Genomic DNA, 113,295 nt, shown 5'->3' on the forward strand with positions numbered 1-113,295 from the left:
CGCTTGCGCCATCACGCGCAGGCTGCCTAACCTCTCACCCCAGATGGACCAGAGCCTCCGCTCCTGAACACCGCTGAATGTCCCAAATCATCTGACGACGGACAGTATGCGTAGCGCTCCATCACCAGCGCCAACGCCCCGCTGACGTGCGGCGCCGACATCGAGGTGCCGCTCTTGGAGCCATATCCGGCCGCGCCGGTGGTGAGGTTGACCACCGTCGAGGCGATGCTGCGGCCAGGCGCGGCGATGCACCAGTACTTGGCCACGCCGCAGCGATTGAATTGCGTCTGATCGGCGCTGTTGAGACCCGAGGCCGCGATCCAGTCCTTCTCCAAGTCGGGCTGGAAGTAGGGGAGGGCCGCACGGATCGTCGGATTGTTGACCCCGGCATTGCCGGCGGCGACGACCTGGATCACCCCCGCGCGGCCGGCCTCGGCGATGGCATCGAGCCAGCTGAGCTGGCGGGTGAACGGCGCGTAGGCCGCGGTGAGCCCCGCCAGCGTGTTGTAGTTGTCGCGCGGGGGCGGGCTGCCCCAGGAGCTGTTGATCAGCCGCGCCCCCTGCGCCACGAGGTTGCCATAGGCACCTTTGAAGTAGCTGTAGTCTGCGTTCGGTCCGTAGATCGAGGAGTCGGTCCCGTTCGTGTTGGTGGCGATCAGCTGCGCTCCGAAGGCGACGCCGTGCGTGCCGATGCCGTTGCGGTTGGCCACGATGGTGCCGTCGACATGGGTGCCATGGTCGTCGTTGATGCCCTGCACCCAGGTGCCGGGCACGGAATAGGGCTGGCCCGCGGTGAAGAAGTCCGAGCGCGTCGTGCCGCTGTCATAGCGGAAGCTGCTGGACGAATAGCTGCCCGTGTTGGTGATGGCAGTCGCACGACCGGCGAATTCCGGATGCGTCCCGAGAAAGCCCGAGTCGACGGACCCCACCAGGATGCCCTTGCCCGTGATGCCGCGGGCATAGGCCTGATCGGCGTTCATCGACGCCTTGCCGTAATCGGCGAGGTACTCGGGCGTACGCCAGCTCGCGGCATCTCCGATCCGGCCGGGATCCTGATAGCCGGCAGTCTGGCCCAGGGCCGCATGGGACACCCCCGCACACAACAGGAAGCTCAGTCCGGCAGCACGCAAGGGCTGCAGACGCGAGGGGTCCGACATGAAGATCTCCAAATCGCCTAGAGGCTTGCTGATCCCGGCCGCCGGAAGCTATAGATCACGCCTCATGGCTCAAAAAAGAAGCAAAAACTGCTTCAAATTGAGTCTGACGCTGTATCCGGACCGCCTTCACGCAGATTTGTAGCGTCGCGATTTCTTGGCGTTCAAGCGGCTAATCCAAAAGGCGACTTGATAGAAACCTTGTGTTGCCTGGCCGCAACATTTCGATGGTGTCCTCGATCAGGATGACCGGCGCCATGAGGCGTCCGGTCGACCGGAACCCGGCCCGAACCCGTTGCCTTCGCCCTGCGACCCCGCGCGGGGAAGTTCATCCGATCGACACCCGGTCCGCTACGATGTCGTCCCCGGCACACGGGTGGAGCGCGAGTTCAGCCGGCCGAGGCTGGCGCCAAGAGCCGTCGTCGCGTCGGAGACGGCAGCCGAGATCGCGCTGAAACCCCTCTCGTACAAAGCCTCGGCGAGATCGGCGAGCGCCTCTTCCAGCTGACGCGTCAGGACGTGCTCGCCAAGGCTCGACAAGGCGCGATGGGCGACATCCGCGAGCCGTTCGGCGGTCGGCTGGCTGACATGGCGCAGAAGGATCGCGATCGTCATGACCGCTTCGGCCAGGGTCTGAGGCTGAATCGACTCGGACGCGACCACGATGACGGCCTCAAGGGCGTCGGTCGCGACCGTCGGAGCAGCGTCCCGGTAGACGACACAGGACGTCGCATCCTCGCGGGCCTCGGTCTCGCCAGGGCTCCATTGCGCGATGATGTCACGCAGGGCCTGGATCACCGAGAGACCGGGGCTCGGGTTTGATTTCGACGTCGAGACCGAGGTCCAGGCGATGGTCGCAAGTTGGTGCAGGCCGTACGCCGCGTCGTGCGTCAGGTCACGTCCCTCATCGAAATCGAGCGCGGCCAGGGTCGTGTCGACGATCAGGGCCCGAGCGTCCGCATCGAGCGTGACACCGGGCCGGCATCGGACCCGGAAGAGAGGATCCTGCACGGCGCGGTACGCACCGACCGCGACGTCGAACTCGATCTCGACCGCCCCCTTCGCCTGCCGCGCCACGGCCTTCGTGATGCGGGACAGGTCGATGCCGACGACGTATCCGCTTTCCGGGGCGCGCATCGCGGCCACGACGGGCCAGCCGGGCCGGGCCGTCCTGCGCGTCGCGTCGAGCAAGCGGAGGTCCCGCGCGCGGGCTTCGAGCACCCGGCCGTGGATGAACTGGATGATCTGTGCTGGCCGCATCTGATCGATGGTGTTGTAGATCATCACGATGATGAGGCAGAGGGCCGAGGTGGTCAGCAGCAACGCCAGGGTCGTGCCGAACACCGGGCGGTGAAAGCTCGTGTTGGTGACGAGGGTCATCAGCACAAAGACCGACAGACCCACGAAATAACCGAAGTAAAACTGGTTCGTACGTCGGGCCATGAACTGATCGGTGACCTGCGCTGTCAAGGCAGCGGCACCCTGCTGCACGGCGATGAGCAGCAGAGAGAACGTGATCGAGGTGACCGTGATGATGCTGGATGCCACCGTGGTCAGGAGACTGCCAAGCGCGGCGCTGTCGCCCAGAAGGTTGCCGAGCCATCGGAAGCCGGTCGGTGCCTGGCCTCCGGACCAGGATCGGTCCGCCAGATAGACCAGGGCATTCAGCCCGACGAAGCAGAGTACGGTGGCCAGCGGAAGGGCGAGGAACTGACGAAACGATCGTCTGACGGCGTTGAAAAAGCGCCGCGGGACTGTCTTGAGGCGTTGCATGTCCGGATGTCACCGAAGCCAGGAGATCGTTCCCCCCAACGCATGACATCGATCGCAGGGCTATCGGCGTTCCCTCCTGCCTCGGCCGGTGAGTCACGGCTCGTCCGTGGCGAACGTTCCGGCCACGGCAGGACGGTCTGCCGGGGGAGGGAAAGGCCGCGCCTGCTGCGGCGACACGGCCAAGGGCTCCCCGAGGCGGTGATGCGGCGTTGCGTCGTGGCCGCTCGCCAATCGATCTCCTCTGCGCGTGGCCTGCCCCCCGCCCATGGCCCCGGTTCGCAGTTCGGGCATCGTCGGCCGCGCGACGATGGCGGGGCGGACGAGCGGCGTTGCGCTGCCAGGTTGGCCAGGGGACGACCTCCGGCGCAGGGGGGATTGGTCGCCGGGCGAGGCGGGCGGGCGGATGCGGGCGTCGGGCCTTCGCCCTGGCTCGATGACGACCCTGGCCGCCTCGCGGCTGTCGAACACCTCGCCGTTGCGACGCGCGTCGGGCGTGCCTCCCGTTCCATCGGGAAGAGGTCCGTCAATCCGGACGCCGGAACCGACGCGCCGCCGCTTGGCAACGTCGCGGGCGGCTCCGCGCACGAAAAACCCGCCGCGGCTGGGCCGGGCGGGGGAAGGTGTTCCTCGGTGTTCCTGGGTGGAACGCCGTATCCTCTCACCGGGCCTTCCCGCGGCAAAGGCGCGGGGGCCGGTGGCGGTGACGAGAGGCCGGGATTGAAACGATAAACCCCGCCCGGACCCGGCGGCGGCGCGTCACCGCCGGGTCCGGGGCTCGCTCGGGCGGATCGGCCCGGCTTCAGGACGCCAGGCGGGAGAGGCGGTCGAGGAGGGCGCGGTCGTGCAGGAGGGCCATGCGCTCCTTCGGCGTCAGCCAGGCCTGGGCCTCGGCGATGCCCTCCGCCTCCACCACCTTGGCCTGGGCCAGTGCCCGGTCGGGGTCGATGACCCCGCGCGGGCGCGGCGCGGTCTCCGGCAGCATCGCCGCGTGGGCCGCGGCGAGGTCCGCATCGGCGTGGAGCGCGGCGAGCGCATCCGCGTCGTCGAGGCCGGCCTCGGCGTTGCGCCGGCTCAGGATGCCGGCCTGGGTGGCGATGGACGGGGGCGTGCGCTCCTCCGGGGTCATCAGCAGGCCGAGCCGCCGCAGGGCCAGCCCGAGGCCGAGCTGGCCGCTCGCCCAGGAGATCGGGATCGCCAGGACGAGGCCCAGGATGGTGGGCGACATCCAGAGGAACAGCGAGGTGGCGATGGCGAAGGCCGCCACCCCGGTGACCAGCCCGAGGGCCATGTGCCAGCGGTGGCGGCGCACGATGTCGGACCAGGGGATCGAGCCGTCGTCGCGTCGCTGCGGGTTCCAGCCGGTGTCGCGCCCGAGCAGGATCTGGAACACCGAGCCCGACTGGATGAGCATCGCGATGGGGGCGATGAGCGCCGAGAGCAGGACCTCGATCAGGCTCGACAGGACGAGGCGGATCGCGCCGCCGCAGGCCCGGCGCACCGGCCCGTCGATCAGCGCGAGAATGAGGCCCAGGCCCTTCGGGGCCAGCAGGATGCCCATGGTCAGGCCGAAGAGCTGGAGCGCGCGCACCGGATCGAAGCGCGGCCAGACCGGGTAGAGCCCGAACTCGGAGGTGAAGTATTCCGGCCGCACGTAGGCGGTCTGGAGCACCAGGGCGATACCGACCACGAGCTGGGCCAGCCACAGGGGCGAGGCGACGTAGCCGGCGATGCCGGTGGCGAAGTGCTGGCGGGAGGCGAGGGCCAGGCCCGCCGTGCCGATGATGCGGCTGTGCTGGAGGTTGCCCTGCGCCCAGCGCCGGTCGCGCACGGCGACGTCGATGAGCGAGGGCGGGCTCTCCTCGTAGGAGCCGGGCAGCGCCGGCAGCATGGTCACGCTCCAGCCGGCCCGCCGGATCAGGGCCGCCTCCACGAAGTCGTGGCTGAGCACGTGGCCGCCGAAGGGCGGCTTGCCCTTCAGGTCGGGCAGGCCGCAGGCGGCCGCGAAGGCGCGGGTGCGGATGATGGCGTTGTGGCCCCAGTAATTGCCGTCGCGGCCCGACCAGACGGAGAGGCCCGTGGCGATCACCGGCCCGTAGATCCGCGCGGCGAATTGCTGGACCCGGGCGAACAGGGTGTTGCGGTTGATGATGAGCGGCAGCGACTGGATGATGCCGGCATCCGGGTCCGCCTCCATGGCGGCGGCCAGGTGCACCACGCAGGGGCCGGTCATCAGGCTGTCGGCGTCGAGCACCAGCATGTGGTCGTAGGCCGCGCCCCAGCGGGAGACGAAGTCGCCGATATTGCCGGCCTTGCGGTGATGGTTCTTCGGCCGGTGCCGGTAGTAGAGCCGGGGCTCCGCCCCCCAGCGGTCGCGCAGGGCCAGGAAGGCGCGCTCCTCGGCGATCCAGGCATCCCCTTGCGTCGAATCCGACAGGACGAAGTAGTCGAAGGCCGCGCCGTAGCCGGTGGCGTCGATCTCGGCCCGCATCGCCTCGACGCCCGCGAAGGTGCGGGCGGTGGCCTCGTTGTAGACCGGCATCACCACCGCGGTGCGGGTGGTCAGGCGCTCGGGCAGGGCGGGGGTCTTCAGCCCGCGCAGGAGCACGAGGAAGCCCAGGATCGCCCCCGTGAAGGCCAGCGCGATCCAGGAGAAGTTCAGGGTGAAGAGGGCGAGCAGCACGTATTGCAGCGCCGTGGTGCCGCCCGAGACCGCCACCACCTCGTACATCTGCAGGGCGCCGTAGGCGGTGAGCAGCGCCGCCCCGCCGAAGACGAAGGCGCGGGCGAGCCAGGGCTTGGCTCGGGAGGGCTTGGCTCGGGACGGTTTGGACGGCTCGGCTTGGGGCGATGCCGGGCGGTGGCCGGTGGCCGGATCCCAGCGCTCCAGGTCCTGTACGGGCATCGGCAGCGGCGCCTCGGGGGGCATCGCGGCGGCGAAGGGCCGGGGGGCCGGGCGGGCCGGGGCGGCCGGATCCACGGGACGGGCCGGGGCGGCCTGGGCCGCCGCGTCGGGGGGGAGGGTGGATGCGGTCACGGGGTCCAACGGTAGAGCCAGGTTTCGGTGAGCGGCGCGCCGTCGCGCTGCAGGTTGAGCCGCAATTCGCAGGACTTCTCGCCCTTCGGATCGAGCTCGAAGGCCACCCGCAGGGTGTCGCGCTCGGGGTAGCGGTAGAGGATGCTCGACGGGATCGCCCCGGAGGCCGCGCTGAGCTGGTTCTGGAGGTCGCCGGGGGCGGCGATCCCGCCTCCGGTGAAGTCCACCAGGAACAGGCGGCGGTTGTCGGCGCCGCGCCCGCTGCGGGTGCCCGAGACCAGGGCGACGCGCGGCGGCTCGGGCGGCTGCCAGCACCAGTGCTGGCGGTAGCTGAAGGGCATCTCGGCCCCCGCCGCCAGGGTCGCCTTGGGCCGCCAATAGGCCAGGACGTTCTCGTTGAACTCGGAATCGCTCGGGATCTCCAGGAGCGTCACCGCCCCCGGCCCCCAGGCCCCCAGCGGCTCGAGCCAGAGGGACGGGCGCCATTCCCAGTGCTGCACGTCGTCCTGGAAGGCGGCGTAGTCCCGCGCCCGCTGCATCAGGCCGAAGCCCTTCGGGTTCTCGTCGAGGAAGGAGGAGATCTGCAGGGTCTGGGGGTTGCGCACCGGGCGCCAGATCGCCTCGCCGGCGCCCGTGCGGATCTGCAGGCCGCCGCTGGAGGAGGCGCCCGCGCGGGCGTCGTCCGCCCCGCGCCGGTCGTGGGGGCCGAACAGGTAGCTCGTGGTCATGCCGCCCAGACCCAGATGGTCGATGGCCGCGCGGGCGAAGACCGTGCCCTCGACGTCGCAGAGGGAGGCGTCGCCGGGGCGCAGGCTCATGCGCAGGGCCGCCGCGGCGGAGGGCGAATCCACCAGGGCGTGCAGCACGAGGGGACCGCCGGGGCCGGGCCGCTCGATCCAGATCGCGCGAAATTCGGGGAATTCCTCGCCCTTCGCGTCGGCCGGGCGCAGGGTCAGGGCCCGGGCCGTGACGCCGAAGCCCTGGCCGGCGGCCAGGAGTCGGAAGAACGACGCCCCCTGGAACATCGCGAAGTCGCTGAGCTCCCCGCCGCGGAAGCGGGCGCGGAGGCGGAAGCCCGAATAGCCGGGGTCGTCCTTGAAGGCCGGGAGGGCGACGCCCTCCGTCTCGAACCGGGCGGGATCGTAGGGCAGGGCGCGCACGACGCCGTCCTCCACCAGGGCCAGCGCCACGCGGGAGCGGAAGACCGAGCCGCGATGCAGGGGCTCCAGGGTGAAGCCGAGGCCGGCCTCGGCCCAGACCGCGCTGCCGGGCCGGGTCCGGATCGCGGCGTATTGCTCGCGGTTGAGGCCGGTCAGGGCGTCCGGCAGGTCGTCGATGCGGGGGGCCGCGTAGGGGCGCTTGGCCAGGGCCCGGGCGAGATCGGTGACGAGGCCGGGCTGGAACGGCGTGCCGTCGGCGGGCAGGGCCGGGGCCTCGTCGGCGGCGGCAGCCCGGCCCGACAGGGCGGCGAACCCGCCGGTCAAGGCCGCGAGGCCGGTCGGCCTCAGGAGGACGGCGAGGCCGGCCTGCCGCAGCACGCTGCGGCGGCAAGGTCCGGCGGCGGTCGGGCCGTCGGCGGTCGGGTCGGCGGGAAAATCCGGGTTCGGCGGCGTCATCGGGTCCGTCGGGTCGGCGCGGGGCGCGCGCGGAGTTGAGGCGAGGGGCTACGGGCGGTTTACCATGCGGAGCCCTGAACCGGTGGTTAAGCCGTCCCGAACCGCGGCGGTCAACGCCGAAGGGCTCCGGACCGTTCGTTCGGACGTCGTCGAAGCGTGCGCGACCCCGTCCGGCGCAGGGTCCGGACTTGAAACGGCCCCGTCCGGGCTTTAGCCCCGCCGCAAGAGCAATCGCTCGAGCAAGGGCTCGACCAGCGCAAGTGCTCGGCCAGCGGCGGAACGCGCGATGACGGACCAGACGATCAGGAAGACGGGGCGCAGCCTCACCGCCATCGTGCTCGCCGCCGGCAAGGGCACGCGAATGCGCTCGGACCTGCCGAAGGTGCTGCACCGGGTCGCCGGCCGGACCATGCTGGGGCACGTGCTCGCCGCGGCGCAGGGGGCCGGGGCCGGCCGCATCGCCGTGGTGGTGGAGCCGGGCCAGGACGCGGTCGCCCGCGAGATCGCCGCCCTGGTGCCCGGCGCGTCGGTCTACCCCCAGGCCGAGCGCCTCGGCACCGCGCACGCGGTGCTGGCCGCCCGCGCCGCCCTGGAGGCGGGGGACGACGACGTGGTGATCGCCTTCGGTGACACGCCCCTCATCACCGCCGCCACCCTGGCGCGCCTGCGGGCTCCCCTGGCGGAGGGGGCGGCCGTTGCGGTGCTCGCCTTCACGACGCCGAACCCGGCGGGCTACGGCCGGGTGCTGACCGAGGGCGACCGCGTGCTGGCGATCCGCGAGGAGAAGGATGCGACGGCCGCGGAACGCACCGTCACCCTGTGCAATGCCGGGCTGATGGCCCTCTCGGGCGACCGCGCCCTCGCCCTCCTCGACCGCATCGGCAACGCCAACGCGGCGGGCGAGTACTACCTGCCCGACGCCGTCGCCCTGGCGGTGGCGGACGGCCTGCCCGTGACGGTGGTGCCGGTGTCGGAGGCCGAGGCGCAGGGGGTCAACGACCGGATCCAGCTCTCCGTGGCCGAGGCCGAGATCCAGGGACGGCTGCGCCGGGCGGCCCAGGCGGCGGGCGCGACCCTGATCGCGCCTGAAACGGTTTTCTTCAGCATCGACACGGTGTTGGGACGGGACGTTCTCGTGGAACCTCACGTGGTGTTCGGGCCCGGCGTCACGGTGGGCGAGGGCTGCGTGGTGCACAGCTTCTCGCACCTGGAGGGCGCCACCCTGGCGGCCGGCGTCCAGATCGGCCCCTATGCCCGCCTGCGCCCCGGCGCAGTGCTGGAGACGGGGGCGCGCATCGGCAACTTCGTCGAGGTGAAGAACGCCCGGATGGGGGCAGGCGCCAAGGCCAACCACCTGACCTACGTGGGCGACGCCGAGGTCGGGGCGGGGGCCAATCTCGGGGCCGGCACCATCACCTGCAACTACGACGGGGTGAACAAGCACCGGACCCGGATCGGGGCGGGCGCCTTCATCGGCTCCAACACCGCCCTGGTGGCGCCCGTCCGCGTGGGCGCGGGCGCCATCGTGGGCGCCGGGTCGGTGATCGCCGGCGACGTGCCGGACGACGCCCTGGCGGTGTCGCGGGGCCGCCAGCGCATCGTGGCCGGCTGGGCGCCGGGCAAGCGCGCGGCCCTGCAGGCGGAGAAGGCGGCGCGGGCCAAGAAGCCGTAGGACGCGCCCGCGGCGCGTCTCATGGGCCCGCGGCGCGTCTCATGGGCCCGCGGCGCGTCTCATGGGCTCGCGGCGCGTCTCATGGGCTCGCGGCGCGTCTCATGGGCCCGCGGCGCGTCTCATGGGCTCGCGGCGCGTCTCATGGGCTCGCGGCGCGTCTCATGGGCTCGCGGCGCGTCTCAGGGGCTCGCGGCGCGTCCGGCAAGCCCGCGTTCAGGATTGCCGGGCCAGACTTGTGCATCCGGGCCGGACCGACCCCGGCGGCCGGGTGGCTGGCGTGCGCCCGTCCCGATCCGATACAAGCCTGGGATGACGCGGCCCGCTCGTGCCGCGAACCGGACTCTTGAAAGACACGAAAACCCATGTGCGGAATCGTTGGCATCGTCGGACGGGACGCCGTGGCCGGGCAGCTGGTGGAAGCCCTGCGCCGGCTCGAATATCGCGGCTACGACTCGGCCGGCATCGCCACCCTGACGGAGGGGCACCTGGAGCGCCGGCGGGCCGAGGGCAAGCTCGCCAACCTCGAGATGCGCCTGCGCGACGCGCCCCTGGCCGGCAGCCTCGGCATCGGCCACACCCGCTGGGCGACCCATGGGCGGCCCAACGAGACCAACGCCCATCCCCACGCCACCGCCCGGCTGGCGGTGGTCCATAACGGCATCATCGAGAACTTCCGCGAATTGAAGGCCGAGCTCCAGGCGCAGGGCGTGCGCTTCGAGAGCGAGACCGACACCGAGGTGGTGGCCCAGCTCGTCAGCCACGCAATGGACGGGGGCCTCGGCCCCGTCGAGGCGGTGGCCGCCTGCCTGCCGCGCCTGCACGGGGCGTTCGCGCTGGGCTTCGTCTTCGCCGGGCACGACGACCTCCTGATCGGCGCCCGCCACGGCGCGCCCCTGGCCATCGGCTACGGGGAGGGCGAGACCTATCTCGGCTCGGACGCCCTGGCGCTGGCCCCCTTCACCCAGGAGATCACCTATCTCGACGAGGGCGACTGGGCGATCCTGTCGCGCGCGGGCGCCGAGATCCGCGACCAGGCCGGCCAGCCCGTCACCCGCGAGCGCCAGCGCATCGTCGCCCAGGCCTTCCGGGTGGAGAAGGGCAACCACCGCCACTTCATGGCCAAGGAGATCCACGAGCAGCCCGAGGTGGTCGGCCGGACCCTCGCCCACTACGTCGACCTCGCGAACGGCCGCGTCGCCCTGCCCGAGGCCCTGCCCTTCGACTTCGCCAAGCTCACGCGCCTCTCGATCACCGCCTGCGGCACGGCCTACTATGCCGGCCTCGTGGCCAAGTACTGGTTCGAGAGCCTGGCGCGCCTTCCCGTGGAGATCGACGTCGCCTCGGAGGCACGCTACCGCGAGCCGCCCCTGGAGCGGGACGGGCTCACCCTCGTCATCTCGCAATCGGGCGAGACCGCCGACACCCTGGCCTCCCTGCGCTACGCCAAGGCGCAGGGCCAGCACACCCTGGCGGTGGTCAACGTGCCGACCTCCACCATCGCCCGGGAGGCCTCCGCCACGGTGCCGACCCTGGCCGGACCCGAGATCGGCGTCGCCTCCACCAAGGCGTTCTCGTGCCAGCTCACCGTGCTGCTGTGCCTGGCCATCGCGGCGGGCCGGGCGCGCGGCACCCTCGGCGCCGAGGCGGAGCGCCGCCTCGTCGACGCGCTGATCACCGTGCCGGGCCTGATGGCCGACGCGACCAAGCTCGAAGGGTCGATCGAGATCCTGGCGCGCGAGGTCGCCAAGGCCCGGGACGTGCTCTACCTGGGACGCGGCACCAGCTACCCGATGGCGCTGGAAGGCGCCCTGAAGCTGAAGGAAATCAGCTACATCCACGCGGAAGGTTATGCGGCGGGTGAACTCAAGCACGGCCCCATCGCCCTCATCGACGAGAGCGTGCCGGTGATCGTGATCGCGCCCCACGACGCCATCTTCGAGAAGACGGTCTCGAACATGCAGGAGGTGGCCGCCCGGGGCGGCCGCATCATCCTGATCGGCGACGCCAAGGGCGCGGCGGCGGCCGGCCTCGACACCATGGCCACGGTGACGATGCCCGACCTCGACCCGGTGGTGGCGCCCATCGTCTACGCGGTGCCGATCCAGCTGATCGCCTACCACACCGCCGTCTTCATGGGCAAAGACGTCGACCAGCCGCGCAACCTCGCCAAGTCGGTCACGGTGGAATAGGGCGCTCGCCCGGTCCGGGACGCGACAAGGAAGGGGGCGCCGACCGGCCGGTCGGCGCCCCCTTCCTTGTCGTTCGAGAGGACCGGGCGCGGCGGCCCGGTCCGTGTCGCCTCACGCGGCCGGCTGCAGCGCCGGGAGCTCCGAGTCGAGGGGCATCGGGTTGCCGCCCATGGCGGCGGCGAGCTTGACGTCGTCCACCTCGCCCTCCCAGCGGGCGACCACGATGCAGGCCACCGCGTTGCCGATGAAGTTGGTGAGCGCGCGGCACTCGGACATGAAGCGGTCGACGCCGAGGATCAGCGCCATGCCGACGACCGGCACCGAGGGCACCACCGCCAGGGTCGCCGCCAGGGTGATGAAGCCCGAGCCGGTGACGCCGGCCGCGCCCTTGGAGGACAGCATCGCCACGAGGAGCAGCAGGCCCTGCTCGCCGTAGGTGAGGGGCGTGTCCGTCGCCTGGGCGATGAAGAGCGCCGCCATCGTCATGTAGATGTTGGTGCCGTCGAGGTTGAACGAGTAGCCGGTGGGGACCACGAGGCCGACCACGGGCTTCGAGCAGCCGGCGCGCTCCATCTTCTCGAGGAGCGAGGGCAGGGCGGACTCGGAGGACGAGGTGCCGAGCACCAGCATCAGCTCTTCCTTGATGTAGCGGATGAGCTTGATGATCGAGAAGCCGTTGTAGCGGGCGACGAGGCCGAGGACGCCGAGGACGAAGATCGCCGAGGTCAGGTAGAAGGCGCCGACCAGGTAGGCGAGGTTGGCCAGGGAGGCGATGCCGTACTTGCCGATGGTGAAGGCCATGGCCCCGAAGGCGCCGATGGGGGCGACCTTCATGATGATGTTGACCACGCCGAAGATGGCCTCCGACAGCACCTTGATGATGTCGAGGACCGGCTTGCCGCGGTCGCCCAGGAAGGCGAGCCCGAAGCCGAACAGCACCGAGAAGAACAGGACCTGCAGGATCTCGCCGCCCGAGAACGCCCCCACCGCGGTGGTCGGGATGATGTTCATGAGGAAGTCGGTGATCGTCTGCGTCTTGGCCTTGTCGGCGTACATCGCGATCGACTTCGGATCGAGCGACTTCGGATCGATGTGCATGCCCGCGCCCGGCTGGACGAGGTTCGCCACGATCAGGCCGACGATCAGCGCCAGGGTCGAGAAGGTGATGAAGTAGATCAGCGCCTTGCCGCCGACGCGGCCGACCTTCTCGAGGTTGGTCATGCCGGCGATGCCGGAGACCACGGTGAGGAAGATCACCGGCGCGATGATCATCTTGACGAGCTTGATGAAGGCGTCGCCGAGCGGCTTCATGTCCGCGCCCACCTGCGGGTAGAAGTGACCCAGGGCGATGCCGATCGCCACGGCGACCAGCACCTGGAAGTACAGGGTCCGGTAGATCGGCTTGGGCTTGGGCGGCGCGTGGGGCGCGGTGAGGGGCGATGGTACAGCGGCCATGATGGCGTTCTCCCGATGGGTCTCTCGAACGAGGGCGGCGCGGCTCGGGGACGAGGTCCCGCGTCCGCGCTCTCTTGGTCTTGCGCCGGCGGATCCGGCCTCCCCCGGCCGCGCTCCGGAGGGGGGCGGTGGCGGGGGCGTCGGCCCTGAGGCGGACAGCCCTGCGGTCGACGCAGGGCTGCATTACCCATCCGGAATGGCAACCGGCATGCCAGGGTGGGTGCCGGCGAAACTTTTCGTTAAGCCTCTGAAAGTGGGATCGTTTTCGCGATGAGTCGGCGGCGCGCGCAGGATCGCTTTGCGAAAACCCGGACGGGGCGGCGAAATCCTTTCCGGGAAATCGCAGGGGTCCGGCCGGCATGAGGCCGCGAGCCCAGTCGGACGAAGAGTCCAATCTGCACCGGGGGGCCACGTCGCACGTGCCGAGCCACCGCAGCCTCGTCCTGCTGGCCAGCCTCGCCGCGATCCTGCTCGCGGCCTGGCTCGCCGGGGGCATCGCCGAGCGCTGGGCCCTGGCCGACCTGCGCCGCACGGCCGAGGCGACGCTGGGGCTGCAGGTCGGCGTCCTGGCGGCCGAGATGCAGAAGCAGACCTCCCTGCCCCTGGCCCTGGCGGCGGATCCGGAGATCGCCGCCGCCGCGGAGGCGGCGCCCCCGGCGGACCTGATCGGCCGCGTGAACCGGCGCCTCGCCCAGGTCGCCGAGGCGACGGATTCGGCGGTGATCTACGTCATCCGGCCGGACGGCATCACGGCCGCGGCCAGCAATGCGGGGAGCCCGGGCAGCTTCCTCGGCCGGGACTACGCCTTCCGGCCCTATTTCCGGCAGGCGATGCAGGAGGGGGCCGGATCGCAGTTCGCCCTCGGCACCGTGAGCGGCCGCGCCGGCCTCTACCTGTCCCGGCGGATCGGCAGCGCCGGCGGCGTCGTGGTGGTCAAGATCGAGTTCAACGGCGTCGAGGCGGCCTGGCGCGCCTCGGGGGACGGGGTGTTCGTCGCGGATGCGCGCGGCATCGTCCTCGTGGCGAGCGAGCCGGCCTGGCGCTTCACCACCCTGCGCCGGATCGACGGGGACGAGCGGCGGCGCATCCGCGACGCCCTGGAATTCGGCGACGCGCCCCTCGACGCTATGCCCCTCTACGCCATGCCCCTCTATCCCGTCGCCGGCCCGGAGGATCTCGTGCGCGTCGGCCAGGGCGCGCGGCCGGCCTGGGCCGCCCTGCGCCTCGCGGCGCCGATCCCCGGCACCGCCTGGCGGCTCACCACCCTGACGCCGCTGGGCCGCACGGTGGAGCGCGAGCGGGTCCAGGCCTGGATCATCGCCGCCCTGGTCACGGGCCTCGCCTGCCTCGGCCTCACCGCCCTCGCGGGCCGGGGCCGGCGCAACCGCGCGCGCCTCGCCCGCGCCTCGGCCCAGCGGGACGCCCTCGAGGCCCGCGTCCGGGAGCGGACCCTGGAGCTCACCGACGCCAACCGGATGCTGCGCCTCGAGATCGCGGAGCGCCGGCGGGCGGAGGCCGAGCGCGAGCGCCTGGGGCGCGAGCTCGCCCAGGCGGGGCGCCTGGCCACCCTCGGGCAGTTCGCCGCCAGCATGGCCCACGAGATCAACCAGCCGCTCGCCGCCATCCGCTCCTACGCCGACAACGCCGCCATCTTGGTCCGGCGCGGCCGGGCGGAGGAGGCGGCCGAGAACGCCGTCGCCATCGGGCGCCTCACCGACCGCATCGGCGGCCTCACGCGCCAGCTCAAGGGCTTCGCCCGGCGCTCCTCCGCCAAGCGGGAGCCCGTCGCCCTGTCGGAGATCCTGCACAACGGCCTGGAGCTGGTCGAGGCCCGGGCCTCGGCCGCCCGCATCCCCCTGGTGGTGGAGGGGGCACGCCCCGGCCTGCGGGTGCTCGGCGACGGGCCGCGCCTCGAACAGGTCGTGGTGAACCTGCTCCAGAACGCCCTCGATGCCGTCCAGGGCCGGACCGACCCGCGCGTCGGCGTGCAGGTCGTCGAGGAGGCGCCGGACCGCGTCGTGGTCGCGGTCCGCGACAGCGGACCCGGCATCCCCGAGGCGGTGCGGGCGCAGGTCTTCGACGCCTTCTTCACCACCAAGTCGGACGGGCTCGGCCTCGGGCTCGCCATCGCCCGCGGAATCGTCGAGGATTGCGGCGGCAGCCTCACCGTCCAGGACGATCCGGCGGGCGGCACCGTCTTCCGCATGGCGCTGGCGAAGGCCGCGGGATTGGGGGAGACCTCGGGATTGGGGGAGACCGGGGTGGCCGGACCGGCGGAGGCGACGACGTGAGCGAGACCAGGGAGGGGGCGGCCTCGGCGGAGCGGGTCGTCTTCATCGACGACGAGGCGGAGGTCTGCCGGGCCAACCGCCAGAGCCTGGAGCTCGACGGCTTCACGGTGGAGACCTTCGGGGCCGCCGGGCCGGCCCTGACCGCGATCCTGGCCGATCCCCCGGGCCTCGTCATCACCGACGTGCGCCTGCCCGACCTCGACGGGGTCGCGCTGTTCGCCCGCCTGCGCGCCATCGACCCGGAGCTGCCCGTCATCCTGATCACCGGCCACGGCGACATCCGCATGGCGGTGGGGGCGATCCGCGACGGCGCCTACGACTTCCTGGCCAAGCCCTACCCGGCCGAGGCGCTGCTGGCCTCGGCCCGGCGCGCCCTGGAGCGCCGGCGCCTCGTGCTCGAGAACCGCCAGCTGCGGACGCGCCTCGACGCCGCCCTGGAGGAGGATCCGGCCTTCCTCGGCGTGTCGCCCGGCATCGTGCGCCTGCGCCAGCTCGTGCGCGAGGTGGCCCAGGCCGACGTCGACGTGCTCGTGTTCGGCGAGACCGGCGTCGGCAAGGAGGTGGTGGCGAGCGCGCTGCACCGCTGGAGCCGGCGGGCCAAGCGCAACTTCGTGGCGATGAATTGCGGGGCGCTGCCCGACAGCGTCGCCGAGAGCGAGCTGTTCGGCCACGATGCCGGGGCCTTCACGGGCGCGGTGAAGCGCCGGGTGGGGCGGATCGAGCATGCGCAGGGGGGCACGCTCTTCCTCGACGAGATCGAGAGCATGCCGCTCAACCTGCAGGTCAAGATCCTGCGCGTGCTGCAGGAGCGCAAGATCGAGCCCCTGGGCGGCAACGAGTCCCTGCCCATCGACATGCGGGTGGTGGCCGCCACCAAGGTCGAGCTCGGCCAGGCCGCGGCCCAGGGCAGCTTCCGGGACGATCTCTATCACCGGCTCAACGTGATCACGATCGCGATCCCGCCCCTGCGGGACCGGCGCGAGGACGTGATCCTGCTCTTCCAGGAATTCCTGCGGCGGGCGGCCGCCCGCTTCGGCCGCGAGGTCCCGCCGATCACCGGCCCGGTCCTGGAGCACCTGCGGCGGCACGACTGGCCCGGCAACGTGCGCGAACTCGGCCACTTCGCCGAGCGCTACGCCCTGGGCCTCGGGGCGCAGGACCTGTCCGCGCCCGAGATCGTCACCGCCGGCACCCTGGCCGAACAGGTCGACCGCTTCGAGCGCAGCCTGATCCGCGAGGAGCTGATCATGGCCGGCGGCGACGTCCGGCTGGCGGCGGAATCCCTGGGGACGCCGCGCAAGACCCTCTACGACAAGATCGCCCGCCACGGGCTCACGCCGACCGACTACCGCTGAGGCGCCCAGAGCCCAGGGGCAGGGGCAAGGGCGGGGAGGCCGGCCCGGGGCCGCCCTCCCGCTTCGCATCCGTCGACGCTCTCGCGAGATCGTCGAGGACGTCGGGGGTCAGTCGACGACCTTGCCGTCGGGGCCGACCTTGACCTTCTGCTCGCGGTCGGGGAGCGCCACCTTGATGTCGTACTGCACCGAGGCGCCCTCGCGCTCGACCTCGGCCTCGTAGGCCTTGCCGCCGCCGGCCTTCTGCTCGGCGATCTTCAGGGCGTCCTTGAGCGAGGTGGTGGCCTTCTGGAAGTCGGCCGGCTTCAGGCGGGTGAAGTAGCGCTCGATCGGCTGGTTCTCGGTCTTGTACAGGGCGCCGTCATCGGCGTTGATGCCGTACTCGACCAGCTTGCCGTCGGGGTACACGACCTTGATGCTGTAGTGGTTCGGGTTCTTGCCGTCGGCCTTCTCGAAGTCGGCGTCGATGGCGCGGCCCTTCTCGCCCTGCTGCTCGGCGGTGGTCAGCGCCTGCGCGAGGGTGACCTTGCTGACCGCGGCGAGCTGGTACTCCTTCATGTCCTTGTCGGTTTTGGTCATGTCGGTCTTGGGGGCGGGCGTCTGGGCCAGCACGAGGCCGGTGCTGAGCGCGAGGAATCCGGCGGCGGCGGCGAGGCGGTGCATCATGGGCGGGTCGTCCCTTTTCGGGTGTCGTTGAAGGACCCTGGAAACGGCCGGCAGGCCGGTTGGTTGCTCCGCAGCAATGCGCCGGATCGCCCGGTCCTTCAGCGGGCCGAGGGTCCCGGGGCGGCGAGGGCGCCGAGGCCGGCGCGCGCCGCCGCGGGAGCGGGGGCCGCCCGCCGTGGCCCGGCGTAGCGGGCGAGCTTGCGCGCCGCGACGGCGAACAGGCCCGCCAGGGCGAGGAGCGTCGCATCGAACCAGACGAAGCGCGCCTGCCCGGCGAGGAGCCCCGCCCAGTGGTGATCGACCCGGGCGAGGTCGGCGGCCACCACCGCGAGATAGAGGCCGGCCGTCGCGGTCAGCGCCGCGCCCCAGGCCCGGCGCGACGGGCCCGCGAGGGCCGCCAGGGTGACGAGGCCCCAGGTGGCGAAGAAGGCGCCGATCTCCGCATCCGCCCGGCCCGCCAGGGCGAGGGGCAGCAGGCGGTTGGCGAGGAAGTAGGCCGCGATGGCCGCCGGGAGCCCGGCGACGGCGCCGATGTTCAGGGCCTGGACCAGGCGCAGGCCGAGGAAGCCCCGCCCGCCCGCCCTGCCCGAGGCCTGGGGCAGGGCTTTGGGCAGGGCCTGGGGCAGGGCCTGGGGCAAGGCTTTGGGCAAAGCCTGGGGCAGGCGTGCCACCGACCAGAGCACGAGGCCGGTCGCCACCATGGCGGAGCCCATCAGGCCACAGAGGAAGAACAGGATGCGCAGGGCCGGCCCGGCGAAGTGGGCCTCGTGCAGGCCGACCAGGGTGGTGAAGGTCCGGGCCGCCGGCCGGAGGCCGCCCTGCCGGACCTCGCGCACCGCGCCCGTCACCCCGTCGAAGGCGATCTGCGGATGCTCGTGCGAGAGCCCGTGCGGCTCCTCGAACACCGCGGTGACCACGGCGTGGGCGTCCCGCGGGTTGACGATCGAGAGCCGCTCCAGGGGCTCGGAGACCGTCGCCATGGCTTCGCGCACCATCGGGCCGATGGGCGCCAGGGTGCCGGGCTGCCCGGCGGCGGCACGCGGCACCGGGATCTGGCCGCTCTCGGCGAAGAAGGTCTGCGCCTCGCCCTTGTAGGCCGTTGTGATGCCCCAGGGCATGTACATCACGCCCAGGGTGACGATGCCCGTGTAGGTGATCATCAGGTGGAAGGGCAGGGCGAGCACGCCCGTGACGTTGTGGGCGTCGAGCCAGCCGCGCTGGGGCGCCTTGTCCCGCCGCAGGGTGAAGAAGTCCGCGAAGATACGCCGGTGCGTGATCACGCCGGAGATCAGCGCCACCAGCATGATCATGGCGCAGAGGCCGACGATCCAGCGGCCCCAGAGGGGCGGCATGTGGAGCTCGAAGTGGAAGCGGTAGAGGAAGTCGCCGCCCTTCGTCTCGCGGATCGCCGCCGGCTCGCCCGTCGCCGGGTCGAGGCGGGCCTGCCCCGGCGGGGTGCCGGGCTTCGTCCGCCAGAACAGGTCGAGCACCGGGCTGTCGGGGGTCGGCAGGCCGATGAACCACGTCCGCGCCCCGCCCGCGTGCCGCTGGAGATGCGCGACGCCGAGCTCGGCCGCCCGCGCCACCGCATCGGGCGAGAGGGGCGCGCCGGAGAGCGCCTGGCTCTGTCCGAGCTCGGGCCGCATCCAGCGCGAGATGTCGGCCCGGTAGTAGCTCGCCGTGCCGGTGACGAAGATCGCCAGCAGGACCCAGCCGACGACGAGGCCGGACCAGGTGTGGAGCCAGGCCATGGCCTGGCGGAAGCTCGTACCCATGCGTCCTCCGGGGCGCTCTGTGCGGAAGCCGGCTTACCAGCGGTAGCGCAGGGTGGCGTAGACCGTGCGGGGCAGGCCGTAATAGCAGTTCGAATAGCTGAAGCAGCCCGTGACGGTGCGCGCGTCGAGGAGGTTCTGCGCGTTGAGCTGCAGCGTGAAGCCGTTGAGCGTCGCGTCGAAGTGCTTCAGGTCGTAGGACAGCACGGCATCGACGAGGACGCTCTCCGGCACCTTGAAGGTGTTGGCCGGGTCTCCCCACGACGATCCGAGATAGCGCACGCCGCCGCCGAGGCCGAGGCCCAGCAGGGGCCCGCCGGTGAAGCGGTAATCGGCGAACAGCGAGACCGTGGTGTCGGGAATCTGGACGGGCGTGCGCCCGAGGAGCGGCACCTGTTGATTGGTGACCTGGTTGAGCGTCGCGGTGATGTCACCGGAGACACGGGCATCGATGAACGAGAAGCCCCCGATGACGTTCAGGCCCTCGGCGAGGTTCACCCGCGCCTCGAACTCCAGGCCTTGCACGCCGACCGCGCCGGTCTGCACCACGAAGGCCCGATTGACCGGATCGGGATTCGTGGCGTTCGAGCGGCGGATGTCGAAGGCGGCGGCGGTGAGCAGGATGTCGGTGCCGGGCGGCTGGTACTTGATGCCGGCCTCGAACTGGTCGCTGGTGATCGGGGCGGGGATGCGCCCGACCGAGCCGAAATTCGCATCGAAGATCCGCCCCGAGGTGATCGGCTCGAAGGCCTCGCTGTAGGAGACGTAGGGCGCGAACCCGTTGTCGAAGAGGTAGAGCAGGCTCGCCCGGCCGGTGAAGGCCTCGGAGGGCACGTCCTGGTTCGTCACGACGTTCGTGGCGAGGGTCCGGGTCGGGCCGGAGCTGCTGGCCCAGTCGTAGCGGCCGCCGAGGGTGAGGACGAGGCGGTCGAACTTCACCTGGTCCTGGACGTAAATGCCCGTCTGCTCCGACCTGATCCGCGCATCCGTGGTGAAGGGCGGCGTCGGGATGGTCATGGCGTAGTTGGGCGCCAGCACGTTCAGGCTGGGGGCCGCCGGGAAGGCCGAGGACAGCGTCCGGGTCTCGAAGCTGCGGTAATCGACGCCGACGAGGGCGGTGTGCGCGAAGATGCCGGTGTCGAACTTGCCCACGAGATTGTTGTCGATGGTGTAGGCGTCGATGTCGACTCGGGTCGTGATGCGCGAGCGGTCGATGAGCGGGCCGCTGGCGAAGGGGCCGGTGGTGTCGTTGAAGGCGCCGTAGACGCTGCGGTAATCGCCCTCGGTGCGCAGGTAGCGCGCCGCCGAGTGGACGTGCAGGGCGTCGTTGATGTCGTGGTCGAAGATGTAGCCGATCGAGGCCTGGGTCCGGTCCGAGCGCTCGAAGGTGCGGTCGCCGTCGTAGAAATCCACCGGCAGGCGACCGGTGAGTCCGCCGCCGAAGTTGCGCCGGAACAGCGTGCCCACGGCGGGGAAGCCGCCGTAGAAGCCCGAGAACGGGTCGCGCTGGTAGTTGCCGATGACGGTGAGCGAGGTCTCGGCGGAGGGCCGCCAGGTCAGGCTCGGATTGATCAGGACGCGCTCGACCTCCGTGGTCACGGCCGGGCCGTCGCCCTTCCAGCCGAGGCCGACGACGCGGTAGGCGAACTGGTCGGCGAGGGGACCCGCCTCGGCGGCCAGGGGGCCGCCGACGTCGAAGCCGCCGCGCACCTCGTTGAAGCCGCCGCCCTGGACGAAGATCTCGCCGTGCCGGACGAATTGCGGGACCTTGGAGACGAAGTTGACGATCCCGCCCGGGCCCGACTGCCCGTAGAGCACCGAGGCGGGGCCCTTGATGACGTCGACGCGTTCCACCCGATAGGGATCGACGGACGGCGCGGCGTCGCGGCTGCCCGGCAGCGAGAGGCCGTCGAGGAACAGCGGGGCGGTGAAGCCGCGGATGAAGAACTGGTCGGTGCGGGTGGCGCCGGCGCCGCCGCGCTGCTCGGTGGTCACGCCGGGGGTGTAGCGCAGGGCCTGATTCAGGGTGAGCGCGTTCTGGTCCTCGATCTGCTGGCGCCCGATCACCGAGATCGACTGCGCGGTCTCGACGATCGGCGTGTCCGTCTTGGTGGCCACCCGGCTCTGGGTGGCGACGTAGCCGCGCAGGGGGCCGACCGCGCCGCCGGGCTGGCTGCCCGACGCGTTCCGGCCCGCGCCGGCGCCCTCCACCGAGAGGATGTCGAGGGTCACCGTCTCGCTCGCCTGGGCCTTTGCTTCGTTGATGGAGACCCCGACCGCAGCAACGCCGGACAGGAGCGTCGCCAGGAGACAGCGTTGGGCTGCCTGAGCGACGGGACGGGGACTCTCAAGCAACGCAAAACGGTTCACAGCCACAGACCATTCCCGGGAGTGCACGAATTCTGTACCGCGAATGTGAATTGACTTACTTTCGCCAGCACCAAAACGTCTTGGCAGAATTCGTAATTCATCTGCAAGGGATATGTTTTTTACTTATTCCAGACTGAAACTGAGCGGGGGACATCGGGCGGACGCGGCCTTTAATCCCGGCCTCTGCGAAAAAAACCGCACTGCGACCCCGAGTGCACAGCCCGCGGACGCGGCGTCGAACCAGGGACCCCGGATTAGCCACGCTGCGGCCGCGCAGGATGGACCCGGTTTTTCCGATGAATGTCGGGGAACATCCAGAAAGTCGGCCAATCCTCTGAAAGCAATCCGATGTTTTATGTCTGCCTAAATACCATGCAGATCCGGACGGATACTTGAAAATCCCGCAAATAAATCTATGTTAAAACCGTCGCCCGCATCCCGCTGCGGGCGGTTGGGAGACCGCCCGCGCTCTTGCCGTCCAGGGAGGAGCGCCATGCCGGATCCGTCACAGTCGCGGTCTTCGCCACCCGATCCGGTCCGGCAGGCCGCGGTGCAGAACCTGCTCCTGCGGGCGATGGGGCCGGAGGATTTCGCCCGGCTCGCGCCGCACCTGGAGCCGATGGCGGGCGACTTCCGCCAGTTCCTGATCCGGCCCAACCAGCCGGTGGAGCGGCTGTACTTTCCCGAGAGCGGATTCGTCTCGATCGTCACCGAGGCCTCGGCCGGCCGGGTCGAGATCGGCCTGGTGGGGCGGGAGGGCCTCGTCGGCGCCACGCCGATCCTGCTCGACAGCGATCGGACGCCGCACCAGGCCTACGTGCAGAACGCCGGCCGCCTGCTCGCCATCGACGCCCCGGCGCTCCTGGCGGCCGTCGGGCAGAGCCCGTCCCTGCGCCATCTGCTGCTGCGCTTCGTCCAGGTCCAGATCGTCCACCTGGGCAAGACCGCCTTCGCCAACGCCACCTTCACCATGGACGTGCGCCTGGCCGCCTGGCTGCTGATGTGCCACGACCGGATCGACGGCGACGACATCGCCATCACGCACGAGTTCCTGGCCCTGATGCTCGGGGTGCAGCGCTCGGGGGCGACCCTCGCGGTCCAGATCCTCGAGGGCCAGCACCTGATCCGGGCGCGGCGCGGGCGCATCACCATCCTCGACCGCCCGGCGCTGCTCGATCTGGCGGACGGGAGCTACGGCACCGCCGAGGCCGAGTACGCCCGGCTCATCGGCGGCGCCTGATCCCCGCGCGGGGCACATCCCCGACAGGAGCCCCTCAGGCCGCCAGGGGCAGGGCCTCCGGCGCCGGGGCGGCCGAGCGGATCGCGAGGAAGGCCTCCACGGCCGCCAGGGAGTCGAAGGCCATGAATTCCGGGCGCAGGGGGGCGGGAAGCCCCGCGAAGGTCAGGCTCCGGAACGTGTCGGGATGGGGATAGAGCTGGTAGGGCCCACCCGGATCCAGGGGCGGGAACAGGATCGCCACCTTCCGGCCGCCGAGCCGGACGAGGCGGGTGCTGCTGTAGGACAGGGTCTCGATCGTGTAGGCGGCCCGCTTCGACGCGCCCTTCGTGATGCCTCGCATGGTGCCTTCCTCGCTTGCGTCTCGTCTTCGAACCGCGCCGGAGGCCGCCCCCGGTCCCCGCCCCCGGCCTCAGGATTTCACGCCGCCCTGGCCACCCGCATCAGCTCGCAGAAGGCGAGGAGCAGGACGCGCCGGCCCCCGGCGTCGTGGACGTCGACGATCCAGTCCGACCAGTCGAGTTGCGCCCCGACCCGCTCCATGGCGTGCAGGGCCACCTCCACGGCGTGGAAGCGGATCTGGGACCGGTCGGCGATGGCGATCCCCGTCGGGTCGATGATGGCCACGTGGCCGTCGGTGCAGTGGAACCGGTAGTGGGAACGGGGATCCCGCAGGACGGTCATGTCCGGTCCTCCAATGCCCGGGACGTCCCTGTCGGGAGCGTCACCGGGGCCTGTTGTCCGGTGTTCGAGACCGGCGCGTGCGACGTCGTCCCGAGGATATAAGTTCTTCTTTTGTTCTCATCAAGTTTCCGGCCCTGCGCGTTCTGCCGCGGGCTTGAACAGCCTCGAACAGTCTTTTGCGCGGCCTTTGCGCGGCCTTGCGGCAAAGCTTGCCCGGGAACATCCGGGACCTGGGCGGTGCCGGTCGCGCACGCCTCCGGAGCTTGCGTCCTCACCCCGGATCTTGGACCCCGCGTCGTCCGCAGCCGAGACCGTTCCTAGCCGCGCTCGCGCAGCCACTGGCCGAGCTTGGTCCAGCGCCGGGTCTGGCGGCTGCCGGACACCGCCGTGCGGATCGCCCGGGGCTGGCCCACCAGCACCACGAGCTGCCGGCCCCGCGTCACCGCCGTGTAGAGGAGGTTGCGCGCCAGCATGGTGAAGTGCTGGTTCACGATCGGGATCACCACGGCCGGGTACTCGGAGCCCTGGCTCTTGTGGATGGTGGTGGCGAAGGCCGGCACCAGGGTGTCGAGCTCGCCGTACGGGTAGGCGACCTCGCGCCCGTCGAACGCCACGATCACCGCCTGGTCCTCGGCCTCGAGGCGCACCACCCGCCCGAGATCGCCGTTGAAGACGTCGCGGTCGTAGTCGTTCTGCGTCTCCATCACCCGGTCGCCGGGGGCGAAGCGCCAGCCGAAGCGCTCCACCGCGGTCTCGGGGGGCGGGTTCAGCACCTGCTGGAGGGCGTGGTTCAGGTTGCGGCTGCCCAGAACCCCGCGCAGCATCGGCGTCAGCACCTGGATGTCGCGCAGGGGGTCGAGGCCGAAGCGGGCGGGGATGCGCCGCGTCACCACCTCGATCAGCCGGTCGAGGCCGATCTCGGGATCGTCCACCGCGATCCAGTAGAAATCCGCCGCCGCGTCCGGGGACACGCCCCCCGGCCCCGGAGATTCCGCCTCCGGCCCCGGAGGTCCGGACTCCGGCACCGGAGGTCTGGCCTCCGGCACCGGAGGTCTGGCCTCCGGCATCAGGCCGCGATTGATCCGGTGCGCGTTGACGACGATCCGGCTCGCCGCGGCCTGGCGGAAGACCTCGGTCAGGCGGGCGACCGGGACGCGCTCCGAGGCGATGAGGTCGGCCAGGACCTGGCCCGGCCCCACGGAGGGCAGCTGGTCGACGTCGCCCACGAGGAGCAGGGCCGCCCGCTCCGGCACCGCCTTCAGGAGGGCGTTCATCAGCGGCACGTCGATCATCGAGGCCTCGTCCACGACGAGGAGGTCGCAATCGAGGGGGTTCTCGGCGTCGCGGGCGAAGCCGCCCCGGGCCGGGTCGACCTCCAGCAGCCGGTGGAGGGTCCTGGCCGGGAGCCCGGTCTGCTCGGTCATGCGCTTGGCCGCCCGGCCGGTGGGGGCGGCGAGGAGCACCCGCACCCCCTTGGCGACGAGGATGCGCAGGAGCGAATCCAGCGTGCTGGTCTTGCCGACCCCCGGGCCGCCGGTGAGGACGCAGAGCCGGGCGGCGAGCATTGTGCCGATGGCGGCGGCCTGCGAGGGCGACAGGGTCTTGCCCGTGCGGCCCTCGACCCAGGGGATCGCCCGGGCGAGGTCGATGGCGGGCCAGGGCGGGGGCCCGTCGCGGCGGTCGATCAGGCGGTCGGCGATGGCGCGCTCGGCCCCGTGCAGGCCCTTGAGGAACAGGCAGGTCTCGGACCCGGACGTCCCGACCGCGATCGTGTCCGCCACCACGTCCGCGCCGCGCAGTTCCAGGGCGATGGCGAGGCGGATCAGGTCCGGCTCGACCTCCAGCAGGCGCTGGGCCAGCGCCACCAGGCGCTCGGTGGGCAGGCCGCAATGGCCCTCGTCGGTGGCGGTCTGGAGGGCGAAGGTGACCCCGGCGCGCAGGCGCTGCGGCGCCTCCCGGGCCATGCCGAGGCGCATCGCGATGGCGTCGGCCGTGCGGAAGCCGATGCCGCGGATGTCGCGGGCGAGCCGGTAGGGATCCTGCGTCATCACCGCGATCGCGTCGCGGCCGTAGGTCCGGAAGATGCGCACGGCCCGGGCGGTGCCGACCCCGTGGGCGTGCAGGAAGATCATGATCTCCCGCACCCGCTTCTGCTCGGCCCAGCCGCGCAGGATGCGGGCGGCGCGCTTGGGGCCGATCCCCTCCACCTCCGTCAGCCGGCCGGGCTCCGCCTCGATGACCGCGAAGGTGTCCGCGCCGAACAGGGCCACGATGCGCTGCGCCATGGCCGGGCCGATGCCCCGCATCTGACCGGAGGCGAGGTAGCGCACGATGCCCTCGCGGCCCGTCGGCGGCGTCACCCGCAGGGTCTCGGCCCGGAACTGCAGCCCGTGCTGGCGGTCGCTGGTCCAGCGGCCCGCGGCGGCGATCCACTCGCCCGCCGCGATCGCCGGGGCGTGCCCCACCACCGGCACGAGGTCGCGCTTGCCCGCCGCCTGGACCTTGAGCACGCAGAAGCCGGTCTCGGCGTTGTGGAAGGTGACGCGCTCGATGGTGCCCGCGAGGGTGTCGGGGGGCTCCCGAGACGCCTGAGGCCGAGACTCCTGAGGCCGAGTCCCTTCAAGCCGAGCCTCCTGGCCTGCCTGCGGTTCGAGATCTCCCGGGCGGATCATCCTGTTCACGCCACCGGCCCTGCGTCACGGCGTCCTGGAGCGGGCCGCCGCGGCAGCCCGGTTTCGGGGGTCAGGCCGCGCGCCGGCCCGGCTTTTTGGGCGGCCAGCCCAGGGCGACGAGGCGGGCGCGGGCGTAGTCGCGGACCTCGTCCCGGGTGCCCGGCGGCATCCGGGCGAGCACCTGCTGGGTCTCGGCGTCGAGCATCAGGTCGGTGACGGCGTCGATGCTGTCCTGGTCGTCGATGCGGCGCTTCAGGTCGGCCTCGGCCTCGGTCACCGCGTCGAACGGGTCGGAGTCCGCGAAGGCGTCGTCGACGGCCTGGATCGCGGCCGGGGACCCGGCCCGGAACTCGTCCGCCTCCTCCTCGGAATAGACGAGGCCGTGCAGCTCCAGGAGCTTGAGGATCACCCGGTCCTTGGCCCGCTTCTCGGCCATGGCGTAGACGTAGCCGGCCTGCTTGCCCGAGACCCGGTAGTTCACGTTGACCAGGGCCTCGCCGATCGACCACTCGACCCGCTCGGTCCCGGCCTTGGCGCCTGCCATCCGACCAGTGACCAGGATCACGGCCTCGTCGCGCTCGGCCCGCACCAGGGTCGGCGGGTCGAAGGCGATGCCGGCCTGGGCGGCGATCCGCTCCAGGGTCCGGTGATAGATCACCGCCGTGCCCTGCACCCGCCAGACATTGCCGCCGAAGGGTTCACCGTAGCGGACCAGGATGTCCGCGATCTGCTTGTCCGCCGTTCGCATCAGGCCTTCTCGTCGAGGCTGCCCAGGAGGCTGGGCGCAGGCCGTGACCCACGGCCACGTTCCTGATATGTTCCAGAAGATGTGATGTGGTCCCTGGGCCGTGTCATGACAAGTGGGCGCCCACGTGGATGCGTTGACGCCGAACTCGCCGTAGAAGAGGCGCCGGACCTCTGCTGTCCTCCGGAGCCGCAGCGCGAACAGGAGCGCCGATGACCTCGCTGATCTTCTCCGTGTCGAGCCCCGAGGGCGAGGGCACTTACCGGATGGAGGCGACGAAGACCTCGCGCGGCGTGCGTTTTACCTGCACCTGCCCCGAGGGCGTGGCGCAGGCGCATTGCGAGCACCGCATCGCCCTGCTGCTCGGGGAGGTCGGCCACCTCGTCTCGGTCGATCCGGCGGCGGTCGCGGCGCTCTCCGCCCTGACCCGGGGTTCGCCCCTGATGCACGCCGTCCACCGGCTGGCGCAGGCGGAGGCCGCCGAGGCCGAGGCCCGCGCCGACCTGGAGCGCGCCCGGGAGGTGCTCGCCACCATCTTGGGCGGCTGAGGCCGCCACCCTCTCGGGCGGCTGGGGCCGCCGGGTGGCGGGGATTCCGGAATTTCGCGCGGCGCGGCTCAGCCCCGGTCGGGCCGGGCCTCCCAGATCGCCGCCTCGACGAAGGGGCGCTTCAGCTGTGGGCCGGCGCCGCTGCGCAGGACGAAGTCGTTGGCGCCGGGATGGCGGCGGATGGCCTTGCCGAGGTTCAGCCGGTAGCCCGCCCCGAACACGAAGGGCGGCGCCATCGGGTTGGCCATGTAGGCGTCCACGGCCGCCGTCACCTCGGTCGCGGGAATGAGGCCCAGGTCGCACAGGGCGCGAATCGTCAGCTTCTCGGTCATGCGCTCCTCCATAGGCCCCCGGGGGGCCGGGCCGCAACGCGACCCGTCGCACGGGGCGCGGACGCGGTCTTGAGCCGCGGGAGCGCAGGGGCTACCTCTTGGGACGGGGGCCAAGCTTGCCGGAACCCCGGCTCCGCGCCGCGCGGGGCAGGGACGTTCCGAAACGCCGTCCCCTCGGCCGAAAGTGCATCCGTGGCGCCCACCCTTTCCCCACCGCTCCCCCCACCCGAGCCCGAGGCCGGCGCCCGCCCGCGGGTGAGCGCGCGGGGCCGCCTGCGGACCTACTTCCTCACCGGCATCATCGTGTCGGGGCCGCTCGCCATCACGATCTACCTGACCTGGTGGTTCATCAGCCTCATCGACGGCTGGGTGAAGCCCCTGGTGCCGGCGAGCTACCTGCCCGACCATTACCTGCCGTTCTCGATCCCGGGGCTGGGCCTCCTGATCGCCTTCGTGGCGGTGACCCTGCTGGGCTTCCTCACCGCCAACCTGGTGGGGCGCAGCGTCGTCGAGTTCGGCGAGGTGCTTCTGGCCCGCACGCCGGTGATCTCCGGGCTCTACAAGGGCCTGCGCCAGATCTTCGAGACCCTGTTCTCCGCCAACGGCACCTCGTTCCGCACGGTCGGCCTCGTGGAATTCCCCGTGAAGGGCACCTGGTCCGTGGTGTTCCTGTCCGCGCCGGCCGCCCCGGACGTGCAGGCCGCCCTGGGCCCGGGGGGCGACCATGTCGGCGTGTTCCTGCCCTGCGCGCCCAACCCCACCACCGGGTTCTTCTTCTACCTGCCGCGCACCGACATCGTGGAGATCGCCATGAGCGTCGACGACGCGGCCAAGCTGGTGATGTCGGCCGGCGTGATCCAGCCCGACGACCCGCATGCGCGCGATTCCCACACCAAGGATCCGCAGGCGCGCTTCCAGGCCATGGCGGCCTCCCTGCGGGCGACCCACGGGGACGCGCCCAAGATCGACGCCTGAGGTCGATGCCTGAGATCCCAAGATCGATGCCTGAGATCGATACCTGAGATCGACGCCCGACCCGGACGGGGTCAGCCCGCCCCGAGCAGGCGGATCGCCGCGTCGCGCTCGAACAGGTAGAGCAGCACCCGGAGCGCCTGGCCGCGCGCGCTCTTCAGGCCGGGGTCGCGCTGGACCACGAGCTGCGCGTCGTCGCGGGCCACCTGGAGCAGTTCGGCGTCGTTCTCCAGGCTGGCGAGGCGGAAGGCGGCCATCCCGGATTGCCGGGTGCCCAGCACCTCGCCCTCGCCGCGCAGGCGCAGGTCCTCCTCGGCGATGCGGAAGCCGTCCTCGGTCTCGCGCATCATCTCGAGGCGCGCCCGCGAGACCTGGCCGAGGGGGCCGCGATAGAGCAGGAGGCAGGTGGAGGCGCGCGTGCCCCGCCCGACCCGGCCGCGGAGCTGGTGGAGCTGGGCGAGGCCGAAGCGCTCGGCATGCTCGATGACCATGATGGTGGCCTCCGGCACGTCGACGCCGACCTCCACCACCGTGGTGGAGACGAGGATCTTGGTCTCGCCCCGCTGGAAGCGCTCCATGGCGGCGTCCTTGTCGGGCCCCGGCATCTTGCCGTGGATCAGCCCGACCGCGTCGCCGAAGCTGTGGCGCAGGTCCGCGAAGCGCTCCTCGGCCGCGGCGAGGTCGACGAACTCGGATTCCGCCACCAGGGGGCAGATCCAGTAGACCCGGTCGCCGGCGGCCAGCGCCCGCCCCAAGCCCGCCACCACCTCGTCGAGGCGGTCGGTGGAGACGAGGCGGGTGGCGATGGGCTGGCGCCCGGCCGGTTTCTCGTCGAGCACCGAGACGTCCATGTCGCCGAAGCAGGTCAGCGCCAGGGTCCGGGGAATGGGCGTCGCCGTCATCACCAGGATGTCGACGGCCGCGCCCTTGGCTCCCAGCGCCAGGCGCTGGTGCACGCCGAAGCGGTGCTGCTCGTCCACCACCGCCACGCCGAGATCGGCGAAGACCACGCTGTCCTGGAACAGCGCGTGGGTGCCGACCACGATGTCGACCGCGCCCGCCGCCAGGGCCGCCAGGGTGGCGCGGCGCTCCGAGGCCTTGTCGCGCCCGGTGAGGAGGCGCAGGCGCAGGGGCGCGGCCAGGGGGGCCAGGCGTTCGAAGTGCTGGCGCGCCAGGATCTCGGTGGGGGCCATCAGGGCCGCCTGGCGCCCGACCTCCACGGCCGAGGCCATGGCGAGCAGGGCCACCGCGGTCTTGCCGGCGCCGACATCGCCCTGGAGCAGGCGCAGCATGCGCCGGTCGGAGGCGAGGTCGCCGCGGATCTCGGCGACGGCCCGCCGCTGCGCCCCCGTCAGCCCGAAGGGCAGGGCGGCCTCGATCCGGCCGCTGACGCGCCCGTCCCCCGCATTGGCCCGGCCGGGGGCCCGGCGGTTGCGGGCCCGCATCAGGGCGAGGGCCAGCTGCGAGGCCAGGAGCTCGTCGTAGGCCAGGCGCCGCCGGGCCGGGGAGCGCGGGGGGGCGCCGCCGCCCTCGGGCACGGGGGGCGGGGCCGCCTCCGGCCGGTGCTCGGCCCGCAGGGCGTCGGCGAAGGCCGGCAGCCCCTCGCGGGCCGCCCAGGCCGGGTCCAGCCACTCGGGCAGCACCGGCAGGCGCTCCAGGGCGGCATGGGCCAGCTTCGAGATCGCCCGGGAGGTCAGGCCCTCGGTGGCGCCGTAGATCGGCTCGACGGTGGGCTGGGCGGCGAGCCCCGCCTCGTCGACGATGCGGGCGGGATGGACCATCTGGCGCTGCCCGTCCCAGAGGTCGATGCGCCCGGTGACGTAGCGGTGGCTCCCCAGCGGCAGCATCTTCTCGACCCGGGCCTGGGGCATGCCGAAGAACACCAGGGTGACGTCCCCGGTGGCATCCTCCACCAGCACCCGGAAGGGCCGCCGGCCCGCCCCGGGCTGGGGCGCCCGGTAGCCCGTCACGGTGACGCCCACGGTGACGGGCTCGCCGGGGGGCGCCTCGGCGATGGAGCCCATCAGGCGCCGGGCGACGCCGCCCTGCGGCAGGTGGAACAGGAGGTCGACGATCCGGGCCGGCTGCTCGGGCGTGCCCAGCAGCCGCTCGATCATCGGCGCCATCTTGGGCCCGATGCCGGGCAGGCCGCGCGCGGGCGCGAAGAGGGCATCGAGGACGCTCGGGCGGAGCAGGGGCTGGCGGGACGCGGCGTCGGTCATGCGGCTCGGAGGCGGAAAGCGGGCGGAAGGAAATCGCGAGGAAGCAAAGCTCGAGGAAGGGCGCCCGGAGGAGGGGGCAGGCCCGGGCGGAATCGGACGGCGCGGGCGCGGGCGCCCGCCCCGCGCACGGGCGGGATGGCGGCGCGGCCCGCTGTCTCTATATACGCCTCGGAAGGCTTGGTCCCGCGGCGGATGACGCACGGGGGCCGGGCCGGGGCCGCCCTGATCTCACAGGATCCTCCGATCCAGGGATCACGGCATCCCGGGATCACAGCATCACAGGCTGACCGCATGTCCGGCACCACGCGCACCAGCGCCGACCTCGATCCGCGCCGCCGCCGCACCCTCTTCCGCGCCTGGCACCGCGGCATCCGCGAGATGGACCTGATCATGGGCCGCTTCGCCGATGCCGAGATCGGCACCTTCACGGAGGAAGAGCTCACCACCTTCGAGGCCCTGATCGAGGTGCCCGACCGCGACCTGTTCCGCTGGCTGACCGGCGAGGACGCGACGCCCACGAACTACGACACCCCGGTCTATCGCCGCCTCAAGGCCTTCCACAAGCACGACGCGCCGATCCACTAGGCCACGGGGCGGCTCGCGCCCCGTCCCGCCCCCGGGATTGCCGCGTCTTCGGTTGGTAAGCCTCCGGATCAAGCGTCTCCGGTTCGCCGGCCCCGTCCGCGGGCGCAGGCGGCCGCCGCGACGCCGGGGTCGTGCGAAGAGCCTCGAAAGGGTGGGGTCGACCCGGACCGTCACCGCAGAACATCAGAAGACACGATATCAAAAGATAAGACGAACACTGGCCGGGAGGACTCTTTGTGCCCCCGATCCGTGGGAGCAGACCGTAGATCCTCAGACGTCGGCAGCGATACCCAAAAAACGATCGAGTTGTTCTACCGCGAATCAACCAAATCCGTTCAAAACTTCGTCAGAATCAAGGGCGCAATGCTTTTGAAACTTTCGCGACTTACTCTGCGCTTGAGAACATAAAACAAAAATATAGCGCAGGTCTATATTATGGGATCCTTGATGAAGCGGCGCGTTTTCGCGTATGCGGCGGGTTTGACCTGTTGTTTCGGGTGCCTCCACGCCTACGCCCATGCCGCGAACGTCGCCGGCATCGTGATCCAGAAAGCCCGACAATTCGGCTTCCAGGCCGTCACCCTGCAGGCCGGCGGGTCCATCGTGCTGTCCAACGAGGAGGCGACGGCCGTCCACCACGCCTATATCGAGGCGGACGGCATCCGCCGCGACTTCGGCGACCAGGCCCCCGGCAGCCGCACCACGATGGTGTTCCCGCAGCGGGGCGACTTCCTCGTGCTGTGCGGCGTGCATCCGAAGATGAAGCTCGCCGTCCACGTGGACTGAGCGGCCGGCCGCCGCCCGCGGCCGAGCGGACCCGCCGCGCGATCCGCTCGGATGGGCATCGGTCCCGGCAGATCTTATTCCGGGCCGATCTTGTCCGGGACCAGGTTCGGTCACCGACCGTGGGCGTGCACCGCCGGCCGGCGGTCGGCCGAGGACAGGAACTGCACGTTCAGGCTGATGCCGGACCGATTCCGCACGGCGCAGTCGAACCGGCGTCCATCCCCGTCGACGACGACCGCGAAGCGGTCCGGCACCGTTGCGGGCTGGCCCAGTTGCAGGCGCGCGCCGCCTTCGGACAGGTCGCGGATGGAGCAGGCGATGCGCGCGCCGCCGGGCAGGTGGATCGCGGCGCGCAGGAGGACGCGCGTCCGCCGGTCGGTGCGCCGCTCCTCCATGCCGATGGTCCAGTCGTCCAGGCCCGTGCTGATGCTCGACACCCCGTCGGCCGCCTGCTGCATGCTGGCCAGGATCGCGCCCGTGGCCTGGGCCTGCTCGTCCATCGCGGCGGTGACGCCGTCGACATGCCGGCTGATCGTGCCGATCGCCGCCGTGATCGTCGCCAGGGTGGTGGCGACCTCGCCGGAGACCGCCTGCATGCCGGCGATCTCGCTGCTGATCCGGTTCGTGGCGGCGGCGGCCTGGCCGGCCAGGTTCTTCACCTCGGTGGCGACCACCGCGAAGCCGCGCCCGGCCTCGCCGGCCCGGGCCGCCTCGATCGTCGCGTTGAGGGCCAGGAGATTGATCTGCTGGGCGATGTCCGTGATCATCGTGGCGACGCCGCTCATCGCCTGGGCCGCGCCCCGCAGCCGCTCGGTGGCGGCATCCGCCTCCCCGGCCCGGCCGTGGATGTCGTCCACGACGGTCTTGGACTGGGCCATGCTGCGGGAGATGTCCAGCGCGGAGGCGTTCATGACGTCGGCCGCATCCGTGACCGCCTGGACGTTGTCGAGGGTGCGCTCGGCGGCCTCGACCGCGACGGAGCGCGCCGCCATGTTGGCGGTGACGTCGGTGGCGTACTTGACGATCTTGGTCAGGCGGCCGGCGGGATCGAAGATCGGGTTGTAGCTCGCCTGGATCCACACGGACCGGCCGCCCTTGCCGAAGCGCTGGAACATGCCCGACGCGAAGCGGCCGGCGCGCAGGCGGTCCCAGAAGGCGGCATACTCGGCCGTCTGGGCGTAGCCGGGCTCGACGAACTGGGCGTGCGGCCGGCCCCGGATCTCCTCGATCCCGTAGCCGAGCGCCGTCAGGAAATTGGCATTGGCGTCGAGGACGGTCGCGTCGGGGGCGAACTCGATCACCGCCTGCGAGCGGTTGACCGCCGCCAGCTGCGCCATCGCGTCCGCGACCTGCAGCTTCTGCGCGGTGATGTCGGTGGCGAACTTGACCACCTTGATCGGCACCCCGTCCCGGTCCCGGATCGGGTTGTAGGTGGCCTGGATCCAGATCTCGCGGCCGCCCTTGGCGATGCGCTTGAACTCGCCCGAGCGGAACTCGCCGCGGGCGAGCTCCGCCCAGAACGCGCGGTACGCGGCCCCGGCGCGCTCCTCCGGGTCGACGAACAGGCCGTGATGGCGGCCCTGGACCTCGTCGAGGCTGTAGCCCACCGCGGCCAGGAAATTGGCGTTGGCCGCGAGGATCGTGCCGTCGAGGCCGAATTCGATGACGGCCTGGGAGCGCTGCAGGGCCTCGAGCTGCCCGTCATGGTCGATGGCCCGCAGGACCTCCGCGGTGACGTCGGTGGCGAGCTTGACCACCCGGGTCACGCGCCCGGCCCGATCGCGGACCGGGTTGTAGGTGGCCTGGATCCAGACCGCCCGGCCATCCTTCGCGAAGCGCTTGAACGCGCGCGTCTGCGGCTCGCCGCGGCGCAGGGCGTCCCAGAACGCGCGGTAGGCCTCGCTGGCCTGCTCCGCGGGGGAGACGAAGCGCCCGTGGGGCTGTCCCGTCACCTCGGAGAGGCTGTAGCCCATCAGGTCGAGGAAGAGCCCGTTGGCGGTGAGCACCGTGCCGTCGGGGGTGAACTCGATGCGCGCCCGGGACCGGTCGATGGCCGCCATCAGCGCGCGCAGATCAGTGTCGAAGAACGGCACGGAGGTGTTCCCGCGATGCGCATCCCGCATCTGCGCTCTTTCTAGTCGCTTTCCATTAAGCAAACCCGAAACACCTTAAAGGCGAGCGACCGATGAACACCAAACTTTGACGACCCATGCCCTGCGGAGACCGAGACTGACCGTTCGGTTGCTGAAGGGAAGCCCTGGCGTTGCTCGGCAGGCGAGGGGCCGCCCCGATCGGGTGGCGGCCCTCGCGGTCGGCACCGGGGCTGGCCGGCCCGCCGGGCCGGCGAAAAACCTTGACAATATTCCTAAATCGTGTTCCTTTCTCCCGACCTGCCGCCCGTACGAATCGGGAGCCCGACCGGAGACCGACCGGGTGGGCTTGGGGGCGGCGGGGCGGTGCCCGCGTCGGTGGCTTCGGTCGCTGCCGCCTCGGGCGACGGCTCGCTATGACCGCCGGCTCGGCACAGGGCGGCGCGCCGGGGGAGGAAATGCCCCCGCCGTCCGACCCGTCGCTGGGACAGCGGGAAGAAGCTGCGGCGCCGCCCATGACGAGGCGGCGTGCGACGAAGGCTCGCTCCGAAGCGTGCGGGGTCTCCCCAGAACCCGCCGAACTTAGCGCCAGCGCGAGACCCGTCGGAGACACCGCGACGCCAACGGCCCCGGCGGCGACGCCGGCGCTCAGGGACGCCGGGGAACCGGCACATCATGAAGCGCAACACAGGGTTCCGCGGCGTCCCGCGTCCCCGTTCCGCGCCTCGAACCTGGGGGGCGTCGTCCCTGCGGCGACGCGTCCGACTTGGGCCATGCCCCCGGCGCGGAACCGCGCGCGGGGGTGAAGCCGCGTGGGAAGAAGGACTGGGACGAGGGGGGGCACCCGCTCCCGCAGAGGGGGGCCTGGGGGAGGGGGAGCCTGGGGGGAGCCTGCGCGCTCGGCCGCTGCGCTGGATCAACGCGGTGGGGTGCGTTAACGCCGGTACGGGGGCGCCCGGGTCTGGTAAGGACCGGGCCCGCGGTTACATACGGTCCGGGCCCGCGCGTCCCTCGCGCCCCGGCAGCCCTGACCCGTCCGGCGCGGTGGCCGGCGCGGTCCTTCAGACGAACGAAGCCGGACGAACCGTCAGGGTCCGACCGGCGCAGCACGAGTGCAAAACCCCGACCCGATGGCCAAACCCCAACCCGCCAAGCCCCAAGCCAAAGCCCCCGCGCCCCAGACGGCGCGCTTCGCGCTGCCGAAATCCGGTGCCCTCGCCCGGGCCCTGGAGGCGCTGAAGCGCGGCGACAGCCCGACGCTCGCCAACGTGCCGGAGGGGTTCGACGCGGTGGTCGTGGCGGACCTCGCCCGGGCGCTCAGCCGCGACGTCGAGGGGCCGGCGGTGCTGGTGCATGTCGCCCGCGATTCCGGGCGCTCGGCCGCCTTCGTCGGCGCCCTGAAGTTCGTCGCCCCCGAGATCGAGACGCTGAGCGTGCCGGCCTGGGACTGCCAGCCCTACGACCGGGTCTCGCCCAACGGCGCCATCGCGGCCCAGCGCATGACGGCCCTGTCGCGGCTCGCCCGCTCGCGCTCCTCCGAGGAACAGCCCCGCATCCTCTGCACCACGGTCAACGCGCTGATCCAGAGGGTGCCGCCCCGAGAGAAGATCGCGACCGAGACCTTCTCGGCGGCGATCGGCAACGTGGTGCCGATGGACACCGTGACGGCCTGGGTCGAGGCCAACGGGTTCCTGCGCACGGGGACGGTGCGGGACACGGGCGAGTACGCGGTCCGCGGCGGCATCCTCGACCTGTCGCCGCCGGGGCTGCCCAACCCGATCCGCCTCGACTTCTTCGGCGACACCCTGGAATCGATCCGCGCCTTCGACCCCGAGACCCAGCGCACCATCGGGCAGCTGCGCTCCCTCGACCTCGTGCCGATGAGCGAGGTCCAGCTCACCACCGAGACCATCCGGCGCTTCCGCCAGGGCTACGTCTCGAATTTCGGGGCCGCCACCCGCGACGACCGGCTCTACGAGACGATCAGCGAGGGCCGGCGCTATGCCGGCCTCGAGCACTGGATGCCGCTGTTCTACGACCACCTCGACACGCTGTTCGACTACGTGGCCGGCGTGCCGATGGTGTTCGACGCCCAGGTGGACGAGGCGGCGGGCGAGCGCCTGACCCTGATCCGCGACTATTACGACGCCCGCGCCGAGGCGATGAAGGCGCCGTCCCCCGGAGTCGCGCCCTACAAGCCCCTGAAGCCCTCCGCCCTCTACCTCACCCCCAACGAGTGGCGCGACCGGGTCGCGGCGGCCTCCGTCGCCCGGCTCTCGCCGTTCTCGATGCCGGAGAGCCCGGACCGGGCGACCATCGACTGCGAGGGCCGCCAGGGCCGCAGCTTCGCCGTCGAGCGCGCCGACGAGGCCGCCAGCGTGTTCGACGCGGCGGTCGCCCACGTGAAGGACCTGCAGGGATCCGGTCATCACGTGATCCTGGGCTCCTGGTCCGACGGCTCGCGCGACCGGCTCTGCTCGGTGCTGGCCGATCACGGCCTGAAGAAGCCCGTGGCGATCAACACCCTCGCGGCGGTGAACGCCCTGAAGCGCGGCACCGACATCGCCGTCGCGGTCTGGGGCCTGGAATCCGGTTTCGTCGTCGACCGCCTCGCGGTGATCTCGGAGGGCGACATCCTCGGCGACCGGCTGGTGCGCCAGAAGCGCAAGGCCAAGCGCCCGCAGGACATCATCCTGGAGGTGCAGGCCCTCCAGCCCGGCGACCTCGTGGTCCATGCCGACCACGGCATCGGCCGCTTCGTCGGCCTCAAGACCGTGACGGCCGCGGGGGCGCCGCACGATTGCCTGGAGATCCAGTATGCCGGCGGCCTGCTGCTGCTGCCGGTGGAGAACATCGAGCTCCTGACGCGCTACGGCTCGGAGGATGCCGAGGTGGCCCTCGACCGCCTCGGCGGCGGCGCCTGGCAGGCCCGCAAGGCCAAGATGAAGAAGCGCATCCTGGAGATGGCCGGCCAGCTCATCCGGATCGCGGCCGAGCGCTTCGTGCGGCAGGCCCCGCGCCTGCACGCGCCGGAGGGGCTCTACGACGAGTTCGCCGCCCGCTTCGCCTTCAACGAGACCGAGGACCAGGCCAACGCCATCGACGCGGTGCTCACCGACCTCAATGCCGGCCGGCCGATGGACCGCCTCGTCTGCGGCGATGTCGGCTTCGGCAAGACCGAGGTGGCGCTCCGCGCCGCCTTCGCGGGGGCGCTCGGCGGCAAGCAGGTGGCGGTGGTGGTGCCCACCACGCTCTTGGCGCGCCAGCACTACCGGACCTTCGCCGAGCGCTTCAAGGGCTTGCCCGTCGAGGTCGCCCAGATGTCGCGCTTCGTCTCCACCACGGAGATGAAGCGGGTGCGCGACGGCCTCGTCGCCGGCACCGTCGACATCGTGGTCGGCACCCACGCCCTGCTGGCCAAGAACGTCGCCTTCAAGGATCTCGGCCTCATCATCGTCGACGAGGAGCAGCATTTCGGCGTGGCCCACAAGGAGCGCCTCAAGGCCCTCCAGGCCGACGTGCACGTGCTCACCCTGTCGGCGACGCCGATCCCCCGCACCCTGCAGCTCGCCATGACGGGGGTGCGCGAGCTCTCGATCATCGCGACGCCGCCGGTGGACCGCCTGGCCGTGCGCACCTTCGTGACGCCGTTCGACCCGCTGCTGATCCGCGAGGCCCTGCTGCGCGAGCGCTACCGCGGCGGCCAGTCGTTCTACGTGGTGCCGCGCATCGAGGACCTCGCCGAGGTCAAGCGCTTCCTCGACCAGGAGATGCCCGAGACCAAGGTGGCGGTGGCCCACGGCCAGATGGCCGCGGGCCAGCTCGAGGACGTGATGACGGCCTTCTACGAGGGCAAGTTCGACGTGCTGCTCTCCACCACCATCGTCGAATCCGGCCTCGACATCCCCACCGCCAACACGCTCATCGTGCACCGGGCCGACATGTTCGGCCTCGCCCAGCTCTACCAGCTGCGCGGCCGCGTCGGGCGCGCCAAGGCCCGGGCCTACGCCCTGTTCACGACGCCGGCCAACCGCACCCTCACGGTCCAGGCGGAGAAGCGCCTGCAGGTGCTCCAGACCCTCGATACGCTCGGCGCCGGCTTCCAGCTCGCCTCCCACGACCTCGACATCCGCGGCGCCGGCAACCTGCTCGGCGACGCCCAGTCCGGCCACATCAAGGAGGTCGGCTACGAGCTCTACCAGCAGATGCTGGAGGACGCGGTCACGGCCCTGAAGGCCGGCATCGACGAGCCGGTGGAGGAGGCTTGGTCGCCCACCATCGCGCTCGGCGCGCCGGTGACGATCCCGGAGGACTACGTCGAGGACCTCACCGTCCGCCTCGGCCTCTACCGCCGGCTCTCGACCCTGGAGAACGACGCCGAGATGGAGAGCTTCGGCGCCGAGCTCATCGACCGCTTCGGCTCGCTGCCGCCGGAGGTGGAGCAGCTCCTCAAGATCGTCACTATCAAGATCCTGTGCCGCGACACCAACGTGGAGAAGGTCGAGGCCGGCCCGAAGGGCGTCGTCGTCCACTTCCGCGACAAGGCCTTCGCCAACCCGCAGGGGCTCGTGGCCTACGTCGCCGAGCAGGCCTCCTTCGCCAAGGTGCGGCCGGACATGAGCATCGTCTTCATCCGCGAGCTCGACACGATCCCGGAGCGCCTGAAGGTGACGACGACGATCCTGCGCAGCCTGTCCACGATCGCCCGGCGCAAGAAGGCGGCGTAGCCGGGGGGAAGCAGGCGGCGTAGCCCGGGGAAAGCAGGCGGCGTAGCCGGGGGGAAGCAGACGGCGTGAGGGCCGGAACGCGAAAAGGGCGCGCCGCCGGCACGCCCTTTTCGCAAGGAAGACAACAGGTCGGGACGGTCTCTTCGACCGCCCCCTCAGAGGTCCGGGTGGTTCAGCACATAGGGGCCGATCTGGCTCTGCAGGTCGATGCAGGCGCCGGACCGGCGGCCCATCGTCTCGTCGACGACGATCACCGGGATGCCGGCCTGGCGCATCTGCTCGCGCAGGCGCTCGGAGAGCTGGGCATAGGCCGGATCGCGCCGGGACGAGGCCTGGAGCAGGATGGCGGCCGGGCGCGCGATGACCGCGAGCACGTCGTGCGCCGCCTCGAGCGAGGCGGTGACGCTGGCGTAGCCGAGCTCGGCGAGCTCGGCGGCGAGCGAATGATCGATGGCGCGATGACCATCGTCGACAACGAGAACTTGTTGCAGCGCACCCATGAGCATCAGTGCTAGCCCATCCTTTGTCCCTTGGAAAGAGACCCGTGTGACAACACACGTGAGGGCGGTTGGTTCGCCGGCCACGTTCCGGACGTGACCCTGCCGCCGACTCCCTGAGCGGCGGATGAACCGAACCGATGCGGCGCATCATTCGGTGGGGCTGGCACGCGCGGCCCGCGACCCAACCCGTTCCGGTGAATCGGCAATCCGGCTTTCGGCAGTGCACTCGCGGCGTGGCGGCGGGAGCGGCGGCCGATCGCCGGCGGGCCTCCCGCTCCCCCGGCCAGCCAGCCGGAAGCCGGGCGGTTCAGGCGCGCCGGATGGCGAGGGTGCGGTCGTCCTCGACGCCGGCGGCGAAGGGCGAGGGCGCCCAGGCGTCGACCGTCTCGGGGATCAGGATATCGCGCTGCAGCGGCTCGGCGTGGCAGGCCCGGCCCCGGAAGGCGAGGTGGCCGTCCGGGTCCCGCCGCAGGGCCATGAGGGTCGAGAACAGGTGCGCGCGCTCGGGGTGGGTCAGCGCCAGGGCGACGTCGTTGGCCTCCCGGGCACCGGCCAGGAGGGCGGTCTCGTCGAAGGCGACCACGTCGATGACCGGGCGATGAGCCTCGGAGGCCAGGGTCCGCGGACCGAGGCGCCCCGGGGCGCGATGCGCGAGGACGATGGCCTCCAGCGTCCGCGGCAGGCGGCTGGCGGCGAGGTTTCGCTCCAGCGCCGCCGGTACGACGAGGCGGGTCGGCAGCGGCCGGCCGAGGGCGTCGGCAAAGCTGCGGGCCTCGAACACCGGGAGCGTCTCGAGGCCGGCACCCGCCACGAGGGCCGCCCCGAGGCCGGTCACGAGGCCGCGCAGGTCGCTCTGCGGCACCAGGCTGAGGATGCGGTCCCCGGGCTGGACCCGCGCGGTGACGAGGTAGACGGCGATGGCCGCCAGCAGGGCATCGCCGCTGCGGTGGACCGGATGGGCGGGATCGCCCGCGGTGAAGCTGATGAGGCCGCCGGGCCCGGGGACGAAGGGGCCGCCCGCATGGTCGAGGGCCATGGCGTCGAGGCTGATCACGCCGTCCGGAACGTCCGGGCCGAAGGCGGCGAGGTAGCGCAGCCCGAAATACCGGACCGCGACCCGGCACAGGCGCTCGGCCAGGGCGAGGGGGCCGAACCGGGTCTGGGTGATGACCGCCGGGAGGGCGGCCTGCTGCACGGCGGCGAGGAGCCCCTCCTCGTCGAGGCTCAGCGGCAGCAGGCACGGGATGTGGCCGGCAGCCTCCACGGCCAGGTAGGCGAGAAAGCTCTCGGAGCTGCCCGGGAGGGCGATGCCGATGCGGCTGCCGGGGGCCAGGCGCCAACTGCGCAGGCCGTTGGCGAGGCGGGCGACGATCTCGGCCGCCGCCGCGTAGGTCCAGGTGATGGCGGGCCGCCCGCTCCAGAGGGGCTTGTGCGGCGGATCGACGAAGGCGACGCGCTGGGGATGGGCATGGGCCGTCCCCGCCAGAAGGGTGCAGAGGCGCTGCGCCCGGGGCGGAACCCGCACGCTGTCGGGCCCCTCGCCCGCAGGACTCCCCGGCGCGGCCCCGGACCCGACCAGGGCCGGACGGCCGGGTCCGGGCAGGGGCCCGCCGGCCACGCGGCGGCTGGCCTGGGATAGGGGAATTCCCGCCCGGACCGAGTCCAGGAGATGGGAGGCTTGGAACTGGGCTGCTTGCTGCGCCGGCACGTACGCTGACTCCCGCGACCCACCGTTCATGAAGGTTTAGGGTTAAGCCCGCCTTAACCCCGGCGCCGCCGCGGCCCGCCGGCCACGGCCGTGGTGTCATGTCTTCGCCGCATTCGGGGGGAAAGCAGGCCGCCCTGTCGTCGGGACGGGACTGCGCCATCGATGGTGCGGTCCGCGGGTTGCCGCGCGGTGGCGGAGGGTCTCATCCGCTGCGCCGCTGCGATCCCGGTCCAGTCGTGGTCTCGGCCCAGGGGGATGTCGGCTTCGAAGCGATCTCGGTCGAAAGGTGCCTGTCCGGCGGGCCTGGTGCGATGAATGCGCCGGGCCAGGGCCGAACGGACGTCCGAACGCCCGAAGCGCCCTTGAAGTCCGAACCGTTCGATGCGAATCCGCGCCCCAGCTTCGAGGCGCATCCCGCGAGCCGAATCCGTTACGCCGTCATCTTAAGGGGTCAGAGCTGATGTTCTTCGCCAACCGTCCCGCGCGCCCGCTGCGCGTCGCCGCGTTCCTCGCCCTGGCGGGCCTTACCGGAGTGACGGGGGTTGCCGGACCGGCTCTCGCGCAGGGAGGCAAGGGCAAGGCCGTGCCGGCCCCGACCGCCCCCGCGCCGACGGCCCCCCCGGCTGCCGCTCCCACCGGCGCGGCCCAGACGGGCCCGCAGATCGTCAACGTGAAATCCGATCCGGCCCAGACGGAATGGACCAAGGTCTGCGGCAAGGACCAGGCCAGCGGCACCGACGTCTGCTACACCACCCGTGACTTCGTCTCCGATCAGGGCCAGCCCGTGCTCGCGGTCGCCGTCTACGAGATGAAGAATGCCGCTCAGAAGCAGGAAGTGCGGGTGATCCGCTACCTGCTGCCCCTCGGCCTGCTGCTGCAGCCGGGCATCCGCTTCACCATCGACGGCCAGCAGGGCACCGCCGGCAAGTTCGCCGTGTGCTTCCCCAACGGCTGCTTCGCCGAGGCCGGCAATGTCGGCCCCGAGCTCGTCACCGCGATGAAGAAGGGCACCACCCTCAACGTCAGCGTCCAGAACCAGACCCAGCGCGAGGTCACCTTCGCGGTGCCGATCACCGGCTTCGGCAAGGCCTTCGACGGCCCCGCCATCGATCCGAAGGTGCTGGAGGAGCAGCAGAAGAAGCTGCAGGCCGAGCTGGAGAAGCGCAGCGAGGACATGCGCAAGAAGCTCGAGCAGCAGAACGCCAACGGCGCGGCTCCGGCCGCCGGTGCGCCGGCCCCCGCGCCGAAGCCCTGAGATCGCGACTCCCGCCGGCCGCTCGTGCGGCCGGCCTTCCGACGCAATGAGGCCGGGCGCGATGCCCGGCCTCATTGCGTTTCACGGGCCTGTCTCCCGGCGCCGATCGGCCCGGTGGGGTCTCAGTTGGCGTGGGCAGCCCCGCGCATCCGGTAGCTGCCATCGGCGCCGCGCTCGAACACCTCGGCGATCCCGGTATGCCGGAGGGCCTCCCCGGAGGTGTCGGTCACGAGGTTCTGCTCGGACACGTAGGCCACGTATTCGCTCTCCGCATTCTCGGCGAGCAGATGGTAGAACGGCTGGTCCTTGCGTGGCCGGACCTCCTCGGGAATCGCCAGCCACCATTCCTCGGTGTTGTCGAACACCGGATCGATGTCGAAGACGATGCCGCGGAAGGGATAGATGCGGTGGCGCACGACGGCACCGAGGCCGAACTTGGCGGTTCTCATCACGGAATCAGCAGTGATCGTATCGGTCATGCGACGGAAAATAAGCGGCTCCGGGCCACTTGTCATCGGCGGAGCACCGCCGATGACGAAGGGGAGGCGAAAAACGCTCAGGCGAGACCGTAGGTCTTGGCGAGTTCCGGATCCTTCTCGGCCACGAGCTTGGCGAGATCGACGATGACCTTGGCCTGCTTCCAGGTGGCATCGTCCTGCATCTTGCCGTCGAGCATCACCGCGCCGGTGCCGTCGGGCATCGCCTCGACGATCCGCACCGCGAAGGCGACCTCCGCCGGGTCGGGGGCGAAGACCCGCTTGGCGATGGCGACCTGATTCGGGTGCAGGGTCCAGGCCCCGGCGCACCCCATCAGGAAGGCGTTGCGGAACTGAGCCTCGCAGGCCTCTCCGTCGGAGAAGTCGCCGAAGGGGCCGTAGAAGGCCTTGAGACCGTTGGCCATGCAGGCATCGACCATCTTGGCGATGGTGTAGTGCCAGAGGTCCTGCTGGGCGGAGGCTCGGGCGGCTCCGTCCTGGGTCGGATCGGCAACGACCCGGTAATCCGGATGGCCGCCGCCGACCCGGGTGGTCTTCATGCCGCGGGAGGCCGCGAGGTCGGCGGGTCCGAGGCTCATGCCGTGCATGCGGGGCGAGGCGGAGGCGATGGCATCGACGTTGGCGACCCCCTCGGCGGTCTCCAGGATGGCGTGGACGAGGATCGGCTTGGTCACGCCGTGCCGGGCCTCGAGCTGAGCCAGCAACTGGTCGATGTAGTGGATGTCCCACGGCCCCTCGACCTTGGGCACCATCACGACGTCGAGCTTGTTCCCGACCTGGGAGACGATCTCGAACAGGTCGTCGAGAATCCAGGGCGAGTTCAGGGCGTTGATCCGGGTCCAGAGGCCGGTGCCGGAGGCGGCGAAATCGGTGGCCTGGGCCATGGCCACGAAGCCCTTGCGGGCGGCCTCCTTCTGATCGATCGGCACCGCGTCCTCGAGGTTGCCCAGAACCACGTCGACGGTGGCGGCGAGCTCCGGCACGCGGGCCCGGACCTTGTCGTTGTGGGGCGGAACGAAGTGGATCATCCGCTCCAGCTTGACGGGAAGCTCGCGGAAGGGCGCCGGTGCGCCGGTGGCGAGCGGCTGGAAGAAGCGGCGTGGCAGTTTCATGAGGGTTTCTGGCTCCCAGGAGTTTCTTTGTGTGAGATGCGTTTTTGTGTGTGAGATCGGCGTCCCGAACCAGCGGTTAGGGCAAGGTTGACCCTACCGTAAAGGTGCGCGGGCGCACGCACGCCGTTTGCCGTGCCGTCGCTGCGGGACAGGCGGTGGAACGCGCGTCTCCGGCTCACGTTCTCACGATCGAGGGGGGCACCTCACGGACTACGAAGGACGGACCCATGTCCGGATCATCGACCCGGCGGACCGGCTTCCGCCATCCGGTGCTACTCGGGGCAGCCCTGATCGGGCTCAGCCTTCCGCAGACCGCGTTCGCCGCCGAGCGTACCAGGCCGGCCGCCGAGAAGCAGGTTTCGGCGGAGACGCCATCCGGGCGCGTGGCCTTCACGGCCGCGGAGGCCGCGACGGCGCGGCCGGACGGCCTGGCCGCAGGACTCCGCATTCCCGGCGACGATGCCGCCGCCTTCCGTACCCTCCTCGACGGGGCCTCGGCCGCCAGGCAGCCCTGGCTCGTTCTCTCGGGTGGAGGCGAGAACGGCGCCTACGCGGCCGGCCTGCTCAACGGCTGGAGCGAGGCCGGGACCCGGCCGGATTTCGGCGTCATCACGGGCGTGAGCACCGGCGCGATGATCGCACCCTTCGCCTTCATCGGCGCCGCCGGCGACGCGGCCCTGCGCCAGAACTACACCGAGATCTCCGCCGCGGACGTGTTCGAGTTCGGCGGCACGAACGAGGCCCTCACCGATACCTGGCCCCTCAAGCGCAGGATCGACCGGGCGGTGACCCCGGCCCTGCTGAAGGCGGTGGCCGCGGAGCACGCCAAGGGCCGCCGGCTCCTGGTGGCGACCACGGCGGTGGATGGCGAGCGGCCGGTCCTGTGGGACATGGGCGCCATCGCGCAGACCGGGGGCCCGAAGGCGCTGGCGCTGTTCCGGTCGGTGATCCTGGCCTCCTCGGCCGTGCCCGGCGTGTTCCCGCCGGTGATGATCGACGCGGTGGCGGGCGACGGCAGGCACTTCCAGGAGATGCACGACGACGGCGGCACCACCGCGCCGTACTACCTCGCTCCGGAATCGATGCTCCTGGCGAAGGATCCGGCGCCCCTGCCGACGCCTCGGGTCTACCTCGTCGTCAACAACAGCCTGGCGCCCGACTTTCAGATGGCGTCGCGCACCACCTTGAGCGTGCTCGGCCGCTCGATGTCGGCGGCGATCAAGGCGCAGACCCGGGCCGCGCTCGCCCTCAGCCAGGGCTTTGCCCGGCGCACCGGCCTCGACCTTCAGGTCGCCCAGATCGACGGGCGCTTCGGGAAAACCTCTGCTGCGCCGTTCGATCAGGCGTATATGAAGGCCCTGTTCGCCCACGGCGTCGCCCTGGGCAAGGCTGGCACCGCCTTCCAGGACGGCGCGACGGACCCGGCGGCGGAGATCGCCACCGGCTCGGTCGACCGCAGGGCGGCGCAGGAGAAGCCGGTCCGGAGCGTGGCCGGGCGCTGATCAGCGCATCAGGCTCGGGGCGCCGAGGCGGGGCAGCACGCCCTCGCGCATGACGACGCGACGCAACGGGCCGATCGTCGTCATGGCGAGGAGACCGAGGCCGCGCAGGGCGTCCACCGGCAGGAGGTCGGCGAGCAGGCTGCGGTTGAGCGCATCGACCGCGGTCGACCGCAAGCGCGCGTCGAGGTCGCGCCCGCGGGCGAAGCCGGCCAGCGCCGCGCGCGAACCCGGGTCGCGCCCATCGGACACCGCGCGCATCACCGCATCCCGCAGGGACGCGGCGTCGCGCAGGCCGAGGTTCAATCCTTGCGCGCCGATGGGCGGGAAGACATGGGCGGCCTCGCCGATCAGGGCGAGGCGGGCCGCGACCGGGCTCGGCACCGACAGGCCCCGCATCGGCACGAGGCCGCGCGGCCCGTCGACGCGCATCGCCCCCAGCATCGCCTGGGCCTGGTGCTCGACCGCCCGGGCCAGGGCCGCGTCGTCGAGAGCGGCCAAGCGCTTGGCCGGGCTCTCGCCCATCACCCAGACGAGGCTGGAGCGGAGCCCGCCGGGCAGGGGCACCAGGGTGAACGGCCCCTGCCGGGTGTGGAACTCGGTGGAGACGTCGCGGTGGGGCCGCGTGTGGGCGAGAATCGTCGTGATGGCGCTCTGCGGGTAGGACCAGGTGCGGGGCAGGATGCCGGCGGCCTCGCGCAGCTTCGAGCGGGCGCCGTCCGCCCCGGCCACGAGCCGGGCCGACAGGGTGGCCCCTCCGGCCAGCGTGATCGTGGCGGCGTCGGCGCCGGCCGCGAAACCCGCGGCATCCTCTTCGAACAGGGTCAGGTGGGCCGCCGCCCGGGCCTCGGCGCGCAGGCCCTCGACGAGGCGGGCGCTCTCGACGTTCCAGCCGAAGGCGTCGAGGCCGATCTCGGTGGCGACGAAGCGGGCCGGGGGCGGGCGGAACAGGCTGCCGGTGTCGTCGACGATGTGGAGTTCGGCCAGGGGGCTCGCCTCGGGCGCGATCGCGGCCCAGACCCCGAGGGCACCGAGGAAGCGCACCGAGCCGTCGAGGAGCGCCACCGTGCGCCCGTCGGCCACGGGGGCGTGCCGGCCCACCAGGGCGGTGTCGACGCCTTCGCGGGCGAGCGCCAGGGCGAGACTCAGGCCCGCCGCGCCGGCACCGACCACGGCGACTGCGAAGGTCTCGGATTTCGGAGGAAGTGTCGCCACGGGCTCGCGGTCTCCTGAACGGCCTCGGGCCCGTCGCCTGTGCAGGCCGACGCGCCCCCGTAAAACCTAACGCTAACAGGGGCGTGTCACCCCGTCGGTCAAGGCCGCGATGGTGCCGCAGGGGCGAGGCTTGTAGCATCCGGTGCAAGGCCGTGGACATCGGCCGCCCGGAGGACGCCCGTTCCCATGAGCCTGTTCATCGCGCTGCTGGCGCTCGGATTCCTGATGTTCGTCGCCTATCGCGGCTTCAGCGTCATCCTGTTCGCGCCGGTGGCGGCCCTGCTGGCAGTGCTGCTCACCGATCCCGCGGCGGTGCTGCCGGTCTTCTCCGGCCTGTTCATGGAGAAGATGGTCGGCTTCGTGAAGCTGTACTTCCCGGTGTTCCTGCTCGGCGCGGTGTTCGGCAAGGTCATCGAGATGTCGGGCTTTTCCCGCTCCATCGTGACCGCCGTGATCGAGCTGGTGGGCGCCCGGCGGGCGGTGCTCTCCATCGTGCTGGTGTGCAACCTGCTCACCTACGGGGGCGTCTCGCTCTTCGTGGTGGTGTTCGCGGTCTATCCCTTCGCGGCAGAGGCCTTCCGCCTCAGCGACATCCCCAAGCGCCTGATCCCCGGCACCATCGCGCTCGGCGCCTTCTCCTACACGATGGACGCGCTGCCCGGCACGCCGCAGATCCAGAACATCATCCCCACCACCTTCTTCGGCACCAACACCTGGGCCGCCCCCTGGCTCGGGCTGATCGGCGCGGCCTTCATCCTGGTCGCCGGCGTCGCCTATCTCGACCGGCGCATCGCCTCGGCCAAGCGCCGGGGCGAGGGCTACGGCACCGGCCACAGCAACGAGCCGCAGGTGATGGACGCGGCCGCCCGCGCCCACCCGGCCATCGCCCTCCTGCCGCTGATCGTGGTCGGCCTGTCGAACCTCGCCTTCACGGCCGCGATCCCGCGCCTCTACGGCGCCAAGGCCGAGACGGTGCTGGCCGGCCTCGACAAGCCCATCGTCACCGCGGTCTCCTCCGTGACCGCGATCTGGGCCGTGGAGCTGGCCCTGCTCGCCGGCATCCTCACGGTGCTGGTCTTCGCCTGGCGCCCCGTCTCCCAGGGCTTCGCCGAGGGCAGCCGCGCCGCGGTGGCGGGCTCGCTGCTGGCGGCGATGAACACCGCCTCCGAATACGGCTTTGGCGCGGTCATCGCGGCCCTTCCGGGCTTCCTCGTCATCCGCGACGCCCTCTCGGCGATCCCGAACCCCCTGGTCAACGAGGCCGTGACCGTGACGGCGCTGGCGGGCATCACCGGGTCGGCCTCCGGCGGCATGAGCATCGCGCTGGCGGCCATGTCCTCCACCTTCATCGCGGCGGCGCAGGCCGCCAACATCCCCATGGAGGTGCTGCACCGGGTCGCCGCCATGGCGAGCGGCGGCATGGACACCCTGCCGCACAACGGCGCGGTCATCACCCTGCTGTCGGTGACGGGCCTGACCCACCGGCAGGCCTATGCCGACGTCTTCGCCATCACGCTCCTGAAGACCGTGGCGGTGTTCCTGGTGATCGGTGTCTACTACCTCACCGGCATCGTGTGAGCCTCAACCCGCCGCGCCCGAACCGGCGTCGCCTCCGGTTCCCCCAGGCCCGGAGGATCGCTCCGATCCGGCGCGCACCGGGGTCTCCTCCGGCGCCACGAGCCGCAGGGTGAGCTGGGTGAAGGGCCGGATGTCCCAGGCCGGGCCGGCATGGAACATCATCACCACGGGCCGGCGCGCCAGGACCCGGAACTCCGGCAGCCCCGCATCCGGGCGCAGGATCGTGCCCGGCTGGACCGCGGGGTCGTAGCCGGCGGGCCGGATCCACACGATCTCATCCATCCGCCGATCCGCCCTCATAGTCGTGTCGCCCCGGCCGGACCGAGTCGGCGCTCTCCGGGTCCAAGCCCCGGCAGCGCGACGCGGACCGGATCATTAACCTGCGTTAATCACGGGGCCGCCGCGGACGCAATCCGGTCGCCCCCGCCGCCCGGAGGCGCCAGCCCCGTGCGCGGGCACACATGGGTCCGCGGGGGTGGCACATGGGCCAGCAGGGGAGGGATGCGAGCCTTGCGCCATTGCCGGCGGGCCGGGACCGTCTATGTCGCAGTCATCGCGGCCGGTGGCGTCGCATCCGTCCCGCCGAAGATCCGCACTGAAGACCCACACTGAGGAACGACACGATGCCGAAGGCGATCCAGGTTCACGCGTACGGCGGCCCCGAGGTGATGCGCTACGAGGACGTGGCGCTGCCGGCTCCGGGCCCCGGCCAGATCCACGTCCGCCAGACCGCCATCGGGGTGAACTTCATCGACATCTATTTTCGCTCGGGCGCCTACAAGGCACCCCAGCTGCCCTTCATCCCCGGCAAGGAGGGCGCCGGCGTGATCGTGGCCCTGGGCGAGGGCGTCACCGACTTCCGGGTCGGCGAGCGGGTCGCCTACGGCTCGGCCGCGAGCACCTACGCGGAGGAGGTGGTGATCGAGGCGAGCGCCGCCGTGCACCTCGCCGACGACGTCGACGATAAGACCGCCGCCGCGATGATGCTCAAGGGCCTCACTGCCGAGTACCTGCTGCACCGGACCTACGCGGTGAAGCCGGGCGACACCATCCTGTTTCACGCCGCTGCCGGCGGCGTCGGCCTCATCGCCTGCCAGTGGGCCAAGCATCTCGGCGCCACGGTGATCGGCACCGTCGGCTCGGCGGAGAAGGCGGAGCTCGCCCGCGCCAACGGCTGCGACCACGTCATCCTCTACCGCGACGAGGATTTTTCGGCCCGCGTCCGGGAGATCACGGGCGGCAAGGGCGTGCCGGTGGTCTATGACGGTGTCGGCAAGGATACCTTCCCGGCCTCCCTCGACTGCATCAGCCCGCTGGGCCTGTTCGTCAGCTTCGGCTCGGCCTCCGGTCCGGTGGACGATTTCAGCCTGGCGCTGCTGGGCCAGAAGGGCTCGCTCTACGCCACCCGCCCCTCGCTCTTCGCCCATGCGAGCAAGCGGGAGACCCTCGATGCCATGGCCAAGAACCTGTTCTCGGTGGTGGCGAGCGGGGCGGTGAAGATCCCGGTCCACAGCACGGCCAAGCTCGCCGACGTGCAGCAGGTCCACCGGGATCTCGCCGCCCGCAAGACCACCGGCGCCACGGTGATGATCCCGTGATCCGGCTTTCCCGGGATCGGAGGATCGCGTGACTCCGGAAGCCCGGGACGTCCTCCTCGTCATCGACGTGCAGGTGGACTTCCTGCCCGGGGGGACGCTCGCCGTGCCCAAGGGCGACGCCGTGGTCGGGCCGGTGAACCGCCTCCTCGGCCTGTTCCCGCACGCGGTGCTGACGCAGGACTGGCACCCGCCGGGGCACGTCTCGTTCGCGAGCAGCCATCCCGGCCGGGCGCCCTTCGACACCGTAGCGCTGGCCTATGGCCCGCAGATGCTGTGGCCGGAGCATTGCGTGCAGGGCAGCGCCGGGGCCGCCCTCGCCCCCGGCCTCGCGGCGGACCGCGCCGAGCTGGTGATCCGCAAGGGCCACCATCCAGGGGTCGACAGCTACTCGGCCTTCCTGGAGGCGGACCGCCGCACGCCCACGGGGCTGGCCGGCTACCTGCGCGAGCGCGGCTTCACGCGGGTGGTCCTGTGCGGCCTCGCCACGGATCATTGCGTGGCCTGGAGCGCCCGCGATGCGCGGGCGGCCGGTCTCGAGGCCCTGGTGGTCGCGGACGCCGTGCGGGGCATCGACCGGGACGGCTCGGTGGAAAGGGCCTGGGGCGACATGGCGGCGGCCGGAGTCGGGCGGATCATGAGCGGGGCGATCGGGGGCGGGTAGGCTTACGAGCCCGTCTCTCGGCCGTGCTGCCCTGTCCGAACAAGACGCGCTGCCCTCTCCCTTGCGACAGGGCAGCGCCGCCGAACTGCGCTTCGGAAACGCGCTCGCAGCATCCGGTCATCCTCGGGACCGCGCAGCGGAGCCCGGGATCCAGAAACCCAGGTGATGCGAGGCCTCGCACCGTCAGCGACCCCGGATTCCAGGCTCGCCCTCGGCGTCCCGGAATGACGGCGCGCCACCCGAGGCGATAGACCTGCCCTCGGGGGAGAGGTGGCTCCGCTAGCCTCAATCGGCCGAGGGGCACACGACCACCCTACCGCCTCCTCACGACGGGGAGAGAGACGCGTCGCGGTCTACACCGCGCTGCCATAGAGATCGTACGCGTCCGCGCGCTCGATCTTCACCGTGACGATGTCGCCCACCCGCAGGGGTCGGCGCGCCGTGATGTGAACGTTCCCGTCGATCTCGGGGGCATCGTATTTCGAGCGGCCCTTGGCGACGGTGCCATCGGCCGCGTCGATGATCACGGGCAGGCGCTTGCCGATGCGGGCCTTCTGCAGGCGGGCGGAGACGCCCTGCTGGGCTTCCATGAAGCGACGCTTGCGCTCGGCCTTGACCTCCGGGGGAACGAGGTCGCCGAGGCCGTTGGCCACGGCGCCGGCCACCGGCTCGAACTCGAAGCAGCCGACGCGCTCGAGCTTGGCCTCCCGGATCCAGGCGAGCAGCTCCTCGAACTCGGCCTCGGTCTCGCCGGGGAAGCCGACGATGAAGGTCGAGCGGATGGCAAGGTCCGGGCAGATCTCGCGCCAGCGCCGGATGCGCTCCAGCTGGCGCTCCTGGTTGCCGGGCCGGCGCATGCGCTTCAGCACCGAGGGGCTCGCGTGCTGGAGCGGCATGTCGAGGTAGGGGAGGATCTTGCCCTCCGCCATCAGGGGGATGACCTCGTCCACGTGCGGGTAGGGGTAGACGTAGTGCATCCGCACCCAGGCCCCGAGCTCGCCGAGTTCGGCGGCGAGGTCGTAGAACTTCGCCCGGACCTCGCGGTCGCGCCAGGGGCTCGTGGCGTAGCGGATGTCGACGCCGTAGGCGGATGTGTCCTGCGAGACCACGAGGAGTTCCTTGACGCCGGCCTTCACCAGCTTCTCGGCCTCGCGCAGCACGTCGCCCGCCGGGCGGCTGACCAGGTCGCCGCGCAGGGACGGGATGATGCAGAAGGTGCAGCGGTTGTTGCAGCCCTCGGAAATCTTCAGGTAGGCGTAGTGGCGCGGGGTGAGCTTCACCCCCTGCGGCGGCACCAGGTCGAGGAACGGGTCATGGGCCGGGGGCACCGCCTCGTGCACCGCCGCCACCACCGATTCGTAGGCCTGGGGGCCGGTGACCGCGAGCAGGTTCGGGTATTTCTCGCGAATCTCGTCGGGCTGGGCGCCCATGCAGCCGGTCACGATGACCCGGCCGTTCTCCGCCATGGCCTCGCCGATGGCCGAGAGCGACTCGGCCTTGGCCGAATCGAGGAAGCCGCAGGTGTTGACGATGACGACGTCCGCGCCGTCATGCCGCCGGGCGAGCTCGTAGCCCTCGGCGCGCAGGTGCGTGAGGATGCGCTCGGAATCCACCAGCGCCTTGGGGCAGCCGAGGGAGACGAACGAGATCTTCGGGGCGCTCTTCGGCGCCGCCTCGGCGGGGGTCGATGACAGGGGGGATGCGGTCATGGATGCTCGTCGGGTCGGCACGGCTGCTGGAACCGGACCGGCCGTGGAATCGGGGAAGGGCGGGACAAAGAGGTTGACAGCCCTATAACGGGATTCGCTCCGTCACGCGAGCCGCACAGGGTCGAGCCATGCGCGGATCGCGCTTTTGCCACGGCATCGCGCATGCCACCTGTGCATGATACCGCAGGCCGGGACGGATGCGTCGGCCCCCGATGCTTCGGCACACCGGGATCGTCGGTCCGTCGCCGCCCTGAAAGCTTCGAGTCGTCATGTGGATTGCTGACATCCCGTTCGTCGAGCCCATCGCGGCGGCCGAGGCCCTGGCCGCCCTGCCGGGACTCGCCTTCCTCGACAGCGCCATGCACCACGACACCCTGGGGCGGACCTCGACCCTGGCGGCGGACCCGTTCGGGCGCTTCCGGTTCCGCGATGGCCAAGCCACCCTGGATGGACGCCCCGTCCCGGGCTCCGGCCTGGAGGCGCTGCGCGCCTGCCTCGCTCCCTACCGCACGGCGCGGGACCCCGACGGCCCCGCCTTCGCGGGCGGCGCCATCGGCTACTTCGCCTACGACCTCGGCGCGACGCTGGAGCGGGTGGCCCCCCCGGCCCGGCGGACGGGCCTCTGCGACGACATCGCCTTCAACCTCTACGACACGGTGCTGAGCCTCGACCACGGCACCGGGCGCTGCCGCCTGATCGCCACGGGCTTTCCCGAGACCGATCCGGCGGCGCGCGAGGCCCGGGCCCGGGCCCGGCTGGCCCAGTTCGCCGCATACCTGGCCGAGGCGCGGCCGAGCCCCGAGCCGGCGGCGCAGGGACCGCTCGCCTGGCGCTCGAACTTCACCCGCGCCGGCTACGAGGCGGCGGTGGAGCGGGTGCGCGACTACATCCGCGCCGGCGACATCTACCAGGCCAACATCGCCCAGCGCTTCGAGGCCGACCTGCCGGAGGGCTTCGACCCGTTCGGGCTCTACCGGCGCCTGCGCGCCACCAACCCGGCGACCTTCGGCGCCTATCTCGCCTTCGAGGACCTGCGCGTCGCCTCCAGCAGCCCGGAGCGCTTCCTCAAGCTCAGCGGGCGGGCGATCGAGACCCGGCCGATCAAGGGCACGGTGCGGCGCGTGGCCGACCCGGCCGCCGACGCGCGCTTGGGCGAGGCGCTGCAGGCCAACGCCAAGGAGCGGGCCGAGAACATCATGATCGTCGATCTCCTGCGCAACGACCTCTCGCGCATCTGCGAGCCGCACAGCGTGCGGGTGCCGGTGCTGTGCGGCCTCGAATCCTACGCCTCGGTCCACCATCTCGTGTCGGTGGTTACCGGAACCCTGAAAGCGGACATGGACGCCCTCGACCTGATCGCCGCCACCTTCCCGGGCGGCTCGATCACCGGCGCGCCGAAGCTGCGCGCCATGGACATCATCACGGAGATCGAGGGCGACGCGCGCGAACTCTATTGCGGCGCCATCGGCGCCCTCGACTTCAGCGGCGACCTCGACACCGCGATCGCCATCCGCACCGTGTTCATGGACCGGAACCGGGCCGTGCTGCAGGCGGGGGGCGGCGTCACCCTGCTGTCCGAGCCGGGCCCCGAATACGAGGAGACCCTGACCAAGGCCGCCCGGGTGTTCCAGGCCTTCGAACCCGAAGCCTTGGCAGCCGAGCCCGAGGCCTTGGCAGCTGAAACCGAGGTCTTGGCAGCCGAGCCCGGGGCTGGGAGGGCGCCGTGATCCTCGTCATCGACAACTACGACAGCTTCGTCTTCAACGTGGTGCGCTACTTCGAGGAGCTGGGCGAGACCGTGCGGGTGGCGCGCAACGACGCCCTCGACGTCGCCGGCATCCGCGCCCTGGAGCCCGAGGCGATCGTGATCTCGCCCGGTCCCTGCACCCCGGCGGAGGCCGGCATCTCGCTCCCCGCCATCCGGGAGCTCTCCGGCGCGGTGCCGCTGCTCGGCGTCTGCCTCGGCCACCAGGCCATCGGCGCGGCCTTCGGCGGCCGGGTCGCGCGGGCCGGGCGCCCGCTGCACGGGCAGGCCACGCCGATCCGCCACGACGGGGCCGGGCTCTTCGCCGGCCTGCCCGACCCGATGCAGGTCGGTCGCTACCACTCGCTCATCGTGGCGCCCGAACCCGGCATGGCCGACCGCCTCAGCGTCGACGCGGTCTCCCCCGAGGGAGAGGTGATGGCCCTGTCGCACCGGAGCCACCCGACCTGGGGCGTGCAGTTCCACCCGGAATCGGTGCTCACCGAGAACGGTCACGCCGTCTTCGCCAACTTCCTGCGCCTCGCCCGCGACTGGCGCGCCGACCATGCCCTGCCGGCCCAGACCGATGCTGTGGTTTGACGGCGGCCTCACCGAGGGGCCGGTGCCCTTCGACCTCGCCGACCGGGGCCTGACCCTCGGGGACGGGGTGTTCGACACCGCGCTGGCCCGGCGCGGCCGCATCGTGTTCGAGGCTGCGCATGTCGACCGCCTCGCCGCCGCCACCGCGGCGCTGGGCTTTCCCGTGGCGCCCGAGCGCATCGCGGACGCCATGCGGGCGCTCGCGGCGCGCGCCGGCGGGGCCCATCCCCTGGCGGCGATCCGCACCACCGTGACCCGGGGCTCCGGCCCGCGCGGGCTCAGCCCCCCGGCCGAGCCGCGGCCGGTGCTGTGGGCGAGCGCGGCCCCGGTGGGACCGGCCCTCGCCTTCGCGCCCCTCACCCTCCACCCCACCGAGATCCGTCGCAACGAGACCTCGCCGGCCGCGCAGCTGAAGACGCTGGGCTACCTCGACGCGGTGCTGGCCGTCGGCGCGGCCCGGGCCGCGGGCTTCGACGAGGCCCTGTTCCGGAACACGCGGGGGCACGTCGCCTGCGCCGGCACGGCCAACCTGTTCGCGGTGATCGACGGCGGCCTCGTCACCCCGCCCCTGTCGGACGGCGTGCTGCCGGGCATCCTGCGCGCCGAGGTTCTCTCGGGATGTGCCCCGCGCCTCGGCGTGTCCGTCGCCGAACGCAGCTTCGGCCTCGACGCGCTGCGGCGCGCCGAGGCGGTGTTCGTGACCAATTCCCTGCGGGGTCTCGCCCCCGTGACGGCGATCGGCGAGACCCCCTTCGCGAGCGCCGACAACCCCGTGGTGGCAGCCCTCGTGGCCGACCTGCGCGACGCATTCGCTCCATGACGGCACTCGAGTCATGACGGCGCCGCGCGTCTGGTGGCGCCTGCCCCTGATGGCGGCCTACGGCTTCATCGGCGTGGTCCACCTCGCCGCCCCCGACGCCTTCCTGCCGATCATGCCGGACTGGGTGCCGGAGCCCCGCCTCGTGGTGATCGTCACCGGCCTGTGCGAGCTCGCCGGGGTGCTCGGCCTCGCCTGGGGTCCGACCCGGCGCTGGGCCGGGATCGGCCTGGCCCTCTACGCGGTCTGCGTCTTCCCGGCCAACCTCAAGCACGCGCTGGAGGGCATCGTCGTGCCGGGCCTGCCCGACAGCTGGTGGTACCACGGCCCCCGACTGGCGTTTCAGCCGGTCTTCGTCTGGTGGGCCCTCTATGCCGGCGGGGTCATCGACTGGCCGTTCCGCCGACGCCCGGCCTGAGCTCCCGGGGCGAGCGCTCGAGTGTGCCCAGCCGGGGGCACCGCCGGGGTCAGCCCTTCTCCGCCACCTTGACCGCCGCCCAGGCCGCCTCCATCGCGTCGAGGTCGCTGTCGGCGAGTCCGCGCCCCTGCGCCGCCAGGGCTGCCACCATGGCGTTGAAGCGGCGCTCGAACTTCCTATTCCCTTCTCGTAAGGAATATTCCGGATCGACTCCGAGGTGGCGGGCGAGGTTGGCCACCGAGAACAAGAGGTCGCCGAGTTCCTCCGCCACCGCCGCCCGGGTGCCGTGGGCCATGGCGTCGGCGACCTCGTCGATCTCCTCGCGCACCTTCAGCACCACCTGCGCCGGATCGGTCCAGTCGAATCCGTAGCTGGCGGCCCGGGCCGAAAGCTTCTCCGCCCGCGTCAGGGCGGGCAGCGGCAGGGGAATGCCCGCCAGCGGTCCCGGCTCTCGCGAGGGCTTGACCCGGCGCTCCTCGGCCTTGATCGCCGCCCATTGGACGGCCACGGCCTCGGGGTCGCGCCGGGGGGAGCCAGCGGGCAGCAGGGAGCCGTCCGGTGCGAAGACGTGCGGGTGGCGCCGGACCATCTTCTCCATCACGGCCCGGACCACGTCCGGGAAGGCGAACAGCCCGGATTCCTCCGCGATTCGGGCATGGAAGACTACCTGGAGTAGGAGGTCGCCGAGCTCGTCGCGCAGATCCTCCGCGTCGCCGCGGGCGATGGCGTCGGCCACCTCGTAGGCCTCCTCCACCGTGTAGGGCGCGATGCTGGCGAAATCCTGGGCCACGTCCCAGGCGCAGCCGGTCTCCGGGTCGCGCAGCTGTGCCATCAGCGCCAGCAAATCCTCGATCCTCACGCCAATCCTCCCATCCGACCGCGATCCGCTTGCCTTAGCGGATTGCGGGTCAACCCGTGAGGCTGGGGATGGAGGCGGGAGAGGCGGTGGCTTGCTTTGGAAAATTCCCATGAAAAAGCCTTGGCCGGGGGTGTGTTCGTTCTTCCGAACGACACCCGGACCCTTAGGAAAGGTATCAGTAAGAGATTCTCAGAGAGTCATTTCTGAGAGTTATATGGGGGCGCCAAAACCCCTGCTTTCCCCGTGGCTTGACGGGTGTTCGCGCATCGAACTCTGCGCAGCTGCGTATGGAACTCTGCGCAGATCCGTATCGGACTCTGCGTGCGCAAACCCGGGCGGTGCATGGGATTCTGCGTAACTGCGTATCGGGTTCGGCGTGGATCCGGGACGGGAGCGGTGAACTCTGGGGATTGTGCCGAATCCGGCCCCGTATCGAACTCTGCGTCGGGGCGCTGCGGCCGGATCCCGCGTGCAGGCCCGCGAGCCTTTGTCCCGTCCCGGCCGGTGGATAGCCGGGATGACGTCCACCTTCCGCCTCGGTCGCCGAGACTCCCGGGCGGGGAATCGGGCATGGTCGCCGGGTGGCGTGGTTCGGGGTCGATCGGGGCAGGGTCTGTTGGGGATCGAGGACACATTGGCGGGCATCCGCGACGCGGACCTCCTGGCCGAGGTCGAGGCGGCCCGCGGCAGCTTCCTGTTCGCCACCATCGCGGAGACCATCCTGCACCGGCAGCGGGCCCGGGACGCGGAGGCCGCCGCCCGCGGTGCCGTGGTCGACCGGCGCCAGGCCATGGGCCGCGACCAGCGGCGCCGGGACGCCATCCGCGAGGTCATCGAGACCGAGCCCACGGGCCCGGAGAACCTCCAGCACATCCACTCGGTGCTGGCGCTCTGCGGCCTCCCCTATCGCGACCCCGGCGACACGCGCGAGTTCTTCCGCGAATACGGCCGGAATTCCCTCAGCCTCCTGGCCGGGCGGCTGAAGAACCCCGCCACCGGCGAGATGGAGTTCCAGGGCCTGCCCTACGGCCCCAAGGCCCGCCTCGTCCTGCTGCACCTCTGCACCGAGGCCGTGCGCCAGCGCAGCCCCACCGTGGCGGTGGCCGACAGCCTGTCGGGCTTCATGAAGGAGATGGGCTTCGCCGTCACGGGCGGCGAGCGCGGCACCATCCGGCAGTTCAAGGAGCAACTGGCGCGGCTGGCCGCCTGCACCCTGCAGATCGGCCTCTGGGACGGGGCAGGCAGCGCCAGCACCCTCAACGTGCCGCCCTTCCGCCAACTCGACCTCTGGCTGCCGCAGGGCGCCGACGGGGTGGTCTGGCAGAAGAGCGTCCAGTTCCACCAGGATTTCTACGACAACCTGATCCAGCACGCCCTGCCGGTGGACATCCGCGCGGCCAAGGCCTTCTCGGGCTCGGCGCGCAAGCTCGACCTGCTGTTCTGGGTCGGCTACCGCCTGCGCGCCCTGCAGCGGCCCCTGCGGCTGACCTGGGACAACCTGCACAAGCAGTTCGGCGCCGACAATGCCAGCATCCGCAGTTTCCGGCAGGCCTTCAAGGCGGATCTCGTCCACCTGCAGGAGGTGTTCCCGAAGCTGCCCATCCGCCTCGACGACACCGGCATGCTGCTGCAGCCCGCCGACCCGAGCACCCTGCTGATCCCGCCGCGGGGTGCCAGGCCGCCGCGCAAGGCCACGCAGGCCGTGGCGTGACGGATATTCCCTCTATGGCCTAGGGAATATATCTTGCGGAGACGCTGGGCATAAGGAATATTCGACGAACCGATCTGACCCCGGTCGGTTCTGAAGAATATTCCGTGAGGCGTCCATGTTCCTGTCCGAGGCCGAGGCCGAGGCCGCCCTGCGCGACCTGCGCCATCGTCGCGACGCGCTCGACCGCGCCATCGCCGAGCACCAGCTCTACCTCGAGCTCGGCCGCCGCCTCGGCGGGCCGAGCCGCGCCGCCGACGTGCCGCCGGGGCGGCCGGAGGTTCCAGAACCTGCTTCCATTCCCGTGCCCGGCGCCGGGCAAGGTCAAGGGCTCGACCCGCTGCCGGACGCGGCGCGGGCGGGCGAGGACCTCGTGGCCGCCCGCCGGCACGGACGCGCCCTGGTGGCGGCTGCCGTCAACCTGCTGCACGAGGCCGGCCGGCCCCTCCATGCCGGCGAGATCCTCGAGGGCCTGACGGCGCTGGGCTTCGCGGTGCCGGGGCACGACCCCGTGGCCGCCCTCAACACACGCCTGTGGAAGCGCTCGGGACCGGGCGGCCCGCTGAAGCGCCTCGGCGAGGCGGTCTACGCCCCGGCGGAGGAGGACGAGGATCTCGGCTGACCGGCGGCCGGCTCTCGCGCCGTCCGAAAGATCCCCGGCGCTCCCCAAAGATGATTTGGGGCAGGGACTTCCGGGGCAGGGATTTCGGGCAGGGCGAAGATCACTCGGGCAGGGCGAACACGGTGAGCTGGCCGCCGAGCGCCGTGTAGCGCGACAGGGCGGCGTAGCCGCCCACCGCCCCGGCGCCGTCGTTCGGGTCGGTGAGCCCGGCCGCGAGGCCGATTCCGGCCCAGCCGCCGACGCCGGAGAGCACGGCCACGTATTGCCGGCCCCGATGGCGGTAGGTGGTGACGTTGCCGACGATGCCCGAGGGAGTCTTGAAGCGGTAGAGCTCGCGTCCCGAGCGGGCGTCCACGGCCTTCAGGTAGCCCTCCAGGGTGCCGTAGAAGACCACGTCCCCGGCGGTGGCGAGCACCCCGGACCAGACCGAGAACGGCTCGGGGATCGACCAGCGGATCGCGCCCGCGACTCCGTCCCAGGCGGTCAGGGTGCCGGTGCGGGGATCGTCGGGGGCCGGGTGCAGGCTCACGGTGGCGCCCACATAGGGCAGGCCGGGGGTGTAGCTGACCTGGAATGGCTCGTAATCCATGCAGATGTGGTTGGTCGGCACGTAGAACAGCCGGGTGCGCGGGGAATAGGCCGCCGGCTGCTGGTTCTTGGCCCCGATGGCGCCGGGGCAGATGCCCGTGGTGGTCTCGTCCTCGCCGGTGGCTTCCGGGGAATAGCGCGGGTCGCGGACCGGGCGGCCGTAATCCGGCGAGGCCCGGTCGAGATCCACGTGGCTCGCCCAGTTCACGGAGCGGTCGAACTTCTGCGCCACCAGCAGTTCGCCGGTGGCGCGGTCGAGGGTGTAGCCGAAGCCGTTGCGGTCGAAATGGGTCAGGAGCGGGCGGGTGACGCCGTCAATTTTCTGGTCCGTGAGGATCATCTCGTTGACGCCGTCGTAGTCCCACTCGTCGTGGGGCGTCATCTGGTAGAGCCAGCGGGCGATGCCGGTGTCGGGGTCGCGGGCCACGATCGACGTCGCCCAGCGGTTGTCGCCGGGGCGCTGGCGCGGATTCCAGGTCGAGGGATTGCCGGTGCCGTAATAGACGAGGTTGAGGCCCGGATCGTAGGCGAACCAGCCCCAGGCACAGGCGCCGCCGGTCTTCCACTGGTCGCCCTCCCAGCTCTTCAGGGAGGAATTCGGGCCGACCGGCTTGCCGAGCGCCGTCGTGCGCGTGGGGTCGACCCGCATCTGTTCGTCGGTGCCCGTCGCGGTGGCGCGCCAGAGCCGGGCGCCGGTCTGGGCGTCGTAGGCGGTGACGTGGCACTGGACCCCGAACTCGCCCCCCGAGAGGCCCACCAGGACCTTGCCCTTCACCGGCAGCACGGCGGCGGTGTTGGTCTCGCCCCGGGCCGGGTCGCCGTTGCGGACCGACCAGTTCACCCGGCCGGTCCTCGCGTCGAGGGAGACCAGGGTGGTGTCGGCCTGCTGCAGGAAGAGGGCGCCGTCGGCATAGGCGAGTCCGCGATGGACCGTGTCGCAGCACAGGAGCGGCATCACCCCCGGGTCCTGCTTCGGTTCGTAGCGCCAGAGGATGCGCCCGTCCTGGTCGAGATCGAGGGCCGTGACGGTGTTGGGGAAGGGGGTGTGGACGTACATCATCCCGTCCACCACCAGGGGCGCCCCCTCGTGGCCGCGCAGCACGCCGGTGGAGAAGGTCCAGGCCACCCGGAGCCGGCCGACATTGGCGGCGGTGATCTGGTCGAGATCCGAATAGCGGGTGTTGGCCGCGTCGACCGTGGGCAGCACCGTCTCGGCCCTGGCGGTACCCGGGAGGACGATCGCCGACAGGCCGATCAGGAACGGGCCGATCAGGAACGGACCAAGGAGGAGGAGCGCGCGCATGGGAGTTCCCCGGGTGCGGGGTTTCGGGACAGGCCAAAGGTCCTAGTCCCGGCACGGCGCCGGCGCGCGGCAGCGAAGTGACGCGGGCGGCGCGCCGCCGCCCGGTCTGGTGTCGGGACAAGCCCGGAAGGGGGACGGGTTCGAAGTCGAGACGCGTCCGAGTCTAGAAATAGGGCCCGAAGGGCGGGCGCGGGCGCGGGCGGTAGTAGCCGTAGCGCGGTCCGTAGAAGGGACGGGGCCCGTAGAACGGCCGCGGACGGTAATATCCGTCGGGGCGGTACATCGGCCGGCAATCGCCGAACCGGTTCGGGATGAAGCCTGGACCGCAGCCATAGGCGACGGTCTCGAGGGCGGGACCCGTCAGCGTCCCGGCGGGAGCCGGGGCGAGGGGCGCCGCCTGGGCGGCTGCGGCGAGGCCGACGGCACCCGCGACACCGAGCGACGCGGTCAGCGTCGCGCGGGCGAGCATCGTGCGAAACAGCGATTTCGGGTGAAACAGCGATTTCACGGACATGAAGCCATGACCTTCTGCTGGTGTGACCTGTGTTGTCTTTGACCATCCGGCCGCCGGGAGGCCGGAGGACGGTGATCCTGCCGGGGGATTGCTGAACGCTCCCTGACGGGGGCGGTTCAGCCCACGGCGACGGGGCCGGCGCTCCGCGGGCGCGCGGCCCAGCGCAGGATGCGCCGGCGCATCGGCTCCTCGAGGCCCCGGTGCAGGAGGACGCTCAGGGCCAGGGCCAGGGCGGCGGCGAGCCCCGCCCCGAGCCAGGGCGCGGCGGCGAGGCGGCCCCCGAGGGCGATCCGGTCGAGGCTGTTCACCAGGGCGTAGGCCGGGACGTGGATGAGGTAGAGGGCGAAGGAGATCCGGCCGAGGAAGACGAAGCCGGGCTTCACCAGGGGGCCGCCGCGAAGCTGGGCGCCGGCCAGGATCAGGGGCGCCCAGGCCAGGGCCGTGAGGCCGTTGTGGAGCAGCACCGCGGGCAGGTGGGGCGCCCCCGCCACCAGCCCCAGGCCCGCGAGGGCCGCCAGGGCGAGGAGGGCGGGCGTCGGCAGGCGCCAGCGGGTCCAAGCCCCGTAGAGGAGGAGCCCCGCCACGAATTCCGGCAGGCGCAGCAGGGGGTTGTACTTGATGGCCTGGGCCAGCAGCACCGGGCCGGCGCCCCCCGCCTCCGGATCGATGAGCGAGACGCCGGGGGCGTAGCGCGCGAAGGCGAGGGCGGTCCCGGCGGTCAGGGCCATCCAGGCGGCGAGGGTCAGCCGCGCGGTGCGGCCGGGCGCCCGGCGCGCCAGGGGCAGCAGGAGGGGAAACAGGGCGTAGAAGACCACCTCCACCGAGATCGACCAGCTCGGGCAGTCGAGGGCGCAGGCGGCCCCCGGCACCCAGGCGTGCAGGCCCAGCGGCGCTAGCACCGCGCTCGCGGCCATCAGCCCCTGCAGGGGCTGGGTGGACTTCGCCACCCAGGCGGCGAACCAGGGCAGGGCGAGGACGAGGCAGACCAGGTAGACCGGGTAGACCCGCGCCACCCGGGCCCAGGCGAAGCGCGCGCGGGCGGCGCGGTCGGTCAGGTCCACGTCCCGGTAGGTATGGGCCAGGATGAAGCCCGAGAGCAGGAAGAAGAAGGTCACCCCGGAATAGCCGAGGCGCACCGCCTCGGGGATCGCCGCATCGGCGAAGAAGAAGGTCGCGTAGTGGAACGCCACCACGTAGGCGGCGGCCACGAAGCGCAGGGCGGTGAGCGCGTGCAGCGGCGCCGCCGGCGGATGGGCGGGCGGCGGATGGGCGGACGGGGAGGGGGCGCTCATCGCGGGGACTCCGCGACGACCTGCCCGGCGGCCCCGAAGCGCAGGCCGAAGACCGAGAGGGCGACGAGGAAGAACAGCGCGTTGGTGGCCTGGTAGAACACCGACTCGAAGACCCCCACCATCAGGCCGAACAGCCAGATCCGCAGGAAGAGCAGCCGCAGGGGGTCGAGGGCGGGGCCGGCCTCGGACCGGCGCTGGGCCTGGAGGTCGGAGAGGGGGGCCAGCACCATCCACCACACCGTGAGGGCGAGGCCCGGCAGGCCGCTCTCCAGGGCGGTGTTGAGGTAGCCGTCATGGGCGTCGGTGGCGCGGTTGACCCAGGTCGTGGCATCGCCGCCGCCGCCGTAGAACACGCTCTCCCAGAAGGCGCCGTAGCCGAAGCCGGTGACGGGCTTCTTGGCGATGTTGTCGAGGGCGAAGCGCCAGATCTCGGTGCGGCCAGTATAGGTCGGGTCGGTGGCCAGGCCCGCCACCAGGGCGCCAAGGCCCGACGACATCACCGAGCCCACGGTGAGCAGGAGCAGCAGCCCCAAGGGCCCGAGGAGCACCAGGCGGCGCCAGGCACCCGAGGCCGAGAGGGTGCAGGCCCAGGTCAGGCCGAGCACCGCCGGGGTCATGAGCAGGGAGGTCTTGGCGTTGGTGAAGACGAGAAACACGCCCGCCAGCACCACGACCGCAGAGCCCAGGAGGCGCTGGCCCATGCCGGCCCAGAACAGCCCGACGATGATGAACAGGCTCATGGCCGCGCCGGCGCCGTTCTTGTGGGAGAAGACGCCGCGCCAGCTGCCCGCATGTTCGGGCTCGATCAGGTCGAGGGCGGTGTGCATGGCGCGCTCGGGCACCAGCACGAGGCCGAGGTAGCAGGTCGCCAGCACGAGGAGGACGGTGCCACCGAGGACGTGGGCGAACTGGCGCGCGTCGCGGGCGAGCACCAGTACGCTCACCACCCCGCCGAACATGATGACGAGGGAGACGAGGCGCCGCGCCGAGACCGCGGGCTCGATCGAGAGGACGGTGGAGACGCCGATCCAGGCCAGCATCGCCAGGATGGGCAGGGTGGCCAGGGGGCGCAGGGCCTCGCGCCCGCGCCAGGCGAGCACCGCCACCGCGATGCCCGCCATGACCAGGAACAGCACCTGGTTGACGAGGTTGCCGCCGGCCCGCGAGGCGGCGTTCTCCGCCGCCGTCCCGTCGAGGAAGGGATCGGCTCCGATCAGCATGAAGAGCAGGATCGCGCCCATCGCCCCCATGCGCAGGGCATCGGGGAGATCCGCCCGCCGCGTCGCGCCCGCGCCGGTGGCGATGCCCGTCGTCATGGTCCACTCCCGCACTCGAGGGCCGGCAAGGTCGTTCAGTTCCGAGGTCGCGCACTTTAGATTCGCCGGTGCCGCCCGCTAGGCGCGCAGAATACGTTTAAGAACGCGGAAAGGACCGGCGCGGCCCGGCTCAGGGCCCGGTCGGTCCCCAGGAGACGATGTCGGTCGCCCCGGTGATCGCGCCCACGATGCGCTCCCGCTCGGCCCGGCCGGCAGCGAGGCGCCCCCGCACGGCCGCCAGCACGGCCGGGCCGGCGGCGGTGGGCGTACCGGCGGCGAAGGGCGGGGCGGGCGCGTATTCGAGGCCGAGCTGGATCGCCTCCGCCGCCGGCCGCCCGGAGAGCTCGGCCGCCAGGGTCAGGGCGAAGTCGATCCCGGCGGTGACGCCGCCGCCCGTGAGGAGGTTGCCGTCGCGCACCACCCGCTCGGAGACCGGGATCGCCCCGAAGGCCGCCAGGAGGTCGAGGCTGGCCCAGTGGGTGGTGGCGCGCCGGCCCCGCAGGAGCCCGGCCGCCCCGAGCACCAGGGCCCCGGTGCAGACGGAGGTGACGTAGCGGGCCCCCTCCGCTTGCTCGCGCAGGAAGGCCAGGACCGCCGCATCCTGCATCAGCGGGTTCACCCCGAGGCCGCCGGGCACGCAGACGACGTCGAGCTGCGGGCAGTCGGCCATGGCCAGCGTCGGGGCGAGCACGAGGCCGGTGGAACTCGTCACCGGTCCCCGGTCGGCGGCCACGAGATGGACCCGCGCTTCCGGGATTCCGACGAAGACCTCGTAGGGCGCGGTCAGGTCGAGCTGTTGGACGTCGGGGAAGGTCAGAAGGCCGATCTCGAGGGGCATCGGGCTGTCTCCGGGTGTCTGGACAGGACGACCCTAACCCGGCAGGCTCTGGCCGAAATGACAACGAGACCTCGTTTCCTGCCAGAGCGCATCGCGGACGAACCGCTCCGCGTATCCCTCCGTCCAGAATCCCGCCGCCGCGAATCCCTCTGCGACCAATCCCGTCGCATCGAGATCCTCGCCTTCCCGGGGGTGCAGCTGCTCGACGTGTCGGGGCCGCTCCAGGTATTCGCCACCGCGAACGACCTCTTCGCCACGACCGACGACCGCGCGGGCGCCGGCCCGGCGCCCTATGTCCTGCGGGTGGCGGCGGCGGGCGGCGGCGTGGTCCGGAGCTCCGCCGGGCTCGGCCTCGCGACGGAGCCGCTGCCGCAGGCGGATGCCCCCGTCGACACCCTCGTGGTCGCCGGCGGGCGCGGCGTCGACGGGGCGATCGCGGACGGGCTGCCGGCCTGGGTCGCCGCCCGGGCGCCCCAGGCCCGGCGTGTGGCCTCCGTCTGCACCGGCGCCTTCCTGCTCGGGGCGGCCGGCCTCCTCGACGGGCGCCGGGCCGTGACCCACTGGACCCGCTGCGCCGCGCTCGCGCGGCGCCATCCGGAGGTCCGGGTCGAGCCCGACCCGATTTTCATCCGGGACGGCGCGGTCTGGACCTCCGCCGGGGTGACGGCGGGCATCGACCTGGCCCTGGCCCTGGTGGAGGCCGATCTCGGACAGGCCGCGGCCCTGGCGGTCGCCCGCCACCTCGTCGTCTTCCTGAAGCGCCCGGGCGGCCAGGCCCAGTTCAGCACCGTCCTGTCGCAGCAGGTGCTGTCGCCCGTGCCGGGCGGCGCCCGCTTCGAGGCGCTCCAGGCCTGGATCGCCGACCACCTCGCCGAGGACCTCACCGTGCCGCGCCTGGCCGAGGCGGCCGGCATGAGCCCGCGCGGCTTCGCCCGGCACTACCGGGCGGCCACGGGGCTGACCCCCGCCCGCGCCCTGGAGCGCCAGCGGGTCGAGGCCGCCCGGCGGCTCCTGGCCGAGACCGCGCTGCCGGTGAAGCGCATCGCGGCGCGCTGCGGCTTCGGTTCCGAGGAGACCCTGCGGCGCAGCTTCCTCCGCCACGTGGCGGTGGCGCCCGCGGCCTACCGCCAGCGGTTCCGCGCGGCCGGGGCCGGGGCGGAGTCGGGGGCGGGGCAGGGCGCGCCGGTTGCGGCGGCCGGCGCCCCTACGAAACCGGGGATTTGACATTCCCGGCCGCATCATCGACACCGCCGGCCTCGCGGCATCGGCCGGAATCATCGACCGGATTCCTGGGGCCGGGTGCCGGTCCGGAGCCGCGTATGTCCCCCCTGACGGCCCATCCGCCCGCATGACCGACCGTGCCACCGTGCCCCGCCCGGCCCGCGGGGACGCCTTCGCGTTCCCGGACACCCTCCTGTCCGCCGCGGCCCGGAGCCATGCCTGGGCCTGCGCCCTCCTGGTGGCCCTCTGCCTCGTCTGCTTCCTGCCCGGCCTCGCCTCGCTCCAGCCGATGGACCGCGACGAGCCGCGCTTCGCCCAGGCCTCCAAGCAGATGCTGGAGACCGGCGACCTCGTCGACATCCGCTTCCAGGCGGAGGCCCGGCACAAGAAGCCGGTGGGCATCTACTGGGCCCAGGCCGCGGTGGTCGGCGCCGCCGAGGCGCTCGGGGTGCCGAACGCCCGCACCACCATCGGTCTCTACCGCATCCCGTCCCTGCTGGGCGCCATCGGGGCGGTGCTCCTCACCTACTGGTCGGCCCTGGTCTTCCTGCCCCGGCGGGGCGCGTTCCTCGCCGCCGCCCTGTTCGGGGCCTGCGTCGTGCTCTCGGCCGAGGCCCGCCTCGCCAAGACCGACGCGCTGCTCTGCGCCTGCGCGGTGGCGACCTTCGGCGGCCTCGCCCGCGCCTGGCTCCGCCGCGAGCGAACGGACGGGCATACGACCGGAGAACATGGGGCCAGAGAACATGGGGCCGGAGAGCATGAGGCCGGAGGGCACGGCGTCGCGGGGCCCCTCGACACCGCCACGGTGCTGGCCTTCTGGCTCGGCCTCGCCCTCGGCATCCTGATCAAGGGCCCGATGGTGCCGCTGTTCTGCGGCCTGCCGGCCCTGATCCTCTCCGTCCGCTGGCGCTCCGCCCGCTGGCTCGGCGCCCTGCGGCCCGGCCTCGGCCTGCCGCTGACCCTGCTGATCGTGGCGCCCTGGTTCGCGGCCATCACCTGGAAGAGCGGCGGCGCCTTCTACGGGGAGGCGGTGGGCCATGACATGCTGAGCAAGGTCCAGGGCGGCTCGGAGAAGCACTTCGCCCCGCCCGGCGCCTACCTGGTGGCGTTCTTCGGCACCTTCTGGCCCGGCGCGGCCTTCGCGGCGCTGAGCGCGCCCTTCGCCTGGGGCTACCGGCGCGAGCCCGCCATCGCCTTCCTCCTCGCCTGGATCGTGCCGACCTGGATCCTGTTCGAGATCGTGCCGACCAAGCTGCCGCACTACGTGCTGCCGCTGATGCCGGCCATCGCCATCCTCACCGTGCGGGCGCTGGCCGCCGGCGCCCTGCACCCCGAGCGCCGCGGCGCGCGCCTCACCGCCGGGCTCGTGGTGCTGATCCCCGTCGGCCTCACCCTCGGCCTCTCGGCCTTCGCCTGGACCTACGACCGGACCCTGCCCTGGGCCGGACTGCCCCTGCTGCTCGGCGCCAGCGCCGTGGCGGCCCTGGCCTGGCACGCCTTCGCCCGCGGCCTGCCCGAGCGCGCCCTCGGCCTCGGCATCCTGGCCGCGATGCTGCTCTCGCCGGCCGTGTTCGGCCTGACCCAGCCGGTGATGGCCGCCCTCAAGGTCTCGCCCCGCCTCGCGGCGCTCCGCGAGGCCGTGCCCTGCCCCCGGCCGGCCGTGGCCAGCCTCGGCTACCGCGAGCCGAGCTTCGTCTTCCTGATCGGCACCGACCTCGCCATGCTCGGCACCGGCACCGAGGCCGTCGAGTTCCTCAAGGGGCCGAAGTCGCCGAACGGCGCAGGTTCGCCGAAGGGCGCAAGTTCGCCGAACGGTGCAAATTCGCCGAACGGTGCAAGTTCGCCGAACAGTGAAGGTCCGCGCCCGGGCGACGGCTGCCGCCTCGTCTACGTGGAAGGCCGGTTCGCGGCGGAGTTCGCCGCGGCGGCCGCGGCGGCCGGTCTGGCGCCGAACCGGGTCGGCACCGTTTCGGGCTTCAACATCAACGGCGGACGCCGGGTCGACCTCTCGGCCTACGCGGTGACGCCCTGACCCTCCTCGGATCGAACACCCATGCGCCTCTCCGTGATCATCCCGGTGAAGGACGAGGCCGGCAACATCGCGAGCCTCGTCGCCGAACTCGAGACCGCCTGCGCGACCCTGGCGCCCTTCGAGGTGATCTACGTCGATGACGGCTCCACCGACGGCACCGCCGAGGCCCTGCGGGCGGCCCGGGTCGGCCGGCCCTGGCTGCGGGTGCTCAGCCACGACCGCACCGCCGGCAAGGCGGCCGGCATCCGCAGCGGCATCGCGCTGGCCCGGGCGCCGGTCTGCGCCCTGATGGACGGCGACGGCCAGAACGACCCGGCCTTCCTGGAGTCCCTGCTCGAGGCCATCGAGGCGGGCGGCGCGCGGGTCGGCCTCGCCCAGGGCCAGCGCGTCGGACGCAAGGACGGGCGGCTGAAGAGCCTCCAGTCGCGCATCGCCAACGGGGTCCGGGTCCGCATCCTGAAGGACGCCACCCGCGACACCGGCTGCGGCTACAAGCTCGTGCGCCGGGACGTCTACCACACGCTCCCGTTCTTCGACGGGCAGCACCGCTTCATGCCGGCCCTCGTCGCCCGCGAGGGCTTCGGCGTGGTCCACCGCGACGTGGTCGACCGGCCGCGCTTCACCGGCACCTCGAAATACGGCCTGTTCGACCGCCTCTGGGTCGGGCTCCTCGACCTCGCCGGGGTGTGGTGGCTGATCCGGCGCAAGCGGGTCACCCCGCGGGTCACGGACGTGACGGGAGCCTGAGCCATGCTGATCCAGCTCGCCGAGGACGTGCGCGGCTACGTCTACGACGTCTTCGTCACCCGCTTCGATGCCTGGCTGGTCTTCGGCATCCTGGCCCAGGCGGTGTTCGGCGCCCGCTTCGTGGTGCAGTGGCTCGCCTCCGAGCGGGCGGGCAAGAGCGTGATGCCCCTGGCCTTCTGGTTCCTCTCCATCGCGGGCGGCCTGATGACCCTGGTCTACGGCCTCGTGCGGCGCGAGCCGGTGATCATCTTCGGACAGGCCCTCTCGACCTTCATCTACCTGCGCAACGTCGTCCTGATCCTGCGCGAGCGCCGCGCCGCCCGGGCCGGTGCCCCGGCGCGATGACGCCGCTGCCGCCCTTCCACGACGACCTCGCGGCGGCGCTCGCCGAGGTCTGGCGCCTGCTGGAAGACGGGCCGCGCTTGCGCCGCAACGCCTTCCACATGCCGGCGCTGGCCACCGTCGACGCGCGGGGACACCCGCAGGTGCGCACCGTGGTGCTGCGCGCGGCCGACCCGGTGGCCGGAGCCCTGCGCTTCCACTGCGACCGCCGCTCCGACAAGGCGTCCGAGATCGCCGCCTCGGGGATCGCGGCCCTGCACGGCTACGATTCCGACGCGAAGATCCAGATCCGCGCCGCCGGCCCCGCGACGCTCCACACCGACGACGCCCTCGCGGAGGCCGCCTGGGCCGGCGCGATGGCGATGAGCCGGGTCTGCTACGGCGCCGACCCCGCCCCCGGGGCGGTGCTGCCCACGGGCGATGCCTACACCCTGCCGGATGCCGAGGCGGCCGTGAGCCTGGGCCGGCCGAACTTCTGCGCCGTGGTGGTCACGCTCGCCCGCCTCGAATTCCTCTACCTCGACCGGCGCGGCCACCGGCGGGCCGCCTGGACGCGGGCCGACGGCTGGCGCGGGGTCTGGCTGGCGCCCTGAGGGCACGCCCCGTCCGGGCGGCCCGGACACGGGGAGGCGGCCCGCCGCCGGTTCGGCCACGGGGACGCGGCCCCGCCGCCGGTTCGGCGCGGGGGAGGGCCAGAGAAACCCGATGCGAAACGGGAGACGCGGGACGCCGCGAGACCACGTTTTCGAAACTGCTATGCCGGTCCCCCGGCGTCCCTCGGCCCGGCCCCCTGCGGGGCCGATCCTTTTCGTCACGGCGTCTTCTCGGCACCGGCGACCCGGCTGGTGGCAGCCCCCCTCCGGACCCCGTCGCCCGTGCGGGCGGCGCAGTCCGGCGGCCGTCTGATCAGGGCGCGAAGCCCCGAACCCGCCTCGTAGTGGGCGGGCCGTCCGCTCTCTCGGTGCGCCTCAGGGGACCGGGTGCAGCCGTCCGGCCTTGCAGCCGTGCGGCCTTCCCGTCCGAGACGCCTTGCGTCGCCGATGCGGCCCGGGGCGATGGCGAAACCGGGCCATCGACGCGGGGCGCCGTCTCCTCCCCCCGAGCCCCCCGACCCGGTCCGCCGGAGGGCCTCCCGTGTGGAAGGCGAGTGCCCGGACGGAACCACAGAATAGGAATATTGTCAAGAGTTTTCGGGGGCGATGCCGGGGCCGTCCGGCCGCTCACAGCGCGGCGCGCAACCGCGAAAACCCCGCGTCGAGATCCGCCTGCAGGTCCGAAAGATCCTCCAGGCCGATGTGGAAGCGCAGGCCCGGTCCGCCGGGATTCCACTGGGTGGCGGTGCGGTAGGTCTTGCAGTCGAACGGGATGACGAGGCTCTCGAAGCCGCCCCAGGAGAAGCCCATCCCGAACAGCTCGAGGCCGTCGAGCATGGCCGCCACGGCCCGCTCCGGGGCGGGCTTCAGGATGACGCCGAACAGGCCCGAGGCGCCGGAGAAGTCGCGCGTCCAGATGGCGTGGCCGGGATCGTCGGGCAGCGCGGGATGGAGCACGCGGGCCACCTCCGGCCGGGCCTGGAGCCACCGCGCCATGGCGAGCCCCTGGGCCCCGTGCTCGCGCAGGCGCAGCGCCATGGTGCGCAGGCCGCGCAGGGCCAGGAACACGTCCTCCGGGCCGGGGCACATGGCGAAGTGCTCGAAGGTCCGGTGCAGGGCCGGCCAGTATCGGGCGTTGGCCGAGGTCAGGCCGAGGAGCAGGTCCGAGCCGCCCGAGAGGTACTTGGTTCCGGCCTCGACCGCGATGTCGACGCCGCGCGCATGGGGCGGGAACAGCAGCGGCGTCGCCCAGGTGTTGTCCATGATCACGGCCGCACCCCGCGCGTGCACGACCGCGGCGATGGCCGGCACGTCCTGCATCTCGAAGCTCTGCGAGCCCGGGGCCTCCACCAGCACGGCCTTCGTGGTGTCCCGCATCAGGTCGGCGATGCCGGTGCCGATCAGCGGATCGTAGTACTCGACCGCGACGCCGAAGCGCTTCAGCACGCCGTCGCAGAAGATGCGCGTCGGCCGGTAGGCGGAATCGCTCACCAGCAGGTGGTCGCCGGCCGAGACCACCGCCATCAGCGCCACCGTCAGGGCGGCGAGGCCCGACGGCGTCAGCACGGTGCCGGCGGCGCCGGCCAGCTCGCTCCAGGCCTGGGTCAGGGACTCGGTGGTCGGCGTCCCCGAGGTGCCGTAATCGAAGCGCCCGCGCCGGTGCTGGAGGTCGTCGTAGGTCGGGAACAGCACGGTCGAGCCGCGATAGATCGGCGTGTTGACGAAGCCGTGCTGGGCGGAGGGGTCGCGGCCCGCATGGACCAGGCGGGTGCTCGCCCCGAAGCGGGCGGGATCGCGGGGAGGGGTGTTCGACATCGGCACCGGTGGGCGAGGGATGGACGTGCCGCGACCGAAGCCCGGCGCGCGCGCCGGCGTCAAGCCGGGGCGCCGCAGGGTCGGAAGCGGAACCGCGCCCCCCGTCCCACCCAACCCGTCATTTCGGGCTCGCCCGCGGCGCCCCGGCTTGACGGGGTGGGGTCGGTTGGCAGGTGTGAGGCCGGCGGCTTGACCCCGGCGCGCGATGCCCTGCAATGCGCGCATGCGATCCCTGCCGATCCCGCTCCTCGCCGCCCTGCTCGCCGCGTCTCCGGCGCTGACCCAGACTGCGGTGCGCGCGCAAGCCGACACCCTCGCCCAGGTGCGGGCGCGCGGGCACCTCGTCTGCGGGGTCAGCGGCGGGGTGGCGGGCTTCAGCATGCCGGACGGGCAGGGGCGCTGGCACGGCCTCGACGTGGATTTCTGCCGGGCGCTCGCCGCGGCCATCTTCGACGATCCCGACGCGGTGCGCTTCATCCCGCAATCCTCGGCCGCGCGCTTCACCGCCCTGCAATCCGGCGAGATCGACGTGCTCGCCCGCAACACGACCTGGACCCTGTCGCGCGACACCGCCGCGATGAATTTTCCGGTGATCACCTTCTTCGACGGGCAGGGATTCCTGGTCCGGAAATCCCTGGCCATCACCGCCGTCAAGCAGCTCGACCGGGCCACGATCTGCCTGCAGCAGGGCACCACCACGGAGCTCAACACCGCCGACTGGTTCCGCACGCGGGGCCTGAGCTACCAGGTCGTCACCTTCGCCAACAGCGAGCAGACCCTCGGCGCCTACGAATCCGGCCGCTGCGACGCCTACTCCACGGACAAGTCCTCCCTCTACGGCGAGCGCCTGAAGACCGCGCACCCGGAGGCGCACGTCATCCTGGAGGAGGCGATCTCGAAGGAGCCCTTCGCGCCCGGCGTGCGCCAGGGCGACGATGCCTGGCGCGACCTCGTCGCCTGGACCCACTACGCGATGATCGACGCGGAAGAGGCCGGGATCAGCCAGGCCAATGTCGACCGGCTCCGGGGCGAGACCCTGAGCCCGGACGTCAAGCGCATCCTCGGCCTCGAGGGCCGGTACGGCCAGGGCCTCGGGCTGACCGGCGACTGGGCCTACCGGATCGTCCATCATGTGGGCAATTACGGCGACGTCTTCGCCCGCAACCTCGGCGACGGCACGCCCCTGAAGATTCCCCGCGGGCTGAACGCCCTCTGGACCAACGGGGGCCTGCACTACGGGCCGCCGATCCGGTGAGGGCCGGTCCGCCCAGGCCCGGATCGGCACCGAGATCCGCGCGCGGCCGCGCGCTCCAGGCTCTCGCGCTGCAGGTCCTCGTCGCGCTCGCCCTCGCCGGGCTGGCCTGTCTCGCCGTCACCAACGCATCCGAAAAACTCGCGCGCCAGGGCATCACCGCCGGCTTCGGCTTCCTCGCCCAGGCCGCCGGGTTCGACATCGGCCAGCGGCTGATCCCCTACGCGGCCGCGACCTCGACCTACCTCGACGCGTTCTGGGTCGGGCTCCTCAACACGCTGCTGGTCTCGGGCCTCGCCATCGGGCTCGCCACGCTCATCGGCTTCGCGGTCGGCATCGCCCGGCTCTCGCCGAACTGGCTTCTCCGGACCCTGGCGGCCACGTATGTCGAGGCCCTGCGCAACCTGCCGCTGCTGCTCCAGCTCCTGGTCTGGTACGTGGCCGTCCGGGTGATGCTGCCCGAGGCCCGCGACCCGGCGGCCTGGGGCGGGGCCTATCTCAGCCAGCGCGGGCTGGTCCTGCCGCGCCCGGAGTTTGTCGGAGCCGCCTGGCTCGTGCCCGCCGCCTTCGTGGCGGGGCTCGTCGGGGCGCGGGCCTGGATGCGCCGGAGGGCCCGGCGCGACGCGGCCGGGGCCGAACCCGGCCCGGTCGCGGCCCCGGCCCCGGTCCTCGCCCTCGGCCTGCCGGCCTTGGCCCTCGTGCTCGGCCTGCCGGCCCTGGCCTGGATCGGGCTCGGCCTCGCCGGCCATCCGGTCGGGATCGCCTGGCCGTCCCCCGGCCCCTTCGGACCCGAGGGCGGGCTCGGAATCCTGCCGGAATTCGCCGCGCTGCTCCTCGGATTGTCCACCTACACGGCCGCCTTCATCGCCGAGATCGTGCGCGCCGGCCTGAACAGCGTGGCCCGGGGGCAGGGGGAGGCGGCGGCGGCCCTGGGCTTGAGCCGGGCCAAGACCCTGCGCCTCGTCACCATTCCGCAGGCCATGCGGGTGATCGTGCCGCCGCTGACCAGCCAGTACCTCAACGTGACGAAGAACTCGTCCCTGGCGGTGCTGATCGGCTATCCCGACCTCGTCCACGTCTTCATGGGCACGGTGCTCAACCAGACCAACCAGGCCGTGGAGGTCGTGGCGATCACCATGGCGGTCTACCTGACCCTGAGCCTGGGCCTCGCCGCTCTGATGAACGCCTACAACCGCCGCGCGGCGCCGGTGACGCGATGAGGCGGATCTCTCCGTGAGGATCGTGCCATGAGAATCGTGTCGTGAGAGACCTGTCATGACGATCGTGCGCGAGACCCTCCTGCCCCCGGCCCCGCCGCCGCGCCGGACCGGCGGCCCCGTCGGCTGGCTCCGGACGAACCTGTTCTCGGGGCCGGGCAACACCCTGACCACCCTGGTGATCCTGGCCGGGCTGGCGCTCCTGCTGCCGCCGGTGTTCCGCTTCCTCGTCACCGACGCGGTCTGGAGCGGGGGGGCGGGCGAGGCCTGCCGCCCGGAGGTCGCCGGGCGCCCGGTCGGCGCCTGCTGGGCCTTCATCGGGGCCAAGATCAACTACCTCGTCTACGGCTCCTACCCGGCGGCCGAGCGCTGGCGGCCGAACCTGTTCTTCGGCCTCGTGGCGCTCAGCGCCGTCTGGATGCTGTGGCTCGACGCGCCGCGCCGCGGCCTCGGGGCGGTGTTCGTCTTCCTGGTCGGCCCGCTCCTGTCCTACGGGCTGCTCGCGGGGACCCCTGTCCTCGCCCTCGCCCCCGTGGCCACCAGCCTGTGGGGCGGCATCCTGGTGACCCTGGTGGTCTCGCTGGTGGGCATCGTCGCCGCCCTGCCGCTGGGCATCCTGCTGGCCCTCGGGCGGCGCTCCGACCTGCCGGTGCTGCGCTATGCCTGCATCGGCTTCATCGAGTTCTGGCGCGGGGTGCCGCTGATCACCGTGCTGTTCATGGCCAACGTGATGCTGCCGCTGTTCCTGCCCGGGGACCTCACGGTGGACCGGCTGGTGCGCCCGCTCGTCGGCATCGCGCTGTTCGCCTCCGCCTACATGGCCGAGGTGGTGCGCGGCGGCCTGCAGGCGATCCCCGCGGGGCAGGGGCGGGCGGCCCTGGCGCTCGGCCTCACCCGGGTCCAGGCCCTGCGCCTCGTGATCCTGCCCCAGGCCCTCAAGGTGGTGGTGCCCGGCATCGTCAACACGCTGATCGGCCTGTTCAAGGACACCACCCTGGTCTCCATCGTGGGCATCGCCGACTTCATCCGGGTGCTGGAGGCGGCGCGCGCCGATCCGCGCTGGTCGGCGCCGACCATTCCCGCCACCGCCTACGCCTTCGCGGCCCTGTTCTACCTCGCGGTCTGCTTTTCCATGGCCCGCTACGCCGCCTTCATCGAGCGGCGTCTGGCCGCCGGCGAGCGGGGCCGGGCATGACGGACGGCCCCGCGACCCCTGATCTCAAGACCCCCGCCGTCGAGTTCCGCGGCGTGAACAAATGGTTCGGCACCGCCCACGTCCTGCGCGAGGTTTCCCTCACGGTGGCGAAATCCGAGCGGCTCGTGATCTGCGGTCCCTCCGGCTCGGGCAAGTCGACCCTGATCCGCTGCGTCAACGGCCTCGAGCCCTTCGCGAGCGGCACGATCCGGGTCGCCGGCCACGACCTCACCCCGGCCCGCCTCCCGGCGGTGCGGCGCGCCGTCGGCATGGTGTTCCAGCACTTCAACCTGTTTGCCCACCTCACCGTGCTGGAGAACTGCACCCTGGCGCCGATCCACGGCCGCGGGATCGGGCGCCGGGCCGCCGAGGCGCGGGCGCGGGACGAACTCGAACGCCTCGCCGTCGCGGATCTGGCGGACCGCATGCCCGGCCAGCTCTCCGGCGGCCAGCAGCAGCGGGTCGCCATCGCCCGCGCCCTCTGCCTCGACCCGGCGGTGATGCTGTTCGACGAGCCGACCTCGGCCCTCGATCCCGAGATGGTGCAGGAGGTGCTCGACGCCCTGACGGATCTCGCGGGATGCGGCATGACCCTGCTCTGCGTCACCCACGAGATGGGCTTCGCCCGGCGGGTCGCCGACCGGGTGGTGTTCATGGACGCGGGCCAGATCGTCGAGGTCGCGCCGCCCGAGGCCTTCTTCGACCGCCCCGAGCATCCCCGCACCCGGGAATTTCTCGCGCGTCTTCTCTGAGGGATGGGAGGCCCTCTCCCTCAAATCCTCGTCGCAAGGGCCACGAGGGGATTTCAGGGCGAGCGATGTCCGAGGATGGGAAGACGGCCCCATGTCCATGGACGAGTGTCTTGGACGAGTGTCTTGGACGGGCTGCAACCTGCAACGGTCTGCAGGGGCTCGGACGGCCGCACGGCGTATTTACAAACCAGAGTTGCAATCGTAGGTGTCGATCATCATTCGCATCGCCTGGGACGATCACGGGGATGGAACCGTCGACGAAGCTGATGGACCGGAAAGCCCGAGCGGCTGCGGACCTGCAGCTTTTCGTCCAGCGCTACGGCCGCAAGGCCCGATCCCGGCTCGATCCGAACGATCGCACCTACGACCGTCGGGTCGAGCAGCGCGTCAAGCGGATGAAGGCGGAACAGTTGGATGCGCTCCTTCGAAATGGCGAAGACGCGTGATCGCCCGGCATCGGCCTGCGCGGAGTTGTGCCGGCGCAGGACCGTTCGCGAGACCGGACGCTCCGGTTCGTTAACGCCGATCCGCTAAATCCATCCCGGTACTCGCGTATCCGGGAAGCCCGTCCCTTGCGTATCCTGCGGAACATCGTCTTCGGCAGCGTCTTCGGCAGCAGTGCCCTGGTCATCGCCTTCGCCTGCGTCGACCGGCTCGACCACCCGGCCCCCAAGGCCTCCACCGCCTCCGCGCCGGTGGCCGCCCTCACCCGGATCCGCCCGCCCGAGCCCACCGTGACGGGCGCGCTCCCGGCCGAGACCGGACCCTCGATCGGCGACATCCTCGGGCGCGACGCCGTCGCCCGCCAGACGGTCACCCGGCCCCCTGTGCCCAAGGCCTCCACCACGCGCGAGACCCCGGGACGCGAAACGGCGACCCGGGCCCCGGCCAAGCCCGTGGCCCGGGTCGCCGCCGCGCCGGCCCCGAAGCCGGTGAAGAAGGCCGCCGAGGGCTTCGACACCGAGCGCCTGAACGCCCTGATGCGCGGCGACCCCGCCGTCACCCTCGCGCGCACCCGCTGAGCGCGCCGGGCGCCCCCGCCATGCGCCATCCCGCACGGGCGGGTCCCTGAACGCCTGCTATAAGCCGCGCCCGGTCCCCCCGCGGGCCGCGGCGAGGCGGCCGGCAAAGGGCCGGCGGCAAGGGGAGGCGGCCTTTGGGTCTGATCTACGCGCTCGGCGCCTATCTGAGCTGGGGCCTCGTGGTCCCGGTGCATTTCCGCCTGCTCGACGCCGTGCCGGCCCCCAGCATCCTGGCCCACCGCATCGTCTGGTCGAGCCTGCTCGTCGCCGGCCTGCTCGTGGCCCTGCGCCGCCGGATCCGGAACCCCTTCCCCCTGGTGCGCCGCCACGGGCTCCTCGTCCTGTCGGCCGGGCTGATCGGCGTGAATTGGCTCCTCTACCTCCGGGCCGTGCAGTCCGGGCACATGCTCGACGCGAGTCTCGGCTACTTCATCAACCCGCTGATGAGCGTGGCCTTGGGCGCCGTGGTGCTGGGCGAGCGCCTGCGGCCGGTCCAGGCCGCGGCGGTGGCGCTGGCCGCCGGCGCCGTGCTCCTGGCCGTCGCCCTGGCGGGCAGCCTGCCCTGGGTCTCGCTCGCACTGGCCGGCAGCTTCTCGCTCTACGGGCTCGCCCGCAAGGTCGTCGGCGTCGACGCCATGGTGGGCTTCGCCGCCGAGACCCTGGTGCTCCTGCCGGTGGCGCTGATCTACCTCGCGGCCTTCGCGCCGCCGGTGATCCAGGGCGACCCGGTGCGGGCCGGCCTCCTCCTGCTCACCGGGGCCACCACGGCGCTGCCGCTGATCTGGTTCGCGGCCGCCGCCGAGCGGCTCACCCTCGCGACGCTCGGGCTGATGCAGTACCTCGCGCCCTCCTGCCTCCTCGTCCTCAGCACCCTCGTCTACGGCGAGCGGCTGGAGCCCCACCGCGCGGTGCTGTTCGGGCTGATCTGGCTGGCGCTGGCGATCTACGCCGCCGACGCCTATCGTGCCACCCGGTAGGCGCGAGCTGGCTGAGGGTATTCCCGCAGGACGGGCGCGACTCTCCGGCCGGGGACGCCGGCACGCCCGTCGTTTCGCATCCGGCCACGCACCGCCGATCCTGGAGATCCCCCATGTCGCTGACCGCGCTTCTCGTGCCGACCTATCGGAACATGCTGGGGACCCTCGCCGGGCTGCTGGACACGGTCGAACGGCAGGCGCCGGACCGCGCCGACGGCCTGCTGTCGGCCCGCCTGGCCACGGATATGCTTCCGCTGGCCGCGCAGCTGCGCTTCGCCGCCTTCCTGGCGCAGGAAGCGACCTTCCGCCTGCGCGGCCAGGCTGTTCCTCCGTCGCTCGAGGCGGTGGCGGCCGAGGGGCGTCAGGCCGGTGACGGTCCCGGATCCTTCGCCCAGGCGCGGGGCCGGATCGGCGAGGCCTTGTCCCATCTGGACGGTCTGGCCGACGACGCGCTCGACGCGGGGGCAACGGTGCCGATCGCGATCGAACTTCCGGGCGGCGTGACCTTCGACATGACGGGCGAAGCGTTTGCGCGCGACTGGGCGCTGCCGCAATTCTACTTCCACGTCATCACGGCTTACGCCATCCTGCGGAACCAGGGGATCGCGATCGGCAAGGCCGATTACGTGCCGCACATGTTCGCCTATCTCAGGTCCGCACCGGCGGCGTCGGCCCAGGCGGAGCCCGGCGACGCGCGGTCCTGAATCCTGGGGCTCTCCGATCGGAGGCCGCACCGAGAGACCCGCGGGGAGGCGCCGTGCTGACCAACCGCATCACCGACATCGCCGGCCTCCGGGTCGGCCACGCCACCGATCTGCGGCGCGCCAGCGGCGTCACCGCCCTCCTGTTCGACGAACCCGTGGTGGCGGGCGTCGATGTGCGCGGCGGCGGGCCCGGCACCCGCGAGACCGACCTCCTCGACCCCGAGCGCAGCGTGGAGCGCATCGACGCCCTGGTGCTCTCCGGCGGCTCGGCCTTCGGCCTCGACGCCGCCGCCGGCGTCGTCGCCCACCTCGCCGAGACCGGGCGCGGCTTTCCCGTCGGCCCGGCCCGGGTCCCGATCGTGCCGGCCGCGATCCTGTTCGATCTCCTCAACGGCGGCGACAAGGCCTGGGGCCGGTTCTCGCCCTATCGCGACCTCGGCTACGCGGCGGCGGTGGCGGCGACGCGCGACGTCGCCCTCGGCTCCGTCGGCGCCGGCACGGGGGCGGCCACCGCCAACCTGAAGGGTGGGATCGGCTCGGCCTCGGCGGCGGTCGCGGGCTTGGGCATCCGCGTCGGCGCCCTGGTGGCGGTGAACGCCTTCGGCCGGGCGACGGTGGGGGCGGGGCCGCATTTCTGGGCCGGCCCCTACGAGGTCGGCGCCGAGTTCGGGGGCCTCGGGCTCCCCGCCGCGATGCCGGCCGACGCCTTCGACTGGCCGCGCAAGGCCCTGTCCGGGGCCGGGGCCAGCACCACCCTGGCGGTGGTCGCCACCGACGCCGTCCTCACCAAGGCGCAGGCGCGCCGCCTCGCCGTGATGGCCCAGGACGGCCTCGCCCGGGCGATCCAGCCGGTCCACACGCCCCTCGACGGCGACGCCGTCTTCGCCGTGGCCACCGGCCGGGTTCCCCTCGCCGACCCGGTCATCGACCTGGCGCGGATCGGCGACGCGGCGGCGCGCACCCTCGCCCGCGCGGTGGCGATCGGGGTGCATCGCGCCACGGTCCCGCCCGGATGGGCCGGGCCACCGGCCTGGGTCGACCGCTTCGACGGGTGACGACGGGACGGCTCGGCGCCGGCCGCGTTCGGACGGTTTCAGGACGGGCCGCGTTCGGACGGTTTCAGGATGGGCCGAGTTCGGACGGTTTCAGGACGGGCCGAGTTCGGCCTTGGCATCCGCGATGAGGCCGGCGAGGCCCGCATCGACCTCGGCGCCGAGCATCCTGCGCTCGGCCTCCGTCAGGTCGGCGGCCCAGCCGCGCTGGCCGAAGCCCTCCGCGCACTTGGCCCGCTCGGACGCGAGATAGGCCTCGGTCTCGGCCGGCTGGGTGCGCATGGCCTGGACGAGGCCGAACCAGGCGGCGCGCTCCACCACCGCGAGGCGGGCCCGCAGGCGGATCATCACCGCGCGCTCGGGGCTGACATCGTCCATCGGCTGCTCCGCTCCGGCCGGCTCAGCGCCGCGGTTCGCAGCGCGTCTTCACGTAGGTGTTCTCCGCGCTGCCGCGCCCGGCACTGGCGGCGAGCACCGGTCCCTGCACCAGGCATTCCTGCAGGGTGTGGGCCGGACCGGTGATGATGTCGAGGGCCGTCTCGCGGGAGCAATCCGGAGCCTGGACGGTGGAGGCGCAGACGAGGGCGACGACGAGGATCGGGTTCATGCCCGGAATAACTGGGTCGGGGCTCCCGTGCGGCAAGGGCCTCTCCCGCATTCGTGTGCAACTTAGTGCCGGTTGGTGCCGGCCCGCCGGGGCCCGTCCTCGGCCGATCGCCGGGCCGCCGGGGCCCGTCCTCGGCCGATCATGGCCGATCATGGCCAATCAGGCTTGGGCAGGCCGATGTTTCCCGTTTGTTCGTGCGTCCGTCCGGACACCTGCCGCCGGATAAGGAAATGAACCTAGGACAAAACACACAGGCACAAAAGCCTAGGACACGATACAGGGGATCTACCGCAGCACCTCGAACGAAAGAAGAACACATCGCGACCAGCCGGCGCCCTCGCCCCCGGGGTGCGGCCCCTGGCCTGTGGATGCCGGCGGCGCGGGCCGGACCCGCCGGCGGACGCGCGTGTTAAGACCTTCGTGCGAGAGCTGAGGGCGCGCCCGGGAACCAGCCCCGGGGCGAGAGCCGGAGCAGGCATGACGGTCGGCATCGAGATGGGTCTGAGCATGGGGCCGGGGGCTGAGCCCGCGCGCCTCGACCTCGAGGAACTTCTGGCGACGCGTCTCCTGGTCCAGGGCAATTCCGGCTCGGGCAAGTCGCACCTGCTGCGGCGTCTGCTGGAGCAGAGCGCCGGCGCGGTGCAGCAGGTGGTGATCGACCCCGAGGGCGACTTCGTCACCCTGGCGGAGGCCTACGGCCACGTGGTGGTGGACGGGGCCCACGGGGAGGCCGACCTCCAGGCCATCGCCGCGCGGGTGCGGGCGCACCGGGTCTCGGTGGTGCTCACCCTGGAGAGCCTCGACATGGAGGCGCAGATGCGCGCCGCGGCCGCCTTCCTGGGCGGGCTGTTCGAGGCCGAGCGCACCCACTGGCACCCCGCCCTCATCGTGGTCGACGAGGCGCAGATCTTCGCCCCGGCGGCGGCCGGCGACGTCTCGGACGAGGCCCGCAAGGCCTCGCTCGGCGCCATGACCAACCTGATGTGCCGGGGCCGCAAGCGGGGCTTGGCCGGCATCATCGCGACGCAGCGCCTCGCCAAGCTCGCCAAGAACGTGGCGGCCGAGGCCACCAACTTCCTGATGGGCCGCACCTTCCTCGACATCGACATGGCCCGTGCCGCCGACCTCCTGGGCCTCGACCGGCGCGGCGCCGAGCGCTTTCGCGACCTGTCGCGGGGCGAGTTCGTCGCCCTCGGCCCGGCCCTGAGCCGGCGGCCCCTGGCGCTGCGCATCGGTCCGGTGACGACCTCGGCGCGCTCGGGCTCGCCCAAGCTGGTGCCGCTGCCCGCCCCGGCGGATGCGGACCTGCGCGCCCTCATCCTCACCCGTTCGCCCGACGAGCCGGCGCAGGCCTGGGCCCCGGCCCCGCGCACCCCGCCGGCGCCGCGGGCCACGCCAGCCGACCTCATGCGCGAGCTCAGCGCCTACCGGCCCGAGCCGGTGGAGGCGCCCACGCCCCTCAGCGAGGAGGAGATTCGGGCCGGGCTCGACACGGTCCTGCGGGGCATCGCCGCCGACCCCGATGCCGGCGGCCAGCCGGTGGCGGTGGTCTACCAGGACTTCCTCGTGCGCTGCCGCATGCGCGGCCTCGACGGCGAGGCGATCAGCCTGGCCGCCTTCCGCCGCCGCCTCGGCGTCGCCCGCGCCGGGTTCGACGGGGCCGACGTCGCCCCGGACGAGGCGGACGGGCGCTGGGAGGAGGCGCAAGGGGTCGCCGCCACCCTGCCGGACGAGGTCCAGGGCCTGTTCCTGCTCCTCGCCCGGGCGGCGCTCGCCGGCGAGCCCTGCCCCGGCGACGAGGCCCTGGCGCGGGCGATCGGCAGCCGCTCGCCCGGCCGGGCCCGGCGCCTGCTCGCCTACGTGGAGACCCGCGGCACCATCGTCTGCCGCATGGATTACCGCGGCAACCGCATCGTCGCCCTGCCGGCCCTGGCCTGCGAGACCGGACCCGGCGACCCCAAGGCCCCGTTGGAGGCGAAGCCCGGCACCGCGTCCCCGCCGGCCGACCCAGAATCCGGCCTGCCCGGGCTGTTCGCGGCCGAGTAGGCCCGCCGACGGCCTCCGTTGGCCCGATCCGCTCGATCCCCTGGGGGAGGGCGGATCGGGGCCGGTCTCGTTTCGCGCCGGTTGGCCCCGCGCTGTGTTGCCGATCCGGGTCCCGGGGCTCCGGCGGGCTCACCCAGGCGCAGCGCGCCCGGGACCGGGGCTGACAGGATGCCTCAGCGCTTCGTGGCGGCCTCGTAGTATTTCGGCTCGAACAGACCCTCCAGGGGCACGTCCTTGTCGAGGGTGCCGATGGAGACCTGGTAGGCCTGCATCGCCTTCGTCGCCGCGATGATCTGGCGCGGATCGGCGGTGAACCGGGCGGCCGGCGAGGTCAGCGCCTTGGTGATGGTCGCGGTGTCGGTGATGCCCTTGCCGAGCGCCGCCTCCACGGGCTTGGCCGCGCGGGCCGGGTCGCTCTTCAGGAGCTCGGTGGCGCGCATCACGGCCTTCACCAGGCCCTCCACGGCGGCGGGGTTCTTGTCGGCGAAGGCGCCGAACACGCCCACCACGGTGCCCGGCTGGTCGGGGAACATCTCGCCCCCGGTGGCGATCAGCTTGATGGCGGGATTGCGCATCTGCACGATGGTGAGCGCCGGCTCGCGGATCGAGGCGCCGTCGACGGCCCCGGCCAGCATCGCCTGCTGGGTCGCGTCGATGCCCATCGCCACCACCTCGGCATTGGCCTTGTCGGCCTTGGCCACCTGCCAGAGCCAGTGCTGCAGGGTGGTGTTGGGCACCGAGCCCGCCGGCTGGGTGGCGAGGCGGGCGGCCTTGCCCTCCTTGGCCCGGAACTTCGCGAAGGCCTCCGCCTTGTCGGCGCCGTCGGCGAAGTAGGGGGCGAGCTTCGGGCCCGCCACGAACACCATCTCCTCGATGGCGGTGGCGGCCACCACCCGCACGTCGATGCCCTTGGTGCGGGCCACGGCCAGCGGCGCGACGCCCGCGACGTAGACGTCGATGGTGCCCGAGGCCAGGGCCTGGATCATGTTCGGGCCGGATTCGAAGGTGGTGAAGGTGGGGGCGAGGCCCGCCTCCTTGAGCCAGCCCTCGCCGTTGGCCACGAAGATCGGCGCCGCGCCGATCACCGGGATGACGCCGATGCGGACCGGGACCGGGGCGGCGGTCTGCGCCGCGGACGGTCCGGCGGCGAGGAGACCCGCGCAGGCGGCGAGGGTGGCGGCGAAGGTGGCAGTCCGGCGGGTCAGGCGCATCGGGTGGTTCCGGTCAGGGGCAGGCCGAACCCGGGCCCGCACGCGGCGGGACGGCGTGCGGCGGGGCCGGGGGCGAGGATGCCGCGCAGTGGCACGCACGGGACCGCAGCGCAAGAATCCGCTCCGGTCTCGGCGTCCCGCCCCGGATGTTTAGGGTTTTCATCTCTCCGTGCCGTGTAAGGGAGAAGCGGAATCTCCCGCCGGCGAAGAACGGGAGCACGGACCGGCACGGTCGGGAACCCACCGGATTCGGACGGGCCGCCCGGTGATCTGTCTCGTTACGGGAACGCGGCCGGACGCCTGTCGTTGTCACCCCGTCGCGGCACCGGCCGCCGACGTGAGATTGAGGGAAACCCCGTTATGAGCCTCCTCGGCAGCATCGTCAGCAAGATCCTCCACCCCTTCGGCGGCGGCGACGCGCAGGCCAAGCCGTCCGAGGCGAACGCACAGCCCTCCGCCGGCGGCTCGGATGCCCCCGCCTCGACCCCCACCAGCACCGGCGCCCCGGCCGGCGGTCCCGTCGACGTCGAGCAGGTCCTCAACGGCATGGCGGCGAAGAATTCGCAGTCCCTGAACTGGCGCACCTCGATCGTCGACCTGATGAAGCTCCTCGATCTCGATTCGAGCCTCACCGCCCGCAAGCAGCTCGCCGACGAGCTGCACTACACCGGCGACAAGGAGGACTCGGCCACGATGAACGTCTGGCTGCACAAGCAGGTCATCAAGAAGCTCGAGGAGAACGGCGGCAAGGTGCCGGCCGATCTCAAGGATTGATTCTCGATCCGACGTTCGGCGTGACCTGAATTGAGGTGACGCGCGAGGGGCAGGGGACATCGTCCTCTGCCCTTTTCGTTTGACCTGCGGTTCCCGGCCCTCGGCCGCAGCGTAGGGCGGGGCTCGTGAAGACGATCGGGAGCCCGCCTCAGCCCTCCAGCCGCTGCCCCAGGCGTCCGGCGAGATCCTGGATGAACTGGAACGCGGTGCGGCCCGAGCGGGAGCCGCGGGTGGTCGCCCATTCGAGGGCCTCGGCCCGGACGCTCTCGGGATCGGCCCGGAGGCCGTGCCGCGCCACGTAGGCGCGGATCATCGCCAGGTACTCGTCCTGGCTGCACTTGTGGAAGCCGAGCCAGAGGCCGAAGCGGTCGGAGAGCGAGACCTTCTCCTCCACCGCCTCGCCCGGATTGATCGCCGTGGAGCGCTCGTTCTCCACCATGTCCCGGGCCAGCAGGTGGCGCCGGTTCGAGGTGGCGTAGAACAGCACGTTCTCGGGGCGTCCCTCGATGCCGCCGTCCAGCGCCGTCTTCAGGGACTTGTACGAGGTGTCGTCGCCGTCGAAGGAGAGGTCGTCGCAGAAGACGATCCAGCGATGGGCGTCGCCCCGCAGCGTCGCCATCAGGTCGGGCAGCGCCTCGATGTCCTCGCGGTGGATCTCCACCAGCTTCAGGGGGAGGGCGCCGGGCGCCCGCGCGGCATTGATCTCCGCCTGCGCCGCCTTGACCAGCGAGGACTTGCCCATGCCGCGCGCGCCCCAGAGGAGCGCGTTGTTGGCCGGCAGGCCGTCGGCGAAGCGCTGGGTGTTCTCCACCAGAGTGTCGCGGGCCCGGTCGATGCCGGTGAGCAGGCCGATCGCCACCCGGTTGACCTTAGCCACCGGGATCAGCCGGCGCTCCGGTCCCCACAGGAAGGCGTCCGCGGCCGTCAGGTCGACGGGCGCGCGGGAGGCGGGGGCGGCGCGCTCCAGGGCGGCGGCGATCCGCTCCAGCACCGGCAGGAACGCCGCAAGGGCGGAGGAGTCGGCGGGGGGCGTGGCGGTCATGGACGGTTCCTCGAAACGCGGGGTCGAGCGATGGGGCCGTGGCGACGGGTGCCGTGCTTTACGGTGCCGGAGCGCCGCGATGAACCCGATAAATCGCGTCGCGGCCGGCGATTTGCGGCCCGCTGACCCATTCGCCTCACCCGGGCGGCGTTGCTTTCACTTAGGCCCTGGCTATAGTCCGCGCGCTTTTTGGCAAGCCCGGACGCCCCCTCGACCGAGGGTCTGGCGGCGCGGGCCTTATCCTCGAGGAGTCACCCGCTTGATCACCCCCGCCTTCGCGCAAGGGGCCACCTCGGCCGCTGGCGGAGCGGACATCGCCTTGCAGGTGGTGCCGTTCGTCCTCATCTTTGTGATCATGTACTTCCTGATCCTGCGCCCGCAGCAGCGCCGCGTGAAGGAGCATCAGAACATGGTCAAGAACGTCCGCCGCGACGACACCGTCGTCACCACCGGCGGCATCGTCGGCCGTGTCACCAAGGTCGCCGACGAGGCCTCGGAGATCGAGGTCGAGATCGCGCCCAACGTCCGCGTCAAGGTCGTGCGCGCGATGATCTCGGAAGTCCGCGTCAAGGGCGCGCCGGTCAAGGCCGCCTGACGCAAGGCCGCCTGACGGCAGCCACCCGGTCATACGGGTGGGGATTGCGGGCGGGGATTGCGGGCGGGGCACAAGGGCCCGCATCGCCCCTGAGAACACGGACACAGGACGGACCCGGCGGATGCTGCGCTTCTCGAGAACCAAGATCGTCACGACGCTGGCCGTCATCCTGATCGGCCTCAGCCTCGCCGTGCCGAGCTTCTTCTCGGCCGAGCAGCGCGCCGGCTTCATGGCCTCGCTCCCGAGCTGGTTCCCGAGCTGGATCGTGCCCCAGCGCGCCATCGTGCTGGGCCTCGACCTCCAGGGCGGCTCGCAGCTCCTCCTCGAGGTCGACCAGAACGACCTCGCCAAGTCCCTCACGACGGCCCTGCGCGACGATGTCCGCCGGGTCCTGCGCGAGGCCGGCGGCGTGACCCCGGAGGGCGGCATCCAGATCATCCCGCGCGGCGTCCAGCTCCGGATCGCGAACGAGGCCGCCCGCGCCAAGGTGCTGCCGAAGCTGCGCGAGCTCTCGCAGCCGATCTCCAACGCCCTGGTGGGCCAGGGCGGCGGCCAGACCCTCAACATCACCGAGAAGCCCGAGGGCGTGATCCAGATCACCCTGACGGATGCGGGCCTGACCGACCGGACGCGCCGGGCCGTGACCCAGGCCATCGAGGTCATCCGGCGCCGCATCGATTTCGGCGGCACCAAGGAGCCCTCGATCCAGCAGCAGGGCGCCGACCGCATCCTGGTCCAGGTCCCCGGCCTGCAGGATCCGCAGAAGCTGGAGGACCAGCTCGGCAAGACGGCCAAGCTCGAGTTCCGGATGCTGGCGGATTCGCCCTCCGGCGACGTCGACCTGCTGCCCTCCAAGGACGAGAAGGGCGCCCGCGTCCCCGTCGAGCGCCGCGTGATGGCCTCCGGCGCCGACCTCACCGACGCCCAGCCGGCCTTCGACCATCAGACCCAGGAGCCGATGGTCAGCTTCAAGTTCAACCTGAAGGGCGCCCAGAGCTTCGGCCAGGCGACCTCGGAGAATGTCGGCCGCCGCATGGCCATCGTCCTCGACAACGAGGTGGTCTCGGCGCCCCGCATCAACACGCCGATCACCGGCGGCTCCGGCCAGATCACCGGCAACTTCACCGTGGCCCAGGCCAACGAGCTCTCGATCCTGCTGCGGGCCGGCGCGCTGCCGGCCAAGCTCACCGTGGTGGAGCGCCGCGTCGTCGGCCCCGGCCTCGGCAGCGACTCGATCCAGGCCGGCAAGTACGCCACCCTGGTGGCCGGCGCCCTGGTCATCGCCTTCATGTTCGCCACCTACGGGGTGTTCGGCTTCTTCGCCAACATCGCGCTCATCGTGCATGTGGGCCTCATCCTCGGCCTGATGTCGGTGCTGGAGGCGACCATGACCCTGCCGGGCATCGCCGGCATCGTGCTCACCATCGGCACGGCGGTGGATTCCAACGTGCTGATCTACGAGCGCGTGCGCGAGGAGGTCCGGGCCGGGCGCTCCATCGTGTCGGCGCTCCAGGCCGGCTTCGACAAGGCCTTCGCCACCATCATCGATTCGAACTCGACCATGGCGATCGCCGCCCTGATCCTGTTCTTCCTCGGCTCCGGCCCCGTGAAGGGCTTCGCCGTGGTCTTCATCCTCGGCATTCTCACGACGGTCATCACCGCCGTGACCCTGACCCGGATGATGATCGCCCTGTGGTACAACATGGCGCGGCCCAAGACCCTGCCGTTCTGATCCCGGCCCTGCCGCCCCCCGGGGACGGACACGGCTTTCCCGGCCGACGTCCCGGACAAGAGTTTCGAGACCGATCATGCGCCTGCTCCGCCTCTGGCCCGACGAGTCGCACGTCGACTTCATGCGCTTCCGGCGCTTCACCTTCCCGCTCTCGGCGTTCCTGTCGGTGGCGACGGTGGTGCTGTTCCTCACCGTCGGCCTGAACTTCGGCATCGACTTCAAGGGCGGCACCCTGGTGGAGCTGCAGGCGAAGTCGAAGACGGCCGATGTCGGGGCCGTCCGCCACACCGCCAACGGCTTCGGCTTCGGCGAGACCGAGGTGCAGGAGCTCGGCGGCGAGGGCACCGTGCTGGTCCGCTTCCCCCTGCAGCCGGGCGAGCAGGGCCAGACGGCGGTGATGCAGAAGGCGCACGCCGCCTTCGACGCCGACTACGTCTTCCGCCGCACCGAGACCGTGGGGCCGCGCGTCTCGGGCGAACTCGTGCAGTCCGGCACCATCGGCGTCGTGCTCTCGGTGCTCGCCGTGCTGTTCTACCTCTGGTTCCGCTTCGAGCGGGAGCTGGCGCTGGGCGCCATCGTCGGCACCCTGCACGACATCGTGCTGACGCTCGGCGTCTTCGTCATCAGCCGCATCGAGTTCAACATGACCTCGATCGCCGCGATCCTCACCATCGTGGGCTACTCGCTCAACGAGACCGTGGTGGTGTTCGACCGGACCCGCGAGCTGATGCGGCGCTACAAGACCATTCCGACGGTGGAACTCCTCAACCTCTCGATCAACTCCACCATGTCGCGCACGGTGATGACCGCCACCTCGGCCTTCCTGTCGCTGCTCGCCCTGGTGCTGTTCGGCGGCGAGGCGATCAAGGGCTTCGCCATCGTGATGCTGGCCGGCGTCGTGATCTGCACCTACTCGGCGATCTTCGTCTCGACGCCGGTGCTGATCTATCTCGGCCTGATGCTCTCGGGCGTGAAGGCGCAGGGGCGCCCGGCCGGCGGGCGCGTGCCCCAGGCGGCGGAGTAGCGCGGGCATGGCGTCCTCCGGCAGCCTGCACGACGGCTTCGTTCCCGGGCGCCACCTCATCGACGCCTACGGGAACGGCGGCTTCCGCTTCGCCGAGATGTCGCATCGCGGCTCGATCCTGGTCACGCCGTCGGGCATCCGGGCCTGGGACGTGCGCGAGCCCCGCGCCATCGACCGGAACGCCCTTCGCCCGATCCTGGCCGAGGCCGGGACGGTCGAACTGCTCCTGATCGGAACCGGGCTCGATATCGCGCCTTTTCCTGATGCGCTCCGGCGCTGGCTGAAGGAGGGTGGCATCGGCCTCGACGTGATGCAGACGGGGGCGGCGGCGCGCACCTACAACATCCTCATGGCGGAGAACCGCAAGGTCGCCGCCGCCTTGATCGCGGTCGCATGACGGACTCGGACACCCGGACCAGCCCGGCCGAGGGCAACCTCGCCTTCGCCTTCCAGCATTGCGAGGCCCTGGTCCGGGCGGGCGATCCCGACCGCTACTTCGCCACCCTGTTCGCGCCCGCGAGCGCCCGTCCCCACCTCTTCGCCCTCATCGCCTTCAGCCTCACCGTCGCGCGGGTGCGCGAGGCCGCCTCCAACCCGATGGCCGGCGAGATCCGCCTGCAATGGTGGCGCGACGCCCTCCAGGGCGAGGCCCGCGGCGACGTGAAGGCCAACCCCGTGGCCGCCGCCCTCGACGACGCCATCGTCCGGCGCAAGCTCGGGCGCCAGCCCTTCGTCGACCTCATCGACGCCCGGGTCTTCGACCTCTACGAGGACCCGATGCCCCGGGTGAACGACCTCGAGGGCTATTGCGGCGAGACCGTCTCGGCACTGATCCGCCTCGGCGCCCTCGTCCTCTGCGACGGGGTCGAGCCCGGCGGAGCCGCGGCGGCCGGCCATGCCGGCGTCGCCTACGGGGTCACCGGGCTCCTGCGCGCGCTGCCCTGGCACGCCCGCTCCGGCCAGGTCTACCTGCCCACCGACATCCTCAAGACCTACGGCGTCACCCGCGAGGACATCGTCACCGGGCGCGGCGGCCCCGGGCTCCTGCGCGCCACCGCCGACCTCCGGGCGCTGGCCCGCCGCCACCTCAAGGCCTACGCGGCGGCCCGCGCCACCATCGCGCCGGCGGCCCGCCCCGCCTTCCTGCCGGTGGCCCTGGTGGAGCCCTACCTCGCCGCCATGGAGCGGCCGGGCTACGACCCCCTCAACACCGTGGTCGAGATCCCGCGCTGGCGCCGTCTCTGGACCCTCTGGCGCGCCTCCCGCCGGGGCTGAGGCCGCCCCACCCGTCACGAGAAAGGGCGGCCCCCGGGGGAGCCGCCATCACCAGGTCTAAAGAAGGGCGGAGGCGACCGGCCGTCGGTCAGCGGGCCTTCTTGGTCAGCTTCGCGGCGATCTCGAACATCTCCTCCGGGGCGTAGTCCGGGGTGAAGGCCGAGGGCACGCCGGTGAGCTGGTGGATCTTGCCGCCATCGGGCATGCCCTCGACCACGCTGAGCTCGCCCGGCGGGTCACCCGGCAGCGCCACCTCGCCGTTGCCCCAGATGCCGGCCATCTCGGTGTAGTCGCCCGGGCTGAAGGTGTAGAGCCGGCGGTGCGAGCCCTCCTGCAGGTACTTCTGGCACTCGGGGATCTTGTCGAGGTTGATGTTCGGGGTCGGCAGGAACTTCTCGATCTCGACGCCGGTGATCTTCTTGAGCGCCAGGGCGTAGGCGTGGGCGTGGACCGAGCCGCGCACCAGCAGGTAGCCGCAGACCTCGCGGCCCGTCGGGTCGGTCAGGGTCTCGTAGACGCGCAGCTTGTGCAGGCGGGCGCCGCACTCGAGGTGGAAGTTGTGCAGCAGGTCCACCACGACATTGCCCGTGGTGGTGATGAAGTCGTTGTTCCAGGAGGCGCCGTTGCTGTTGACCGGCGTGACGCCGCCGCCGTTCGACAGGAAGGCGGCCGCCAGGCGGATATCCTTCATGTCCTCGAACGGGGCCTTCGAGATGTCGCCGCCATCCGACTCGTCGCCGTCATTGTCGGGACCGTTGTTGAGCATCGCCACGCCGTTGCTGACGAGCTCCACATGGCCGAGTTCCTCTGCGGTGATGGCAGCGACCAGGCTATAGAATGGGCGCAGCTTGGACTTGCTGCGGAAATTGAAGCTCTGGAACATGTAATTGCCCAGGGTCGACATCTCGCCATACTTGCCGCCGAGCAGCTCCTGTAGGGCCGCGGCCGCGTTCGGATCTTTCCGCTTAGGGGCAGGAAGCTCGGCCTGTAGCTTGTCGACGCGCATAAACATAGATTAATTCTCCGCTTCTGGCCAATCGGGGTCTCGACAGGCAAGTGGCCGCCGCGGGTGCATGTTCCGCCGCGCGGCCCGAATTGCGGAGGGCTCCGGGCGCGCATCCGGACCGGAAAAACCCGCAGCGGCGACCGCGATGCGCGTCGTTCCGCGTGCAACACCCTCTGAATACATGATTAACCGCGTTGAGCCGGCCGAACGGCTCTGCTAGCAACGGACCCAAGGCCCGGCATGAGATCGGGTTGCCCTGGAGGAGTACGGCGCCCGTGAACACAGTGACCACCTGGAATCAGGTCTACGACCCCTTCGGGAACGCCTGGCTCTCGACCCTGGCGGCCTCGCTGCCCGTCATCGCCCTGCTGGGCATGATCGCGAGCGGCAAGGTGCAGGCCCATATCGCGGCCGTGCTCTCCCTCGTGCTGGCCTTCTGCGTCGCCGTCTTCCTGTTCGGCATGCCGGCCGACCTCGCCACCCGCGCCTCCGCCTACGGCGTGGCGCTCGGCCTGTTCCCCATCGGCTGGATCATCCTGAACGTCATCTTCCTCTACCGCCTGACGGTGGAGAAGGGCTGGTTCGGCACCCTGCAGCAATCGGTGGCGGGCATCACCACCGACCGGCGCATCCAGCTCCTGCTGGTGGCCTTCGCCTTCGGCGCCTTCTTCGAGGGCGCGGGCGGCTTCGGCACCCCGGTGGCGGTGACGGGCGCGATCCTGATCGGCCTCGGCTTCTCGCCGCTGGCGGCCTCCGGCCTCTCGCTCATCGCCAACACCGCGCCGGTGGCCTACGGCGCCCTCGGCGCGCCCATCCAGGGCCTCGCCTCGGTGACGGGCTACGATCCCTACATCCTCGGCGCGATGATCGGCCGGCAGCTGCCGTTCTTCTCGATCCTCGTGCCGTTCTGGCTGATCTGGGTCTTCGCGGGCTTCCGCGGCATGATCAAGATCTGGCCGCCGATCCTGGTCTGCGGCGGCTCCTTCGCGGTGGCCCAGTTCCTGATCTCGAACTACGTCAACCCCTGGATCGTCGACATCGGCGCCTCGCTGATCTCGATGGGCGCCCTGGTGGCCTTCCTCAAGGTCTGGCAGCCCAAGGAGATCTGGACCTCCCCGGCCCTGCGCGGCAACGACCCCTCGATCGGCTACGTCAACGGCGGCCGTCCGGTCTCGCTCGGCGCGGCCGTGCCCGGCGACCTGCCGAAGGTGGATCTCGGTGGCCGCACCGCCACCTCGCGCGAGATCCTGATGGCCTGGGTCCCGTGGATCATCCTCTCGGTGATCGTGGCGATCTGGGGCACCGGCTGGTTCAAGGGCCTCGTCAACCCGCTCTTCACCTGGAAGTACGAGGTGCCGGGCCTGCACAACGTGATCATGAAGGTGCCGCCGGTGGTGGCGAAGGCCCACCCGGAAGCCGCCGTCTTCTCCTTTACGTACATGTCCTACACCGGCACCGGCGTGCTCTTCGCGGCGCTCATCTCCGGCCTGATCATGCGCTTCTCCCCGCTGCGCCTGATCACCGCCTATTTCGAGACGATCTGGGTGCTGCGCTACTCGCTCATCACCATCGCGGCGATGCTCGCCCTCGGCGTGCTCACCCGCTACGCCGGCGTCGACGCCACCCTCGGCCTCGCCTTCGCCGGCACGGGCATCCTCTACCCGTTCTTCGGCACGCTGCTGGGCTGGCTCGGCGTCGCGCTCACGGGGTCGGACACGGCCTCCAACGTGCTCTTCGGCGGTCTCCAGAAGATCACCTCCGAGCAGCTCGGCCTGTCGGGCATCCTCATGGCCTCGGCGAACTCGTCGGGCGGCGTGATGGGCAAGATGATCGACGCCCAGTCGATCGTCGTCGCCTCCACCGCCACCGGCTATTTCGGCCAGGAGGGCAAGATCCTGCGCTTCGTGTTCTGGCACTCGATCGTGCTGGCCTGCCTCGTGGGCGGCCTCGTGATGCTGCAGGCCTACGTGCACCCGTTCAGCGCGATGGTGATCCACCCATAGGATCCCCGTCGAACCGACCTGCCGACGCCAGAGCCCGCCCCGGATCGCCCGGGGCGGGCTTTTTTGTGCCCGAGACCTTGCCGAGACCTTGCCCGAGAGCCTGCCCACACCCTGCCCGTCATCTGGCCGGCGCACGCAGCGTCTTGTGCCGCGGGCCGCTTGAGGCCAAGTGCAGGGGATGTTCTTCCGCAAGCTCGCCGCGCGCTACAGCCTCGCGAACCTCAAGCCGGTCGAGACCGCGCGGCTGCGCCTCGCGCCGCTGGGGCCGTCCGACGCCGAGGCCCTGCGCGCCCTGACCGACGACCCGGCCATCACCGGGGCGGTCGACTTCCTGCCCACGCCCTTCACCCTGAAGCATGCGCGCCAGCTCATCGGCCCGGCCAAGGTGACGAAGGACTGCTTCCTCGGCGCCTGGCTGCGGGCGGACGGGGCGCTCGCGGCGGTGATCGGCCTGCACCTGCGCGGCGACCACGCCGCCGAGGTCGGCTACTGGGTCGGCGGGGCGGCGCGGGGGCAGGGGCTCGGCACCGAGGCGGTCACCGCCGCGCTCGGCCTGCTGCGCGCGCGCTTCCCCCATCGCGTCATCATCGCGCAGTGCCGCCCCGAGAACGCCGCCTCGGTCGGCCTCCTGCGCAAGGTCGGGTTTCGCGATACCGGCGACGCGGGCCAGCTGCCCGGACGCCGGATCTTCACGGTCTCGCAGGCGTGACCCGGGCCGCGGCGCCCAGCCCCGGCGCGCGGGCGCGCTGCCGGTAGATCAGCACCGTGGCGAGGAGGCCGCAGGCCCCGCCGAAGGCCATCCAGAGGCCGGGGGCCGCCTTGTTGGCGGTGGCCGCGATGAGCGAGGTCGAGATCAGCGGCGTCATCCCGCCGAAGAGGGCGGTCGCCAGGGAATAGGCCAGGGAGAACCCGGCCGTGCGCACCTCCGGCGGCACGATCTCGGTGAGCGCCACCACCATGGCACCGTTGTAGCTGCCGTACAGGAAGGACAGCCACAGCAGCACCGCCAGCATGGTCTCGAAGCTCGGATGCGCCACGAGCCAGGCCAGGGCCGGATAGGCGGTGACGAGGGTCAGGCCCGAGAACAGCAGCAGGATCGGGCGCCGGCCGATCCGGTCGGAGAGCGCCCCCATCACGGGGAGCCAGAACAGGTTCGACACCGCGACGCAGAAGGTGACGATCAGGCTGTCGGTGTCCGAGAGCTTGAGGACGTTTTTGCCGAAGGTCGGGGTGTAGACCGTGATGGCGTAGAACGCGATCGTGGTCATCGCCACCATCAGCATCCCGAGCCCGACGATCCGCCAGTTCCGCCCCAGGGTGCGCAGCACCGCGCCCACCGGCGGGTGGACCTTGCGGGCCTGGAAGGCCGGGGTCTCCTGCAGCGAGCGCCGGATGTAGAACAGGAACGGCACCAGGAGGCAGCCGATCAGGAAGGGGATGCGCCAGCCCCAGGCGCCCATCTCGGCCGGCGACAGCAGGCGGTTGAGGGCGTAGCCGATGGCCGCCGCCGCCATGATCGCCACCTGCTGGCTGCCCGACTGCCAGGCGACGTAGAAGCCCTGGCGGCCCGGGGGCGCCAGCTCGGCGAGGTAGACCGAGACGCCGCCGAGCTCGACTCCGGCGGAGAAGCCCTGGAGCAGGCGGCCGACCAGCACCAGGGCGGGCGCCAGGAGGCCGAGGGTGGCGTAGTCGGGGACCAGGGCGATCAGGATCGTCCCGGCGGCCATGATCGCCAGGGTGACGATGAGTCCCTTCCGGCGGCCGACCCGGTCCACGTAGGCCCCGAGCAGCACCGCCCCGAGGGGGCGCATGAGGAAGCCGGCCCCGAAGGTCATGAAGGTCAGCATCAGCGAGGCAAACTCGCTCTCGCTGGGGAAGAACGCCTTGGCGATGTAGGAGGCGTAGAATCCGAACGCGAAGAAGTCGAACATCTCCAGGAAGTTGCCGCTCGTCACCCGCAGGACGGCGGCGGCCCGGGAGCCGCCCTGGTCGTGGTCGGTATGGCCCGCCATCGGAGTTCCTCACCTGATACGTTCGGCCCTGGGCCCTTCATCCCAGGGTGATCGTATTTTTCCGTTGAGGCTAGGGGGAGAGGGAGGAGGCGGTGCCCCTGCGGGCGGCGTGTTCGGAACGCCGCAGTCGGCCACCTACTCGGCCGCGATCTGCGCCGGGCCGTGGCCGAGCCAGGCCGCGAGGTCGGCCCGGGCCCGGTCGGTGAGGGCCTTCTTCTTGGCCACCGCCTTCTCGGGCCCCTTCAGGCGCTTGCCGCCCTCGCCCTTGGGGGCGTGGTCGAGGGGCGGGAACAGGCCGAAATTCACGTTCATCGGCTGGAACGAGCGCGGGACGCCGGCCTCCTCGGCCGCGATGTGGCCGCCGGTGATGTGGCCGATCAGGGCCCCCAGCGCCGTGGTGGCGGGCAGGGGCTCGAGCGACGCCCCGCGGGCCTCGGCCACCGCGAAGCGGCCGGCCATCAGGCCGATGGCGGCGCTCTCCACGTAGCCCTCGCAGCCGGTGATCTGGCCGGCGAAGCGCAAGGAGGGCCGCGCCTTCAGGCGCAGGGTCGCGTCGAGGAGGCGGGGGCTGTCGAGATAGGTGTTGCGGTGAAGGCCGCCGAGGCGGGCGAACTCGGCGTTCTCCAGGCCCGGGATCGTGCGGAACACCCGGACCTGCTCGGAATAGGTCAGCTTCGTCTGGAACCCGACCATGTTGTAGAGGGTGCCGAGCGCATTGTCCTGGCGCAGCTGGACGATCGCGCAGGCCTTCACGGTGGGGTCGTGCGGGTTGGTGAGGCCCACCGGCTTCATCGGCCCGTGGCGCAGGGTCTCGGGGCCGCGCTCGGCCATGACCTCGATCGGCAGGCAGCCGTCGAAGTAGGGCGTCGAGGCCTCCCACTCCTTGAACCCGATCTTGTCCCCCTCGACGAGCGCCTGGATGAACCGGTCGTACTGCGCGCGATCCATGGGGCAGTTGATGTAGTCCGCCCCCGTGCCGCCGGGCCCGACCTTGTCGTAGCGCGACTGGAACCAGGCCTTGCCCATGTCGATGGAATCGCGATGCACGATCGGCGCGATCGCGTCGAAGAAGGCCAGCGACTCGGCTCCGGTCAGCGCGCGGATGCCCTCCGCCAGGGACGGCGCCGTGAGGGGCCCCGTGGCGATGATGGTCCGGCCCCAGGATTCGGGCGGCAGGCCCTGGACCTCTTCCCGCGCGATGCGGATGCGCGGATGGGCCTCGAGCGCGGCGGTCACGGCCTTGGCGAAGCCCTCGCGGTCGACCGCCAGCGCCCCGCCGGCAGGCACCTGGTGCGCGTCGGCCGCGCGCAGGATCAGCGACCCGAGGGTGCGCATCTCCTGGTGCAGCAGGCCGACGGCGTTGCCGTTGGCGTCGTCCGAGCGGAACGAGTTCGAGCAGACCAGCTCGGCGAAGTCGCCCCCGTGATGGGCCTCGGTGCCGCGCACCGGACGCATCTCGTGGAGCACCACGTCGTGGCCGCTCTCGGCGATCTGCCAGGCGGCTTCCGACCCGGCGAGGCCGCCGCCGACGATATGGAGGGAGTTGTCCGTCATCGGCACGGGATAAACCCGCCGGGGGCTCGGATCAATGGAGGCCCCGATCCGGGATTTCTTGCCGATCCGGGAATCCTGGCCGATCCGAGAATCCTGGCCGATCCGGGAAGCCCCGGATCAGTGGAGCTGGGGCGAGACCAGGAAGCGCTCCCGGTCCGAGGAGGTCACCGAGAGCTTGAGGGGCTTGCCGTCGCGCTGGATCGTCAGGGGCACCCGCACGCCGGCCTCCCCGAGGGCCCAGACCTGCCGGAAGAAGCCGGCCAGATCGGCGACGGGCTCGCCCGCCACCGCCACGATGACGTCGCCCGGGCGCAGGTCCGCCGCCTCGGCGGGACCGTCGTCGGCGAGCCCCATCACGACCACGGCCTCCTCGCCGTCGCTGGCATAGAGGCCGAGCCAGGGCCGCACCGGCCGGTCGACCCGCCCGCGGGCGGTGAGGTCGTCGAGGATCGGGATCAGGAGGTCGATCGGCACGATCATGTTGATGGTCTTGGGCCCGGCGGTGCCGCCCTGCTGCAGCTGCAGCGAGCCGATGCCCAGGAGGGCCCCGTCCGGCCCGATCAGCGCCGCCCCGCCCCAGTGCGGGTGCGAGGGTGCGGTGAACAGGGCCTCGTCGAGAACGTATTCCCAGTAGCCGGCGAATTCCTGGCGGGCGACGATCTCGACGGCGAGGCTGCGCGCCCGGCCGCCGACCCCGGCCATCACCGCCCGGTCGCCGATGCGCACCGGGGCGGAGCGCCCGAGCTTCAGCGGCTTCAGCCGGAGGTCGCCCAGGGCCTGGACGAGGCCGAAGCCGGTGACCGCGTCGAAGCCGACCACGTGTCCGGGCACGGAGCGCCCGTCATGGGTGGTGAGCCAGACGGATTCCGCCTCGGTCACGAGGTAGCCGATGGTGAGGACGAGGCCGTCCTCACCGATGACGACGCCGTTGCCGGCCCGCTCGGTGCCCAGGGTCTCGGCCGTGAAGGCCTCCGGCGGCACCCGTGTCGAGAGCGCCACCACGGCGGTGAGCGCCTGCTCGAGGTCGTAGCCGTAATCGGCGGCCTTGGGCTGGGCGGATGCGGGGATCTTCCAGTCTCCGGGCGAGGCCATGGGCGCGTCTTTCCTGCCGTCGTGTCGCGTCGTTGAGACGGGAGATAGGTCGTCGGCTCGGATTCCGACAGTCTCGGGCCGTCGAGACCCGCGCGTCGCGCCGCGATCCCGCCCCCGCTCAGGGGGCGGCGCGCAGCACCTTGCCGGGATTGAGCAGGCCCTGCGGGTCGAGGGCGCCCTTGATCCGGCGGGCGAGGGCCATCTCCTCCGGCCGGCGGTGGCGGACGAGCTCGTCGACCCGGTACTGGCCGATGCCGTGCTCGGCCGAGATGCTGCCGCCGAACCGCGCCACCGCGTCGTGGACGATGCGGTTGATGGCGTCCGATCCGTGCTCGGGGCCGATGAGGACGTTGTAGTGGATGTTGCCGTCGCCCATGTGGCCGAAGATGTTCGGCCGGGTGCCCGGCGCGCCCGCGGCCAGGGCCTCGCCCGCCGCCGCCAGGAAGTCCGGAATCGCCGGGATCGGCACCGAGACGTCGTGCTTGACGCTCTTGCCGGCCCGGGCTTCGGCCTCGGTGATGTGCTCGCGCAGGGCCCAGAGGGCGGCCGCCTGCTGGCCCGATTCGGCGAGCACGCCGTCGACGGCGTCGCCCCGCTCCAGGGCCTCGCCGAGCAGGCTCTCCACCGCCTCGCGCAGGCCCCCGAGGCTCGAGCCCGCCTCCATCAGCACGGTCCAGCCGGCGGCGGCGATCGGGCTGGCGAGACCGGCCTGCTCGGCCACCAGGGCAAGGGACTCGCCCGCGATCAGCTCGAAGGCCTGGATGGTGTCGCCGAGGGCGTCCTGGGCCGCCCGGAGCAGGCGCAGGGCCGCCGCCGGATCGGGCACCGCCAGGAGCGCCGTGGCGGTGTGGCGCGGGCGCGGCACCAGGCGCAGGATGGCGGCGGTGACGATGCCCAGCGTGCCCTCGCTGCCGATGAAGAGCTGCTTCCAGTCGTAGCCCGCATTGTCCTTGCGCAGGGCGCGCAGGCCGTCGACCACGGTCCCGTCCGCGAGCACCACCTCGAGGCCGAGGACGAGGTTGCGGGTCATGCCGTAGCGCAGGACGTTGAGGCCGCCCGCATTGGTGGCGATGATGCCCCCGAGCATGGCCGAACCCTCCGCCGCCAGGCTGACGGGGAGGAGGCGGCCTTCCGCCTCCGCCGCATCCTGCGCCACCTTGAGGATGCAGCCGGCCTCCGCCTCCAGGGTCAGCCCGAGGGGGTCGACCCGGCGGATCGCGTTCATGCGGGCGAGCGACAGCACCACCTGGCCCCCGGAGGCGTCCGGCGTTGCGCCCCCCGCAAGGCCGGTATGTCCCCCCTGGGGCACCACCGCGACGCCGGCGGCGTGGCAGGCCGCCATCACGGCCGCGACCTCGGCGGTGCCGGTCGGGCGCGCCACCGCCGCGGGGCGGCCCGGAAACAGGCGGCGCCAATCCACCGCGTAGGGCGCGAGGTCGTCCGCGCCCGTGAGCAGGCCGCCCCGGCCGAGGCGGGCCTCCAGCCGGCCGAGGAGGTCGGCCTGTGCGCGCGTCTGGCTCATCGGAGGACTCCTCGTGCTGGCGGGCCGGACCGCCCGGAAAACGGGTTGCCCCGGCATTCCGGCGCCGGCCCGCCGGGTCAAGGGGGCGGCCTGACAATCACCCCCGATGTTCAAGGGCGGGCCTTGACCGGACCCGTGAACTGGCCTCTCACACGGCCCATTCGGGCGCTGGCGTCACGGTCCCGACCGCGTCGCGCGGCCTTCGGGTCCGGCGCCCCATCCGCCCGCCACGGGCGCGAGATCCGAGAAGAACACGACCATGGCCGAAAGACTCTCCTTCCCGAAGGACAAGATCCGCGTCCTGCTGCTCGAAGGCATCAACGACAGTGCCGCCGAGCTGTTCGCCGCCGCCGGCTACACCAACGTCGTGCGCGTGGCCAAGGCCCTGGACCGGGAGGCCCTGCACGAGGCCCTGAAGGGCACGCACATCCTCGGCATCCGCTCGCGCACCCAGCTCGACGCGGCGGCCCTGGCCCACGGCGAGCGCCTGCTGGCGGTGGGCTGCTTCTCGGTGGGCACCAACCAGGTCGATCTCGAGGCCGCCCGCCACCGCGGCATCCCGGTCTTCAACGCGCCCTACTCGAACACCCGCTCGGTGGCCGAGCTCGTCATCGGCGAGATCGTGATGCTGCTGCGCCGGATCGTGCCGCGCTCGGTGGGGGCCCATGCGGGCGCCTGGGACAAGTCGGCCACCGGCTCGCAGGAGGTGCGCGGCAAGACGCTGGGCATCGTGGGCTACGGCAATATCGGCTCGCAGCTCTCGACGCTGGCCGAGGCGATGGGCATGCGGGTGGTGTTCTACGACCAGACCGACAAGCTGCGCCACGGCAACACCGAGCCCACCGACAGCCTGGAGACCCTGCTCGCCCAGAGCGACGTGGTCTCCCTCCACGTGCCGGAGACGCCCGAGACCCACAACATGATCGGCGCGGCCGAGATCCGGGCGATGAAGCCCGGCGCCTTCCTGATCAACAACGCCCGCGGCACCGTGGTCGACCTCGACGCCCTGGCCGGGGCCCTGCGCGACGGCCACCTGCGGGGCGCCGCCGTCGACGTGTTCCCGGTGGAGCCCGGCTCGAACCAGGAGCGCTTCGTCAGCCCGCTCCAGGGCCTGCCCAACGTGATCCTGACGCCGCATATCGGCGGCTCGACGGAGGAGGCGCAGGAGCGCATCGGCTCCGAGGTGGCGCGCAAGCTCGTCGATTACTCCGACATCGGCTCGACCGTCGGCACCGTGAACTTCCCGCAGGTGCAGCTGCCCGCCCGTCCCACCGGCACCCGCCTGATCCACGTCCAGCGCAACATCCCGGGCATGTTGGGGCGCCTCAACGACACCTTCGCCCGGCGCGGGGTGAACATCGCGGCGCAGTTCTACCAGACCGACGGCGAGGTCGGTTACGTGGTGGTGGAGACCGACGTCACCGATGCGGATGCCGAGAGCCTGCTCGAGGAGATCCGGGCCCTCGACGGCACCATCCGCGCCCGCCTGCTCTACGAGCGTCGCTGACGGGCCCGCACAGTGGCGCACCGGCGCCGCCTCGGTTAACCTGTGTTGAGACGCTCCCGCCCGACGGACCGTCGCCGGACCGACCCCGCGCGCGCCGGATACAGAGGAAGCCCAGCCGTTGCGTGCCAGTCCCCTGCGTGACGGTTCCCTGCATGATGGTCCCCGGGCGGACGATCCGGCGCGTGGCGATGCGATCCTGGCGGATCTGATCGCCCGGATCGCCCGGCGCGACGAGGCCGCCCTGCGCACCCTCTATGATCGGACGGCCCCGAAACTTCTCGGCGTCGTCCTCCGTATCCAGTCCGATCGCGGCATGGCCGAGGACGTGCTGCAGGACGTGTTCCTGCGCATCTGGCAGAAGGCCGCCTCCTACAGCCCGGCGGCCGGACGGCCGCTGGCCTGGCTCTGCACCATCGCCCGCAACCGGGCGATCGACGGGGTGCGGCGGCGGAGCGAGACGCAGGGGCCGGTGACCGAGGACGGGGAGGATTGGGTGGAGCGGCTGGCCGACCCCCACGACAGCGAGGGCACGATCCTCGGGCGCAACGCGCTCCAGGCCTGCCTCGGCCGGCTCGAGGCGCTGCACCGCGACTGCATCGTGCTGGCCTATTGCGAGGGCCAGTCCCGGGAGGATCTCGCCCTGCGCTACGACCGTCCCGTGAGCACCATCAAGACCTGGCTGCATCGCGGCCTCGCGACCCTGCGCGGCTGCCTGGACGGTGCCCCATGACCCCCGATCCGGAGGAGCGCGACCTGCGCCTGGCCGAGTACGTGCTGGGCACCCTGCCGCTGCCCGAGCGGGCGGCGGTGGATCTCGAACTCGCCGTGGACCCCGCCGCCCGGGCGGCGCGCGACGCCTGGGAGCGCCGCCTCGCGCCCCTCGCCCTCGGGGCGCCCGCGGTCGCGCCGGGGCCGGAGGTCTGGCCGGCGATCGCCCGGCAACTCGCGGCCGACGGTCCGCTTCCGGCCCCGTCGACGGCCGTCCACCCCGGAGGCGATCTCGGACCCGCCGCCAACGACGACCGCATCGGCGCCCTGCAGGGGGCCCTGCGGCGCTGGCGCCTGACCGCCGGCGCCGCGGCCGCCCTGGCGGCGGGGCTCGCCCTGGTCATCGCTCTCGGCGGACCGCGTCCCGGCACGGGGCCGGGCGAGGCCGACGGGCGCTACGTCGCGGTGGTCAGCAGCGGCGGCGAGGCGCCGGCGCTCCTCGTCAGCATCGACACCCGGGCCGGGACCGCACGGGTGCGCCCGGTGGGCGCGCAGGCCCCGGCGGGGCACAGCCTGGAGCTCTGGTACGTCGGCGCCGGCGCGGCCCCGAAGACCCTGGGTCTCGTCGGCTCCGACGCCAAGGTGCTGGACAAGTCGCTGGGCATGGCGCTGGGCAAGGAACTGGGCAAGGAACAGGGGTTGCCGGCCGAGGCCGGCACCTTCGCGGTCTCCGTCGAGCCGGCGGGCGGCTCGCCCACCGGCCAGCCGACCGGGCCGGTGGTCTATTCCGGCAAGCTGATCCGCGAATAGGCGTCGGCGGAGCGGGCCGCCGGCGTCCTCCGCCTCACCCCAGCAGCCGGTCGAGGGTGATCGGGATGTCGCGCACCCGCACGCCGGTGGCGTGCCAGACCGCGTTGGCGATGGCGCCGGCGGTGCCGGTGATGCCGATCTCGCCCACCCCCTTGATGCCCAGCGGGTTCACGTGCGGGTCGTGCTCCTCCACCAGGATCGCCTCCATCGCGGGCACGTCGGCATTCACCGGGATGTGGTACTCGGCCAGGTTCCCGTTCATCACCCGGCCCGAGCGCGGGTCGAGCACCGCGTGCTCGTGCAGGGCCAGGGACACGCCCCAGATCATGCCGCCGTAATACTGGCTGCGCACGAGCTGCGGGTTGATGATCCGCCCCGCCGCGAAGGCGCCGACGAGGCGCGTCACCCGGATCTGGCCGAGATCGGGATCGACCTTCACCTCCGCGTAGACCGCCCCGTGCGCGTGCATCGCGTAGGCCTTTCGCGTGGCCGGGTCGCCCGCACCCTGGCCCTTGGCCTCGACGGAGGTCCGGCCGGCGCGGGCCAGGATCTCGCCGAAGGCTTCGGAGCGGGCGGGGTCGTCCCGGCGGGCGAGGCGCCCGTCCGCGGCGGTGACGCCGGCATTCCCGGCGCCGTACAGGGGTGAGGCCCGGTCGTTGACGGCGAGGTCCGCCAGGGCGGCGATGGCCGCCCGGGCGGCGTTGTCCACGGCCGTGCCGCTGGTGGCGGTGCCGGTGGAGCCGCCGGCCAGGCCGCCGTTCGGCAGGTTCGAATCGCCGATGCGCAGCTCGACCTGGGTGATCGGGAGGCCGAGCCCGTCGGCGCCGATCTGCGCCAGCACCGTCCAGGCGCCCTGGCCCATGTCGTGGGCGGCGGTCTCGATCAGCGCGGTGCCGTCGGCCCGGATCGTGGCGCGGGCCTCGCCCTGCATCATCCCGGCCGGGTAGGTGGCGGTGCCGAGGCCCCAGCCGACGAGGAGCCCGTCGGCGTCGCGCATCTGGCGCGGTTGCCGCGGGCGGGAGGCCCAGCCGAAGCGTGTCGCCCCTTGCGCGTAGCATTCGCGCAGGGCCTTCGAGGAGAAGGGCCGGTGGGTGATCGGCTCGACCTCCGCGTAGTTGCGCAGGCGGATCTCCAGGGGATCGAGGTCGAGTTCCAGGGCCAGCTCGTCGAGGGCACTCTCCACCGCGACGCTGCCCGAGGCCTCGCCGGGGGCCCGCATGAAGATCGGGGTGCCGATATCGGCCCGGGAGACCGCGTGCGTCGTGGCGATCGCCCCCGCCGCGTAGAGGTGGCGCGAGAGGATGCCGGAGGGCTCGACGAAGTCGTCGTGCCGGCTCGTCAGGGTCAGGGTGTGGTGGTCGAGGGCCGTGAGGGTGCCGTCCCGGGCGGCGCCGAGCTTCAGGGTCTGGCGCGTGGCGGCGCGATGGCCGACCGGGCCGAACATCTGCTCGCGTCGGGTCACCAGCTTGACCGGGCGCCCCACGAGCTTCGCCGCCATGATCCCGAGGATCTGCGGGGCGGCGATGAAGCCCTTCGAGCCGAAGCCGCCGCCGAGATAGTGGCAGACCACGTGGATGTTCTCGGGGGGAATGCCGAACAGGCCGGCGAGCCGGCCCTTGGCGATCCAGAGGGCCTGGGTCGGCGTGTAGAGGGTCAGGCGGTCGCCGTCCCACGCGGCCACGCTGGCATGGGGCTCCAGGGCGTTGTGGTACTGCGCCGCCGTGTCGTAGGTCGCCTCGATCCGGGTCTCGGCGGCCGCCATGCCGGCGGCGAGGTCGCCCGAACCTTCGTCGGTGGCCGAGCCGGCCCCGATGGTCTCGGGGCGGAAGACCTCCCCGGCCCCCAGGGCGACGCTGACGCGCTCGGATTCGTAGCGGGGCGCCAGCAGGGCCGCGCCCTCGGTGGCGGCCTCCAGGGTCTCGGCGATGACCACCGCGATCGGCTGGTTGGCGTAGCGCACGCCGTCGTTCTGCAGGAGGTCGAGGCGGAAGGCGAACGGATGGTCCTTCAGGTCCGGCGACTGGGCGAGCGCCGGGGCGTTCCGCGGCGTCATCACGGCGACGACGCCCGGATGGGCTTCCGCCGCCGCGACATCGAGATGGGCGACCCGGCCGCGGGCGACCGAACTCACCGCCATCACGGCGTGGAGCAGGCCTTCGGGCTTGACATCCGCGCTGTAGCGGGCCGCCCCGGTGATCTTGGCGTGGCCGTCGCGCCGGGTGAGCGGCTGGCCGATGGAGGCGCCGTGGCGCTGACGCTCAGGCATGCACGGGGGCTCCGGCGAGAGGGCTGGGGGCGGAAGGATTGGGAGCGGACGGGTTCGGAGCAAAGGGGCTGGCCGGCAGCGCGGGGACGCGGTCCGGGGTGCCGGCGGCCGCGAGGGTGAGCGCGCGGACCACGATGCGGCGGGCGAGCTCGATCTTGTAGGCGTTGTCGCCCGAGGGCCTGGCGTCCGCCAGCGCCGCCTCGGCCGCCGCGGCGAAGGTCTCGGGCGTGGGGGCGGCCCCGGCCAGCAGGTCCTCCGCCGCCCGGGCGCGCCAGGGCTTCAGGGCGACGCTGCCGAGGGCGATGCGGGCCTGCCCGATCCGGTCGCCGTCCATCCGCAATCCGACCGCCGCCGACACCACCGCGAAGGCGTAGGAGGTGCGCTCGCGGACCTTGAGGTAGCGGCTGTGCCCGGCGAAGGCCTCCGCCTCGGGGGGCAGGGTGACGGCGACGACGAGGTCGCCGGGTTCCAGCACGGTCTCGCGCTCCGGCGTGTCGCCGGGCAGGCGGTGGAACGCCTCCAGGGGCACGGAGCGGGGGCCGCCGGGGCCCGCGATCTCGACGCTGGCGTCGAGGGCGGCGAGGGGCACGCAGAAGTCGGACGGGTGGGTGGCGATGCAGTGCTCGCTCCAGCCGAGCACCGCGTGGCTCCGGGTGACGCCGCCGAGCGCCGCGCAGCCGGCGCCGGGGTCGCGCTTGTTGCAGGCGCTGGCGGTGTCGTAGAAATACGGGCAGCGGGTCCGCTGCAGCACGTTCCCGGCGGTGGTGGCGGCGTTGCGCAGCTGGCCGGAGGCGCCCGAGAGCAGGGCTTCCGCCAGGGCCGGGTAGCGCTTGGCGATGACGGGATCGTGCGCCAGGGCCGCGTTGCGCACCAGCGCGCCGATCCGGGTCGACCCGTCCGTGCCGCGCTCGATGCGGTCGAGGCCGGGCAGGCGGGTGACGTCCACGAGGGTGTCGGGCCGGCTGATCCCGCCCTTCATCAGGTCGACGAGGTTGGTGCCCGCGGCGAGATAGGCCGCCCCGGGCCGGGCGGCGGCCGCCACCGCCTCGGCGACGCTCGTCGCGCGGATGTAGTCGAAGGCCTTCACGCTGCATCCTCCGCCAGCTGGCGGCCGGGCAGGACGTCCGGCCCCGTGAGCGCCGCATGGGCGGTGAGCACCGCCTCCGTGATGCCCGCATAGGCGCCGCAGCGGCAGAGATTCCCGCTCATGCCCTCGCGCACCCGCTCGGGGTCGCCCCCGGTCTGGCCCTCCTGGATCAGCCCGACCGCGCTGAGGATCTGGCCCGGGGTGCAGAAGCCGCACTGGAAGCCGTCATGCTCCAGGAAGGCGGCCTGGACCGGATGCAGGGCCTCGCCCACGGCGAGGCCCTCGATCGTGGTGATCGACGCCCCGTCGTGGCTGACGGCGAGCGCCAGGCAGGCATTCACCCGGACGCCGTCGAGTAGGATGGTGCAGGCGCCGCACTGGCCCCGGTCGCAGCCCTTCTTGGCCCCGGTGAGGTCGAGGCGCTCGCGCAGGAGGTCGAGGAGGGTGACGCGCGCATCCTCCAGGACGACGCTGCGGCGCGTGCCGTTCACGGTCAGCGTGATGGGAAAGCTCATGCCGGGCTGTCTCCGCCGTGGCTTGTCTGGAACCGGTCCAGATAGAACCGCGACGCTTCCCGACCAGGGGGCGCGTCAGCGCGCGGCTGCCGGCGCCTCCGCCTCCTTGCGCTTCAGGATGGCCTGCATCTGCGCGATCTCGGTGTCCTGCGCCTTGACGATGCGCTCGGCGAGCGCGCGGACCTCCGGGTCCTTCGAGTATTGCAGGGCGACCCGGGCCATGGCGATGGCGCCGGCGTGATGCGGGATCATGCCGGCGGCGAAGTCGCGGTCGACGTCGCCGGAATAGCGGATCTCCATGTCGCCGTGCATGCGCATGGCGGCGTCCTGGAACGCCTTGGTGGAGGGGGAGGCGGCCCCGGCCTTGGCCGGCGGCGTGTGCGTGTGGCCCGGCGTGCCGTGGCCGTGATCGTGCCCGTCGCCGGCGTGATGGGGGTCCTCCGCTGCCGGGGCGGCGCCCGCCAGCGCGAGGAACGCGAGGGCGGCGAGCAGGTGGGGCGCGGTTCTCATGGGGGGTCTCCGTTCGCGGAAGGTCAGGACGGGGCAGGATCCCAACAGGACAGGTTCAGAACAGGGCCGGAGCGGGTGCCCCGGCGGCCTGGTCCGGCGCGGGGGCGCCCGCGGCCGGCGTAGGGGCAGCGCCCTGCGCCGCCTGCAGGCGGGCGAAGGCGCCCCGGCCGAAGCGCAGGACGAGGACGGGGGTGAGCACCGCGTCGAGGAGGGTGGCGCTGAACAGGCCGCCGAAGATCGTCACCGCGACGGGGTGGAGGATCTCCTTGCCGGGCGCCGTGCCGTCGACGAGGAGCGGCACCAGGGCGATGCCGGCCGCGAGCGCCGTCATCAGCACCGGCACCAGCCGCTCGTTGCTGGCCCGCAGCACCAGGGCCGGTCCGAAGGGCAGACCCTCGGTCAGCCCGAGGTTGAGGATGTGGCTGATCTTCAGGATGCCGTTGCGGGCCACGATGCCGGTGAGCGTCACGAAGCCGATCATCGAGGCGACCGAGAGGGGAAGCCCGGCGACGAAGAGCGCCGCGACGCTGCCGATGAGGGCCAGCGGCACGTTGCCCATGACGATGAGGGCCAGCACGCCGGAGCGGTAGCGGCTCGCCAGCAGGGCGAAGACCAGGGCGAGGGAGACGAGGCTGAGGAGCCCGATGGTGCGGGTCGCCTCCCCCTGCGCCTGGAACGCGCCCTCCAGGCTCGCGGTGATGCCCTGGGGCAGGGGGGTCCGCGCCAGGGTCCCGGCGATGGCGGCGGCCACCGCCGAGCCGTCGGCGCCGGGCCGGGTGTTGGCCTGGACGACGAGGCGCCGCCGTCCGTTCTCGCGCAGGATCTGGTTGGGCCCGTCGCGCTCGGTGATGTCGGCCAGCGCGTGGGCCGGGACCCAGCCGGTGGGCGTCTCGATGAGGAGGTCGCGGAGCGCCGCCACCGAGCGGCCGGATTCGGGCAGGCGCAGGGTGACGTCGTAGCGGCGCAGGCCGTCCACCAGGGTCGAGACCACCCGGCCGTTGGCCAGGCGGCTCACCGCCTCGACCACGGCACCGGGGGCGATGCCGTAGAGGGCGGCGCGTCCGGAATCGACCCGGACCTCGAGCTGCGGGATCCGGACCTGCTTCTCGACGGACAGGTCGGCGATGCCGGGAATCGTCTCGAACGCGGCCGTGAGGGCTTCGGCCGTGCGGCGCAGGCCGTCGAGGTCCTCGCCGAACAGCTTGAGGGCGATCTCGGCCCGGACGCCCGAGAGCATGTGGTCGAGGCGGTGCGAGATGGGCTGGCCGACATTGAGCGAGACCGGCAGCACGCCGAGGCGCGCCCGCAGATCCGCCACGACGGTCTCGCGTGGCCGCCCGCCCGGCTTCATCGCGATCTCCAGGTCCGAGGAGTGCACGCCCTCGGCATGCTCGTCGAGCTCGGCGCGGCCGGTGCGGCGCCCGACCTGGGCCACCTCCGGGATGTCCAGCACCAGCCCCTCGGCGATGGCGCCGATCCGGCTCGATTCGGTGAGGGAGAGGCCGGGCATGAAGGCGAGGTTGACGGTGAACGAGCCCTCGTTGAAGGCCGGCAGGAAGGCCCGCGGCAGCGTGGTGGCGGCATAGGCCGCGGCACCGACGCCCAGGATGGCGGCCGCCATCGCGGCGCGCTGGTGGCCGAAGGCAAGCGCGACGAGGCGGCTGTTGCCGGCCTTGAGCCAACGGATCAGCCGGCCCTCCGGCGCCTCCAGGGTCTTCAGGCCGGGGAGCAGCCAGGAGGCGAGGGCGGGGGTCAGGGTGAGCGAGACGAGAAGGCTCGACAGGATCGCGATGATGTAGGCCTGCCCCAGGGGCGCGAAGAGCCGGCCCTCGATGCCCGACAGGGCGAAGAGCGGCACGAAGACCAGGCAGATGATCACCGTGGCGTAGACGATGCCGGAGCGGACCTCGTTGGAGGCCGCCACGATCACCGCGAAGGCCGAGCGGGGCGTCCCCCCATTCAGGTTCTCTTGCCGGTTCTCGCGCAGGCGCCGCAGGATGTTCTCGACATCCACCACCGCGTCGTCGACGAGCTCGCCGATGGCGATGGCGAGGCCGCCCAGGGTCATCGTGTTGATGGACAGCCCCAGGGCGGAGAAGATCGCCGCCGTGGCCAGGATCGAGACCGGGATCGCCGTGAGCGAGATCAGGGTGGTGCGCGCGTTCATCAGGAAGGCGAACAGCACCACCGCCACCACGGCGACGGCCTCGAGCAGCACCTGCGCCACGTTGTGCAGGGAGGTCTCGATGAAATCCGCCTGCCGGAACAGCACCTTGTCGGCCTTGATGCCGGGCGGCAGGCTGGGGCCGAGCTGGGCCAGCGCCTCTTCCACGGTCTTCGTCAGCCGCACCGTATCGACGCCCGGCTGCTTCTCCACGGAGACGATGACGGCGGGCTTGCCCATGTAGCCGCCATCGCCGCGCCGGGGCCGGGGCGCGAAATCCACCTCCGCCACCTGCCGCAGGTAGACCGGCCCGCTCGGGGTGCCCAGCACGAGGTTGCGCAGGTCGTTGAGGTCGATGGTCCGGCCGATGGCGCGGATCAGCACCTCGCGGGCCCCCGCATCGGTGAAGCCGCCGCCCGCATTGGTGCCGAAGCCCTCCAGGGCCTGGGTCAGGCTGGCATGGGTGACGCCGAGCGCCCGCATGGCGGCGGGGTTCGGCGCCACCCGGAACTGGCGCACCGCGCCGCCGATCGGGATGACCTGCGCCACCCCGGGGATCGCCAGCAGGCGCGGCCGGATGGTGAAGTCGGCAGTCTCGCGCAGGCTCATCGGACTCGCGGTCTCGGAGGTCACCGCCACCAGCAGGATGCCGCCCATGATCGACGAGACCGGCCCCATCTGGGGCATCACGCCGGCGGGGAGTTCCGAGCGGGCCAGCGCCAGGCGCTCGGCCACGAACTGGCGGGCGCGGAAGAGGTCGGCATCCCAGGCGAATTCCACGGTGACGATGGACAGGCCGATGCCCGAGACCGAGCGCACCCGGGTGACCCCGGGCAGGCCGTTCATCCGGGTCTCGATCGGGTAGCTGACGCGCTGCTCGACCTCCGGGGGGGCGAGCCCCTCGGCCTCCGTCATCACCGTGACGGTGGGGCGGTTGAGGTCCGGCAGCACGTCCACGGGCAGGCGCGTGAGGGCGAGGAGCCCGGTCAGCACCAGGGCGGCGGCCAGCGCCACCACGAGCAGGCGGTTGCGCAGGGACTGCGCGACGATGGTCTCGAACATCGGGCGGCCCTTCAGCGGATCTGGTCGAGGAGTTCGGCGCCCTGGACGACGACGCGGCGCCCGGCCGCGATCCCGTCCTCCACCAGCATCCGGTCGGCATCCAGCGGCGCCACCCGCACCGGGCGGCCCATGAAGCGCTCGGCGCTGACATGCTCGTAGACGAGGCTGCCGCCCTCCGCCCGCACCACGCCGGAGCGCGCCACCGGCAGGCCGGGGCGGGCCTGGCCGACGGGCGCCAGCACGGTGACGAACTGGCCGAGGCGCAGGCCCTGCCCGTCGCCCGCGATGGCGAACTGGACCGGCACCGCCTGGTTTCGGTCGGCGAGGCCCGTGCCGCGATAGGCGAGCTGCAGGGTGCCGCCGTCGCCCAGCCGCGCGGTGGCCCGGCTTCCCTCGGCCAGCGCCTCGAAGCTCAGGGCCTCGACCCAGAGCTTGGCGGGATCGACGATGCGGTAGACCACCGTGCCGGGGGCCGCCATGGCGCCCGCCACCGCGTTCGCCTCGGCGATGACCCCGTCGACGGGGGCGACGAGGGATTCGGGCGCGCGCCGGATGGCGTCGAGGGCGGCGCGGCGGTCCCGCAGGCCGCCGAGTTCCGAGCGGGCATCGTCGAGCTGGGTCTGCGCCACCGCGCCGGTGGTGGAGAGCCGCTCGAAGCGCCCGACACGGCGCTCCAGGATGGCGATCTGCTGGTCGAGCTCGCCCTGGCGCTGGCGCATGTCGGAGACGTCCACCGCCTGGACCGGCGGGGTCACGGTGGCGAGCACCTCGCCGCGCGCCACCCGGGTGCCGAGGCGGGGAAAGCCGCGCTCCGGCGGCGCCAGCCGGCCGCCCACGGAGGATTGCACCACCCCGCTGGCATTCGGGTCGGGAATGATCCGGCCCGGCAGCTCGACGCTGCGGGTGACGGACGCCTCGGCCGTCAGGCCGGTGCGCAGGACCAGCAGGCGCTGAAGCGACTTCGGCACGAAGACCGAGCCGTCGGGCAGGCGCCGCGCCCGCTCCATCAGGGTGCCGCCGGTGAGCGCCGCTGGGGTGACGGGCGGTGCCTTGGCCTCGTGCGCGTGGCCCTCGTGCGCCTGTGCCGCGCCGCCGAGGAGCAGGGCCAGCACCAGGGTCGCCCCGACCGCCAGGAGGCCGACGAGGGCGGAGCCCGCGCGCCGCCGGCGCGCCAGGGCGAACACCCCGAGCCCCAACAGGAAGCCGCCGGCCGCCAGGGCCGCGGGGTTCTGCCGGGCGAGGCGATCGGCCAGCCCCGTGGCGGTGGCCGCGGCGGCGCCCGGGGCCGACGGCGCGGCGGCCGGAGCGTCCGCCGGGGCGGGCAGGTGGAGGTCCAGGTCGAGTAGATCGGTGCGGCCCTCGGCGGAGACGCCGACGACGAAGTCGTGGTCGTCCCCGGTCGCGAGCCAGGGCGCCGCGAGGCGGTAGGTGCCGGGCGCGGTCTCGGCGGCCTTGCGCCGGCCCTCGGGCGTCATCACGGCGACGCTCGCCGCCGGGACGGGCGCGTTGGTGGCGACGGCATCGAGGTAGAGCACCAGATCGGTGCCCTGCACCACGGCGACGAGCTCGAAGCGCTCGGAGACGGCCTCCGCCCGCGGGGCGGTGGCGGCCGGAGCCGGTGGCGCTCCCGTGCCATCATCGTGGCCCTCATGGGCGAGGGCGGGCCCGGACAGGGCGGGGAGCGCGAGGGTGACGAGGACGGCGAGCGCGCGCAGGGCGGCCGCGGGGCAACGGAGCATGGACCGGGATTCTTTCGCCGAGGAGCACGGAACGGCGTCCCGGCCTCGCGCCTCCATCGGGAAGCGCGAAAGCCGGGACGCAGGGCAGCGTCAGGCGTTGAATCTGGGCGGTTCGGGGAGGGCTTCCGGAACGACGTCCGTCCGGGCCGGGAGGGCGCGCGCCAGGGCGCGGTCGCCGGACCGGCGCGGGCCGGCGGCGTCGTCGCTGTCCGGGGCGAGCCCGGCCCCGGTACAGCAGGCGTTCGGGCTGCGGCAGCCGGCATTGCAGCAGGTGCCGTCGCAGGCGCCGGTGCTCAGCGCCTGGGTCGGGGCGGCCGTCAGCACCACGATGGTGCGGATCGCGACCCGCGGCAGCAGGATCCGGTCTTCGCCGCCGAGCCGGGCTTCGCTGCCGGGCCGGGCCTCGGCCGAAACGGCGGGGGAGGGGGCGGTCGCCGCGACGCCCGCGGCGTGCGGATGGCCCGCATGGGCCGCGGCGCCGGACGGCATGAGGCCGACCGTGATCAGGACGATCACCGCCGCGAGCCAGAGTGCCATGTGCCGGACGCAAGTCATGTCGACGACGTGCATAGCACACCGCGCAGGGCGCCGACAGACCGGTTCGCGTGCCCGGCGTGCCCGGGCCTCCCCCGGCTCGGGCTAAGGGGCTGGGAACGCACGGGGTTTCTCGCGGCGCCGGTTCCCCTCCCCCGCCGCATGCTCTAAGCGGGCGACCCGGAGGCACCGCCTTGAGGCGGCAGCGGAGGACGGCGCGCGATGAGAACTCTCCTGGTGATCGGGATCGGCACCGGCAATCCCGAGCACATGACGATCCAGGCGATCCGCGCCCTCAACACCGCCGACGTGGTCTTCGCCCTCGACAAGGGCCGCGCGAAGGCCGACCTGGTCGACCTGCGCCGGGAGATCTGCAACCGCTACCTCACGGAGAAGCCCTACCGCTTCGTGGAGGCGCAGGATCCCGAGCGCGACCGCAATCCCGCCGATTACGGCGCCACCGTCGAGGCCTGGCACGCCGCGCGGGCGGCGCTCTACGCGGCGATGATCGCGCGCGAGCTCGGCCCGGAGGGCTGCGGCGCCATCCTGGTCTGGGGCGATCCCTCCCTCTACGACAGCACGCTGCGAATCATCGACCGCATCCGGGCCCGCGGAACCCTGGACCTCGCCGTCCGGGTGATCCCGGGCATCACCAGCGTCCAGGCGCTCGCGGCCGGCCACCGCATCCCCCTCAACCGCATCGGCGGGCCGATCACCATCACTACCGGCCGGCAGATCGCCGGCGGCCTGCCCGCGGGCAGCGACGCCACCGTGGTGATGCTCGACGGCCGGCCCCGCTTCGACCATCTCGACCCGGACCTGACCATCTACTGGGGCGCCTTCCTGGGGACCGCCGACGAGATCCTGGTCTCGGGCCGCCTCGGCGACGTCGCCGCGGAGATCGGCGCCGTCCGCGAGGCCGCCCGCGCCCGGCACGGCTGGATCATGGACACCTACCTCCTGCGCCCGCCCGAACAGGCCTGAGGCCGCCTGCGGCATCGTCGACCGGCGGCGGGAAGGATCGTCCGGGCTCCGGCCCGGCCGACAGGGGATCCTCCCCCGTTGCGGGCCGGACACAT

The 113,295-nt window shown here is 72.2% G+C and carries 93 protein-coding genes; 48 read left to right on the plus strand and 45 right to left on the minus strand.

What is annotated here, in order from left to right; translation table 11 throughout:
- Positions 1-26: 26 nt before the first annotated feature.
- The 4 genes from ASF58_RS05940 to ASF58_RS05955 all read right to left on the minus strand — a co-directional run bounded on the left by ASF58_RS05940 (position 27) and on the right by ASF58_RS05955 (position 7,577).
- Positions 27-1,157, minus strand: coding sequence for a S8 family peptidase (locus tag ASF58_RS05940; RefSeq protein WP_156375554.1), 1,131 nt, complete (start codon positions 1,155-1,157; stop codon positions 27-29).
- A gap of 348 nt (positions 1,158-1,505) precedes the next feature.
- Positions 1,506-2,927 carry a DUF2254 family protein gene (locus ASF58_RS05945; protein WP_055948953.1) on the minus strand — a complete coding sequence of 474 codons (1,422 nt, stop codon included), beginning with the start codon at positions 2,925-2,927 and terminating at the stop codon, positions 1,506-1,508.
- Between the two features lie 799 nt (positions 2,928-3,726).
- Positions 3,727-5,904 carry a glucans biosynthesis glucosyltransferase MdoH gene (gene mdoH, locus ASF58_RS05950; RefSeq protein ID WP_280137530.1) on the minus strand — a complete coding sequence of 726 codons (2,178 nt, stop codon included), beginning with the start codon at positions 5,902-5,904 and terminating at the stop codon, positions 3,727-3,729.
- Between the two features lie 53 nt (positions 5,905-5,957).
- Positions 5,958-7,577 carry a glucan biosynthesis protein D gene (locus ASF58_RS05955; RefSeq protein ID WP_156375555.1) on the minus strand — a complete coding sequence of 540 codons (1,620 nt, stop codon included), beginning with the start codon at positions 7,575-7,577 and terminating at the stop codon, positions 5,958-5,960.
- 286 nt (positions 7,578-7,863) lie between these two features.
- Between ASF58_RS05955 and glmU the strand changes: the two genes are divergently transcribed.
- Together glmU and glmS are read left to right on the plus strand one after the other, a co-directional pair.
- Positions 7,864-9,249, plus strand: coding sequence for a bifunctional UDP-N-acetylglucosamine diphosphorylase/glucosamine-1-phosphate N-acetyltransferase GlmU (gene glmU / locus ASF58_RS05960; protein WP_055948956.1), 1,386 nt, complete (start codon positions 7,864-7,866; stop codon positions 9,247-9,249).
- A gap of 362 nt (positions 9,250-9,611) precedes the next feature.
- The gene (gene glmS, locus ASF58_RS05965) at positions 9,612-11,438 is read left to right on the plus strand and encodes a glutamine--fructose-6-phosphate transaminase (isomerizing) (RefSeq protein WP_055948959.1); all 1,827 of its coding nucleotides are present in this window, start codon (positions 9,612-9,614) and stop codon (positions 11,436-11,438) included.
- 111 nt (positions 11,439-11,549) lie between these two features.
- Here glmS and ASF58_RS05970 read toward each other — a convergent pair whose 3' ends face one another.
- On the minus strand, positions 11,550-12,893 hold the full coding sequence (locus ASF58_RS05970; RefSeq protein ID WP_055948962.1) for a dicarboxylate/amino acid:cation symporter: 1,344 nt from the start codon (positions 12,891-12,893) through the stop codon (positions 11,550-11,552).
- A 359-nt stretch (positions 12,894-13,252) separates the two neighbouring features.
- Between ASF58_RS05970 and ASF58_RS05975 the strand changes: the two genes are divergently transcribed.
- Positions 13,253-15,184, plus strand: a complete 1,932-nt coding sequence (locus ASF58_RS05975; protein WP_082512866.1) for an ATP-binding protein — start codon at positions 13,253-13,255, stop codon at positions 15,182-15,184.
- Entirely contained in the window at positions 15,181-16,539 is a 1,359-nt protein-coding gene (locus tag ASF58_RS05980; protein WP_055948965.1) for a sigma-54 dependent transcriptional regulator, read from the plus strand. The genes ASF58_RS05975 and ASF58_RS05980 overlap by 4 nt, the downstream gene beginning before the upstream one ends.
- A 108-nt stretch (positions 16,540-16,647) precedes the next feature.
- Here the strand turns inward: ASF58_RS05980 and ASF58_RS05985 are convergent, their stop codons facing one another.
- The 3 genes from ASF58_RS05985 to ASF58_RS05995 all read right to left on the minus strand — a co-directional run bounded on the left by ASF58_RS05985 (position 16,648) and on the right by ASF58_RS05995 (position 21,332).
- The gene (locus tag ASF58_RS05985; RefSeq protein ID WP_055948968.1) at positions 16,648-17,205 is read right to left on the minus strand and encodes a PepSY domain-containing protein; all 558 of its coding nucleotides are present in this window, start codon (positions 17,203-17,205) and stop codon (positions 16,648-16,650) included.
- Positions 17,206-17,303: 98 nt separating this feature from the next.
- Entirely contained in the window at positions 17,304-18,980 is a 1,677-nt protein-coding gene (locus ASF58_RS05990; RefSeq protein ID WP_055948970.1) for a PepSY-associated TM helix domain-containing protein, read from the minus strand.
- A gap of 33 nt (positions 18,981-19,013) precedes the next feature.
- Positions 19,014-21,332: a TonB-dependent siderophore receptor gene (locus ASF58_RS05995; protein ID WP_055948973.1), complete on the minus strand. Its 2,319-nt coding sequence runs from the start codon at positions 21,330-21,332 to the stop codon at positions 19,014-19,016.
- 508 nt (positions 21,333-21,840) lie between these two features.
- On the opposite strand from ASF58_RS05995, the gene ASF58_RS06000 reads away from it, so the two are divergent.
- Positions 21,841-22,587: a Crp/Fnr family transcriptional regulator gene (locus ASF58_RS06000; protein ID WP_055948976.1), complete on the plus strand. Its 747-nt coding sequence runs from the start codon at positions 21,841-21,843 to the stop codon at positions 22,585-22,587.
- Between the two features lie 34 nt (positions 22,588-22,621).
- On the opposite strand, the gene ASF58_RS06005 is transcribed toward ASF58_RS06000, so the two are convergent.
- The 4 genes from ASF58_RS06005 to ASF58_RS06020 all read right to left on the minus strand — a co-directional run bounded on the left by ASF58_RS06005 (position 22,622) and on the right by ASF58_RS06020 (position 26,688).
- Positions 22,622-22,927, minus strand: coding sequence for a hypothetical protein (locus tag ASF58_RS06005; RefSeq protein WP_055948978.1), 306 nt, complete (start codon positions 22,925-22,927; stop codon positions 22,622-22,624).
- Positions 22,928-23,004: 77 nt separating this feature from the next.
- Positions 23,005-23,268 carry a hypothetical protein gene (locus ASF58_RS06010; protein ID WP_055948980.1) on the minus strand — a complete coding sequence of 88 codons (264 nt, stop codon included), beginning with the start codon at positions 23,266-23,268 and terminating at the stop codon, positions 23,005-23,007.
- Positions 23,269-23,585: 317 nt separating this feature from the next.
- On the minus strand, positions 23,586-25,940 hold the full coding sequence (locus ASF58_RS06015) for an ATP-dependent RecD-like DNA helicase (protein ID WP_082512867.1): 2,355 nt from the start codon (positions 25,938-25,940) through the stop codon (positions 23,586-23,588).
- Positions 25,941-26,010: 70 nt separating this feature from the next.
- Entirely contained in the window at positions 26,011-26,688 is a 678-nt protein-coding gene (locus ASF58_RS06020) for a hypothetical protein (RefSeq protein WP_055948982.1), read from the minus strand.
- Positions 26,689-26,897: 209 nt separating this feature from the next.
- On the opposite strand from ASF58_RS06020, the gene ASF58_RS06025 reads away from it, so the two are divergent.
- Positions 26,898-27,233, plus strand: a complete 336-nt coding sequence (locus ASF58_RS06025) for a hypothetical protein (protein ID WP_055948986.1) — start codon at positions 26,898-26,900, stop codon at positions 27,231-27,233.
- Between the two features lie 68 nt (positions 27,234-27,301).
- Here ASF58_RS06025 and ASF58_RS06030 read toward each other — a convergent pair whose 3' ends face one another.
- Positions 27,302-27,565, minus strand: a complete 264-nt coding sequence (locus tag ASF58_RS06030) for a hypothetical protein (protein ID WP_055949210.1) — start codon at positions 27,563-27,565, stop codon at positions 27,302-27,304.
- A gap of 192 nt (positions 27,566-27,757) precedes the next feature.
- Between ASF58_RS06030 and ASF58_RS06035 the strand changes: the two genes are divergently transcribed.
- Positions 27,758-28,540: a DUF502 domain-containing protein gene (locus ASF58_RS06035; protein WP_055948989.1), complete on the plus strand. Its 783-nt coding sequence runs from the start codon at positions 27,758-27,760 to the stop codon at positions 28,538-28,540.
- Positions 28,541-28,611: 71 nt separating this feature from the next.
- Here ASF58_RS06035 and recG read toward each other — a convergent pair whose 3' ends face one another.
- Positions 28,612-30,759, minus strand: a complete 2,148-nt coding sequence (gene recG / locus ASF58_RS06040; protein ID WP_055948992.1) for an ATP-dependent DNA helicase RecG — start codon at positions 30,757-30,759, stop codon at positions 28,612-28,614.
- A gap of 291 nt (positions 30,760-31,050) precedes the next feature.
- Between recG and ASF58_RS06045 the strand changes: the two genes are divergently transcribed.
- Both ASF58_RS06045 and ASF58_RS06050 read left to right on the plus strand, forming a co-directional pair.
- Positions 31,051-31,344, plus strand: a complete 294-nt coding sequence (locus tag ASF58_RS06045; protein WP_055948995.1) for a succinate dehydrogenase assembly factor 2 — start codon at positions 31,051-31,053, stop codon at positions 31,342-31,344.
- A gap of 447 nt (positions 31,345-31,791) precedes the next feature.
- Entirely contained in the window at positions 31,792-32,130 is a 339-nt protein-coding gene (locus tag ASF58_RS06050) for a hypothetical protein (RefSeq protein WP_055948998.1), read from the plus strand.
- A gap of 110 nt (positions 32,131-32,240) precedes the next feature.
- Here the strand turns inward: ASF58_RS06050 and ASF58_RS06055 are convergent, their stop codons facing one another.
- Positions 32,241-34,253: a PAS domain-containing protein gene (locus ASF58_RS06055; protein WP_244477207.1), complete on the minus strand. Its 2,013-nt coding sequence runs from the start codon at positions 34,251-34,253 to the stop codon at positions 32,241-32,243.
- A gap of 1,097 nt (positions 34,254-35,350) precedes the next feature.
- Here ASF58_RS06055 and mfd point away from each other — a divergent pair.
- Complete coding sequence (gene mfd, locus ASF58_RS06060) at positions 35,351-38,947, plus strand: transcription-repair coupling factor (protein WP_055949002.1); 3,597 nt, start codon at positions 35,351-35,353, stop codon at positions 38,945-38,947.
- A 155-nt stretch (positions 38,948-39,102) separates the two neighbouring features.
- Here the strand turns inward: mfd and ASF58_RS06065 are convergent, their stop codons facing one another.
- Positions 39,103-39,447 (minus strand): hypothetical protein, encoded by a 345-nt coding sequence (locus tag ASF58_RS06065; protein WP_055949215.1) that lies wholly within the window; start codon positions 39,445-39,447, stop codon positions 39,103-39,105.
- A gap of 307 nt (positions 39,448-39,754) precedes the next feature.
- Complete coding sequence (locus ASF58_RS06070) at positions 39,755-41,155, minus strand: class I adenylate-forming enzyme family protein (RefSeq protein WP_348271569.1); 1,401 nt, start codon at positions 41,153-41,155, stop codon at positions 39,755-39,757.
- 460 nt (positions 41,156-41,615) lie between these two features.
- Between ASF58_RS06070 and ASF58_RS06075 the strand changes: the two genes are divergently transcribed.
- The gene (locus ASF58_RS06075) at positions 41,616-42,410 is read left to right on the plus strand and encodes an invasion associated locus B family protein (RefSeq protein WP_055949005.1); all 795 of its coding nucleotides are present in this window, start codon (positions 41,616-41,618) and stop codon (positions 42,408-42,410) included.
- 122 nt (positions 42,411-42,532) lie between these two features.
- Here ASF58_RS06075 and hspQ read toward each other — a convergent pair whose 3' ends face one another.
- A complete protein-coding gene (gene hspQ, locus ASF58_RS06080; protein WP_244472571.1) occupies positions 42,533-42,859 on the minus strand; it encodes a heat shock protein HspQ in 327 nt (108 codons plus the stop codon).
- A 107-nt stretch (positions 42,860-42,966) separates the two neighbouring features.
- Positions 42,967-44,019: a CoA ester lyase gene (locus ASF58_RS06085; RefSeq protein WP_055949013.1), complete on the minus strand. Its 1,053-nt coding sequence runs from the start codon at positions 44,017-44,019 to the stop codon at positions 42,967-42,969.
- Positions 44,020-44,246: 227 nt separating this feature from the next.
- Between ASF58_RS06085 and ASF58_RS06090 the strand changes: the two genes are divergently transcribed.
- Positions 44,247-45,521, plus strand: coding sequence for a patatin-like phospholipase family protein (locus ASF58_RS06090; protein WP_055949016.1), 1,275 nt, complete (start codon positions 44,247-44,249; stop codon positions 45,519-45,521).
- Here ASF58_RS06090 and ASF58_RS06095 read toward each other — a convergent pair whose 3' ends face one another.
- Entirely contained in the window at positions 45,522-46,733 is a 1,212-nt protein-coding gene (locus ASF58_RS06095) for an FAD-dependent monooxygenase (protein ID WP_055949018.1), read from the minus strand.
- Between the two features lie 186 nt (positions 46,734-46,919).
- Between ASF58_RS06095 and ASF58_RS06100 the strand changes: the two genes are divergently transcribed.
- Positions 46,920-48,311: a GntP family permease gene (locus tag ASF58_RS06100; protein ID WP_055949021.1), complete on the plus strand. Its 1,392-nt coding sequence runs from the start codon at positions 46,920-46,922 to the stop codon at positions 48,309-48,311.
- 3 nt (positions 48,312-48,314) lie between these two features.
- On the opposite strand, the gene ASF58_RS06105 is transcribed toward ASF58_RS06100, so the two are convergent.
- A complete protein-coding gene (locus ASF58_RS06105) occupies positions 48,315-48,593 on the minus strand; it encodes a hypothetical protein (protein ID WP_181017298.1) in 279 nt (92 codons plus the stop codon).
- Positions 48,594-48,934: 341 nt separating this feature from the next.
- On the opposite strand from ASF58_RS06105, the gene ASF58_RS06110 reads away from it, so the two are divergent.
- Together ASF58_RS06110 and ASF58_RS06115 are read left to right on the plus strand one after the other, a co-directional pair.
- Complete coding sequence (locus ASF58_RS06110) at positions 48,935-49,909, plus strand: quinone oxidoreductase (RefSeq protein WP_055949025.1); 975 nt, start codon at positions 48,935-48,937, stop codon at positions 49,907-49,909.
- A 28-nt stretch (positions 49,910-49,937) separates the two neighbouring features.
- Entirely contained in the window at positions 49,938-50,570 is a 633-nt protein-coding gene (locus ASF58_RS06115; protein WP_055949028.1) for a nicotinamidase, read from the plus strand.
- Between the two features lie 353 nt (positions 50,571-50,923).
- Here the strand turns inward: ASF58_RS06115 and rimO are convergent, their stop codons facing one another.
- Positions 50,924-52,279, minus strand: a complete 1,356-nt coding sequence (rimO, locus tag ASF58_RS06120; RefSeq protein ID WP_055949031.1) for a 30S ribosomal protein S12 methylthiotransferase RimO — start codon at positions 52,277-52,279, stop codon at positions 50,924-50,926.
- A 269-nt stretch (positions 52,280-52,548) separates the two neighbouring features.
- On the opposite strand from rimO, the gene pabB reads away from it, so the two are divergent.
- The 4 genes from pabB to ASF58_RS06140 are packed head-to-tail and all read left to right on the plus strand — an operon-like array spanning position 52,549 to position 55,858.
- Positions 52,549-54,006: an aminodeoxychorismate synthase component I gene (gene pabB, locus ASF58_RS06125; RefSeq protein ID WP_055949034.1), complete on the plus strand. Its 1,458-nt coding sequence runs from the start codon at positions 52,549-52,551 to the stop codon at positions 54,004-54,006.
- On the plus strand, positions 54,003-54,623 hold the full coding sequence (locus ASF58_RS06130; protein ID WP_055949037.1) for an aminodeoxychorismate/anthranilate synthase component II: 621 nt from the start codon (positions 54,003-54,005) through the stop codon (positions 54,621-54,623). The genes pabB and ASF58_RS06130 overlap by 4 nt, the downstream gene beginning before the upstream one ends.
- On the plus strand, positions 54,610-55,443 hold the full coding sequence (locus ASF58_RS06135) for an aminotransferase class IV (protein WP_055949040.1): 834 nt from the start codon (positions 54,610-54,612) through the stop codon (positions 55,441-55,443). Before ASF58_RS06130 ends, ASF58_RS06135 begins: the two co-directional genes overlap by 14 nt.
- A gap of 13 nt (positions 55,444-55,456) precedes the next feature.
- The gene (locus ASF58_RS06140; RefSeq protein ID WP_055949043.1) at positions 55,457-55,858 is read left to right on the plus strand and encodes a DoxX family protein; all 402 of its coding nucleotides are present in this window, start codon (positions 55,457-55,459) and stop codon (positions 55,856-55,858) included.
- A gap of 49 nt (positions 55,859-55,907) precedes the next feature.
- On the opposite strand, the gene mazG is transcribed toward ASF58_RS06140, so the two are convergent.
- A complete protein-coding gene (gene mazG / locus ASF58_RS06145) occupies positions 55,908-56,717 on the minus strand; it encodes a nucleoside triphosphate pyrophosphohydrolase (RefSeq protein WP_280137529.1) in 810 nt (269 codons plus the stop codon).
- Positions 56,718-57,330: 613 nt separating this feature from the next.
- On the opposite strand from mazG, the gene ASF58_RS06150 reads away from it, so the two are divergent.
- Together ASF58_RS06150 and ASF58_RS06155 are read left to right on the plus strand one after the other, a co-directional pair.
- Positions 57,331-58,428 carry a replication protein RepA gene (locus ASF58_RS06150; RefSeq protein ID WP_055949223.1) on the plus strand — a complete coding sequence of 366 codons (1,098 nt, stop codon included), beginning with the start codon at positions 57,331-57,333 and terminating at the stop codon, positions 58,426-58,428.
- Between the two features lie 115 nt (positions 58,429-58,543).
- Positions 58,544-59,047 carry a hypothetical protein gene (locus tag ASF58_RS06155; protein ID WP_055949046.1) on the plus strand — a complete coding sequence of 168 codons (504 nt, stop codon included), beginning with the start codon at positions 58,544-58,546 and terminating at the stop codon, positions 59,045-59,047.
- A gap of 100 nt (positions 59,048-59,147) precedes the next feature.
- On the opposite strand, the gene ASF58_RS06160 is transcribed toward ASF58_RS06155, so the two are convergent.
- From ASF58_RS06160 to ASF58_RS06180, 5 genes are all read right to left on the minus strand, one after another.
- Positions 59,148-60,938 (minus strand): methanol/ethanol family PQQ-dependent dehydrogenase, encoded by a 1,791-nt coding sequence (locus tag ASF58_RS06160; protein ID WP_055949049.1) that lies wholly within the window; start codon positions 60,936-60,938, stop codon positions 59,148-59,150.
- A gap of 163 nt (positions 60,939-61,101) precedes the next feature.
- A complete protein-coding gene (locus ASF58_RS06165; protein WP_055949227.1) occupies positions 61,102-61,407 on the minus strand; it encodes a hypothetical protein in 306 nt (101 codons plus the stop codon).
- Positions 61,408-61,568: 161 nt separating this feature from the next.
- Complete coding sequence (locus tag ASF58_RS06170) at positions 61,569-62,744, minus strand: acyltransferase (RefSeq protein ID WP_055949052.1); 1,176 nt, start codon at positions 62,742-62,744, stop codon at positions 61,569-61,571.
- The gene (locus ASF58_RS06175) at positions 62,741-64,060 is read right to left on the minus strand and encodes an O-antigen ligase (RefSeq protein WP_055949054.1); all 1,320 of its coding nucleotides are present in this window, start codon (positions 64,058-64,060) and stop codon (positions 62,741-62,743) included. The genes ASF58_RS06170 and ASF58_RS06175 overlap by 4 nt, the downstream gene beginning before the upstream one ends.
- Before the next feature lie 130 nt (positions 64,061-64,190).
- Positions 64,191-64,898, minus strand: coding sequence for a DJ-1/PfpI family protein (locus tag ASF58_RS06180; protein WP_055949058.1), 708 nt, complete (start codon positions 64,896-64,898; stop codon positions 64,191-64,193).
- Positions 64,899-64,955: 57 nt separating this feature from the next.
- On the opposite strand from ASF58_RS06180, the gene ASF58_RS06185 reads away from it, so the two are divergent.
- The 5 genes from ASF58_RS06185 (at position 64,956) to ASF58_RS06205 (ending at position 69,833) form a co-directional block, all read left to right on the plus strand.
- Entirely contained in the window at positions 64,956-66,122 is a 1,167-nt protein-coding gene (locus ASF58_RS06185; protein ID WP_082512871.1) for a GlxA family transcriptional regulator, read from the plus strand.
- Between the two features lie 124 nt (positions 66,123-66,246).
- Positions 66,247-68,151 carry a glycosyltransferase family 39 protein gene (locus ASF58_RS06190; protein WP_055949061.1) on the plus strand — a complete coding sequence of 635 codons (1,905 nt, stop codon included), beginning with the start codon at positions 66,247-66,249 and terminating at the stop codon, positions 68,149-68,151.
- Positions 68,152-68,172: 21 nt separating this feature from the next.
- Positions 68,173-68,898: a glycosyltransferase gene (locus ASF58_RS06195; RefSeq protein WP_055949063.1), complete on the plus strand. Its 726-nt coding sequence runs from the start codon at positions 68,173-68,175 to the stop codon at positions 68,896-68,898.
- Between the two features lie 3 nt (positions 68,899-68,901).
- On the plus strand, positions 68,902-69,243 hold the full coding sequence (locus ASF58_RS06200; protein WP_055949066.1) for a lipid-A-disaccharide synthase N-terminal domain-containing protein: 342 nt from the start codon (positions 68,902-68,904) through the stop codon (positions 69,241-69,243).
- The gene (locus tag ASF58_RS06205; RefSeq protein WP_055949069.1) at positions 69,240-69,833 is read left to right on the plus strand and encodes a pyridoxamine 5'-phosphate oxidase family protein; all 594 of its coding nucleotides are present in this window, start codon (positions 69,240-69,242) and stop codon (positions 69,831-69,833) included. The genes ASF58_RS06200 and ASF58_RS06205 overlap by 4 nt, the downstream gene beginning before the upstream one ends.
- 627 nt (positions 69,834-70,460) lie before the next feature.
- Here the strand turns inward: ASF58_RS06205 and metC are convergent.
- A complete protein-coding gene (metC, locus tag ASF58_RS06210; protein ID WP_055949230.1) occupies positions 70,461-71,648 on the minus strand; it encodes a cystathionine beta-lyase in 1,188 nt (395 codons plus the stop codon).
- A 223-nt stretch (positions 71,649-71,871) separates the two neighbouring features.
- Between metC and ASF58_RS06215 the strand changes: the two genes are divergently transcribed.
- The 9 genes from ASF58_RS06215 (at position 71,872) to ASF58_RS06255 (ending at position 79,822) form a co-directional block, all read left to right on the plus strand.
- The gene (locus ASF58_RS06215) at positions 71,872-72,903 is read left to right on the plus strand and encodes an amino acid ABC transporter substrate-binding protein (protein WP_055949233.1); all 1,032 of its coding nucleotides are present in this window, start codon (positions 71,872-71,874) and stop codon (positions 72,901-72,903) included.
- Positions 72,900-74,120, plus strand: a complete 1,221-nt coding sequence (locus ASF58_RS06220) for an ABC transporter permease subunit (protein ID WP_055949071.1) — start codon at positions 72,900-72,902, stop codon at positions 74,118-74,120. The genes ASF58_RS06215 and ASF58_RS06220 overlap by 4 nt, the downstream gene beginning before the upstream one ends.
- A gap of 55 nt (positions 74,121-74,175) precedes the next feature.
- Positions 74,176-75,312 (plus strand): amino acid ABC transporter permease, encoded by a 1,137-nt coding sequence (locus tag ASF58_RS06225; RefSeq protein ID WP_055949074.1) that lies wholly within the window; start codon positions 74,176-74,178, stop codon positions 75,310-75,312.
- A complete protein-coding gene (locus tag ASF58_RS06230) occupies positions 75,309-76,064 on the plus strand; it encodes an amino acid ABC transporter ATP-binding protein (protein ID WP_055949076.1) in 756 nt (251 codons plus the stop codon). Before ASF58_RS06225 ends, ASF58_RS06230 begins: the two co-directional genes overlap by 4 nt.
- 245 nt (positions 76,065-76,309) lie before the next feature.
- Positions 76,310-76,510: a hypothetical protein gene (locus tag ASF58_RS06235; protein WP_082512872.1), complete on the plus strand. Its 201-nt coding sequence runs from the start codon at positions 76,310-76,312 to the stop codon at positions 76,508-76,510.
- A gap of 126 nt (positions 76,511-76,636) precedes the next feature.
- Complete coding sequence (locus ASF58_RS06240) at positions 76,637-77,086, plus strand: hypothetical protein (RefSeq protein ID WP_055949079.1); 450 nt, start codon at positions 76,637-76,639, stop codon at positions 77,084-77,086.
- Positions 77,087-77,220: 134 nt separating this feature from the next.
- Positions 77,221-78,063, plus strand: coding sequence for an EamA family transporter RarD (gene rarD, locus ASF58_RS06245; protein ID WP_055949081.1), 843 nt, complete (start codon positions 77,221-77,223; stop codon positions 78,061-78,063).
- 113 nt (positions 78,064-78,176) lie between these two features.
- A complete protein-coding gene (locus ASF58_RS06250; RefSeq protein WP_055949084.1) occupies positions 78,177-78,767 on the plus strand; it encodes a DUF1993 domain-containing protein in 591 nt (196 codons plus the stop codon).
- A 53-nt stretch (positions 78,768-78,820) separates the two neighbouring features.
- Positions 78,821-79,822 carry a P1 family peptidase gene (locus ASF58_RS06255; RefSeq protein ID WP_156375556.1) on the plus strand — a complete coding sequence of 334 codons (1,002 nt, stop codon included), beginning with the start codon at positions 78,821-78,823 and terminating at the stop codon, positions 79,820-79,822.
- A gap of 90 nt (positions 79,823-79,912) precedes the next feature.
- On the opposite strand, the gene ASF58_RS06260 is transcribed toward ASF58_RS06255, so the two are convergent.
- Positions 79,913-80,197 carry a hypothetical protein gene (locus tag ASF58_RS06260; protein WP_055949087.1) on the minus strand — a complete coding sequence of 95 codons (285 nt, stop codon included), beginning with the start codon at positions 80,195-80,197 and terminating at the stop codon, positions 79,913-79,915.
- Between the two features lie 22 nt (positions 80,198-80,219).
- Positions 80,220-80,426: a hypothetical protein gene (locus ASF58_RS06265; RefSeq protein ID WP_055949090.1), complete on the minus strand. Its 207-nt coding sequence runs from the start codon at positions 80,424-80,426 to the stop codon at positions 80,220-80,222.
- Between the two features lie 477 nt (positions 80,427-80,903).
- On the opposite strand from ASF58_RS06265, the gene ASF58_RS06270 reads away from it, so the two are divergent.
- Entirely contained in the window at positions 80,904-82,472 is a 1,569-nt protein-coding gene (locus ASF58_RS06270; protein WP_055949093.1) for an ATP-binding protein, read from the plus strand.
- 173 nt (positions 82,473-82,645) lie between these two features.
- On the opposite strand, the gene ASF58_RS06275 is transcribed toward ASF58_RS06270, so the two are convergent.
- Positions 82,646-83,683 (minus strand): ABC transporter substrate-binding protein, encoded by a 1,038-nt coding sequence (locus ASF58_RS06275; RefSeq protein WP_055949097.1) that lies wholly within the window; start codon positions 83,681-83,683, stop codon positions 82,646-82,648.
- A gap of 360 nt (positions 83,684-84,043) precedes the next feature.
- Here ASF58_RS06275 and ASF58_RS06280 point away from each other — a divergent pair, with 360 nt between their 5' ends.
- Complete coding sequence (locus ASF58_RS06280) at positions 84,044-84,457, plus strand: DUF3597 domain-containing protein (RefSeq protein ID WP_055949101.1); 414 nt, start codon at positions 84,044-84,046, stop codon at positions 84,455-84,457.
- Positions 84,458-84,605: 148 nt separating this feature from the next.
- Here the strand turns inward: ASF58_RS06280 and ASF58_RS06285 are convergent, their stop codons facing one another.
- Positions 84,606-85,499: an ATP-binding protein gene (locus tag ASF58_RS06285; protein ID WP_055949103.1), complete on the minus strand. Its 894-nt coding sequence runs from the start codon at positions 85,497-85,499 to the stop codon at positions 84,606-84,608.
- Positions 85,500-85,758: 259 nt separating this feature from the next.
- On the opposite strand from ASF58_RS06285, the gene yajC reads away from it, so the two are divergent.
- From yajC to ASF58_RS06310, 5 genes are all read left to right on the plus strand, one after another.
- Entirely contained in the window at positions 85,759-86,094 is a 336-nt protein-coding gene (yajC, locus tag ASF58_RS06290; RefSeq protein ID WP_055949106.1) for a preprotein translocase subunit YajC, read from the plus strand.
- A gap of 121 nt (positions 86,095-86,215) precedes the next feature.
- Positions 86,216-87,826, plus strand: a complete 1,611-nt coding sequence (gene secD, locus ASF58_RS06295; RefSeq protein ID WP_055949109.1) for a protein translocase subunit SecD — start codon at positions 86,216-86,218, stop codon at positions 87,824-87,826.
- A gap of 76 nt (positions 87,827-87,902) precedes the next feature.
- Positions 87,903-88,850: a protein translocase subunit SecF gene (secF, locus tag ASF58_RS06300; RefSeq protein ID WP_055949114.1), complete on the plus strand. Its 948-nt coding sequence runs from the start codon at positions 87,903-87,905 to the stop codon at positions 88,848-88,850.
- Positions 88,851-88,857: 7 nt separating this feature from the next.
- On the plus strand, positions 88,858-89,247 hold the full coding sequence (locus ASF58_RS06305) for an MTH938/NDUFAF3 family protein (protein WP_055949117.1): 390 nt from the start codon (positions 88,858-88,860) through the stop codon (positions 89,245-89,247).
- Positions 89,244-90,125: a phytoene/squalene synthase family protein gene (locus ASF58_RS06310; RefSeq protein WP_055949120.1), complete on the plus strand. Its 882-nt coding sequence runs from the start codon at positions 89,244-89,246 to the stop codon at positions 90,123-90,125. Before ASF58_RS06305 ends, ASF58_RS06310 begins: the two co-directional genes overlap by 4 nt.
- 88 nt (positions 90,126-90,213) lie before the next feature.
- Here ASF58_RS06310 and ASF58_RS06315 read toward each other — a convergent pair whose 3' ends face one another.
- Positions 90,214-91,137, minus strand: a complete 924-nt coding sequence (locus ASF58_RS06315) for a manganese catalase family protein (protein WP_055949125.1) — start codon at positions 91,135-91,137, stop codon at positions 90,214-90,216.
- A gap of 278 nt (positions 91,138-91,415) precedes the next feature.
- On the opposite strand from ASF58_RS06315, the gene ASF58_RS06320 reads away from it, so the two are divergent.
- Together ASF58_RS06320 and ASF58_RS06325 are read left to right on the plus strand one after the other, a co-directional pair.
- Positions 91,416-93,134: an L-lactate permease gene (locus tag ASF58_RS06320; protein ID WP_055949243.1), complete on the plus strand. Its 1,719-nt coding sequence runs from the start codon at positions 91,416-91,418 to the stop codon at positions 93,132-93,134.
- Between the two features lie 178 nt (positions 93,135-93,312).
- Positions 93,313-93,843, plus strand: a complete 531-nt coding sequence (locus ASF58_RS06325; RefSeq protein WP_055949128.1) for a GNAT family N-acetyltransferase — start codon at positions 93,313-93,315, stop codon at positions 93,841-93,843.
- Here the strand turns inward: ASF58_RS06325 and ASF58_RS06330 are convergent.
- From ASF58_RS06330 to ASF58_RS06345, 4 genes are all read right to left on the minus strand, one after another.
- Positions 93,824-95,146 carry an MFS transporter gene (locus ASF58_RS06330; protein ID WP_055949131.1) on the minus strand — a complete coding sequence of 441 codons (1,323 nt, stop codon included), beginning with the start codon at positions 95,144-95,146 and terminating at the stop codon, positions 93,824-93,826. The genes ASF58_RS06325 and ASF58_RS06330 overlap by 20 nt on opposite strands.
- A 135-nt stretch (positions 95,147-95,281) precedes the next feature.
- Complete coding sequence (gene trmFO / locus ASF58_RS06335; protein WP_055949134.1) at positions 95,282-96,700, minus strand: methylenetetrahydrofolate--tRNA-(uracil(54)-C(5))-methyltransferase (FADH(2)-oxidizing) TrmFO; 1,419 nt, start codon at positions 96,698-96,700, stop codon at positions 95,282-95,284.
- Positions 96,701-96,817: 117 nt separating this feature from the next.
- Positions 96,818-97,792, minus strand: coding sequence for a S1C family serine protease (locus ASF58_RS06340; protein WP_055949137.1), 975 nt, complete (start codon positions 97,790-97,792; stop codon positions 96,818-96,820).
- A gap of 118 nt (positions 97,793-97,910) precedes the next feature.
- Positions 97,911-99,314, minus strand: a complete 1,404-nt coding sequence (locus tag ASF58_RS06345; protein WP_055949140.1) for an FAD-binding oxidoreductase — start codon at positions 99,312-99,314, stop codon at positions 97,911-97,913.
- A 259-nt stretch (positions 99,315-99,573) separates the two neighbouring features.
- On the opposite strand from ASF58_RS06345, the gene serA reads away from it, so the two are divergent.
- From serA to ASF58_RS06360, 3 genes are all read left to right on the plus strand, one after another.
- Positions 99,574-100,821: a phosphoglycerate dehydrogenase gene (serA, locus tag ASF58_RS06350; RefSeq protein ID WP_055949143.1), complete on the plus strand. Its 1,248-nt coding sequence runs from the start codon at positions 99,574-99,576 to the stop codon at positions 100,819-100,821.
- A 148-nt stretch (positions 100,822-100,969) separates the two neighbouring features.
- A complete protein-coding gene (locus tag ASF58_RS06355; RefSeq protein WP_055949246.1) occupies positions 100,970-101,551 on the plus strand; it encodes a sigma-70 family RNA polymerase sigma factor in 582 nt (193 codons plus the stop codon).
- Complete coding sequence (locus tag ASF58_RS06360; RefSeq protein ID WP_055949146.1) at positions 101,548-102,339, plus strand: anti-sigma factor; 792 nt, start codon at positions 101,548-101,550, stop codon at positions 102,337-102,339. Before ASF58_RS06355 ends, ASF58_RS06360 begins: the two co-directional genes overlap by 4 nt.
- A 34-nt stretch (positions 102,340-102,373) precedes the next feature.
- Here the strand turns inward: ASF58_RS06360 and ASF58_RS06365 are convergent, their stop codons facing one another.
- From ASF58_RS06365 to ASF58_RS06395, 7 genes are all read right to left on the minus strand, one after another.
- Positions 102,374-104,605 carry a xanthine dehydrogenase family protein molybdopterin-binding subunit gene (locus ASF58_RS06365; protein ID WP_055949149.1) on the minus strand — a complete coding sequence of 744 codons (2,232 nt, stop codon included), beginning with the start codon at positions 104,603-104,605 and terminating at the stop codon, positions 102,374-102,376.
- Positions 104,598-105,692, minus strand: a complete 1,095-nt coding sequence (locus ASF58_RS06370) for a xanthine dehydrogenase family protein subunit M (RefSeq protein ID WP_055949152.1) — start codon at positions 105,690-105,692, stop codon at positions 104,598-104,600. Before ASF58_RS06370 ends, ASF58_RS06365 begins: the two co-directional genes overlap by 8 nt.
- Positions 105,689-106,207, minus strand: coding sequence for a (2Fe-2S)-binding protein (locus ASF58_RS06375; RefSeq protein WP_055949154.1), 519 nt, complete (start codon positions 106,205-106,207; stop codon positions 105,689-105,691). Before ASF58_RS06375 ends, ASF58_RS06370 begins: the two co-directional genes overlap by 4 nt.
- 75 nt (positions 106,208-106,282) lie before the next feature.
- Positions 106,283-106,717, minus strand: a complete 435-nt coding sequence (locus ASF58_RS06380; RefSeq protein WP_055949157.1) for a DUF305 domain-containing protein — start codon at positions 106,715-106,717, stop codon at positions 106,283-106,285.
- A gap of 55 nt (positions 106,718-106,772) precedes the next feature.
- On the minus strand, positions 106,773-109,943 hold the full coding sequence (locus ASF58_RS06385) for an efflux RND transporter permease subunit (RefSeq protein WP_055949160.1): 3,171 nt from the start codon (positions 109,941-109,943) through the stop codon (positions 106,773-106,775).
- Between the two features lie 11 nt (positions 109,944-109,954).
- Positions 109,955-111,682 (minus strand): HlyD family efflux transporter periplasmic adaptor subunit, encoded by a 1,728-nt coding sequence (locus ASF58_RS06390; RefSeq protein ID WP_055949161.1) that lies wholly within the window; start codon positions 111,680-111,682, stop codon positions 109,955-109,957.
- Positions 111,683-111,772: 90 nt separating this feature from the next.
- Positions 111,773-112,219: a hypothetical protein gene (locus ASF58_RS06395; RefSeq protein WP_156375557.1), complete on the minus strand. Its 447-nt coding sequence runs from the start codon at positions 112,217-112,219 to the stop codon at positions 111,773-111,775.
- A 219-nt stretch (positions 112,220-112,438) separates the two neighbouring features.
- On the opposite strand from ASF58_RS06395, the gene cobF reads away from it, so the two are divergent.
- Positions 112,439-113,200 (plus strand): precorrin-6A synthase (deacetylating), encoded by a 762-nt coding sequence (cobF, locus tag ASF58_RS06400; protein WP_055949167.1) that lies wholly within the window; start codon positions 112,439-112,441, stop codon positions 113,198-113,200.
- Positions 113,201-113,295 lie beyond the last annotated feature (95 nt).

The sequence above is a fragment of the Methylobacterium sp. Leaf125 genome (assembly GCF_001423085.1).
In the GTDB taxonomy this organism is placed as follows: domain Bacteria; phylum Pseudomonadota; class Alphaproteobacteria; order Rhizobiales; family Beijerinckiaceae; genus Methylobacterium.

Excerpts from the sequence above, each read along its gene's own strand:
- ASF58_RS05970 (WP_055948962.1), bottom strand. The coding sequence starts at position 12,893 with ATGGCCGCTGTACCATCGCCCCTCACCGCGCCCCACGCGCCGCCCAAG.
- ASF58_RS06365 (WP_055949149.1), bottom strand. The coding sequence starts at position 104,605 with ATGCCTGAGCGTCAGCGCCACGGCGCCTCCATCGGCCAGCCGCTCACC.
- trmFO (WP_055949134.1), bottom strand. The coding sequence starts at position 96,700 with ATGACGGACAACTCCCTCCATATCGTCGGCGGCGGCCTCGCCGGGTCG.
- ASF58_RS06260 (WP_055949087.1), bottom strand. The coding sequence starts at position 80,197 with ATGGACGATGTCAGCCCCGAGCGCGCGGTGATGATCCGCCTGCGGGCC.
- pabB (WP_055949034.1), top strand. The coding sequence starts at position 52,549 with ATGTGGATTGCTGACATCCCGTTCGTCGAGCCCATCGCGGCGGCCGAG.
- ASF58_RS06275 (WP_055949097.1), bottom strand. The coding sequence starts at position 83,683 with ATGCGCCTGACCCGCCGGACTGCCACCTTCGCCGCCACCCTCGCCGCC.
- ASF58_RS06345 (WP_055949140.1), bottom strand. The coding sequence starts at position 99,314 with ATGAGCCAGACGCGCGCACAGGCCGACCTCCTCGGCCGGCTGGAGGCC.
- ASF58_RS06000 (WP_055948976.1), top strand. The coding sequence starts at position 21,841 with ATGCCGGATCCGTCACAGTCGCGGTCTTCGCCACCCGATCCGGTCCGG.
- ASF58_RS06100 (WP_055949021.1), top strand. The coding sequence starts at position 46,920 with ATGAGCCTGTTCATCGCGCTGCTGGCGCTCGGATTCCTGATGTTCGTC.
- ASF58_RS06235 (WP_082512872.1), top strand. The coding sequence starts at position 76,310 with ATGGAACCGTCGACGAAGCTGATGGACCGGAAAGCCCGAGCGGCTGCG.
- ASF58_RS06190 (WP_055949061.1), top strand. The coding sequence starts at position 66,247 with ATGACCGACCGTGCCACCGTGCCCCGCCCGGCCCGCGGGGACGCCTTC.
- ASF58_RS06380 (WP_055949157.1), bottom strand. The coding sequence starts at position 106,717 with ATGAGAACCGCGCCCCACCTGCTCGCCGCCCTCGCGTTCCTCGCGCTG.
- ASF58_RS06110 (WP_055949025.1), top strand. The coding sequence starts at position 48,935 with ATGCCGAAGGCGATCCAGGTTCACGCGTACGGCGGCCCCGAGGTGATG.
- ASF58_RS05975 (WP_082512866.1), top strand. The coding sequence starts at position 13,253 with ATGAGGCCGCGAGCCCAGTCGGACGAAGAGTCCAATCTGCACCGGGGG.
- ASF58_RS06180 (WP_055949058.1), bottom strand. The coding sequence starts at position 64,898 with ATGCCCCTCGAGATCGGCCTTCTGACCTTCCCCGACGTCCAACAGCTC.
- ASF58_RS06205 (WP_055949069.1), top strand. The coding sequence starts at position 69,240 with ATGACGCCGCTGCCGCCCTTCCACGACGACCTCGCGGCGGCGCTCGCC.
- secD (WP_055949109.1), top strand. The coding sequence starts at position 86,216 with ATGCTGCGCTTCTCGAGAACCAAGATCGTCACGACGCTGGCCGTCATC.
- ASF58_RS06030 (WP_055949210.1), bottom strand. The coding sequence starts at position 27,565 with ATGACCGAGAAGCTGACGATTCGCGCCCTGTGCGACCTGGGCCTCATT.
- glmS (WP_055948959.1), top strand. The coding sequence starts at position 9,612 with ATGTGCGGAATCGTTGGCATCGTCGGACGGGACGCCGTGGCCGGGCAG.
- ASF58_RS06170 (WP_055949052.1), bottom strand. The coding sequence starts at position 62,744 with ATGAGCGCCCCCTCCCCGTCCGCCCATCCGCCGCCCGCCCATCCGCCG.
- serA (WP_055949143.1), top strand. The coding sequence starts at position 99,574 with ATGGCCGAAAGACTCTCCTTCCCGAAGGACAAGATCCGCGTCCTGCTG.
- ASF58_RS05985 (WP_055948968.1), bottom strand. The coding sequence starts at position 17,205 with ATGATGCACCGCCTCGCCGCCGCCGCCGGATTCCTCGCGCTCAGCACC.
- rimO (WP_055949031.1), bottom strand. The coding sequence starts at position 52,279 with ATGACCGCATCCCCCCTGTCATCGACCCCCGCCGAGGCGGCGCCGAAG.
- ASF58_RS06390 (WP_055949161.1), bottom strand. The coding sequence starts at position 111,682 with ATGCTCCGTTGCCCCGCGGCCGCCCTGCGCGCGCTCGCCGTCCTCGTC.
- ASF58_RS06015 (WP_082512867.1), bottom strand. The coding sequence starts at position 25,940 with ATGATCCGCCCGGGAGATCTCGAACCGCAGGCAGGCCAGGAGGCTCGG.
- glmU (WP_055948956.1), top strand. The coding sequence starts at position 7,864 with ATGACGGACCAGACGATCAGGAAGACGGGGCGCAGCCTCACCGCCATC.
- ASF58_RS06140 (WP_055949043.1), top strand. The coding sequence starts at position 55,457 with ATGACGGCGCCGCGCGTCTGGTGGCGCCTGCCCCTGATGGCGGCCTAC.
- ASF58_RS05945 (WP_055948953.1), bottom strand. The coding sequence starts at position 2,927 with ATGCAACGCCTCAAGACAGTCCCGCGGCGCTTTTTCAACGCCGTCAGA.
- ASF58_RS06085 (WP_055949013.1), bottom strand. The coding sequence starts at position 44,019 with ATGAAACTGCCACGCCGCTTCTTCCAGCCGCTCGCCACCGGCGCACCG.
- ASF58_RS06375 (WP_055949154.1), bottom strand. The coding sequence starts at position 106,207 with ATGAGCTTTCCCATCACGCTGACCGTGAACGGCACGCGCCGCAGCGTC.
- secF (WP_055949114.1), top strand. The coding sequence starts at position 87,903 with ATGCGCCTGCTCCGCCTCTGGCCCGACGAGTCGCACGTCGACTTCATG.
- ASF58_RS06315 (WP_055949125.1), bottom strand. The coding sequence starts at position 91,137 with ATGTTTATGCGCGTCGACAAGCTACAGGCCGAGCTTCCTGCCCCTAAG.
- ASF58_RS06020 (WP_055948982.1), bottom strand. The coding sequence starts at position 26,688 with ATGCGAACGGCGGACAAGCAGATCGCGGACATCCTGGTCCGCTACGGT.
- ASF58_RS06090 (WP_055949016.1), top strand. The coding sequence starts at position 44,247 with ATGTCCGGATCATCGACCCGGCGGACCGGCTTCCGCCATCCGGTGCTA.
- ASF58_RS06075 (WP_055949005.1), top strand. The coding sequence starts at position 41,616 with ATGTTCTTCGCCAACCGTCCCGCGCGCCCGCTGCGCGTCGCCGCGTTC.
- ASF58_RS06025 (WP_055948986.1), top strand. The coding sequence starts at position 26,898 with ATGACCTCGCTGATCTTCTCCGTGTCGAGCCCCGAGGGCGAGGGCACT.
- ASF58_RS06065 (WP_055949215.1), bottom strand. The coding sequence starts at position 39,447 with ATGGGTGCGCTGCAACAAGTTCTCGTTGTCGACGATGGTCATCGCGCC.
- cobF (WP_055949167.1), top strand. The coding sequence starts at position 112,439 with ATGAGAACTCTCCTGGTGATCGGGATCGGCACCGGCAATCCCGAGCAC.
- ASF58_RS06230 (WP_055949076.1), top strand. The coding sequence starts at position 75,309 with ATGACGGACGGCCCCGCGACCCCTGATCTCAAGACCCCCGCCGTCGAG.
- ASF58_RS06280 (WP_055949101.1), top strand. The coding sequence starts at position 84,044 with ATGAGCCTCCTCGGCAGCATCGTCAGCAAGATCCTCCACCCCTTCGGC.
- ASF58_RS06330 (WP_055949131.1), bottom strand. The coding sequence starts at position 95,146 with ATGGCGGGCCATACCGACCACGACCAGGGCGGCTCCCGGGCCGCCGCC.
- ASF58_RS06270 (WP_055949093.1), top strand. The coding sequence starts at position 80,904 with ATGACGGTCGGCATCGAGATGGGTCTGAGCATGGGGCCGGGGGCTGAG.
- ASF58_RS06165 (WP_055949227.1), bottom strand. The coding sequence starts at position 61,407 with ATGCTCGCCCGCGCGACGCTGACCGCGTCGCTCGGTGTCGCGGGTGCC.
- ASF58_RS06310 (WP_055949120.1), top strand. The coding sequence starts at position 89,244 with ATGACGGACTCGGACACCCGGACCAGCCCGGCCGAGGGCAACCTCGCC.
- ASF58_RS06105 (WP_181017298.1), bottom strand. The coding sequence starts at position 48,593 with ATGGATGAGATCGTGTGGATCCGGCCCGCCGGCTACGACCCCGCGGTC.
- ASF58_RS06005 (WP_055948978.1), bottom strand. The coding sequence starts at position 22,927 with ATGCGAGGCATCACGAAGGGCGCGTCGAAGCGGGCCGCCTACACGATC.
- ASF58_RS06325 (WP_055949128.1), top strand. The coding sequence starts at position 93,313 with ATGTTCTTCCGCAAGCTCGCCGCGCGCTACAGCCTCGCGAACCTCAAG.
- ASF58_RS06175 (WP_055949054.1), bottom strand. The coding sequence starts at position 64,060 with ATGACGACGGGCATCGCCACCGGCGCGGGCGCGACGCGGCGGGCGGAT.
- ASF58_RS06285 (WP_055949103.1), bottom strand. The coding sequence starts at position 85,499 with ATGACCGCCACGCCCCCCGCCGACTCCTCCGCCCTTGCGGCGTTCCTG.
- mfd (WP_055949002.1), top strand. The coding sequence starts at position 35,351 with ATGGCCAAACCCCAACCCGCCAAGCCCCAAGCCAAAGCCCCCGCGCCC.
- ASF58_RS06010 (WP_055948980.1), bottom strand. The coding sequence starts at position 23,268 with ATGACCGTCCTGCGGGATCCCCGTTCCCACTACCGGTTCCACTGCACC.
- ASF58_RS06185 (WP_082512871.1), top strand. The coding sequence starts at position 64,956 with ATGACAACGAGACCTCGTTTCCTGCCAGAGCGCATCGCGGACGAACCG.
- ASF58_RS06395 (WP_156375557.1), bottom strand. The coding sequence starts at position 112,219 with ATGGCACTCTGGCTCGCGGCGGTGATCGTCCTGATCACGGTCGGCCTC.
- ASF58_RS06155 (WP_055949046.1), top strand. The coding sequence starts at position 58,544 with ATGTTCCTGTCCGAGGCCGAGGCCGAGGCCGCCCTGCGCGACCTGCGC.
- ASF58_RS05955 (WP_156375555.1), bottom strand. The coding sequence starts at position 7,577 with ATGACGCCGCCGAACCCGGATTTTCCCGCCGACCCGACCGCCGACGGC.
- metC (WP_055949230.1), bottom strand. The coding sequence starts at position 71,648 with ATGTCGAACACCCCTCCCCGCGATCCCGCCCGCTTCGGGGCGAGCACC.
- ASF58_RS05990 (WP_055948970.1), bottom strand. The coding sequence starts at position 18,980 with ATGGGTACGAGCTTCCGCCAGGCCATGGCCTGGCTCCACACCTGGTCC.
- ASF58_RS06225 (WP_055949074.1), top strand. The coding sequence starts at position 74,176 with ATGACGATCGTGCGCGAGACCCTCCTGCCCCCGGCCCCGCCGCCGCGC.
- ASF58_RS06135 (WP_055949040.1), top strand. The coding sequence starts at position 54,610 with ATGCTGTGGTTTGACGGCGGCCTCACCGAGGGGCCGGTGCCCTTCGAC.
- ASF58_RS06055 (WP_244477207.1), bottom strand. The coding sequence starts at position 34,253 with ATGCGGGATGCGCATCGCGGGAACACCTCCGTGCCGTTCTTCGACACT.
- ASF58_RS06385 (WP_055949160.1), bottom strand. The coding sequence starts at position 109,943 with ATGTTCGAGACCATCGTCGCGCAGTCCCTGCGCAACCGCCTGCTCGTG.
- ASF58_RS06250 (WP_055949084.1), top strand. The coding sequence starts at position 78,177 with ATGTCGCTGACCGCGCTTCTCGTGCCGACCTATCGGAACATGCTGGGG.
- ASF58_RS06045 (WP_055948995.1), top strand. The coding sequence starts at position 31,051 with ATGTCCGGCACCACGCGCACCAGCGCCGACCTCGATCCGCGCCGCCGC.
- hspQ (WP_244472571.1), bottom strand. The coding sequence starts at position 42,859 with ATGAGAACCGCCAAGTTCGGCCTCGGTGCCGTCGTGCGCCACCGCATC.
- ASF58_RS06050 (WP_055948998.1), top strand. The coding sequence starts at position 31,792 with ATGAAGCGGCGCGTTTTCGCGTATGCGGCGGGTTTGACCTGTTGTTTC.
- ASF58_RS06195 (WP_055949063.1), top strand. The coding sequence starts at position 68,173 with ATGCGCCTCTCCGTGATCATCCCGGTGAAGGACGAGGCCGGCAACATC.
- ASF58_RS06360 (WP_055949146.1), top strand. The coding sequence starts at position 101,548 with ATGACCCCCGATCCGGAGGAGCGCGACCTGCGCCTGGCCGAGTACGTG.
- ASF58_RS06160 (WP_055949049.1), bottom strand. The coding sequence starts at position 60,938 with ATGCGCGCGCTCCTCCTCCTTGGTCCGTTCCTGATCGGCCCGTTCCTG.
- ASF58_RS06215 (WP_055949233.1), top strand. The coding sequence starts at position 71,872 with ATGCGATCCCTGCCGATCCCGCTCCTCGCCGCCCTGCTCGCCGCGTCT.
- ASF58_RS06265 (WP_055949090.1), bottom strand. The coding sequence starts at position 80,426 with ATGAACCCGATCCTCGTCGTCGCCCTCGTCTGCGCCTCCACCGTCCAG.
- ASF58_RS06340 (WP_055949137.1), bottom strand. The coding sequence starts at position 97,792 with ATGGCCTCGCCCGGAGACTGGAAGATCCCCGCATCCGCCCAGCCCAAG.
- recG (WP_055948992.1), bottom strand. The coding sequence starts at position 30,759 with ATGACCGACGCCGCGTCCCGCCAGCCCCTGCTCCGCCCGAGCGTCCTC.
- ASF58_RS06200 (WP_055949066.1), top strand. The coding sequence starts at position 68,902 with ATGCTGATCCAGCTCGCCGAGGACGTGCGCGGCTACGTCTACGACGTC.
- ASF58_RS06305 (WP_055949117.1), top strand. The coding sequence starts at position 88,858 with ATGGCGTCCTCCGGCAGCCTGCACGACGGCTTCGTTCCCGGGCGCCAC.
- ASF58_RS05940 (WP_156375554.1), bottom strand. The coding sequence starts at position 1,157 with ATGTCGGACCCCTCGCGTCTGCAGCCCTTGCGTGCTGCCGGACTGAGC.